The following is a 106,691-nucleotide window of genomic DNA, read 5'->3' on the forward strand; positions in this document are numbered from 1 at the left end:
GTTGCTATTGGTGGCTTCGATGACCGGGGTCGGTGCTTTCGGGGTCGGCGCCCGTTGCTGCTTGACTGGCTGCGGCTTGATCATCGGCAGCGGCTTGGCGACCGGTGGCTTTTCCGCTTCCGGCGGTTGCAGCAGATCGACGACCAGCGGCATTTCCATGATCTGCGGGACAACCGTCTTGGCGGCCAGGACGAGCAGAAAAACGCCGACATGCAGGCCGATGACAACGCTGAGCAGACCGCTGCGCTGGAAGGGGGAAGGACGAGAGAGGGCGTAACTCATGCCGCGGCCCGTTCCGCCAATCGGTGGCCCAGCAGGATGCGTGCCCTTGGGTAGCCGTGGCTGCCCTCGACCGGGTAGCCGAGCTCGAGGCAGATGCGTCGGGCGGCCGGATGGCCGGTGGCCAGATGGACTTCCCGGATGCCCTCGGCCTCGGCAACGCGCAGGGCATTGGCAAACAGTGCCCTGGCCAGTCCGCGCCGACGCTGCGGCGCCAGGACGCTGGCCGCCAGCTCGGCGACATGGCCATGAAGCGCCAGATGGATGAAGGCGATGAGCCGGCCGTCGGCGGCGAACAAGCCCAGGCATCGGTCGCGCTGAAAATCGATCCGTTCCACGTAATGGCCGATGCCGGCATCCGACAGTACCGCCGAAAAGCGGCCATGGCGATCATCGGCATCGAGCGCCAGCAGATGGGCGGCAATCCGCGGACGGGCGAGTTCCGACAGCGCCTGCGGCGATGGCGCCAAGGAGTGGCATCCTAATCCCATGCCAGCGCTCCCCCGGTCTGATACTCGGTGACGCGGGTTTCGAAGAAGTTCTTTTCCTTGCGCAGGTTGGCCTGTTCGTCGAGCCAGGGCAGGACGTTCCCGGCCCCCGGGAACGGCTCGGCGACGCCAACCTGGCGGGCTCGGCGGTTGGCGATGAAGCGGAACTGGGCGACGTGCAGTTCGGCGTTGTAGCCGAGGATGGGCTCCTTCAGGATGTAGCCGGCGTAGGCGCTTTCGGCCGCTTCGGCTTCGTCCCACAGTTCGCGCAGCGCGGCCGGGTCGAGCGTCAGGTTTTCCTCGATCAGCAGTTCGCGGATGACGCGGATGCCGAAGGCGCAGTGCAGCACCTCGTCGCGCATGATGTACTGCAGCTGCTCGGCGGCGCCCTTCATCAGGCCGCGCCGTTGCAGTGCGAAGACCGGGGTGAAGCCGTTGTAGAACCAGCAGCCTTCGAAGATCACCGCGAAGAAGAAGTAGGAGAGCGCGAATTCGTGCAGGTTGGCGCGGTCGGTGAGATCGAAGTCCGAGCGCAGTACCTTTTCCAGCCGGCGGTTGGCGAGCGCGATCTTGCCGTGGATCTCGGGCACGACGCGGTAGCGGTTGTAGATCTCCTGCTGGTCGAGGCCGAGGCTTTCGATGCAGTGCTGGTAGGTCCAGGTGTGCAGCGCTTCTTCATAGACCTGGCGGGCCTGGTAGATCTGGATTTCCGGCGCGCTCATCTTCTCCATGACGGCCAGGCCGATGTTGCGCATGGCCAGGATGTCGGAGGTCGTCAGGTAGGCCAGCACGTTTTCGAAGACGTGGTGCTCGGCCGGGCTGAGCTTGTGCTGGTAGTCGAGCACGTCCTGCGCCATGGAAATTTCCAGTGGCGTCCAGTGATTGCGGTTGGCCTTCAGGAAGAACTCCCAGGCCCACGGGTACTTGAACGGGGCCAGCTGGTTGATGTCGGCCTTGCCGTTGACGATGCGCTTGTCGGCGGCGTTGATCGGGGCGAGGGGGACAGTCGGCTCCCTCCCCTTCAAGGGGAGGGCTGGGGTGGGGATGGTGTTTTGATTGGAAGAAAAATGTAACCCATCCCCCTCCCGGCCTCCCCCTTGAAGGGGGAGGAGAACGGCGGGGGCATCCCAATCGTCAAAACGCAGCGCGCTCATTGGCAGGCCTCGCATTCGGGATTGTCGATGGAACAGAACTTCGCTTCTTCCGCCACCCCAGCGTCGTCCCGGCCCCCGGCCTTTTCCGCCTGGCTGGCGCCCAGCGTGCGCAGGTAGTAGGTCGTCTTCAGGCCGCGCGTCCAGGCCAGCTTGTAGATTTCATCGAGCTTCTTGCCGGAAGGCTGCGCCAGGTAGAGGTTGAGCGACTGGGCCTGGTCGATCCATTTCTGGCGGCGCGCCGCGGCTTCGATCAGCCACACCGGGTCGATCTCGAAGGCGGTGGCGTAGCGGGCCTTCAGTTCGTCCGGCACGCGCTCGATGCGGGCCAGCGAGCCGTCGAAGTACTTGAGGTCGGCGACCATCACTTCGTCCCACAGGTCGAGCGCCTTGAGATCGCGGACCAGCGCGTCGTTGACCACAGTGAACTCGCCGGACAGGTTGGATTTGACGTAGAGGTTCTGGTAGGCCGGCTCGATGCTGGCCGAAACGCCGACGATGTTGGAGATGGTCGCCGTCGGCGCGATGGCGACGCAATTGGAATTGCGCATGCCGTGGCGGGCGATGCGTTCCTTCAGCGCCGGCCAGTCGAGGCTTGAGGCGCGGTCGACTTCGACAGGCCGGCCCCGCCCGGCTTCGAGCAAGTCGATCGAATCGAGGGGCAGGATGCCCTGGTCCCACAGGCTGCCGGTGTAGCTCGAATACCTGCCGCGCTCGCGGGCCAGTTCGCTCGACGCCGAATAGGCGTGATAGCAGACGGCTTCCATGGTCCGGTCGGCGAATTCGACGGCTGCGGTCGACGCGTAGGGCAGACCGATTTCGTACAGGCAATCGGCGAAGCCCATGATGCCGAGGCCGACCGGGCGATGGCGGAGGTTGGCGTTGCGCGCCTTGGGCGTCGCGTAGAAGTTGATGTCGACGACGTTGTCGAGCATGCGCATGGCGGTCTGCACGGTGCGCGCCAGCTTGGCCTGGTCGAGCTGACCGTCTTTCAGGTGGGCCGGCAGATTGACCGAGCCGAGGTTGCAGACAGCGGTTTCCGAATCGGACGTGTTCAGCGTGATCTCGGTACAGAGGTTCGAGCTATGCACGACGCCGACGTGCTGCTGCGGCGAGCGCTGGTTGCAGGCATCCTTGAAGGTGATCCACGGATGGCCGGTTTCGAACAACATGGTCAGCATCTTGCGCCAGAGCTGCACGGCGGGAATCTTCTTGTGCAGCTTCAATTGGCCGGCGGCGGCCTGCGCCTCGTAGCCGACATAGGCCGCTTCGAACTCGGCGCCGAACTTGTCGTGCAGGTCGGGCACGTCGACCGGCGAGAACAGCGTCCATTCGGCCTGATCGATGACCCGCTGCATGAACAGGTCGGGAATCCAGTTGGCGGTGTTCATGTCGTGCGTGCGGCGGCGCTCGTCGCCGGTGTTCTTGCGCAGGTCGAGGAATTCCTCGATGTCGAGGTGCCACGTCTCCAAATAGGCGCACACCGCGCCCTTGCGCTTGCCGCCCTGGTTGACGGCGACCGCCGTGTCGTTGACCACCTTCAAAAAGGGAATGACGCCCTGGCTCTGGCCGTTGGTGCCCTTGATCCGGCTGCCTAGCGAGCGCACCGGCGTCCAGTCGTTGCCCAGGCCGCCGGCGTATTTCTGCAGCAAGGCGTTTTCCTTGATAGCCTGGTAAATGCCTTCGAGATCGTCGGCGACGGTGGTCAGGTAGCACGACGACAGCTGCGAATGCAGGGTGCCGCTATTGAACAGCGTCGGCGTCGAGCACATGAAATCGAAACTCGAAATCAGGTCGTAGAACTCGATGGCGCGGGCTTCGCGGTCGATTTCATTGAGCGCCAGGCCCATCGCGACGCGCATGAAGAAAATCTGCGGCAGCTCGATGCGCCGGCCGTCGATGTGCAGGAAGTAGCGGTCGTACAGGGTCTGCAGGCCGAGGTAGCCGAACTGCAGGTCGCGTTCCGGCTTCAAGGCAGCGGCCAGGCGCGGCAGATCGTAGGTGGCGAGACGCGGGTCGAGCAGTTCGGCGGCGATGCCCTGCTTGATGAAATTTGGCAAATATTCCGGGGTGACCGTGGCAAGTTCTTCCTGCGTCACCGGCCGGCCGAGCACTTCGCGGCCCAGGCTGGCCAGCAGCAGGCGGGCCGTGACCTGGTTGTAGGCCGGCTCGCGCTCGATCAAGGTGCGGGCGGCGAGGATCTGCGCCTGGAAGACGTCGGCCAGCGGCACGCCGTCATAGAGGTTTTTCACGGCGCTATCAAAGATGGCCTTGGCCGAAACCGCGTCACCGAGACCGCCACAGGCCGCTTCGCAATTCTTCAGCAGCAGCGCCCGGTCGAGCGGCTGGCGCATGCCGTTGTCGAGCACATGCAATTCGGCGACCTTGATTTCCTCAACCTGGCTGGCCGCCCGCTCGGCGGCGCGGCGTTCGCGGTAGAGCACGTAGGCGCGGGCAACGTCGTGCTCGCCGGCGCGCATCAAGGCCAGTTCGACCTGATCCTGAATATCCTCGATATGGACCGTGCCGCCCTCCGGCGAACGCCGGGTCAGGGAGCGGACCACCACCTGCGTCAGGTGGGCCACGACATCGCGGATGCGCGAAGAGACGGCACCCTGCTTGCCATCGACGGCAAGAAACGCCTTGGTCAATGCGACGGCGATCTTGTCGGCATGAAAGTCGACGAGCGCGCCGTTGCGACGGATGACTTGAATGGCGCTCAGCTCGTTTGGATATTGCTTGTCCTGCATGGTCAAACTCCAGAGTCTGACCGTCCACACGAAGAGGACGACAAGCGGTGCCCAAGGGGCAAACTGCCTTTGCCGCCCTCTGCTCCCCGCAGACGGTCTGTTGCAAATGCCGTTGGCCGTGGGGCCGCGGGCGTTGTTCAACAGGCCGGTCTCCGGGCTGGCAAGTCGGACTCTGCGGACAGAGGCCGGGCGCATCGCCTTCCCGGACCGTTCGCGCGCGTCTTGCGACGCCACGTGGCGATCCAGTGGCTGGCCGTTCGGTGAGAACGACCGTGATGTACCTGCACTTGCTTACCGTTGCGGGGGCAGCCAGGGCTTTGCGGCAATACCGCGCACCCTGTTCCCGTTTAACCCGATACGCTGACGCGGATCGGGCACCTGTTGCTGTATTCCGGTGAAGAATGCTTCGTCACCGAACGGCGGATTATAGCGGCTGGCCCTCCAATCCGTTCAATCGGGCCGCCTGATGAAAGACCAGATCCTCGACGACACGGCCGTGCTGCAGGTGCTCCGCGATAATGCGGTCCATGTTGGCGTCGGTGACGTTGTAGTACCAGGTGCCGTCGGGCTGCACGCAGATGACCGGGCCGCCCTTGCAGGCGGCGAAGCAGCCGACGCGCGAACGCTTGACGCGCAGCTCGCCGGCCTCCAGCCCGGCCGCCTTGAACTTGGCGCCGAGGCTGTCGAACAGCGCCTGCGCTTCGCCGTTGGCGGTGCAGCGCGGGCCGGTGCAGATCAGCAGGTGGCGCTTGTAGTCGCCGATCTTCGGCTTGACGACCTCGCTCATGCCTCGATCTCGTTGGCTTCGCCTTCGGCCGGCACTTCGGTGGCCAGTACGGCGGCGATGTAGTCTTCCGGCAGGCGGTGCTCGGCGGCCAGCTCGGCGGCGCTGCGGCCGCTCGCCTGAATGCTCGCCATCCAGCCGTTGAGGCCGGTGGACAGCGAACGGCCGGCTTGTTCGCCATCGTGCGTGTTGCGCTCGCCAGCTTCGACGGCGTACTTGTTGGCGTAGCCGCGCGGCGTGACCATCAGGCCGTGCTTGATGAAGGTGTTGGAATTGCCGATCAGCACCGTCGACAGCATGCCGATGTCGGCCTCGGCCATCTTGTCCAGCGTCGTGAATTCGATGCGCTGCTTCGGCCGGTAGCCGGACTTGACGATGGCGACCGGCGTCTGCGGATCGCGGTGGCGCAGGAAGAGGCGCTGCGCCTCGACGATCTGCTGGGTGCGGCGGCCGCTTTTCGGGTTGTAGAGAGCGACGACGAAATCGGCATAGGCGACGGCGTCGAGACGGCGGGCGATGGTCGGCCACGGCGTCAGCAGGTCGGACAGTGAAATGGCGCAGAAATCGTGGGTCAGCGGGGCGCCGACCAGCGCGGCACAGGTGTTGAGCGCCGATGCGCCGGGCACGATCTCGACTTCGATGTCGGAATCCGGCGTCCAGCCGGCCTGGAACAGCACCTCGAACGTCGGCCCGGCCATGCCGTAGATGCCGGCGTCGCCCGAGGAAATCAGCGCTACCTTCTTGCCCTGGCGGGCACGGTCGAGCGCCTCGATGGCGCGGTCGAGTTCCTCGGTCATCGACTTCTTGATGACTTCCTTGCCTTCGACCAGGTCGGCGACCAGGCGGATGTAGGTGACGTAGCCTATGATCGTATCGGCCTCAGCGATCGCCGCCCGGGCGCGCGCCGTCAGGTGGTCGTTGCTGCCCGGGCCGAGGCCGACGAGCATGATTTTTCCGTGTTTTTGCAGGGTTTCAGGGGCGTTCATTGGGGAATCCTCGCGATGGAGACAGTGGCGTTGCGTCCGTCCGGGCCGCGCAACTTGTGTTTTTCGATAAGCAGATGGCTGGCCTCGGCATTGGCCGCGAGCAGCGCGGCGGCTTCCGAGACCGACGGTGTGCCGGTGTATTTGCGGACGGTTTCCGACGGATTCGGCACGTCGACCGCAGCCAGTGCCGCCGCCGGGTAAAACCGGCAGGGCCAGCCGTTTTCCTGGATGACGGCGAGCAGACCGCTCTCGTCAGCCTTGAGGTCGATGCTCGCCACCGCCTGCACGTCGTCGACGCCGTGGCCGCAACTGGCCAGCGCCTCGGCGATGCATTGGGCGATGGTGGTGGCGGGGGTGCCGCGGTCGCAGCCGAGGCCGAGGGTGACTTTCATTGCTCAGATGCCCGGGGGCTTTGGCTACGGAGGCCGCCGCTCCCCCCCTTCGCGAGCGCCGAGCAGCGCAGGCTGGCCGGGGGCAGTCGGTTCGCAATGTTTGAGCCGCAGGCGAGTTTTGCGAGCCGCCCGGCCAGGCGAGCAGCGCAGGGAACCGGGCCAGCGGCCTGGCGCGAACGTTGGGGTCGCCTTTCTTTGCTTACTTTCATTGGCGAAGCAAAGAAAGTGAGACGCCGCTCAACGGCGGAAAACAGCGTTGGCCAAGGGTTCATGCCAGAACCGGCCCTGGCCGATAAACCACCCGCTTGCCGGCGAGGCGGGCCGCCAGTTCGGTCGGCAGGGTCCGTTCGCTGATCCACAGCACTGCCGCGAAGCGCTCGATATCGACTTCCTCGAGCCGAGCGAAGCGCTGGATGTTGGCGGCCAGCGGGCCGCTGCGACCATTGGCGTGGCGGCTCCACCAGTCTTCGCTGCCGGCTTCCTGGACCAGCGCCACCGCTTCGTCGTTCACCACCGCGGCGCTGCAGCGGACGATTTCGTCGTGCGTCGCTTCGAAAGTCCAGCCCAGTTCGCGGCCGAGCAGATCGACGGCCAGGGTCTGGCGGGCGTCGGAGGCGGTGGTCAGCACCGGCGTTGCGCCAAGGGCGGTGGCGAGGTGGCCGGCCAGCGCGTTGGCGCCGCCGAGGTGGCCGGAGAGCATCGGGATGACGAACTTGCCGGCTTCGTCGATGACGACGACGGCCGGGTCGCTTTCCTTGTTCTTCAGGTGCGGCGCGATCAGGCGGACGACGGCGCCGAGCGAGACGATGGCGACGATGCCATCGAAGGCGGCGAACAGCGCCGGCACCTGGTCGCCGACCTTGCCTTCATAGCAATGGGCGGCGCCGGGGGCGGCGGTTTCGGCTTCGCTGCGGAATTTTTCGGGGCTGAAGAGCTGGGCGCCGGGCAGCGCGGCAACGACTTGGCTGGCCAGCGCGATGCCGTGTTTGGTGATGGAAACAACTGCGATTCTCATGGGGATGGGGTCCGTTTTCGGTGTTGTTGTGTTGTCATTCCGGGCTTGACCCGGAATCCAGCGTCTTTTCTGGATTCCCGCCTACGCGGGAATGACGGCTTCGCTGATCGCCGATTCTTCGGTCTTGGCGGCCTGGCGCTTGCGGCAGCCGCGGCGCAGTTCGCCCCGCACCCGTTTCGGGTTCTGGACCAGCATCAGCGACAGGTAATTGACCTTCTCTCCCTTCAGGCTGGCGACGTCGCGCACGATGCGCTGGTCCGGCGCCCCGGCCTTTTCGATGAAGACCGAGCTGGCGAGCAGGTCGCGCTGCTCGAGCAGGTCGATCACTTCGTCGACCAGCGGCTTGACCTTGAGCAGGGCCAGCGTGTCGAATTCGTCGAGCAGATGGTCGATGACTTCGACGCCGTAGGCGGCGGGAATGATGGCGAAGGTTTCGTCCTCTTCGGCCAGCGTCGTGCCGGTGATCGCGGCGGCGGCGGCGAAGGAGGAAACGCCGGGAATGGTCTCGACGGCGATTTCCGGCACCAGCTCCCGGACGACGCGGGCGAGGTGGCCGAAGGTGGCGAAGGTCGAGGCATCGCCTTCGACCAGGAAGACCAGGTCGCGCCCTTCGCCGAGCAGTTCGACGGTGCGCACGGCGGCGCGGGTCCAGGCCTTGGCCAGGATCTCGGCGTCGCGCGTCATCGGGAAGACCAGTTCCTCGGCGTCGGCCGGCACGGCGAGGCCGCCGCGTTCGACGATGGACAGCGCGTAGGACGATTCCTCGGCCTTCTTGACCGGGTACAGCCAGCGGGCGCCGGACTGCAGCACCGACCAGGCGCGGCGGGTGATCAGTTCGGGGTCGCCCGGGCCGAGCGAGGCGCCGATCAGCTTGCCGTAGGTGGTTGTGGTTTGTGTCATGGGTTTTCCTTGCTTGCGGTAACGATCCACACCGGGTTCTGGGCGGCCAGCCGGTGCATGTCGAGAATGGGCTGGCTGCGGCTGGCCTGCAGTTGGACGACGTCCCAGGCGGCGCCGGCTTCCTTCAGTGCAGCCGTCGCCACCGCCAGGTTTTCAATCGTGACGAAATTCATCACCAGTCGGCCGCCGGCTTTCAGGCGGCCGAGGATGAGCTTGATCAGCTCGCCCAGTTCGCCGCCCGAGCCGCCGATGAACACGGCGTCCGGGTCGGGCCAGGTGTCGAGCAGCGTCGGCGCCTTGCCTTCGCACAGCGTGTAGTTGCCGACCCGGAAACGTTCGGCGTTGGCGCGGGCGTTGGCGGCATCGCCTTCGTTTTTCTCGATCGCCCAGACATGGCCATGCGGGGCGAGCCGGGCGCATTCGAGGCCGACCGAGCCGGAACCGGCGCCGATGTCCCAGACGATGGCGTCGGGGGCGAGGCGCAGCTTGGCCAGCGACAGGGCGCGCGCTTCCTGCTTGGTGATCAGGCCCTTTTCGGGGGAGCGCTGGATGTATTCGAGATCCTCCAGCCCGAAGGCCGGGCGGCCGGCCGCCGGCTGACGCTCGACGAGCACGACGTTCGGTTCGGGAAAGGCCATTTTTGCGACGTCGACCGCCGGCAGATCGCGATGGATCGCTTCATCGGGCAGCCGCAGCCGGCAGGCCACCGACATCTTCACGTCGTCGCCATAGCCGGCGGTCAGCAGCGCCCGGGCCAGCCGGGCCGGCGTGTTGTCGGGGCCGGTGAACAGCGCGACGCGCCGGTTCAGGGCAATCGCCCGCATCAGCTTGTAGAGGCCGTGCGCCGGCGTCGCGCCGACGAACCATTCGCCGGCATCGGCCGAGTGGCAGGTCGAAATCTTGATGTCCTGCCAGGGCGTCTTGAAGCGGGCGAAAGCCAGTTGCAGTGTGGACACGGCGGGAATGATCGTGAAGCCGTCGGCTCCCAGCTTGCCGGTCAGCCAGGAGGCGATGCCGTGACAGAGCGGGTCGCCGGTGGCCAGGGCGACGACCGACTGGCCGGCGGCGCGGGCGGCGCTGATCCAGCCCGGGACCTGGCCGAGCCGGCCGTCCATGTCCTTCAGTTCGGCGTTGGCCGGCAGGTAAGGGCGGACCAGGTCGAGCGTGCGCCCGGCGCCGATCACGACATCGGCCGCGGCCAGCCGCTGGCGGGCGCTGTCGGCCAGGCCGGCCCAGCCGTCGTCGAGGATGCCGAGCAGGCAGCAGTTTTCAGGTGGCTTCATCTTCTTCCAGACGGCAAATGAACTGTCCCTCGAAATCGCAGACGAGGATGGTCAGGTGGTAAGGGCCGGGGTAACAGGCTTTCAGGCTGCAGATCGCCTTGCCGGCCAGGGCGCGGTGGAAGGCGACGGTGAGACCGAGGCCGGCCAGCCGTTCGGCGGCGAAACGGGCGGTTTCGGCGGCGCGGATTTCCTCGACCAGATCGGCCGGGGCGCCGACTTCCTGCGCCGACTCGGCGAGCAGGTCGCGGTCGATCTCGGCCTTCCAGGCGTGGGTGACGGCGAGTCCCTGGCACATCTTGGTCAGCTTGCCGACCATGGCGCCAACGTAGACCTTCGGGAAGTCGCGTTTGACCGCCGACTGGAAGGCCGCCTTGACGAAGTCGCCCATCTGCACGAAGCAGGACTCGTCGAGTTCCGGCAATTGGCGCATGGCGAATTTCTCGGTGCGGCCGCCGGTGGTGAACACGACGCTGGTCTGCCCCTGCTTGGCGGCGACATCGACGGCCTGGACGACGCTGGCCCGGAAGGCGGCGGTCGAGTAGGGGCGGACGATGCCGGTGGTGCCGAGAATGGAAATGCCGCCGAGAATGCCGAGCCGGGCATTCAGCGTCTTCTTCGCCATCTCGTCGCCGCCGGGCACGGAAATGGTCACTTCCAGGCCGTCGACCGCCAGCATCTCGTCGGCAACGGCGCGTACGTTGTCGCGGATATTGCGTTGCGGCACCGGGTTGATGGCCGGGCCGCCGACTTCGAGGCCGAGGCCATCCTTGGTGACGAGGCCGACCCCGAAGCCGCCCTTGAGGACGATTTCGCCGACGCGGTGCGGCAGCAGCCGGACGGCGGCCGTCATGTGGGCGCCGTGCGTCGCATCCGGGTCGTCGCCGGCATCCTTGACGATGACGGCGTGGGCGATGCGCGCCTCGCCCTCACCTTCGATCCGGCCGTCGTGCACGGCAAAAGTGGCTTCGCTGCCGTTGGCCAGCCGACAGACGACGCTGGCCGGTACTTCGCCGAGCAGCAGGCCGAGCGCCGCCGCCCGCGCCGCCGCCGCCGAGCAGGTGCCGGTAGTGAAGCCGGTGCGGTTGCCGCGCTCGCGCCGGCCGTCGCCCTTGCGGACTTTGGCCGCTGCGCTGGCGTCGCTGTTGTCGCTCATGCTGCCCGTTTTTGCTCGGCTTCGGCCAGGCCAAGCAGGGCGTGGATGGCGGCGACGACCAGGGTTGAACCACCCTTGCGGCCGGCAATGGCGACCCAGGGAATGTCGTGCATGGTCATCAGCAGATCCTTCGATTCGGCGGCCGAGACGAAGCCGACCGGCATGCCGACGATCAGCGCCGGTTTGGCGCCTTCCTCGCGGACCAGGCGGACGATTTCGATCAGTGCGGTCGGCGCATTGCCGATGCCGACGATGGCGCCGTCGAGCTTGCCCAGTCGGTGCGCCTTGCGCATGGCCTGGACGGCGCGGGTGGTTTCCTCGGCCTTGGCCTGCTCGATGACGTCCGGGTCGGAAATGTAGTGGTGGGTGGTCATCCCGAAATGCTTCAGGCGCGGCGCCGAGAGGCCGACGCAGATCATCTCGACATCGGCGACGATCGGCGTGCCGCCCTTGAGCACGGCGGCCAGCCCGGCCTGCATCACGGCCGGGTGGAAGCGGGTCAGGCCGTTGAATTCGAAGTCGGCATTGGCGTGGATCATCCGGCGAACCAGCGGCCATTGCTCGGCGCTGTAGTCGTGCGGGCCGACTTCGGCGTCGATGATGGCGAAGGAGTCGTGCTCGATGGCGCGGCCGGCGGCGGTCAGTTGTTCGGTAACGATATTGGCGGTCATGGCGGTTCAGGCGTGGGCGTGTTGGCAGTGGGTGGCGGGGGCGTGATCGTGGTGGTGCTCATGTCCATGGTCGTGGCCATGGGCGTGGCCACAGCCACCGGTGGCGGTATGGCTGTGGTCGTGCAGGTGTTCGGCCTCGGCCGCTTCGCGGTACTTGCAGCCGTCGCATTCGAGCAGGCTGCCTTCGGGCAGTTCGTCGCCGCCGACCTTGCGGTCAAGCAGGTCGAAAATGCCCTTGTCGAAGCCGAAGTGGGTGCCGAGCGCGAAGGCGACCTGCGGGTACTGGCTTTGCAGGCGTTCGAGCTGGCCCTTGATGCGCTCGATCAGGACGCCGGTGAACAGGTAAACCGGGACGACGCAGATCTGCGTCATGCCGAGCTTGACCTGGCGCTGGACGACCGTTTCCAGGCGCGGCCAGGTGATGCTGGTGAAGGCCAGGTCGACCAGTTCGTGCTCGTTGGCCTCGAACAGCCAGCGCACCATCTTGGCCAGTTCGCCGTTGGCACCGGCGTCGGACGAGCCGCGGCCGAGCAGGATGACGCCGGTGGTCTGCGGGTCCGGCATGTTCAGGCCTTGCAGCAGGCGGTCGAGCTGGCCCTGCAGCACGGCAAGAATCTCGCGGCCCATGCCGAGGTGGCGGGTGACCGCGAACTGAACCTCGGGGTGGCGGGCGCGGGCCTCCTCCAGCGCGGCCGGCAGCTCCATCTTGACGTGGCCGGCGGCATTCAGGATGAAGGGGATGACGACAACCTGGCGGCTGTTTTTCGCCGCACGGTCGAGGCCCTCGTTGAGCAGCACTTCGGCGTGTTCGATGAAACAGACTTCGATCCGCCAGTCCGGGTGGCGCTCGCGCCACTGGGCAGCGAAATGCAGGATTTCCTTGTTGCCGTCGCGGTTGCGCGAACCGTGGCCGACCAGGAGCAGGGTGGTGTCGTTAAGCATGGGGAGTCTCCGTGGCTTTGCGGAAGCGGTGCGTGAAGCTGGGGTCGTAGAGTTTCGAGCGGGCGAGGTCGGTCCAGTCGGCGGCGCCCAGCGTCGGGCTGGCGACGATCATCGCCTGGCTGCCGACTTTCTCGGCCTGGCACTTGTGCTTGATGTCGGCCAGCGTGCCGCGAATGATCTTTTCCTCGCCCGGCCAGCTCGCCTTCTGGACGACCAGGATCGGCGCCTCCTCGGCCCAGCCGGCGGCGCGCAGCGCGTCCTGCACCTTGTGCAGCAGCGTGATCGACAGGTAGATGCAGAGCGTCGCCTTGTGCGCCGCGAGCGATTCGAGGTCCTCGCCCGGCGGCATAGGCGTCCGCCCGGCGACGCGGGTCAGGATCACCGTCTGCGTCACTTCGGGCAGCGTCAGCGTCTCGCCGGCGGCGGCCATCGAAGCCATCGCCGAGGAGACGCCGGGGACCACCGCCCACTCGATGCCGGCCGCGGTCAGCGGTCGCGTCATCTCGATCAGCGCGCCGTAGAGGCCGGGGTCGCCGGTCTGCAGGCGGAGCACGGTGGCGTGCCGGCTGGCCTGGTCGAGCAGCCAGGCCGTCATTTCTTCCAGCGTCATGTCCTTCGAGTCACGGATGACGCAGCCGGCCGGCGCGTACAGCGTCGCCGCCTGGTCGACCAGCGAACCGGCGAACAGCACGGCGCCGGCCTGCTCCAACAGGCGGCGCGCCTTGACGGTCATCAGGTCGGGGTCGCCGGGGCCGGCGCCGACGAACCAGATCTTGCCGGCCATCAGGCGGGCCTCCTGCGTGCAGTCCGGCGGTCGACGGTCAAATCAGGGCAAATTGGCATGGGCTTTCCTTTGTTTGGTTCAGTGCAGCGAGCAGGTCGGCGGCGCAGCGCGGTCGGGCGCCGGCCGACAGCAGGCCGTGGCCGGCCAGGGCGCGCTGCAGGGTGATGATTTCCGGTAGCGGCAGGCCGACGGCGGCCAGTTCCGCGCCATGGCTGCCCAGTTCGCCGGCCGCCAGCGTGGCGGTGCAACGGCCGGCCGCCATCAGGTGGATGCGCTCGGCCCAGCGATAGGCGAAGTCGATGTCGTGCGTCGCCAGCAGCAGCGTGATGCCGCGGCCGTGCAACTTGTCGAGCACGGCCAGTAGTTCCTGTTGCATGGTATGGTCGAGGCCGGCCATCGGCTCGTCGAGGATCAGCAGTTCCGGCTGCATGGCCAGGACGCCGGCGATGCAGACGCGCTTTTTCTGGCCGAAGCTCAGGTTATGCACCGGCCGCCCGCCAAATTCGCCCATGCCGACTGCCTGCAGCGCATCGGCAACGCGCCGGCGAACGCTGGCGGTATCGAGCCCGAGATTGAGCGGGCCGAAGGAAACATCCTCCGCGACGCTGGCCGAGAACAGCTGGCGGTCCGGGTTCTGGAAGACGAGGCCGACCCGGCTGCGCAACTGGCGCAAACCGGCCCGGCCGTAATCGACGGCGCCGCCGGCATAGCGCACGATGCCGGTCTGCGGCCGGAGCAGGCCGTTGGCGTGCTGGAACAGCGTGGTCTTGCCGGCCCCGTTGGCGCCGATCAGCACATTGCGGCTGCCGCGCCGGATGGCCAGCGAACAGTCGTTCAGGCCGAGGCTGCCGTCCGGATAACGGTAGCTGACCTGTTGCAGTTCAAGCAGGCAGTCGTTCATCGCAGGCTCACCGCGAGGCCGATCAGGGCGAGGCCGGCCAGTCCGGCCAGTACGCAGTGGTGCCGGCTGTCGGCAAAATCCGGGGCGAGAAAGCGCAGCGGGCCGTCGTTGTTGCGGGCCTGGGCGGCGACGTGCAGGGCGGCGGCGCGCTGCCAGACCTGCAGCGTCAGGTTGGCCGCCAGTTGGCCGAGCGAGCGCAGGGCGAGGCGGGGCGTCGCGTAGCCGAGACGGGCCGACTGGGCAGTTAAGGTGTCGTGTACGGCGGCTGAAAAGACGAACAGCGTGCGGTAGCAGAGCACCATGATGTCGAGCAGCAGTTCGGGCGTTTTCAGGTGGCGCAGCAGCCCGATCAGGTCGCTGAGCGGCGTCGTCAGCACCAGGAAGAGCAGCGCCGCCAGCGCGCCGAGCGAGCGGCTGCCGGTTTCGGCCAGCTGGGCCAGGCCGCCCGGGGCGAGGTGCCAGTGCGGGGCGCCGGCGCTGACGTCGAGCGAAAAAACCAGCGACAGACTGCCCAGGGCGAGAAAGAACAGCGCCGGGGCGGCGACGCGCAGGTAACGGGCGGCCGGGATGCCGGCGCCGAAGACGGTGAGCAGGGCCAGGCCGCCGGCGACGAGGGCGGCGGTCAACGGTCTCCCAGCGGCAAAAACCGCGACGAAGCCGGCGGCCGCAAAGAGCCCCTTGGCGGCCGGCGAAATGGTGCGCCAGTGGTTGGCGTAGGCGGCCTGTTCAATCAGCACCGGTGGTTTTCTCCGGGTTTTGCGCGGCGGCCCGGCGCATCTTTTCGCGGGTCACCGAGACGCCGAGGTAGTAGCCGATGAAGCCGGCGCCAAGCGCCGCCTGCACGGCAAAGAGCAACGAGGCGATTTCGCCGCTGGCCGGTTCGAGCAGCGGTGCGAACCACGGCTGGTAGGTCGGGGCGATCTGGCCGATCAGTTCCATTGCCTTGTTGTCGGCGCCGGCAAAAATGCCGGCACCGTTCGCCGGCTGCTCGACCAGCCACAGCGGCAGGACGGCGAGCAGCACGACGGCGAGCAGCAGCAGGGCGTTCTGGTGGCGCTTCATGCCTGCGCCTCGCCGGCCGGCAGCAGCTTCATGTCCTGCAGTTCCTGCGGGTTGAAGCGGGCCAGTGCGTTGAAGATGACGACGGTGAGCAGGCCTTCGCTGATCGCCAGGGGAATCTGGGTGAGCGCGAAAATGCCGGCGAATTTGGCGAAGGAGGCGATGAAGCCGCCGGCCGGGTCGGGGAAGGCCCAGGCCAGTTGGGCCGAGGTCGTGACGTAGGTGAGCAGGTCGGCCAGGCTGGCGGCGAGAAAAATGCTGAGCGCGAAGGAGGCTTTCAGGCTGCGGGCCAGCTTGAAGACGCCGGCCGCGGCAAAGGGGCCGACGACGGCCATCGAGAAGATGTTGGCGCCGAGCGTGGTCAGGCCGCCGTGGGCGAGCAGCAGCGCCTGGAAGAGGAGGACGACGGCGCCGATCGGCGCCATCGCGGCCGGCCCGAAAAGCAGCGCGCCGAGGCCGGTGCCGGTTGGGTGCGAACAACTGCCGGTGACCGACGGCAGTTTCAGCGCCGAGAGGACGAAGGCGAAGGCGGCGGCGACGCCGAGCAGCATCCGCTGTTCCGGCCTGGCGCGGATGCGTTGGCGGATCGTCAGCAGGCCGCCGGCGACGAAAGGCGTCGCGGCGAGCGTCCAGCCGACGGCATGCGAGAAGGGCAAAAAGCCTTCCATGATGTGCATCTTTCTCTCCCACAGCGAGAAATGGCAAACAGCACCAGACCGGGGGAAATATGCAGATCGGAAGACGGGCCGGAGACGGAAAGCCGCCGGCGCAAATCAACAGAACCACTCCCGTCACCCCGGGGATTGGTACTACGTTTGATTTGGGCCGGTCTTCTGGCTCGCCTTCAATCTTCTCCACCAACCTTCCCATGCGATGCACAGTGGCGTGAGGTGGAGTCGTCAGGCTTACAGCAGCGGGGGCTGCGCCGGAATGTCTGCGTCTGCAGAGTCACCGGCTTCCCGTTTCACCCGCCCCACGATCGTGAGGCAAGGCACCCAAAACGGGGGCGAGTATATACGACGAATCCGGAATGAAAAATATCTTTTCGGCATCCCGGAGGGCGGAAGAGAGTCTGCGGGCAGTAAGTTCGCTCAGTCAAATGTCATTCCCGCCCAGGCGGGAATCCAGCAAGTGGGCATTGACTGGGTTCCCGCCTGCGCGGGAACGACAGATTCAAGAGTTGTTGCTTTAACGGAATTTTCGCTACCTAATCGGCGAAATTCGCTGCCCGTTTTTCCCGCTGCGCAGCCAGGCATTCGCCGAGGTCGGCCGAGAGCAGCATTGCCGCATTCCAGGTCGCGACGTAGTTGAGGCCGTCGGCGACGCTGTGGTCGCGGCTGTAATTCATCACTTCCTTGAGGCCGCGGGTGGCGAGCGGCGACTTGCCGGCGATGGCGAGGGCGATTTCGCGCACACCGGCGGTCAACGCTTCCGGCGAGCCGAAAATGCGGTTGGCGAGGCCGAGCCGGACCGCCTCTTCGGCGTCGACATGGCGGCCGGTGTAGGCCAGTTCGCGCGCCATGCCGTCGCCGATCAGGCGGGGCAGGCGTTGCAGTGTGCCGACGTCGGCGACCATGCCGATGTCGATTTCCTTGATCGAGAAAATGGCGTCGGGGGCGACGTAGCGCATGTCGCAGCAGGTGACGAGATCGAGAGCGCCGCCGACACAGGCGCCCTGGATGGCGGCGAGCACCGGCTTGCGGCAGCGCTCCAGGCTGCTCAGGCAGTCCTGCAGATCGAGGATCAGCCGGCGCAGGGCTTCGCGGCTGCGCGCCCCGTCCGGGTCGGCGATCCGTTGCTGGACGCCGGCCAGCATGGCGAGGTCGATGCCAGCGCAGAAGTTGCGGCCTTCGCCGGCCAGGACGGCGACGCGGGCGGCTGGCGTGGCGTCGATCCAGTCGAAGGCCTGGCGGATTTCCTGCCACATCGCTTCGTTCAGCGCATTCGAACGGTCCGGCCGGTTGAGGCGGACTTCGGTGACGTGGTCGGCGAGGCTGAGAGTGAGGGTGGTGAAAACGGGTGGGTTCATCGGGCTGTCTCCTTGGTTTTATTGGATTTGCCCGCGATCTTACGCGATTGGCGTAGCGCCGGATCAGGCCATGCTGGCCAGCGCGTTGGCGAGTTCGTCATTACTGCCGGCGTGATCGTCGCCAGCTGTGCGCTGCGTCTCGACCCGGACGTGGTAGCCGGCCGAGCGCAACTCTTCCGCCCACTGCTCGGCAGTGTGCCGGTCGGGGTGCCACGGCCCTTTCTCGACCACGGGGTGGGTCGAGCCGTTGCGATAGGTGGTGATGACGCGATACACGATTCAGCAGCTTGTCGGCGCTTGCTGCCGGCTGGGGCCGGCAGCCGGCTCAGGCAGCGTTCTTGCCTTTCTGCCAGAGGACGTCGCCGCGGCCGCCGGCCCGGTTCAGCGTGCGGCCGAGGATGAAGAGCAGGTCGGAGAGGCGATTGACGTAGCGGCGGGCGGCTTCGGACAGCGGTTCGGCGTTGTTTAGGCGAACCATCGAACGCTCGGCGCGCCGGCAGACAGTGCGGCAGATGTGGGCGATAGCGGCCGGCCGGGTGCCGCCGGGCAGGATAAATTCCTTGAGCATCGGCAGGTCCTCGTTGAATTGGTCGGCCAGTTCTTCGAGGCGGGCGACCTGGGCGTCCTTCATGATGTCCATGCCGGGCAGGCAGAGTTCGCCGCCGAGGTCGAACAGGTCGTGCTGGATATCGAGCAGCGCAGCGCGGACGGGTTCCGGGAGCTCTTCGCAGAGCAGCAGGCCGAGATTGGAGTTCAGTTCATCGACTTCGCCGATGGCATCGATGCGCAGGCTGTCCTTGGTCGTCCGGCTGCCGTCGCCAAGGCCGGTAGTGCCGGCGTCGCCGGTGCGGGTGACGATCTTCGACAGGCGGTTGCCCTTGCGTTCGGATTCGGTATTGCTCACTGCGCTCTCCTCGTTGTTATGCATCCAATTATACTGGCGGGCCGGATACAGACTGTTGCCGCCATGCCAAAGTTCGCCGCCAACCTGAGTTTTTTGTTCACCGAACAGCCTTTCCCCGAGCGTTTCAAATTGGCGGCGGCGGCTGGCTTTCGCGGCGTCGAATACCTCTTTCCCTACGATTATCCGGCGGCCGATGTCGCCGGCTGGCTGCGCGAGGCCGGTCTCGAGCAGGTGCTGTTCAACCTGCCGGCCGGCGACTGGGCGGCCGGCGAGCGCGGCCTGGCCTGCCTGCCGGGGCGGCAGGGGGAGTTTGCCGAGAGCGTCGAACGGGCCTGCGAGTACGCCATGCTGCTTGATTGCTCCCGCTTGCATTGCCTGGCTGGCTTGCGTCCGCCAGGCCATGACGAGGCGGAGTTGGAGGCGACCTACCTCGCCAACATCCGGTTCGCCGCCGACCGTTGCGCCAGCATCGGCGCGACGCTGCTGATCGAGCCGATCAACAGCCGTATCGACATGCCCGGTTACTGGCTGGACGACGTCAAAAAGGGTTTTTGCCTGCTCGACCAGGTCGACCGCAGCAATGTGAAGTTGCAGCTCGATCTCTACCACGCCCAGATCATCCAGGGCGACCTGGCGCGGACCATCGAAGCCAACCTCGGGCGTATCGGGCACATCCAGATCGCCGACAATCCCGGCCGGCACGAGCCGGGCACCGGCGAGATCAATTACCCCTTCCTCTTCAACTTGCTCGACCGCCTCGGTTACGCCGGCTGGGTCGGCTGCGAATACAAGCCGCTGACGACGACCGAAGCTGGTCTGGGCTGGAGAGCGCAATGAGCCCGCGCGACATCCTGCGCCGCCTGTTCGATGCGGCCATCGCGGCGGCCGATCCGATGCATTGCGTGCCGCCGCATCTACCGCCCGATGATGGCGGCCGGCTGATCGTGATCGGCGCCGGCAAGGCCTCGGCGGCGATGGCGCGGGCGGTGGAAGAACATTGGTCGGGGCCGCTCGACGGCCTGGTCGTCACCCGCTATGGCCACGGCGTGCCTTGCCAACGGATCGAGATCGTCGAAGCGGCGCACCCGGTGCCGGATGCAGCCGGCGAAGCGGCGGCGGCGCGCATGCTCGCCAAGGTGCGCGGCCTGCACGAAAACGACCGTGTGCTGGCGCTTATTTCCGGCGGTGGCTCGGCCTTGCTCGCGGCACCGGCCGCCGGCGTCACGCTGGCCGAAAAGCGGGCGATCACGGCGGCGCTGCTCAAATGCGGGGCGAGCATCGGCGAGATCAACAGCGTCCGCAAGCACCTCTCGGCGATCAAGGGCGGCCGGCTGGCGGCGGCGGCCTGGCCGGCTTCGGTGCTGACGCTGGCAATTTCCGATGTGCCGGGCGACGACCCGGCGGTGATCGCCTCCGGCCCGACGGTCGGCGACCCGACGACGGCAGCCGAGGCGCTGCAGGTGCTCGACTTCTACGCCATCGAGATTCCGCCGGCGCTGCGCGCCCGCCTGCAAGCCGGCGAGCTGGAAACGCCGAAGCCAGGGGCGCCGCAACTGGCGCGCAGCAGCTTCAAGCTGGTCGCCAGCCCGCTGCAGATGTTGCAGGCGGCGGCCGCCGAAGCGCAGCGCCTGGGCATCGCGCCGCTCATTCTCGGCGACGCCATCGAGGGCGAGGCGCGCGAAGTTGGCAAGGCGCTGGCCGGCATCGCGCTGTCCTGCGGTCGACATGGTCTGCCGGGCAAAAAGCCCTGCGTCCTGCTCGCCGGCGGCGAAACGACGGTGACGCTGAAAGGCGCCGGCCGGGGCGGCCGCAATACCGAATTTCTGCTCGGCCTGGCGCTGGCCCTCGATGGCGTGCCGGAAATCTCGGCGCTGGCCGCCGACACCGACGGCATCGATGGCAGCGAGAACAACGCCGGCGCCTTCGTCGGGCCGGACACGCTGCAGCGGGGGCGCGACCTTGGCTTGGACATTCGCCAGGCGATGGCCGGCAACGATGCCTGGGGCTATTTCTCGGCGCTGGGCGATTTGCTGGTCACCGGCCCGACGCGGACCAATGTCAATGACTTCCGCGCTATGCTCATCGGCATAGAATGAGGCCCAAGATGACGACACCCGAACCCGACTTTCAGACTGACCGTGCGGCGCTGGCCGGGCGCCTGAAAATGATCCTGCCGGCACATTGCCTGCTGGTCGATGACGAGGATCTGCGCCCTTACGAGTGCGACGGCCTCACTGCTTTTCGCCAACTGCCGCTGGCCGTCTGCCTGCCGGAAAGCGAGGCGCAGGTCATCGATGTGCTGCGCACCTGCCACCAGCTTGGCGTGCCGGTCGTTGCCCGCGGCGCCGGCACCGGTTTGTCGGGCGGCGCGATGCCGCACGCTCAGGGCGTCGTGCTGTCGCTGGCCCGTTTCAACAAGATTCTGCGCGTCGACCGCAAGGCCCGCCTCGCCGTCGTCCAGCCCGGCGTGCGCAACCTGGCGGTGTCGGAAGCGGCGGCGCCGTTCGGCCTCTATTACGCGCCCGACCCCTCGTCGCAGATCGCCTGCACGCTGGGCGGCAATGTCGCCGAGAATTCGGGCGGCGTGCATTGCCTGAAGTACGGGCTGACCGTGCATAACGTGCTGCGCATCCGTGTTGTCAGCATCGAGGGCGAGGTCTTCGAGATCGGTTCGGAAGCGCCGGATGCGCCGGGCTACGACCTGCTGGCGCTGCTGATCGGCTCGGAAGGCATGCTCGGCGTGGTTACCGAAGTCACCGTCAAGCTGGTCCCCAAGCCGGAACTGGCGCAGGTCGTCATGGCCTCGTTCGACGACGTCGCACGGGCTGGCGACGCGGTGGCCGACATCATCGCCGCCGGCATCATCCCGGCCGGCCTGGAGATGATGGACAAGGCGGCGACCGCCGCCGTCGAACCTTTCGTCAAGGCCGGCTACGACCTCAGGGCGGCGGCCATCCTGCTCTGCGAGGCGGACGGCACGCCGGAGGAAGTGGCCGAGGAAATCGGCCGCGTCACCGAAGTGCTGCGGGCGGCTGGTGCCCGCGAACTGCGCGTCTCGCAGTCGGAAGCCGAGCGCCTGCGCTTCTGGGCCGGGCGCAAGGCGGCCTTCCCGGCGGTCGGCCGCATCACGCCGGACTATTACTGCATGGACGGCACCATTCCACGCAAGCGGCTGGCCGAAATGCTGTCGGCCATCGCTGACATGGAGCACAAGTACGGCCTGCGCTGCGCCAACGTTTTCCATGCCGGCGACGGCAACCTGCACCCGCTGATCATGTACGACGCCGCCAAGCCCGGCGAGTGGCGCTGGGCCGAAGCCTTCGGCGCCGAGATCCTGGAGATGTCGGTCGCCCTCGGCGGCTCGATCACCGGCGAGCATGGTGTCGGCATCGAGAAGATCAACCAGATGTGCGTCCAGTACAAGACGCCGGAGCTGGAAGCCTTCCACCGCATCAAGTACGCCTTTGACGACAAGGGCCTGCTCAACCCCGGCAAGGCGGTGCCCAGCCTGCATCGCTGCGCCGAGTACGGCCGCATGCACGTGCATCAGGGCGATCTCAAATTCCTGGAACTGGAGCGCTTCTGATGAACCTCGACGATCTGGCCGGCCGCATCCGGGCGGCGCACGACAGTCACACGCCGCTGCGCATTCGCGGCGCCGGCAGCAAGGATTTCTACGGCGGCATGCTGGCCGGCGAAGTGCTCGATGTTGCCGAGTACCGCGGCATCGTCGCCTACGAGCCGACCGAGCTTTACATTACCGCCCGCTGCGGCACGCCGCTGGCCGACATCGAGGCGGAACTGGCCGAAGAGGGGCAGATGCTCGCCTTCGAGCCGCCGCAGTTCGATGGGGTGGGTGTCGATTCCGCCGGTGCGACGCTTGGTGGCTGCGTCGCCGCCGGTCTGGCCGGGCCGCGCCGGCAGCAGGCCGGGGCGGTACGCGACTTCATGCTCGGCGCCAAGCTGATCGACGGCAGCGGGCAGGTCCTCGATTTCGGTGGCCAGGTGATGAAGAACGTCGCCGGCTACGATGTCTCGCGCCTGCTCGCCGGCAGCCTCGGCACGCTCGGCGTGCTGGCCGAGATCACGCTGAAGGTGTTGCCGAAGCCGGTCGCCGAGCAGACGCTGCTCTTCGCGATGGACGAGGCCGAGGCCGTCGCCCGCCTCAACGAATGGGGCGGCCAGCCGCTGCCGATTTCGGCTTCCTTCTGGCACGATGGCCAGTTGTGGTTGCGCCTGTCCGGGGCGCGGGCCGCAGTCGACAAGGCGGTCGCCCAACTCGGCGGCAGTCCGGCGGTCAACGCCGCAAAACACTGGATTTCCGTCCGCGAGCAAACGCACCCGGCCTTTGCCGCCAGCGTGCTGTGGCGCCTGGCGCTGCCTTCGGCAGCGCCGTCGCCCGGGCTGGACGGCTTGCGCGCCATCGAATGGGGCGGCGGTCAGCGCTGGTATGCCGGCGAAGCCGGCGATGCCGTGCGCGGTGCGGCAGCCCGCCTCGGCGGCCATGCCGTGCTCTATCGGGCGCCGGAGTCGCTGCGCTGCCTGGAAGGCCCCTTTGCCCCGCTGTCGCCAGCACTGCTGGCGCTGCACCGCCGCCTGAAAAAGTCTTTCGACCCGCGCGGCATTCTCAATCCCGGCCGGCTCTACGCGGAGTTCTGATGGATACCCGACTCGCCGATTTCATTCGAGACACCCCGGCCGGCCAGGAGGCCGAGGCCATCCTTCGCACCTGTGTCCATTGCGGTTTCTGCACCGCGACCTGTCCGACCTACCAGTTGCTCGGCGACGAATTGGACGGGCCGCGCGGCCGCATCTACCTGATCAAGCAGGTTCTCGAAGGTCAGCCGGTCACCGAAAAGACGCGCAGCCACCTCGACCGTTGCCTGACCTGCCGCTCCTGCGAAACGACGTGTCCGTCGGGGGTCAAATACGGCCACCTGCTCGATATCGGCCGTCAGGTCGTCGAGGAAAAGCTGCCACGCCCGTTGAGCGAAGCGCTGCCGCGCCTGCTGTTGCGCGAAGTGTTGCCGCGCCCGGCCATTTTCGGTCCGGCCATCCAGCTTGGTCGCATGCTGCGCCCGCTGCTGCCCAACGTGCTGGCCGACAAGTTGCCGCCGACGCAGCCGGCCGCCGGGCCGTGGCCGGCCAAGGGCCGGCAGCAACGACGCATGCTGGTGCTGGCCGGTTGCGTGCAGCCGACGCTGGCGCCGAACATCAATGCGGCCACCGCCCGGGTGCTGGATCGCCTCGGCATCGAACTGTTCGAGGAGGCCAAGGCCGGCTGCTGCGGCGCCGTCCGCTTCCATTTGAACGACCAGGAACGGGCCAGGGACGACATGCGGCGCAATATCGACGCCTGGTGGCCGCATGTCGAAGCCGGCATCGAGGCGATTGTCACCACCGCTTCCGGTTGCGGCGTGCAACTGCGCGACTACGGCCATGCCCTGGCCGATGATCCGGTGTACGCCGAAAAAGCCGCTAAAATCAGCGCCCTGACGCGCGACCCGTCGGAGGTGGTGGCCGCCGAGCGCGAAAGCTTGTTGCCGCTGTTCCGGAAAAACACGGCAGACCTGGGAAAACTGGCTTTTCATTCGCCGTGCACGTTGCAGCACGGCCTGAAAATCCGCGGTGTGATCGAGGAATTGCTGCAGGCGGCCGGTTTTGAACTGACCCCGGTCGCCGATGGCCATTTGTGCTGCGGCTCGGCTGGCACCTACTCGGTTTTGCAGGCCAAGTTGTCCCTGCAGTTGAAGAGCAACAAGCTGGGCGCGCTGACCGCCGGCGGGCCGGCACAGATTGCCACCGCCAACATTGGCTGCCTGACGCATTTGCAGGCCGGGAGCACGATACCGGTCCGCCACTGGATAGAATTAATGGATGAGGTAATCGCGTAATGGGTATGTCGGTGGCCGAGGCCGTCCGGACGCTGGACGACGAAGCGGCAAAAAAAATGAAGCGCCTGATCGAGCGCGGCGTGAAGATTCCACCTCAGCCACGGGTGCTTGAGGAGTTGCGCAAGCATTTGCAGCGCAAGGAGTTCGATATCCGCCTGCTGTCCCGGGTAATCAACCAGGATGCGGGGATTACGGCGATGTTGTTCAAGGTGGTGACGAGTGCCGCCTACAAGCAGCATCAACCGTTCGAAACGGTCGAACAGATTCTGCACGCGGTCGGCGTGCGCCAGACTTTCAACCTGGTGCAGGCGATTTCCTTGGCCGCCCAAGGTGACCTCAAGAAGAATCCGCAGGTCTATGAAGCCTTCTGGGCGCGCTCGCAGGCAGTTGCCCAACTGGCCATGCTGATTGCCGACGAGCGTATCGCGGTCTGCAACATCTTTCCCGACCAAGCCTACCTGGCGGGAGTCTTCCACGATTGCGGCGTGCTGCTGCTGATGCAGCGCTTTTCGTCCTACTGTGCCGAAATGCACCTTGGCGAACCGGGGCGTTGGGTCGAACTGGCCGAGGAAGACAGCAAGTTCAGTGCCGACCACTGCGTTGTCGGTTACATTGTGGCGCGTCATTGGCATTTGCCGGATTTCATCTGCGATGCCATCCGGTATCACCACGACATTCGCGAACTCGGCATGCATGCCTCCCGTACGATGGTGGCCATCCTGCAGCTGGCAGTCGATATCTACTACCGCGACCAGCGCGTCGCCAATCCGGAGTGGGAGCAGGTCAAGGACGAGGTCCTGCCCGAGCTCGGCATGAGTGACGACGGTTTGCTTGAATTTGTCGATGTCATCATCGAGCGTTTCCATGCAGGCCAGCACTGAAGCGGCTTTGCGGGCTGTTTCTGTGACAGTGTTAAGCGTCGACGACGGCTTTCATGATAATCTTTCTCCCCAAAAGGAGAGGGAATGCCGATAGCAATTGATGCCTGCGCCGCACAACATCAGGGGGATCGCAAGGAACAGCAGGACCGCGTGGCGATCCTGCCGCACACCAGGAAAAAAGGCATCGCGCTGGCCGTCGTCGCCGACGGCATGGGCGGCCATACCGGGGGCGCGCTGGCGGCCGAGCAGGTAATCCATACCGCACGCAACAATCTCGATCATTTCGCGCCGGCCGACGAGAGCCCGCAGGTCATGCTGGAAAACAGCATGCGCGAGGCGCATACGATGATCAAGGCCTCCCGCTTCATCAATGAAAAAGACCCGCACAGTACGGCGGTGATGCTGCTGCTGCAGCCTGGCAAGGTGACCTGGGCGCATTGCGGTGACAGCCGACTGTATCGCTTCAAGGGCAACAAGCTGGTCAGCCGGACGGTCGACCATTCCTATGTCGAACATTTGCTGGCCACCGGCCGTATTACGGCAGAACAGGCGCTGACCCACCCGAACCGCAACGTGCTGCTGACGTCGCTCGGCGGCCAGGACGAGCCGAAATTCGATTTCGCCGAGGCCGAAAGCTTTGCCGGCGGCGATGCCTTCGTGCTGTGTTCGGATGGCCTCTGGGCCTATTTCGACGATGAGGAAATGGCTGGTGTCATCGCCGAAAATTCGGCGCGCAATGCCTGCGAAATCCTCATCGAGCGCGCCCGCAACCGCGGCCGCGGGGCTGGCGACAACATCTCGCTGGCGATCATCAAGCTGGTTGAGGTTGAGGCGCCCAAAGTCGTGCCGCCGGTCGGTTTCGTGCCGCGCCCGAAGAACTGAATCACCTTTCTCCTGACGTAAAAACGGCGCCCTGCAGGCGCCGTTTTTGTTTCAGCCGGGACAGGCCTACTTGCGGCCGAGGCCACCGAGCAGGGCGGCAACGACCCGTTTCGGCTTGTGCGGATCGGCCTTGGCCGGGGCGTTCGGCGAATCCGGCACGTCGCCGCGCGGCTTGCTGTCTTCGTAGGGCTTGCTGAAGTCGAAGCCGTCGGCCGCGATCATCGGATTGCGCCGCGGACGACGCTCGTAACGGTCGGCGCTGCGTTCCGGGCGTTCGGAACGCTCGTGGCGCTCCGGGCGCTCGGCGCGCTGGGCGACCGGTGCCTTGACCGGGGCCGGGGCGCGTTTTTTCTTGTTGCCCGGGGGGTATTCATATTCCGGCTCCGGCTCGAAGCCGGCCACCTCGACCTGTTCGATCGGGCGCTTGATCAGTTTCTCGATATCGACCAGATAGCCGACTTCGTGCGCGCTGACCAGCGAGATGGCATTGCCCATCTTGCCGGCGCGGCCGGTCCGGCCGATACGGTGTACGTAGTCTTCCGGCGTGTGCGGCAGTTCGTAGTTGATGACATAGGGCAGGTCGTCGACGTCGAGGCCGCGCGCCGCGACGTCGGTCGCGATCAGGGCATCCGTCTCGCCGCCCTTGAAGGCTTCGAGCGCCTTGATGCGGTCGAGCTGGCTCTTGTCGCCGTGGATGGCGTCGGCCTTGATGCCGGCCCGTTGCAGCTCGCGGGTCAGCCGCGAACAACCCTGCTTGGTGCGCATGAAGACGATGCACTGGCGAATTTCGCCGGACTTCAGCAGCTTGGTCAGCAGGCCGCGCTTGCCGTATTCGGAAACCGGGTGCACGCGGTGGGTGATGGTGTCGGAGACCTGGTTGCGGCGGGCGACTTCAATCAGCACCGGCGACTTCAGCATGGTGTCGGCCAGCTTCTTGATTTCTTCCGAGAAAGTGGCGGAGAAAAGCAGGCTCTGCCGTTGCTGCGGCAGCATGTTCAGGATGCGCGTGACGTCGGGGATGAAGCCCATGTCGAGCATGCGGTCGGCTTCGTCGAGGACCAGGGCCTGCACCGAGTTGAAGCTGACGCTCTTGTTCTCGACGTGGTCGAGCAGGCGGCCCGGGGTGGCGACGAGAATCTCGACGCCCTTCTTCAGCTCGGCGATCTGCGGCTTGATATCGACGCCGCCGTAGGCGCACATGGCGCGGATCGGGGTGTGCTTGCTGTAGGACTTGACCGATTCGAAGACCTGCATCGCCAGTTCGCGGGTCGGGGCCAGGATCAGGGCGCGGACCGGGTGCTTGGCCGGCGACGGGCTGCTGCTGGCGAAGGGCAGGATGCGCTGCAGGATGGGCAGCGTGAAGGCGGCCGTTTTGCCGGTGCCGGTCTGGGCGCCGCCCATGATGTCCTTGCCGCTGATGACGAGCGGGATGGCCTGGGCCTGGATCGGGGTCGGCTTGGTATAGCCTTCGTCGAGTACGGCACGCAACAGTTCTGATGCCAGGCCGAGGTCGGCAAAGGTGATTTCAGGAGCGGTTTCCGTCGGTAACACCGCCGCCGGGGTGCTGGCAGCGTCGCCAGCTAACGTATTGATTTCAGACATGGGTCAGTATTATACGCTTACCGCGACTTGATCACCCGGATATGACCGGCCAGCGCTTTTTTGTTGCAATAAGCCGGCCGGCAACGGATTCCGGCCTCGCTCAGGCGCCGTTCGCCAGTTCTGCCAGGTGCTGGCGGTTGATCGGCTTGACCAGAATGTCGTCGAAGCCGACCGCCAGGAAACGTTCGCGCTCTTCCTGGAAGGCGTGGGCGGTGTAGGCGATGATGCGCATCTGCGCGCCACCCGGCAACTGGCGCAGCCGAGTGCAGGTCTCTTCGCCGGACAGTCCGGGCATGCTGATGTCGAGCAGCACCAGTCTAGGGGCGAGGGCTTCGGCCAGCTTGAGCGCCAGTTCGCCGGAGTCGGCTTCCTGTACTGTCCAGCCAAGTTTTTTGAGCAAGGCGATGGCCAGCAGGCGGTTGGTCGGGTGGTCATCGACGACCAGCGCGTGACGTTCAGTCATGCTTGTTCTCAAGGGGAAGGTAGATGGTGAAGGTCGAGCCGATGCCGAGTGCGGAGTCGAGCCTGACCTGACCGCCCATGTGTTCGGCCAGTTGGCGGACGATGGCCAGGCCGAGCCCGGTACCGCCGTGTTCGCGGGTCAGGAAGTGCTCGAGCTGCTTGAATTTTTCGAAGACGGCCTGCTGATGTTCCGGGGCAATGCCGGGGCCGGTGTCGCGGACGGCGAAGGCGATGTGCTGCTCAAGCCGTTCGACGCTCAGCGTGACGCTGCCCCGCACCGTGAATTTGATCGCGTTGCTCAGCAGGTTGTCGAGGAGCTGGCGCAGCCGGGTGGCGTCGACATGGAACGTGGCGGGCAGGTCGGCAGCCAGCTCTTCGTTCAACGCGATGCCTTTTGCTTGCGCGGCACTGCGCTGGCTGGCAGCGGTTTCCCGGATGAATTCGGCAAGCGGCAGGTCGACCGGAGTCAGCGTCATTTCACCGGCTTCGATCTTGGCCAGGTCGAGGATTTCGGAAACCAGCTTGAGCAGGTGTTCGCCACTGCCCTGAATGATGCTGGCGTATTCCTTGTGCACCGGGTCGCTCAGTTCAGTGTTGAGCAGTTCGGCAAAGCCGAGGATGCCGTTGAGCGGGGTGCGCAGTTCATGCGAGACGGTGGCCAGGAAGGCGGATTTCAGGCGGCTGGCTTCTTCGGCCTTTTCCTTGGCTTCTTCGAGGCGGGTGAAGGACTCCTCGACCGAGTCGGCCATCTGGTTGAAGGAGCGGGCCAGTTCGCCCATCTCGTCGGCTGACTGAGCTTCGAGGCGGTGCTGCAGGTCGCCCTGCTGGAAGGCGCGGATGCCGCTGATCATGCGGGTGATGCGCCGGGTCAGCAGGTTGGCCATCCAGACCGCGATGCCGATGACGAGCAGGACCATCAGCGCCGTCGATCCCCAGAGGCCGATCGCGGTCGAGGTCAGGCTGCGCTGGATATCGTCGAGCATGGCGCCGCGCTGGCTCTTGAAGCTGTTGTCCTTTTCGGCGAGCAGGGTGTTGATCTTGCCGGCAGTTTCGGTCGCCGCCTTGTGGAATTCGTCGACATTGGCGCCGATCGTGACAAAGCCGAAGCCCTGCGGCGTCTTGCCGTACTGCCCGGTGTAATAGGGAATGGCGGCGGCGGTGGTTAGCTTCCACAAGCCGGAGAAGAAGATGACGAAGGAGCCGGAGCCGCCGTGTTCGGTGACGGCATTCCAGCCGTCGCATTGCGGCGAGAAGTTCAGGTAGCGGCAGTCGAGCCCGACCGTGCCGGCCTTGGCCAGCGCCTTGGCCGGCTTCTTTTTCAGGTTTTGCTCCTTGAAACTCGTTGTGGCGGCGAGGAATTCGTGGCTCGGCTTGCCGCTCTGCTGCCATTCGGCGTAGAGCTCCTCGTCCAGCCACGGGGTGGCCGGCAGGCCGCTGTGCGGGTCGTAACCGACGATGAAGTAATCGCGCGGGTGGGATATCGAGCGGCTCTTGTAGTCCCAGAGGAAGGCGTAGTTGCCCTTGATGGCATCGGCAATCGGCGTGTAGCGCTCTTCGGTCGGCATCAGGCGGTCGGAAAACTGGCGAATGTGGTCGTGATCCAGCGCCAGCGTCACATAGCCGCTGATCCGGCCGCTTTTGATGACCGGCATCGCCCAGCGCACGATGCCGCGAAAGCGCTTGCCGAGCGGGTTTTCGGTGCCGGCGTAGGCGGATTCTGTCGGCTGGAACGGCTTGCCGGCTTTTTCCAGGGAGGCCGGCAGGTAAGGGCCGATGAACTGGGTCGGGACGTAGGCGCCGATGACGTCGGAGACATAGATTTCGCCGGGTTTCAGTTTTTTCAGTTCGGCGAAATAGGTTTCAGCCTTGACGAAGGTATTGCTGCGGTCGACGACGTTTTTGAGGCCTTTTTCAGTCAGGTTGCCGCTGGTGACCTTGATTTTTTCCTGGCCGGCGAGGTCGATGTAGGTCATCTCGACAAAGAGTGGCCGTTGCTCTGCTTCGCCGAAATATTCCGGCGGCCGGCTGTGGAAGTCGCGGGCATTGTCCGGCAGCACCGGGCGGGTGACCTTGGCGGTCCGTTCGATGGTCTTTTCCGGTAGCCAGGATTTGCCGTCATCGGCCAGCTTCCAGGCGCCATGCTGATGGATCGGTCGGCTGCGTTCGCTGAGAAAGCGGCGGAAGGAGGCTTCGGAAGGCTCGATGCCGGCGGCCAGCCGGATATCGCGATCACGGTCGTAGAGGAAGCTGGCGATTTCCTTGGCGGCATCGGTGGTCAGCGCCTCGATTGCCTCGCGCGAGCGGAGGTCGAGGGCGCGGATGGAGTCGTCGGTAACGGTCTTGCCGACCGCCTTGATGCTGTCGAGCATCGCATCGGCCATGCCGCCGGCCTTGACCGAGACGTCTTCGCCGAGCTGTTGCGCGGCGTGCCAGGCAAACCAGGCGAGCAAGACGAGGGGAACCACCTTGATCAGGATAAAGATCGCAATCAGCTTGCCGCGTATGCCTCTGAGAAAGCTGGGCAATTTCATGTCTCTTCCTCTGGGGTGGCGGCGTGGTGGCCGAAAACCGTTGCCGGCTTAGTGTTTGGCGGCGCTTTTCTCGGCGTCCTTGGGGCTGCTCTTTTCACCTTCGGCTTCGGCGCTGGCGGCAGCCGCCTCGGCTTTCTTGCGTTTCTTGGCGGCGGCTGGCGATTCCGGCGGCGGCAGTTGCGGGGCGACCGTTTCCAGCTGGTTGTCTCGCATGTAGGCGTCCATTTCCCGCCAGCCCTCGTAGATGGCGGCCTTGGGCAGCCAGCTGTAGATCGAGTAGCAGTCTTCGATGGCCCGGCCGGACTGGCGGCAGGCGCTGCCGACCGCCTTGCCTTCAGCCTGCAGGTTGGCTTCCTTCTTGGCCGGGTCTTCCAGGCCCAGTTTCTGGTTGACCTGGTCGCAGCCGCCGAGGGCGAGCAGGACAATGAGAATGAGGGAAGGGCGCGTCATCATGGCTTGCGATTTTCGCACAGGTTCGCGGCAAAATTACAGCCAACGCCGGGGTTTCCCCCGTCGTTGGCCGCTGCCTCGCTTATTTGGCGGGAGTCTGGGCGCTAAGGCCCTGAAGCCAGCTATCGAGAATCGGCATGGCATAGGTTTCGAGCGGGAACATCTGCGGATTCCGGGTCCAGTTGAACAGCATGCCGTCGAGCAGGCTGATCAGTCCGATGGTGGCCTGGTGCGGCGTCAGGCCGAGGCGGATCTGGCCGCGCTCCTGAGCCAGCGTGAAGGCGCGTTGCAGGATGTCGATATGGTTCTCGCCTTCTTCGAGATGGCTGTCGCGGATGTTGGCCATCTCGCCGACGTACTCGCACTTGTGCCAGAGAATCTCGAACACCTTGCGGAAGTTCGCATCGCTCAGCATCTTGCCGAGAAACTCGCGCGACGCATCCTCGATGAACTGCAGCGGGTCAGCCGCAATGCGGGCTTCGCGGTCCTCGGCATTGATCAGCAAGGGGCAGATCAGGCGCTCGATCATCGCATCGAACATCGCCACCTTGTTCTCGAAGTGCCAGTAGATGGCGCCGCGGGTGACGCCGGCTTCCTTGGCGATGTCGTTGAGCGAGGTATGGGCGACGCCCTTGTGGTTGAACACCTCGACCGCCGTGTCAAGAATGCGGTTGCGGGTGACCTGGGCGTCTTCCTTGGTTCTGCGGACCATTTTCTCTCTCCCTTCCTGCCGCTCAGCTAGCGGTCGACTGCCAGCCGCCGCCGAGCGCCTTGAACAGGTCGACGGCCGCGCCGAGACGGTTCTTCCGGCTGTTCAGGTATTCCAGTTGCGCCAGGTTGGCCGTCCGCTGCGAGTCGAGCACTTCCATGAAGCCGGCGTAGCCTGCCTCGTAACGGGCTTGCGACAGTTCGAGGGCGCGCCGTGCAGCGTTGAGCTGGGCGGTGTTGGCGCTTTCAATGTCGGCATACTCCTTCAGGTTGACCAGGGCATCGTTGACCTCCTTGAAGGCGCTCTGCATGGTCTTGCGGTAGTTGGCCAGGCTTTCCTTCTGGGCGGCCGTCGCCTGGTCGACGCGGGCGCTGGTGCGGCCGGCATCGAAAATCGGCATGCTGAGGCCGAGCGCCGCCGACCAGATGGTGGCATTGTTGGTGAACAGGTTGGAGAGGGCCATGCTTTCGCCGCCATAGAGACCGGTCAGGCTGATCGTCGGAAAGTAGGCGGCCTTGGCGACGCCGATCCGGGCATTGGCGGCGATCAGCTTTTCCTCGGCCTGGCGGACGTCGGGCCGGGCTTCGAGCAGCGTCGAGGGCAAGCCGGCCGGCGGGGTCGGCGGCAGCGGCAGTTGTTCGAGCTGGCCGCTGGCGATCTTCAGGCCGGGTTGGCCGGTGAGCAGGCCGAGCTGGCTTTCCGAAATAGCGCGCAGGCGCTTGATCTGGCTCAATTGCGACTGGGCTGCGGTGTAGGAGCTGAGGGCCTGGGCCACTTCGAGCGCCGAAGCGCTGCCGGCGTCGAGGCGGGCCTCGACGATCTTCAGCGATTTCTCGCGCGAGACCAGCGTCTCCTGGGTCACCACCAGTTGCGCATCGTTGCTGCGCAGCGCCAGGTATTCGTTGGCGACCTGGCCGAGCAGCGTCAGGCGGATGCTGTCACGGCCGAAACGACTGGCCAGCGCTTCGGCGCGGGCCGCTTCGTTGCTACGCCGGACACGGCCCCAGAGGTCGACTTCGTAGCTGAGCGACAGCGCGGCCCGGCGGTTGTTGTAGGTGGCCTGGCCGGTTTTCAGGCCGTTGTAGGTCTCGCCGCTGATCTGGCTGCGACCGCTGCTGGCGCCAAGGCTAACGCTTGGGTAGTAATCGGCACCGGCTTCGCGGGCGGCGCCTTCGGCTGCTTCGAGGCGGGCGATGGCGGCCTGCAGATCCTGGTTGGCCTCGAGGGCCTGCTGGATCAGATTGTTCAGCGTGGCGTCGCCGAACAGCGTCCACCATTCCGGATTGACTGGCGCTTCGCTGCGGGCTTCGGCAACGGCGACCGGGGGGGCGTCCTTGAAGTAATCGGGCAGCCAGGCGCTCGGCCGCAGGTAGTCGGGGCCGACGGCGCAGCCGTTGAGCAGCAGTGCTGCGGTCAACGCTGTGGCGAGGCGGATTTTCGAAGCGGATTTATTCAGGGCGAGCATCTCAGTTTTCCTCCTGCTGGGCGGCATGCGTGTCGCCAGCCGGGCGCATTTGCTTGCCGCGCTCCAGCCACTTGAAGAACAGCGGAATGAATATGGTGGCGATGAAGGTGGCGGCGATCATCCCGGCGAAAACGCCGGTCCCCATCGACTGGCGGGCAGCGGCGCCAGCGCCGGTGGCCTTGACCAGCGGGAAGACGCCGAGCACGAAGGCGAGCGAGGTCATGACGATCGGCCGGAAGCGAAGGCGGGCGGCTTCCAGTGCGGCATCGACGACATTCATCCCTTCGGCGTACTTCTGGGCGGCGAACTCGACGATCAGGATGGCGTTTTTCGAGGCCAACCCGATCAGCACGACGAGACCGATCTGGAAGTAGATGTCGTTCGGCATGCCGCGCAGCCAGATCGCAGTCAGGGCGCCCATCAGCGCGAAGGGGACGGCCATGATGACGGCGACCGGCAGCGACCATTTTTCGTACTGGGCGGCGAGGATCAGGAAGACCATGATGATGGCGAAGCCGAAAGCCTGCATCGACGAGCCGGAGCTGCGTTTTTCCTGGAAGGCCTGGCCGGTCCAGGAAATTTCGTAGCCGGTGGGCAGCGTGGCAGCGGCAACTTCCTCGACGATCTTGATGGCGTCGCCGGAGCTGATGCCGGTCTTGCTGTCGCCCATGATCTTGGCGGCGACGAAACCGTTGAAGCGTTCGACCTGTTCCGGGCCGACGACGCGCTTGACGGTGCTGATCGCCGACAGCGGAATCATCGCGTTGCTGGTCGAACTGCGGACGTAGACCTTGCCGAGATCTTCCGGCTTCATCCGGTAATTGGCCTCGGCCTGCAACTGGACACGATAGACGCGACCGGACTTGTTGAAGTCATTGACATAGAGCGCGCCCATCGTGCTTTGCAGCGTGTCATAGACGTGCGACAGCGAAATGCCAAGCGCCAGCGCCTTCGGCTCGTCGACTTCGACGAACAGTTGCGGCACGGTCGGGCGGAAGAAGGTGCTGATCCGGGTGAATTCGGGGCGCTTCTGCAACTCGGCCATGAACTGCTGGGTAACCTCGTTCAGTTTCTTGGTGTCGCCGTCCACGCGGTTCTGCAGATAGACCTCGAAACCGCCGGCGCTGCCCAGGCCCATGATCGGGGGCGGGTTGAAGACCAGTGCCATGCCGTCCGACTGCATCATGCCCATCCCCATGAACTTGCCGGCCAGGTCCTGCGCCTTGCCCTCGCGTTCGCTCCAGTCCTTGAGCGGAATGAAGATGGTGCCGGCATTCGGCTTGCTGCCGCCGCCAATCAGGTCGAAACCGGAAACGATGAAGGTGTGCTTGACGGCTTCATCCTTGGAAATCATCTGGCGCATGTTTTCGCCGGTCTTCTGGGTCCGCTTCAGCGTCGCGCCATCCGGCAGCATCAGCGCCGAGATCAGGTAACCCTGGTCTTCAGCCGGCACAAAACTGCCGGGGATGATGCGGAAGAAGGCTACGGTCGACCCGATGACCAGGGCAAAAATGATACCGCCGATGATGCCGTGCTTCAGCGTCAGGCCAACGGTGTTGGTGTACGAGCGGGTAAAGCGCTCGAACAGGCGGTTGAAGGGCTTGAACAGCTTGTGCTCGGTGTGCTGGGCCTTGAGCAGCAGCGCGCAGAGCGCCGGGGTCAGGGTCAGCGCGACGACGCCGGAGAGGACGACGGCGACGGCGACGGTGACGGCGAACTGCTTGTAGAGCTGGCCGGCGATACCGCCGAGGAAGGCAACCGGGATGAACACCGCACAAAGCACCATGACGATGGCGACCAGGGCACCCTGGACCTCCTGCATGGCCTTGATTGCGGCGTCCCGCGGCGACAGCTTTTCCTCGGCCATCAGGCGCTCGACGTTTTCAAGGACAACGATCGCATCATCGACGACGATACCGATCGCCAGCACCATTGCGAACAGCGTCAGCGTATTGATCGAGAAGCCGAACAACCAGAGGCCGGCGAAGGTGCCGATCAGCGAAATCGGCACGGCAACCATCGGAATCAGCGTGGCGCGCCAGCTCTGCAGGAAGATATAGACGACGGCGAGGACCAGTACCATGGCTTCGATCAGCGTATGGACGACCTCGTTGATCGAGGCGGAGACGAAGCGCGTGGTGTCGAACGGAATGACGTAACCCATGCCTTCCGGGAACTTGACCTTCAGCTCGTCCATCTTGGTCCGCACCTTGGCGGCCACGTCCAGCGCGTTGGCGCCGGTCTGCAGGAAGACACCCATGGCGATGGTCGGCTGGCCGTCCAGCGTCACGCTCTGCTCGTAGCTGTAGGCGCCGAGTTCGATGCGGGCGACGTCCTTCAGGCGCAGCGCGCCGCCGGGGCCGCTGGCGCGGATCACGATGTTGCCGAACTCTTCCTGGGTCAGCAGGCGGCCCTTGGCGGTCACCGTGTAGACCAGCATCTGGTCGGACGGGGCCGGTTCGGCGCCGATCTTGCCGGCTGCGTTCTGGGCGTTCTGGGCCTTGATCGCGGTCGAGATGTCGCTGGTCGTCAGGCCCAGTTGGGCCATGCGGTCCGGCTTCAGCCAGACGCGCATCGAGTAGTCCTGGGCGCCGAAAATGGTGACGTCGCCGACGCCCTTGACCCGCTTCAGCTCGTCAACGATGTTCAGGCTGGCGTAGTTGGAGAGGAACAGCGTGTTGTACTTGCCCTTGTCCGACTCCAGCGCGACGACCTGCAGGATGTCGTTCGAGCGCTTCTGGACGATCACGCCATTGCGCCGCACTTCTTCCGGCAGGCGCGGCTCGGCCGCTTTGACCCGGTTATTGACGTTGACCGAAGCGATATCGACATTGGTCCCGACATCGAAGGTCGCGGTGATCGTCACCGTGCCGTTGGCGGCGGCCGACGAGGTGAAGTAGGAGAGGTTTTCGACCCCGTTCAGCTGCTCCTCGATCGGCGCAGCGACCGTCTTGGCCAGCGTTTCGGCCGAAGCACCCGGGTAGGTGGCGGTGATCAGCACGGTCGGCGGGGCGATCTGTGGGTATTGCGCAATCGGCAGCACCTGCGAGGCGACCAGCCCGGCGAGGACGATGATGATCGAGATGACCGACGCGAAAATCGGCCGGTTGATGAAGAACTTTGACATGCTGGCTCCTTAACCCTGCTTGGCCGGGGCCGCTGCCGCGTCCTTGGCGGGGGCGGCGCCTTCCTTGGCTGGCGCGGCACCAGGAGCACCCGGCTGTTCGCCCGGGGCATGCGGGGCGACCGGCGCACCCGGGCGCAGCTTCATCAGGTTGTCGACGATGACCTTGTCGCCGGCCTTCAGGCCGCCGAGCACGACCCAGTCCTTGCCGAACCAGTCGCCGGTCTTGATCGGCCGCGGCGCCACCTTGTTTTCACCATCGGCCGTCATCACCAGGTTGCCCTGCTCACTCTGGATTACCGCGCTCTGCGGCACCAGGAAGACATCGGCCTTTTCGCCGGCGAGCAGGCGAATACGGACGAACTGGCCGGGCAGCAGGGCACCGTCCTTGTTCGGGAACTCAGCCCGCAACTGCTGCGTGCCGAGTGTCGGGTCAATCGTACTGGCCAGGAAATTCAGTTTGCCGGTCACCGGATAGACGCTGCCGTCCGGCAGCACCATCTCGACCCCGGTCACCGTCTTCGGCGTCAGGCGGCCGCCCGGCAGCTTGGCTGCTTCGCTTTCGGAAATGCTGAAGCGCACCCACATCGGATCATTCTGGTAAACCGAAGTCAGCAGGCTGTCGGAACCGACCGAAATCAGGTTGCCGACCGACTTGGCGGCGCGGCCGCTGACACCGTCAACCGGGGCGCTGACAGTGGTCCAGGAAAGATTCAACTGGGCCTGGCGCAAGGCGGCCTGGGCCAGTTCGTTGGCGCTCGTCGCATCATCGACTTCCTTGCGGCTGACGCCCTGGACTTCGATCAGCTTCTTCATCCGGGCCATTTCGCGCTCGGTCTGGTCGGCCTTGGCCTTGGCTTCGGCAAAGGCGATTTCATAGCTCGAGCGGTCGATCTGGAACAGCGGTTGCCCCGCCTTGACCGGCTGGCCTTCCTGGTAAAGCTGCTTGACCAGGATGCCGCCGACCCGGGCCCGCACTTCAGCCTCCTTGGCACCTTCGGTCTGGGCCATGATTTCGACGGCGTTCGGCACGCTTTGCGTCTGCATCTCGATCACGGTTACCGGCATCGGTCCCATCGGCGGCTTCTGCGGCGCATCGGAGCCGGAACAGGCAGTCAGCGCCAGGGCGCTGGCGATGAGGAGCGAAAGTAGCAAGGGCTGGGCGATACGCTGCGGCAAGGCGGTGTCGAGAGGCATGTCAGGGCTCCGAGAGGGGAATTGTTTTTGATGCCTGCGATTATAGATACATTCACGAATGTATGTAAATACTCAGTTGCGAACAATTTGCATTGCCGGTGCAGGTTGGAGCGGCTTCTGTTGTGGACTGGCCGGGGGCTGGTTTTGCGGCCAGGGAAGGGGGCTGGCGCGGTTGCGGGCGACGCAAAAAAAAGCCCGGTGGCGCTGCCACGGGGCTTTCATTGGTTGGCTGCGGGCGCGGCGACTGCCGCCCGGCTAAGCGGGTGGTGCTCGCCGACTCAGCCGTTGCGGCCGAATTTTTCCAGCAATTGGCCGAGCTTTTCGGTGCGCTGCCGTTCGGCGGCCTCGGCGGCACGTTCGGCCTTGCGCTTTTCGGCTTCCTTCTTCAGACGCTCACGGATGGTTTCGCTGGCATGCTTGCGATGCTCGTCGGTGACTTCGTCGGTCGAGTTGCCGTCGAGGTCGAAACGGACCGTCGCCTTTTCCATGACCTTGAGGTAACGCATCGAATTGGTGTGGATGCCCAGCGCGACGCGCAGGACCTTGCGCTGGATTTCCGGCATCCGGGCCAGCAGTTGCTTGTCGATGCCGATGGCCAGCGGCTGGCTGTCGCGGAAGACCGCAAAGTCGGCCTGCAGTTTTTTCAGCAGGCTGCGCGGGGTCTGGGCGGGCGGAGTTTCTGGCGTGGCGTTGACGGTATTCATCGTACGGAAGCGTATATGTGCATTTGATCGGCCGGAGCGTACCACAGCCCCCGGTTGATTCCCGATGATTCGGCTCAATGATTGTTGGCGGGCGTTATAATTTCGCGTTTACCGAAACACTTGGAGTGCCCATGTACTTGATCCGCCCCCTGGTTGCTGCCGTCGCCCTGGCTCTGGCGTTTTCCGCCAATGCCGCCAAGCCCAAGCCGGCGCCGGCTGCGAAACCTGCTGCTGCCCCGGTTGCTCCGGCCGAACTGGAACTGGTTCACAATCTCGGTCTGCTGGGTGAAGAGCGCCTGCAGGCTTTTGTTGATCACTTCAACAAGGATCACAACGGTTCGATCAAGTTGGTCCGGACGACCAAGGATGGCAAGCCGGCCGGTCTGAACCTGGTTCGCCACTATGACATGGACGACGTGCTGAGCAAGCCGGGCAACTTCATTCCGCTCCATCAGATGATGGGCAAGGCCGGCCAGTCGGTCAATGCCGCTGACCTGTCGGCCGATCTGAAGGCTGGCGTGGTCGATGCCAAGGGCCGTCTGGTGGCGCTGCCGCTGGTCTATTCGACGCCGGTACTGTTCTATAACAAGAACGCATTCCGCCGGGCCAAGCTCGATCCGGAGCAGCCGCCGAAGACCTGGCTCGAAATGCAGGGCGTCCTCGACAAGCTGCAGGATGCCGGCTACTCCTGCCCCTACACCTCGTCCTGGCCGGTCTGGGTGCATATCGACAACGTCAGTGCCGTTTCCGGTGTGCCGGCGATGACCGACAAGGGCCAACTGACTTTCAACGGCCTGCCGCAGGTCAAGCATATCGCGATGATGGCGACCTGGCAGAAGGCCGGCTATTTCAAGAGCTTCGGTCGCCGTGATGAAGCCAGCGCCAGGTTTAACGAAGGCGAGTGCGCGATGATCACCACCGACTCCCGCGAGCACACCGATTTCCGCGAAGCCAAGGGCGTCGAACTCGGCGTCGCGCCGCTGCCTTACCACGACGATGTCTATGGCGGCCGCCAGAGTACGCTGGCCGATGGTGCCTCGCTGTGGGTCGGCGCCGGTCGCTCGGCCGCCGAGTACAAGGAGGCTGCCAAGTTTGTTTCCTACCTGCTGACGCCGGAAATGCAGATCGAAATGGTCCGCAGCTATGGCCAGTTGCCGCTGACGGCGCCGGCCCGCGCCGCCGTCGGCAGCAAGCTGCTGCAGGATGGCGACAAGACCCTGCAGGTGGCCAATGCCTCCCTGAATGGCAACGGCGCTAAGCCGGCGGTCCGCGCCGCCAACATCGACGCCGTGCGCATCATCATCGACGAAGAGCTGGAAGCCGTCTGGGGCAACAAGAAGCCGGCCAAGGCGGCGCTGGATGCGGCGGTGACGCGCGGTAACGCGGTGCTGACTGCCAAGCCGGCGCTGAAGAAGGCGCAGCCCTTCTGATGCAACAAACGCTGCCGCGCTGGTTTGCCCATCGCGGTGGCGGCAGCTTGGCGCCCGAAAATACCCTGGCCGGCATCCGTTTGGCGGCACGGCTGGGTTTTCGGGCCGTCGAATTCGACGTCATGCTGAGTGTGGACGGTACCCCTGTCCTCATTCACGATGAAACACTGGACCGGACGACCAATGGGGGCGGCCATGTCTGCGAGACGCCGGATGATATTCTGTTTCGGCTGGATGCCGGCGGCGGCGAGCACATTCCCCGTTTTGCCGAGGCCGCCGCGCTGTGCCGGAAATATGGCCTGCTGGCCAATGTCGAGATCAAGCCGGCGGCCGGCCAAGAGGTGCAGACGGCGACCGTCGTCGCGCAACTGACCGCTGCGCTCTGGCAGGGGGCTGCTGTGCCGCCCTTGCTCTCCTCGTTCTCACTCGAGGCGCTCGAAATCGCTCGCGATCTGGCGCCGGACATTCGGCGTGGTGTGCTGTTCGACAGCGTGCCAGCGGACTGGCTGGCCGAAATGCATCGCCTGCGGGCGTTTTCCCTGCACTGCGATGCCAAGCTTCTGAGCGACGAAGTTCTGGCTGAGGCCCAAGCCGCCAGCGTTCCCGTGCTTTGTTATACGGTCAACGCGCCGGAACAGGCAAAAATGCTGCTCCAACGTGGGGTCAGCGCGCTTTTTACCGACCGGCTCGATCTCTTTGTGTCGGAAGCTGGTGTCGGCCAAGGCTTGCCGTAGCCAGGCCGGCATGAGCACTCACTGAAGGTCGGCGCTTTCATTTAAAATTACGCTTTTCGAATTCAACGCCTTTGAGGCCGCCAGCTTATGAAAAGCTCAGAAATCCGCCAGCAGTTCCTCGACTTCTTCGCCTCCAAGGGCCACCAGATTGTTTCATCCAGCTCGCTGGTGCCGCATGAAGACCCGACCCTGCTGTTCACCAATGCCGGGATGAACCAGTTCAAGGACGTCTTCCTCGGCTTCGACAAGCGCCCCTACAGCCGGGCGACGACCTCGCAGAAATGCGTGCGGGCCGGCGGCAAGCACAACGACCTCGAAAACGTCGGCTACACGGCGCGTCACCACACCTTCTTCGAAATGCTCGGCAACTTCAGCTTCGGCGACTATTTCAAGCGCGACGCGATCAAGTACGCCTGGGAGCTGCTGACTGAAGTCTACAAACTGCCCAAGGATAAGCTGACCGTCACCGTCTATGCCGAGGACGACGAAGCCTACGATATCTGGACCAAGGAAATCGGCGTGCCGGCCGAGCGCGTCATTCGCATCGGCGATAACAAGGGCGCCCGCTACGCCTCCGACAATTTCTGGATGATGGGCGACACCGGCCCCTGCGGCCCATGCACCGAAATTTTCTACGACCACGGCGAAAAGCACTGGGGCGGTCCCCCGGGATCGCCGGAAGAAGACGGCGACCGTTTCATCGAAATCTGGAACAACGTCTTCATGCAGTTCAACCGCGACGAAGCCGGGGTCATGCATCCGCTGCCCAAGCCTTCGGTCGATACCGGCATGGGCTTGGAGCGCATCTCCGCCGTGCTGCAGGGCGTGCACGCCAACTACGAGATCGATCTGTTCCAGGCACTGCTCAAGGCGGCCGCCCGCGAAACCTCCGATGCCGACATGGACAGCCCGTCGCTCAAGGTGTTGGCCGACCATATCCGCGCCTGCTCCTTCCTGCTTGCCGACGGCGTCATTCCCGGTAACGAGGGGCGCGGCTACGTGCTGCGCCGGATCATCCGCCGCGCCATTCGCCATGGCTACAAGCTCGGCGCCCGCGCCGCCTTCTTCCACAACATGGTGCCAGATCTGGTCGCCGAAATGGGCATGGCCTATCCGGAGCTGACCCAGAACCAGACGCGGATCATGGCGACGCTGAAGCAGGAAGAAGACCGCTTCTTCGAAACCATCGAGCACGGCATGGCCATCGTCGAAAGCGAACTGGCGACGCTGAAGGCGGCTGGCAATCAGGTCTTCAACGGCGATACCGCCTTCAAGCTGCACGACACCTACGGCTTCCCGCTCGACCTGACGCAGGATATCTGCCGCGAGCACGAGATCACTGTCGATGCCGCCGCTTTCGACGCGGCGATGGCGCGCCAGAAGGAACAGGCGCGTGCCGCCGGCAAGTTCAAGATGGCCACCAACCTCGAATACGACGGCCCGGCTACCACTTTCCACGGTTACGAAGCGCTGGAGTTGAAGGCCAATGTCCTCGCGCTGTACAAGGACGGTGCTGCGGTCAACCAGCTGAATGAAGGCGAAATGGGCGTCGTCGTCCTCGACAACACGCCGTTCTATGCCGAATCGGGCGGTCAGGTCGGCGATTGCGGCCTGCTGCAGTCGGTGCATGGCATCTTTGCCGTGGAAGACACGCAAAAGATCCAGGCCACCGTCTTCGGCCACCACGGTGTCGTCAAGACCGGGGTCATCACGGTCGGCAACGGCGTCAGCGCCAAGGTCGATGTATTGGCCCGGGCCCGCACCGCCCGCAACCACTCGGCGACTCACCTGCTGCACAAGGCGCTGCGCGAGGTGCTCGGCGAACACGTTCAGCAGAAGGGTTCGCAGGTTGATCCGGACAAGACCCGTTTCGACTTCGTGCATAACCAGCCGATGACCGACGAGGAAATCCGCCGCGTCGAGAACATCGTCAATGCCGAAATCCTGGCCAATACGGCCAACGAAACCCGCGTCCTGCCAATCGCCGAAGCCCAGAAGCTGGGGGCGATGATGCTGTTCGGCGAAAAATACGGCGACAGCGTACGCGTCCTCGACATCGGCTCGTCGCGCGAACTGTGTGGCGGTACCCACGTTTCCCGCACCGGCGACATCGGGCTGTTCAGCATCACCGCCGAAGGCGGCGTCGCGGCCGGCGTGCGCCGGGTCGAGGCGGTGACCGGCGACAACGCGCTGAGCTACATGCAGGACATGGAAACCGCCCTCGGCGGTGTGGCGGGTACGCTCAAGGTCTTGCCGAAGGACGTCCATGCCCGTGTTGTTTCCGTCCTCGATCAGGTCAAGAAGCTGGAACGCGAACTGGCCGCGCTGAAGGGCAAGCTGGCTTCGGCCCAGGGCGACGACATGCTCGGCCAGGCAGTCGACGTCAAGGGCGCCAAGGTGCTGGCGGCGAAACTGGAAGGGGCTGACCTCAACGCGCTGCGCGAAACCATGGACAAGCTGAAGGACAAGCTGAAGTCGGCCGCCATCGTGCTGGCTTCGGTGGTTGATGGCAAGGTGACGCTGATTGCCGGCGTCACCGCGGACCTGACCGGCAAGGTCAAGGCTGGTGAACTGGTCAATCAGGTGGCCCAGCAGGTCGGCGGCAAGGGCGGTGGTCGTCCGGACATGGCGCAGGCCGGCGGTACGCAGCCGGAAAACCTGCCGGCTGCGCTCGCTTCGGTTGCCGCCTGGGTCGAAGGCAAGCTGTGAGAACAGCATTTGCGCTGATCTACATTTTGGCGGCCGGGCCGGGCCTGGCCGCCGAACTGGACCGGACGCCGCTGGAGGCGGCTACGGTCGACGGTCAAAAAGTGCGGCTTTTCCCGAATGGCCGCTGGGAGTTCGTCGATGTGGCCAAGGCCGCCGAGGCGAACAAGCTGGCCGCCGAGTATCCGGAGAACAAAACCCGCCCGATCGAAGCCCAGGGGGGTCTGTTTGGCGGCGTCGGGCGGACGATCATGCCCGGCGACAAGGATTACAACCGCGGTTCGCTGAACCCGAAAGTACGCTGAACGCAGGCGAAAAAAAAGGCCCCGTTTGCCTGGCAAGCGGGGCCGTTTTCTTTGCTGGATCAGCGCAACAGGCGACCGGCCGGGGCTGGGGCTTCGTAATCCCGAATCACTTCGCCTTCGATGACATAGCCGTCGTCGGCCGTGGCCGCCGCTGCTTGGCGCAGTTGCTGGCGCAGGCGCCGTGTTTTCCACCACAGCCAGCCGCCCAGCGCCAAGCCGCCGACCGCGACCACGGCGAGGGCGACCAGCGAAAACATGAAGCCCAGCACCAGCAAGCTCGCGCTCAGCACGAAGGCGAGCATTTTGCCGAGCAAGCCGGCAGGCTGTGGCGTCAGGCGGGCCTGTTGGCGAAATTGAGCGTGTTCCTCAGTGGTCATCGAGACTCCGGTGCGAGGTTGGGAAAGGCGGTTTGATCGGCCGCGCTGACTGATCTTGGGGCAGCGCGGCCGGCTTGTCTGTGGCGATTCGGTGCGTCTTCTGTAACAGGCTCAGGACGCTGCCTGCTCGGCCGTGTTTTGGCCGATGCTGTTGGCCCATTGCAGTGCCCTGGTCTGGGCGCGGTTGAGCGCTTTCAGCGTCAGCGTCGGCAGGCTTTGCAGGCTGCCGGCCAGTAGGCCGAGATCGCCGGTTTCACTGCTTTCGGCCAGATGCAACAGGGTGCCGAGCGCACCCTGGCCGGTGCACAGGGCGTCGCGCACCTCGTTGGCCAGGCCGAGCGGGGCGACGATTTCCTCGATTGGCAAGCCGATCAGGGCCGGCATCAGCGACATGATGCCGACCATGAAGGCCTGGTCGGCGAGCGCATTGTTGCCCGGTTGCAGTTCTTCGGCCAGCAACTCCATCAGCCGGCCGCGCGTCGCGGCAAGCAGCAGCAAGGGATTGGCCGTGCTGTTCTGGTTGCCGGAGGCGAAGAGCAGCAATTGCAGCCAGCGCTGCAACTGGCGCCGACCGAGCACGGTGATGGCGTGGCGCAGCGAGGTAATGGTTTCACTTGAGCCGGCGCCGACCGAATTGGTCATGCGCAGCAGGTTGACCGTCAGACCCGGCTCCGGCTTCAGGGCTTCTTCCAGTTCGCCGGTATCGGCGTCGCCGAGCAGTAGGCCCATCAGCTTCATCAGCGAGAGCTGGGAGTGATCGAGTTTCTTGCCGGCAATGATCGTCGGCTTGGCAAAGTAGTACCCCTGGAAGAGCGAGAAGCCGAGCTTGAGGCATTGCTCCATCTGCTGGCGCGAATCGACCTTCTCGGCCAGCAATTGCTTGCCGAGCGGCTTCAGTTTCATAACCAGTTGCATCAACTGGACACGCGACAGCGGCTGGATGTCGACCTTGACCACTTCGACCAGCGCCAGCAGCTCGGCAAACTGCGGTTCGAGCTGGATGACGTCATCCAGCGCCAGCGTGAAGCCGGCCGCTTTCAGGGCCTTGCAGCGGTCGACGACGGCCGGCGTCGGCGGTACCGTTTCGAGGATTTCAAGGACGACCGATTGCCGTGGCAGCAGTTCGAGCAAGTCGCTGAACAGGAACTCTTCGTCGACATTGATGAAGCCGCGGCATTGGCCGAGCGCATCGGCGACGCCGAGTTCGGTGAAGGCATTGGCGATGACGGTGGCCGTGGCGCGTACGCCGTCGGTGAATTCGGCGGCGTTGCGCGAGCCGCTGCGAAAGAGCAGTTCGTAAGCAAAGAGCTGTTGCTCGCGATCCAGGATGGGCTGGCGCCCGAGAAACAACTGGTCAGCGGCAACTTCACTCACGACAACTCCTTAAAACGGTAATTGGATGCCCGGCCAGGCGGCGGTGATGGCCTGGCGGAACGCGGCCTGGATGCGCCCCAGCGCCGCATCGTTGTCGGCTTCGAAACGCAGTACGACGACCGGCGTGGTGTTGGACGGGCGGGCCAGGCCGAAACCATCGGCGTATTCTACGCGGAGGCCGTCGATAGTGATCATTTCCTCGGCGCCTTCGAACTTGCCCTCGGCCTTCAGCTTGTCGATCAGCGCAAAGGGTTCGCCTTCGGCCATCTTGATGTTGAGTTCCGGGGTGGACGGGGAATTGGGCAGGTTTTTCAGCAGCGGATTGGCATCGGCGGCGCGGGCCAGGATTTCGAGCAGGCGGGCGCCGGTATACAGGCCGTCGTCGAAGCCGTACCAGCGTTCCTTGAAAAAGGTGTGGCCGGACATCTCGCCGGCCAGCGGGGCGCCGGTTTCCTTCAGTTTCGCCTTGACCAGCGCGTGGCCGGTATTCCACATCAGCGGCACGCCGCCATGTTGCTTGATCAACGGCGCGAGCAGGCGGGTGCATTTGACGTCGTAAATGATCTGGCCGCCGGGCACGCGCGACAGAACATCGGCCGCGAACAGCATCAACTGGCGGTCCGGGTAGATGATCTCGCCATCCTTGGTGACGACGCCGAGGCGGTCGCCGTCACCGTCGAAGGCGATGCCGATTTCGGCGTCGGTTTCACGCAGGGCGCGGATGACGTCTTCAAGGTTTTCCGGCTTCGATGGATCGGGGTGGTGGTTCGGGAAATTGCCATCGACTTCGCAGAACAGCGGCACGATCTCGCAACCGAGGCGCTTGAACAGTTCCGGGGCGATCGCGCCGGCGACACCGTTGCCGCAATCCATGACGATTTTCATCGGCCGCGCCAGCTTGACGTCGCCGACGATCTTGTCGATGTAGGCGGTGCCGACGTCGGCGCTGCGGCGTTTGCCCTGGCCGTGCTTGAGGTCGCCGGATTCGGCGCGCCGCTTCAGGTTCTGGATGGCGTCGAGGGCCAGCGTGGTGCCGGCGATGACCATTTTCAGGCCGTTGTAGTCGGGCGGGTTGTGGCTGCCGGTGACCGAAACGCAGGAGTTGCAGCCGAGTTCGTAGGCGGCGAAATAGGTGACCGGGGTCGGCACGCAACCGACGTCGATGGCGTCGATGCCGGCGGCGCAGATGCCGTCCATCAGCGCGCCGGCCAGTTCGGGTCCGGACAGTCGGCCGTCGCGGCCGACGGCGATCGCGCTCTGGCCCTGTTCGGCGGCCAGCGAGCCGAGGGCGTGGCCGATCCGGCGGACGACGTCGGCGGTCAGCGATTTGTCGACGATGCCGCGAATGTCGTAGGCCTTGAAGATTTCAGCGGGGAGTTGGCTCATGATTTTTGGCTATGACGTTTGGAAAATGAAGAAGTGTAAGAGCCTTTGCGGCAACCAGTCCAGATTTCCCGGGAAGGTGCCGCTGACGAAGCCGACATGGCCGCCGCCGGCCGGCTGTTCGAGGCGGACGCAAGGGCTGACCTCGGCCGTGCTCGGCAGATGATGGGCCGGCAAAAACGGGTCATTTTTGGGGTTGACCGCAAGACTCGGCACGGCAATCGATTGCAGCCAGGGTGTGGCCGAGGCGCGGCGCCAGTAGTCGTCGGCGCCGGCAAAGCCGTGCACCGGGGCGGTCACCGCATCGTCGAATTGGTACAGGTTGAGGGCCTGCTGCATGCGGGCTTCGTCGAACAGTCCGGGAAACTGGCGCAGGCGGGCGGCCGAGACGGCTTTCAGGGTTTTCAGGAAGTGCTGGGTATAGACGCGATTGAAGCCGCTCGCCAGATGATGGCCGCAGGCGGCGAGATCAAGTGGGGCGCACAGCGCGGCAATGCCGGTGACCACCTCGGCCGCCGCCTGGCCTTGTTCGCCGGCCCATTTGAGCAGCGCATTGCCACCCAACGAGACGCCCGCCGCATGCAGCTTCCGGCCGTGATTGGCGGCTTGCAGGCGGCGCAGAATCCAGTCGATTTCCGCCGAGTCGCCGGAATGGTAGGCCCGCGGTCGCTGGTTCAGTTCGCCGGAACAGCCGCGAAAGTGCGGCAGGGCAAAGCGCCAGCCGATCTTCTTGCAGGCGTGCGCGGTCGAGATGGCGTAATGGCTGCGGGCGCTGCCTTCGAGGCCGTGAAATAACACCAGCAAGGGTGCCTCGGGCGGGCCGTCGAGATGGTCGACGTCGATGAAGTCGCCGTCCGGCGTCGTCCAGCGCTCACGGCGCAGCGGCAGCGGCCGGGGCTTGATCAGCAGCGGCCAGATGGTCTGGGCATGGCCGCCGGGCAGCCAGGACGGGGCGCGATACGGTTTGCTGGCGGTGGTCAATGCAGCGTGTGCGGTACGGCTTCGGCCATCGCCTGGTGGTTGTCGTCGGCGGCCGAGGCGTGGCGACTGACCAGGCGCCAGCCGTGGGCGCCGCGGACGTAAATGTGCGTGACATGCAGCGGGCCGTGCGGGCTGGGGTCGTCGCCGACGTAGAGCACCTCGGTCAGGTGATGCACGGCCATCACGGCGCCTTGCCAGTGGGTGACGACTTCCGGCTGGACACGAATCTTGGCGTTGGCAAATATGCTGCGCCAGCTTTCGCGGATTGGCACCAGGCCGAGCAGGCGAATGCCGGTCGGATGAACGCAGAGCGTTTCCTCATCCTCGGCCCAGAGCAGCATCAACAGGTCGGCATCGCCTTTGGCGATGGCTTCGTAGAAGGCGCGTTCGGCGTCCTCCGGCGCAGCGTAATTGGCGGACTGGCTCATTGGGCTATCCGTTTCATGCAGGCGGTAAAAACCAGTTGCGGTGACAGTTTGTTCAGGCAGTCGAGGTGGCCGAGCGGACATTCGCGCTTGAAGCACGGGCTGCACGCCAGTTGCAGGCTGAGAATGTCGGCCTGGGCGGAGAGCGGCGGCGTGAAGCCGGGCGACGACGAGCCGTACAGCGTGACCAGTGGCCGGTCGAGAGCGGCCGCAACGTGCATCAGCCCGGAGTCGTTGCAGACCACCAGGTCGGCCAGGGCCAACAGGTCGACGGCCTGGCCGAGCGTGGTCGCGCCGCACAGGTTGCGGCAGCGGCCGGGGGCCAGTTGCGCGATTTCTTCGGCGATGGCGTGGTCCTTCGGCGAACCGAACAGCCAGATGGCGCAGCCCTGTTCGGCCAGTTTCTCGGCGAGGGCAGCGAAGTGGGCGGCCGGCCAGCGTTTGGCCGGGCCGTATTCGGCGCCGGGGCAGAAGGCGACGATTTTGGCCGGGCGCTGCAGGCCGAGTTCGTTCAGCGTCTGTTGCTGCTCGCCGGCGGTCGACCGGATTTTCGGGTAGGAAATCGGGCGCGGCAGCGGTGCGTCGGGCGCTTCGGCCAATTGTGCGAAGCGTTCGACCATCAGCGGCAGGGCCGCCTTGTCCAGCCTGTGGCGGAGATTGATCAGGCCGTAGCGGGACTCTCCGGTGAAGCCGATGCGCAGTGGAATGCCGGCCAGGAACGGGACCAGCGCCGATTTCAGCGAGTTGGGTAACACGTACACCGCGTCGTAGTCACAGGCGGCCAGGTTGCGGGCGAGACGCCAGCGTGGCTTCAGCGAGAGCTGGCCGTGGCCGAACGGGCTATCGACGACGTCGCTGATTTCGTCCATCCGGTGCAAGACCGGCGCGACCCAGCGCGGCGCCAGGGCGTCCAACTGCAAACCGGGATATTTGGCATGCAGGCGGGCGAACAGCGGCTGCGCCATGATGGTGTCGCCAATCCAGGAAGGGGCGACGATCAGAGCCTTCTTCATGCGAAAGCGGCGGGCTTTCGGCCCGCCGCCCTGTTCTTAGTGATGGCCCTTGGGCGCTTCGCCCGTGAACACGTACTTGGTGCTGCAGTACGGGCAGGTCACTTCGCCGCTCTTCAGCACGTCGAGGAAGACGCGCGGGTGCTGGCTCCACAGCGGCGCCTGCGGCGTCGGGCAGTGTAGCGGCAGGTCGTGGGCGGTGACTTCAACGGTCAGTTTGTCGGACATCGTTTTTCTCCCTGGATCAGACGGTGGCCAGCCAGTCGGTGTGGGCGGCGGAACGGCCATAGACCACGTCGAAGTATTTTTCCTGCAGCGCCTTGGTGATCGGGCCGCGGCTGCCGGCGCCGATCTGGCGGTTGTCGAGTTCGCGGATCGGCGTCACTTCGGCGGCGGTGCCGGTGAAGAAGGCTTCGTCGGCGCAATAGACTTCGTCGCGGGTGATGCGCTTTTCGACGACCTTGATGCCCAGTTCGCCCGCCAGCTGGATCACCGTGGCGCGGGTGATGCCTTCGAGGCAGGCGGTCAGGTCCGGCGTGTACAGCGTGCCGTTGCGCACGATGAAGATGTTCTCGCCGGCGCCTTCGCAGACATAGCCTTCCGGATCGAGCAGCAGGGCTTCATCGTAGCCGTCACCAGTCGCCTCGTTGTTGGCCAGGATGGAATTCATGTAGTTGCCGGACGCCTTGGCGCGGACCATCGTGATGTTCACGTGGTGGCGGGTGTAGGACGACGTCTTGATGCGGATGCCGCGCTGCATGCCTTCTTCGCCCAGGTAGGCGCCCCATGGCCAGGCGGCGATGATGACGTGCACCTTGGCGCCCTTCGGCGAGACACCCATCTTTTCCGAGCCGTAGAAGGCGAGCGGACGCAGGTAGCCGGATTCAAGATTGTTGGCACGGATGACTTCCTTCTGCGCCTCGTTGAGTTCCTCGGCGGTGAACGGCATCTGCATCTGGAAGATGTGGGCCGAACGGAACAGGCGCTCGGTATGTTCCTTCAGGCGGAAAATCGCCGTGCCACGCTCGGTCTTATAGGCACGGACGCCCTCGAATACGCCCATGCCATAGTGCAGGGAGTGGGTGAGAACGTGGGTGGTGGCTTCGCGCCAGGGCACCAGCTTGCCGTCTTGCCAAATAAAGCCGTCGCGATCCGACATGGACATGTTCGATTCTCCGTGTTGCGCGTGTAAAAGCCCATAATTCTAGCCGAAATCAGCAGGTAAAATATCGCTTTTGCCGATTGAGACCGAGCATGATCTGGAAACCCAATGTCACCGTTGCCGCGGTCGTTCAGCGCGACGGCAAATTCCTGCTGGTCGAGGAAGAAACCGACGCCGGCCTCGCCTTCAATCAACCGGCCGGCCATCTCGAAGAGGGTGAGTCGCTGGTCGATGCCGTCGTCCGCGAGGCGCTCGAGGAAACCGCCTACAGCTTCAAGCCAACCCATCTGGTCGGGATTTATAACTGGAAACATCCGAGCAAGGATGTCACCTACCTGCGCTTCGCCTTTGGCGGCGAGTTGCGCGGCTTCGACGCCGAGCGCCAACTCGACGACGGCATCGTTGCCGCCCGCTGGCTGACGCTGGATGAAGTCAAGGCGACGCAGGCCCGGCATCGCAGTCCGCTGATCCTGCGCTGTATTGAGGACCAGATCGCCGGCAAGTCCTATCCGCTCGACCTGCTGGTGCATTACGCCTGATGCATCGCTGGCTGTTCGTCATGCTTGCCCTGTTGTCTGGGCTTGGCCTAGCCGACGAGCGGGTGAAGGTTTGCTACGGTTACGGCTGCCTGGTGCAGGCCGATGTCCGCTATAGCGACGGGCAGCTTGGCGATGTGCGTCGCCTGCTGTTTGCTGCGGTCGACGCCGCCGAGGAGCGAAAAATGCTCGCCCTGGCCATCGGGCGCCTTTACGCCTGGGCCGGCGAGCAGTCCGACATCCACAATGACCGGGGCGGCAATTACGCCGATGGGGGGATTCCCGGCAAAATGGATTGCATCGATCACTCGACCTCGACGACGCGCCTGCTCGGCCTGCTCGCCGAGCGCGGTTATTTGCGCTGGCACCGGGTGCGGGAGATCGAGGCGCGGAATTTTGCCTGGCTGATTCCGAGCCACTGGTCGGCGGTGATCGAAGAAAAAACGGATGGCGAAGCGGCGCGCTTCGTCGTCGATAGCTGGTTTGTTGATAATGGACAGCCGGCGGTGATCCTGCCGCTGGATGAATGGAAGAAGGGGGCTGGGCCCGATGTCTGAAAAAACTGTAGTGGTCGGCTTGTCCGGCGGTGTCGATTCCTCTGTCGCGGCCTTGCTGCTGAAAGAGCAGGGCTGGAAGGTGATCGGCCTGTTCATGAAGAACTGGGAAGACGACGATACCGAGGAATACTGTTCGTCGCGGCAGGACCTGATCGACGTGATGAGCGTTGCCGACAAGATTGGCATCGATGTCGAGGTGGTCAATTTCGCCGCCGAGTACCGCGAGCGCGTCTTTGCCGAATTCCTGCGCGAATACCAGGCCGGGCGAACGCCGAATCCGGACATCCTGTGCAACTCCGAAATCAAGTTCAAGGCTTTCCTCGATCACGCCCTGCAACTTGGCGCTGACAAGATCGCCACCGGGCACTACGCCGGGGTGCGCGAGTTCAACGGCGAATACCAGTTGCTGAAAGCCGAGGACGGTACCAAGGATCAGAGTTATTTCCTCTATCGCCTGAATCAGGCGCAGTTGTCGAAGACGCTGTTCCCACTGGCCGATCTCTACAAGCGGGACGTCCGCAAGATGGCCGAAGCGGCCGGCCTGCATGTCGCGGCCAAGAAGGATTCGACCGGCATTTGCTTCATCGGCGAGCGGCCGTTCAAGGATTTCCTGGCACGCTACCTGCCGCCGAAGAAGGGCGAAATCCGCCGCCTCGACGATGGCAAGGTGCTCGGCGAGCATGATGGCCTGATGTTCCACACCATGGGCCAGCGCAAAGGCCTGCACATCGGCGGCCTGAAGGAAAAAGGCCAGGCGGGTGGCGGCGATCACGATGCCTGGTTCGTCGCCGGCAAGGACATGGAAAAGAACGTGCTCTACGTCGTCCAGGGGCACGACCATCCGGCCTTGCTCAAAGCGGATCTGCTGGCCGAGCAGTTGTCCTGGGTGGCCGGTCGGGCGCCGCATGAACACTGGGTGTACACCGCCAAGCCGCGTTACCGGACGGCCGACCAGCCTTGCGAGATCGAGCGGGTCGATGGCGACACCTGCGCCATCAACTTTGCCGAAGCGCAGTGGGCGCTGACGCCGGGCCAGTCGGTAGTGCTCTATGAAAGCCGCGTTTGCCTGGGCGGCGGGGTGATTCGCTGAAGTAAAAATGGCGGGTGCGGGGCTTGCCCCGGCCCACCATGGCCGACGCTTCAGGTGCGGAAGCGTTCGACGCCCTGACGCAGTTGCTGGGCCAGGGTTTGCAGCTCCTCCGCGGCGCCGGCCGTGGTTTTTGCCTCGCTGCTGTTTTTCTCGATTTTCCCGGCGATCTGCTCGATGCCGCTGGCGACGCTGTGACTGGCCGTGCTCTGTTCGCGGATGGCGTCGGTGATGCCGGCAATGGCCCGGCTGACCTCGGCGGCGCCGAGGTAGATGCGGCGGATCGACGCATTGGCGGTGCCGGCCAGTTCGACGCCGCTGCCGACTTCGGCAACGCCGCGATCCATCTTGTCCACCGCGTCGCGGGTTGCGTTCTGGATGGCGCTGATCAGTTGACCAATCTGCTGGGTCGATTGCGCCGTCCGCTCGGCCAGTTTGCGCACCTCGTCGGCGACGACCGCGAAGCCGCGCCCGGCCTCGCCGGCCCGGGCCGCTTCAATGGCGGCGTTGAGGGCGAGCAGGTTGGTCTGGTCGGCGATGTCCTTGATCGTGCCGGCAATGCTGGAAATCGACTCCGAGTGTTCGCCGAGGGTTTCGACCGTGCTTGCGGTCTGGCGGACGGTATCGGCAATCTGTGTCATGGCGCCGACCGCGTTGTCGATGATGGCCGAACTTTCCTCGGCCTGGCGGACCGAGTCGCGGGCGATTTCTTCGGCGTGCCCGGCGTTTTCGGCGATCAGCGTGATGCTGCTGCTCATTTCTTCGACCGAAGCCGCCATGCAGGTGATGGCGTCGCTTTGTTCCTGCGAACTGTCGGCGACACCGGTCGATGCCGCCTGCAACTGACAGGTGTTGGCGGCCACCTGGTCGGCGGCGCCGCGGACGTCGCCGAGCAGGCGGGAAAGCTGCTCCTGCATGCGGGCGAAGGCACGCATCAGATGGCCGATTTCATCCGACTGGCGGGTGTCGATGCGCGCTGTGAAGTCGCCGTCGGCCACCCGGTCGGCAATCGCGATGGCCTGCTGCAAGGGGCGGGCGATCCAGCGTCGGCAGGTCCACCAGATGCTGACCACGATCAGGCTGATCAGCAGTACGGTGGCGGCGGCCAGCAGCAGGCTGGCCTGACGGCTTTCGGCATTGAACTCGTCGAGATAGCTGCCGGAGGCCAGTACCCAGTTCCACTCCGGGTAATGGTTGAAGACGACAATTTTCTCGCGCGCTTCATTCTCGCCAGGGTTTTGCCACCAATAGCGGATCACGCCGTTTTTGTTATCGAGCATTGTCTGCGCGAAGGCTTCGCCGCGGGCGCCACGCACATCGAGCAGCGAGCTGCCTTCGATTTTCGGGTGTAGCGTCAATAGGCCCTTGTCGCGGCCGGCGTCGAAAGCGTAGGGGTAGCCGGTTTCACCAATTTTTACCGCCAGGACCTTCTTGCGCAGTTCTTTCAGGCCGGCCGAGAAGTCGATGCCGGTGAAAAAGGCGCCAATCACCGTGCCGTCGCGATCGCGGATCGGTTGGTAATGGGTCATCACGTCGCGGCCGAACATGCGAGCCTTGCCGGTGTAGGTTTCGCCGCGCAGCAGCGGGGCGACGGCGGGATGCTCGCGGCCGAGCGGAATGCCGCTGGCGCGCTTGCCCTGTTCATCCTGGATCGAGGTCGCCGTGCGCTCGAAATCATCCCCTTTGCGGGTCAGAACCGTAGCGTAGGCGCCGGTTAGGGTGCTGAAGCGGTCGGCCAGGGCATGGCTGTCCTGGGAAATGACGCTGCTGCCGTGATGCAGCACTTCCTGGGCGTCACGACTGAAGCTCTCCGGGTAGCTGCTGGCAAATACCCGGTTCAGGCGCCGGATTTCTTCCTTCAAGGCTCGGTTGTAGGCGTCGATCATGTCGACGATTTGGCGGTTGGTGCCTTGGAGCGTTTCCAGGGCGCGCGCTTCGAGCTTATGGCCGAGAAAGCTCGACAAGCCGAAGGTGGCAATGGCAAGCAGCAATGAAATTCCCGTCGCCAGCATCAAAATCAGCTTGAATGCGACCGAGGTTTGGCGTTCCGACATGAATCCCCTCCCTTGATATTCCCGCAACTGGCGTGCGGATTAACCGGGGATTCTCGATTGGATTACGCAATGTGCACTTGATTTAACTCAAGTGAATATCTGTTTGTCAGATTCCGGGCCGGAAATGGATCAACGTTGCTCGCCGAGTCACTGTGGCTGGCCGGCTTTTCAATCCTGCGCGGCGCGCATATCCGACTTTTCGATCACGGCACAGAAGGCGTGCAGCAGGTCGGGGTCATGTTTGCCACCGGCTTCCTGGCTCAGGATGTCCATCACCGCCTGATGCTGGCGGGCCTTGTGGTAAGGGCGGGTGACTGCCATTGCGTCATAACTGTCGGTTAGCGAGATGATCCGCGCAAAGAGCGGAATGTCGGTGCCACGGAGGCCGTCCGGGTAACCCGAACCGTCGAAGTTTTCATGGTGGTGGCGGACGATGCGCGCCACTTCGGGGGATTTTTCGTCGCCGATGGCCAGGATGATGCGCTCGCCGATCACGGTGTGCTGCTTCATGCATTCCCATTCGTTTTCCTCGAACGAACTCGGTTTGCGCAATACCTGGTCCGGAATGCCGATTTTGCCAAGGTCGTGAAACTGGGCGCCCAGGGTCAGCAGTTCGAGTTCGCGCGCCGAAAGCTTGAGATGGCAGCCGAGTTCGGCGGACAGTTGCACGACGCGCTCGGAGTGGATTTGCGTGTGATGGTCGCGTTCGCCAAGGGCAACGCTCAGGGATCGGGCGATATTTTGCATCGGTACGGCGTCTGGGGTCGGGTTCAGCATCGCAGGCCTCGCTTACCGGTTTTTGGGTATTCGATATTGACCGGCCATCTTGGGCGAGGTTCATTCGGTATTGACGAGCCGGTGAAATTTCCCGGGTGAAAAAACAAGGGGTGCCCGCGGGCACCCCTGATGATCTGCAGCGGCCCGGACTCAGTCTTTGGGCATGGTGTCGGCAAATGAAGCGCGCTGCTTCAGCTTGGCGTACAGTTTTTCCAGATTGGGGTGGCTTTCCTGCCAGTTGATGTCGGTAAAGCGGAAGCACAGGTAACCGAGCGCGGTGCCGACGGCGATGTCGGCCATCGAAATGTGGGTACCCATGCAGAAAGCCTTTTCGCCCAGTTGCTCGGCCATGAACTCCAGGCTGCGCTGGATCTTGTCGTGCTGACGGGCGATCCAGTCGGCGCTCTGCTGCTCGGCCGGGCGCTTGGCTTCCAGGAAGGCGGTGGCGGCGGCGTCGCAGATGCCGTCGGCGAGTGCTTCCCAGCGCTTGACTTCGGTGCGCTCGCGGTTGGGGGCGGGGAACAGCTTGTTGTTCGGCGTCACGTTGTCGATATATTCGACGATGACGCGCGAATCGAAGAGCGGCGTTTCGTCATCAAGGACGAGAACGGGAATCTTGCCCAGCGGATTGAGGTTCGGCACCTTGCTGTCGGCCAGCCAGGGCGAGTCGATCACAAAGTCGTATTCAATTTTTTTTTCGGCCAGCACGATGCGCACTTTGCGCGCAAACGGGCTGGTATGGGAGCCGATCAGCTTCATCGCATGCTCTCTGATTTGGGGAGTTCGATTATAGCGTATGGCGCAGGGGTTGGTCGGGCGGGTAAAATCACGGGCTTACCGAAAAGGATGTTCTTATGACTTTCAATCCCTTGACTGCCCTTTCCCCGCTCGATGGCCGTTACGCCGGCAAGGTCGATGCCCTGCGCGAGCATTTTTCCGAGTTTGGCCTGATCAAAAACCGCCTCAAGGTGGAGATCGAATGGCTGAAGGCGCTGGCCGCCGAGCCGCACTTTTCGGAAATCCCGGCTTTTTCGCCGTCGACCGTCGCCGAACTGGATGCCCTAGTCGCCAACTTCGGGCCGGAACAGGCCGCCGAGGTCAAGGCCATCGAAGCCACCACCAACCACGACGTCAAGGCGCTGGAATACTGGATCAAGGACAAGACCAAAGCCAATGCCGAGGTGACCAAGGTCGGCGAATTCATCCACTTCGCCTGTACCTCTGAAGACATCAACAACCTGTCGCATGCGCTGATGTGCAAGGGGGCCCGCGAGCAGGGCATGCTGCCGATGCTCGACAAGCTGATCGAGCGCCTTCGCGAACTGGCCCACGTCAATGCCGAAGTGCCGATGATGAGCCGCACGCACGGTCAGCCGGCAACGCCGACCACGCTCGGCAAGGAAATGGCCAACGTCGCCTACCGCCTGCAGCGCGCCCGCGTCCGCATCGTCGCCGTCGAACTGCTCGGCAAGATCAATGGCGCGGTCGGTAACTACAACGCCCATCTGACGGCTTACCCGGGCTACGACTGGGAAGGCTTCGCCAAGCGTTTCGTCGAATCGCTCGGCCTGACCTTCAACCCCTACACCATCCAGATCGAGCCGCACGATGCGCTGGCCGAACTGTTCGATGCCTTCGCCCGCGCCAACAGCGTGCTGATCGACCTCGATCGCGACATCTGGGGCTACATCTCGCTCGGTTTCTTCAAGCAGAAGGTCAAGGCCGGCGAAATCGGTTCGTCGACGATGCCGCACAAGGTCAATCCGATCGACTTCGAGAATTCCGAAGGCAATCTCGGTCTGGCCAATGCTGTCCTCAAACACCTCGCCGAAAAGCTGCCGATCTCCCGCTGGCAGCGCGACCTGACCGATTCCACCGTGCTCCGCAACATGGGCGTCGGTCTCGGCTACACGCTGCTCGGCTACGACTCGCTGTTGAAGGGTCTGAGCAAGCTGGAGGTCAATGCCGACCTGATGAAGGCCGATCTCGACGCCAACTGGGAACTGCTGGCCGAGCCGATCCAGACCGTGATGCGCCGCTACGCCGTGCCGAATGCCTACGAAAAGCTCAAGGAACTGACCCGCGGTACCCGCGTTTCGCGCGACGGCATGCAGGCTTTCGTGTCGACGCTGGAAATCCCGGAGGCCGCCAAGGCTGAACTGCTCCAACTGACGCCGTGGGATTACACCGGCAAGGCCGCCGAACTGGCGAAGCGCATCTAAATGCAGTGCGCCAAATGCGGGCTGGAAGTGCCGGCCGACGCCATCTATTGCCCGCATTGCACTGGCGAGCGCAAGACCACGGATCGCGATGTGATCCGTGGCGGCATCAAGGGCGGGCTGATCGGCCTACTGATCGGCCTCTTGCCGGCACTGGTGCTGCTCTATATCTACGGAGCCGAGCGCGGAATCAAGGCGATCGCCTTCATCACGCCTTTCATTACCTTTACCACCGGGCTGATCATCGGTCTGGTCAAAGCCAAACGAGATTGGAAATAATGTCTTTTGCCGAGAATCTGAAAAAACTGCCGGGCATTTCTCACCTGGCCGCCATCAACCTGCTGGATGCCGAAGGCAATGTCGTTGCCGTCATCGAAAACAAGGCCGGCAGCCAGGGTTCGCTGGCGGTGTACAACCATCTGGCGCAAACCTACGGTTCGATCAACGTCGAGGCGGCGAAGAAGGGTCTGGAAATCTTCGCCGAACATACCGAGGATGCCCGCCTGCATGCCGGCAAGCACCCGAACATCGACCGTTTGCTCGCCGTCGAAGCCGGCCAGCCGGCGCTGCGCGTCAAGCACGTCTTCGCGGTTTGAGCCGGTCCGCTACCAATAAACGTCATATAAGCTGGTTATAATTTTTAAGGAATAAATTCGACGTGTTTGTCGTTAACCACGTTGTAATGCCTTTCCTCTCAACAACAACGGAGAAAAACAGAATGAAATCAAAGCTCTTGCTCGCCCTGCTGACCGTGACCTTGGCCGGCACTGCCATCGCCCAGGTCAAGACAGAAGATGCCATCAAGTACCGCCAGTCCGGTTACGGCTTCATGGCCTGGAACATGGCGCGTATCAAGGCCAATGTCGAAGGCCAGTACAACAAGGAAGAGGTCATCAAGGCCGCCAACGCCATTCAGGCGATTGCCAACTCCGGCATGGGCGCCCTCTATCCGCAGGGTTCCGACAAGGGAACGGGCTGGGAAGCGACTCGCGTCAAGCCGGAGTTCTTCACCAACAAGGAAGGCGTCACCAAGGTCGCCATGGCTTTCAACAAGGAAGCCAATGAAATGGCCAAGGTTGCCGCAACCGGCGATGCCGCCGCGGTCGGCGCCCAGTTGGGCAAGCTGGGCGGCACCTGCAAGGGCTGTCACGACGACTTCAAAGCCAAGAAGTAAGCCGGGCGTGCAACAGGCTGCGACAGGCACCTGCGGGTGCCTGTTTTTTTAGCTATAAGAATAGGTCTGGATATGAACAGCAAGAAATTTCACCTGTGGGATCTGCCGACCCGCCTCTTTCACTGGCTGCTGGTCCTCTGCGTGCTGGCGGCGGTGGTTAGCGGGCAATTGGGCGGCAACCTGATCGACTGGCATGGCCGGATCGGGCTGCTCATTGTCGGCCTGCTGGCTTTCCGGCTGGTCTGGGGCGTCGTCGGTTCGAGCTATGCCCGCTTTCGCCAATTCCTGCCGACGCCGACTCGGGTTCGGGCTTACCTGCGCGGCGAGTGGCAGGGCGAGGGCCACAACCCGCTCGGCGCACTGGCCGTTTTTGGTCTGCTCGGCCTGTTGACCGCCCAGGTCGTCAGCGGCTTGTTCAGCAACGACGACATTGCCTTTGTCGGGCCGCTGTTCGAGCTGGTCAGCAAGAACCTGAGCAATCGCCTGACCGGCATTCACCACCTGCTCTCCAACCTGCTGATCGGGCTGGTGGTGCTGCATATCGTAGCCATTGCCTTCTATGGTCACGTCAAGAAGCAGAAACTGGTCAAGCCGATGATTACCGGCTGGCAAGAGGGCGAGGGCGAGTCGGCGACCGGTGGTGGTGTCCTGCCCCTGATCGTGGCGCTGGCCGTGGCGGCCGGTGCGGTCTATGGCGCCAGCGGTGCCTGGTTGCCGGAACCACCACCACCGCCGCCGGCGGCGGAAACGCCGAGCTGGTGAGCAGCAAAGAAAAAGCCACCGGAAATCGGTGGCTTTTTCGTGTCGACCGCAGCGGTCGTCGCCCTGCGGCTTAAACGACGGCGCCGTCCTCGTTGGCCCCTTCGATGACCTTCTTCGGCTTGATGAACTGTTCGCGCGAAACGCCCAGCCACATCACCAGCGGGCTGGCGACCAGCACCGAGGAGTAGATGCCGAAGCAGATGCCGATGGTCAGCGCCATGGCGAAGTAGTGCAGGGTTTCGCCACCGAAGACCAGCATCGACAGCACCATCATCTGCGTACAGCCGTGCGTGATGATCGTCCGGCTGATCGTGCTGGTGATGGCGTGGTCGAGGACTTCCGGCGTGCTCAGGCCGCGCTTGCTCTTGAAGGTTTCGCGGACGCGGTCAAAGACGACGACCGACTCGTTCACCGAGTAGCCGAGCACGGCCAGGATGGCGGCCAGGACCGACAGCGAAAATTCCCACTGGAAGAAGGCGAAGAAGCCGAGGATGATCACCACGTCGTGCAGGTTGGCGATGATGGCCGAGACCGAGAAGCGCCACTCGAAGCGGAAAGCCAGGTAGATGACGATGCCGATGATGACCAGCAGCAGCGCCATCGCCCCGTTTTCAGCCAGTTCCTTGCCGACCTGAGGTCCGACGAACTCGACACGCCGCAGTTCGGAGCCCGGCGCGTCGGCTTCGAGCGCCTTCATCACCGCTTCGCCGATCTGGTTGCTGTTCTGCTCGCTCTTCAGCGGCAGGCGAATCATGACGTCCTGCGACGAACCGAAGTTCTGCACCGCGTAGTCGCTGAAACCGGCCTTGCCCAGCGCGTTGCGCACCTTTTCAAGGTCGGCGGTCTGCGCGTAATGGGTTTCGATCAGCGTGCCGCCGGTGAACTCCACCGACAGGTGCAGGCCCTTGGTGAACAGGAAGACGACGGCGAGGACGAAGGTGACCAGCGAGATGACGTTGAACGTCAGCGCGTGGCGCATGAAGGGAATGTCTTTGTGGATGCGGAAAAATTCCATTTTCGTTTTTCCTTATTTCTGGCCGTTGACCGTAGCGGTGCCCGGTTTCCAGAGCTGGCCGATGGCGACCTTGGCCAGTTTCTTCTGGCGACCGTAGATCAGGTTGATCAGGGCACGGGAAACGACGACCGACGAGAAGATCGAGGTCAGGATGCCGAGGCAATGGACCACCGCAAAGCCGCGCACCGGGCCGGAGCCGAAGATGAGCAGCATCAGGCCGACGATCAGCGTGGTGACGTTGGAGTCGAGAATGGTCCCGAAGGCGCGTTCGTAGCCTTCCGAGATGGCGGCCTGCGGCGGCATGCCGTTACGCAGTTCTTCGCGGACCCGCTCGTTGATCAGTACGTTGGAGTCGATGGCCATGCCCAGTGCGAGCGCGATGGCGGCGATACCGGGCAGGGTTAGCGTCGCCTGCAGCAGGGAGAGCAGGGCGATCAGGAAGAGCAGGTTGGCACCCAGGGCGAGCACCGAGACGACGCCGAAGACCTGGTAGTAGACGATCATGAACAGTGCGATCGCGGCAAAACCCCAGAGCGTCGAATGGAAGCCCTTCTGGATGTTGTCGGCACCGAGCGACGGGCCGATGGTGCGTTCCTCGACGATGTCCATCGGTGCGGCCAGCGAACCGGCACGCAGCAGCAGCGCGGTGTCGTTCGCTTCGCTGGTCGTCATGCGGCCGGAAATCTGGACGCGGCCGCCACCGATTTCGGTGCGGATGACTGGTGCGGTGACGACTTCGCCCTTGCCCTTTTCGATGAGCAGGATGGCCATGCGCTTGTTGACGTTCTCGCGGGTCACATCCTTGAAGATGCGGGCGCCGGCCGAGTCGAGGGTCAGGTGCACGGCGGCTTCCTGGGTCTGGCTATCGAAGCCGGGCTGGGCATCGGTCAGGCGGTCGCCGGTCAGCACGACCTGCTTCTTGACCAGCAGTGGCTGGCCACCGCGCTCGTTGTAGACCTCGGTGCCGAACGGCGCATTGCCGGCCAGCGCCGCTTCCAGCGCGCCCGGCGAATCGTCGACCATGCGGATTTCCAGGGTCGCGGTGCGGCCGAGGATGTCCTTGGCCTTGGCCGTGTCCTGCACGCCCGGCAGCTGGACGACGATGCGGTCGGTGCCCTGCTGCTGGATTACCGGCTCGGCGACGCCGAGTTCGTTGATCCGGTTATGCAAGGTGGTGATGTTCTGCTTGATGGCGAATTCGCCGATGCGCTTTTGCGCTTCCGGCTTCAGCGTGGCGACCAGCTTGAATTCACTGCCGTCGGCCTGCTCGGTCAGGATCAGGTCGGGCTGGCTGTCGGCGATGGCATTGCGGGCCTTGTCGCGGGTTTCCTGGTCGCGGAACTTGACGACCAGGCGGTCGCCTTCGCGGTTCACCCCGGCGTGGCGCAGATTCTTGTCGCGCAAGACGGTGCGCAGGTCGGCCGAGGTTGAGTCGAGGCGCTTGGTCAGCGCGCCCTTCATGTCGACCTGGAGCAGGAAGTGCACGCCGCCGCGCAGGTCGAGGCCGAGGTACATCGGCAGCGCATGCAGCGAGGTCAGCCACTGCGGCGAAGCGGCCAGCAGGTTGAGGGCGACGACATACTGCGGGTCGCTGGCATCCGGATTGAAGGCTTTTTCCAGGACATCCTTGGCCTTCAACTGGGTGTCGGTATCCTTGAAGCGGGTCTTGACGCCGTTGAAGTCGAGTTGCATGCCGTCGTGCGTGATGCCGGCGGTTTTCAGGGCGTCCTCGACGCGGCTCCGGGCCTTGTCATCGACCTTGATCGTGGCCTTGGCGCTGGAAACCTGCACGGCCGGCGATTCGCCGAAGAAATTGGGCAGGGTGTAGACGAAGCCCAGGACCAGCGCGATGGCGACGGTAATGTACTTCCAGAGAGGGTAGCGGTTCATAGCGGCTTTAAAGCTAAAAAGGCGGCCAGCGGCCGCCTTTTGGGGGTGATTACAGCGACTTCAGCGTGCCCTTGGGCAGTACCAGGCCGATGGCCGGTTTTTGCACGACAACTTCGGTGCCTTCGGCAATTTCCAGGGTCACGTAGTTTTCGCCGACCTTGGCAATCTTGCCGACCAGGCCGCCGCCGGTGACGACTTCATCGCCCTTGGCCAGTGCCGCAACCAGGGCCTTGTGTTCCTTGGCCTTCTTCATTTGCGGACGAATCATCAGGAACCAGAGCACGACGAACATCAGGATCATCGGCAGGAGCTGCATCAAGCCGCCAGTCGGGTCGGCGGCGCCAGCGGTTTGAGCGTGGGCAAGGCTAATCATTGGTGTAACTCCGGATAACTAAAAATCAGAACGCGAGATTCTATCACTGGCCTGAGGAACGATCGCGGGCAAAGGCGCTTGCCCACTCGTTCAGCGTGCCGGCCTCGATCGCGGCGCGCATTTCGGCCATGATGGTTTGATAGAAATGCAGGTTGTGGATGGTGTTCAGCATGCCGCCGAGAATTTCGCCGGCGCGGAAGAGATGGTGCAGGTAGGCGCGGCTGAAATTGCTGCAGGTGTAGCAGCTGCAACTCGGGTCGAGCGTGCCGGTATCGGTCTTGTGCCGGGCATTCTTGATCTTGACGTCGCCGAAGCGGGTGAATAGGTGACCGTTGCGGGCATTGCGGGTCGGCATTACGCAATCGAACATGTCGATGCCGGCCTTGACCGAATAGACCAGATCTTCCGGTGTGCCGACGCCCATCAGGTAGCGCGGCTTGTGGGTCGGCAGCTTCGGGGCGGTATGGGCGAGGATGCGCGCCATGTCTTCCTTCGGTTCGCCGACCGAGAGGCCACCGATCGCCATGCCGTCGAAACCGATGTCGCACAGCCCGGCCACCGATTCGTCGCGCAGCTCTTCGTACATGCCGCCCTGAACGATGCCGAACAGCGCATTGCCGTTTTCCAGCCGGTTGTGTTCGTCACGCGAGCGTTGCGCCCAGCGCATGCTCATCCGCATCGATTTGGCCGCTTCGTCGCGCGTCGCCGGGTAGGGCGTGCATTCGTCGAAGATCATCACGATGTCGGAATTCAGTACCTTCTGAATCTGCATCGAGATTTCCGGGGTCAGGAAGAGCTTGGCGCCGTCGTGCGGTGACGAGAACTTGACGCCTTCCTCGGTGATCTTGCGCATGGCGCCGAGCGAGAAGACCTGGAAGCCGCCGGAGTCGGTCAGGATCGGCTTCTGCCACTGCATGAAATCGTGCAGCCCGTGGTGTGCCTGGACGACATCCAGCCCGGGTCGCAGCCAGAGGTGGAAAGTGTTGCCGAGACAGATCTGGGCGCCGATCTCGTTCAACGAAGCGGGTGTCATCGCCTTGACCGTGCCGTAGGTGCCGACCGGCATGAAAACCGGGGTCTGGACGACACCGTGGGTCAGCGTCAGCGTGCCGCGGCGGGCGTCGCCATCGGTCTTGAGGAGTTCAAACTGCATCGGATTTTTCCAGAAGCATGGCGTCGCCATAGCTGAAGAAGCGGTAGCGATCGGCCACGGCGTGGGCGTAGGCGGCACGGATGTTGTCGTAGCCGGCAAAGGCCGAAACCAGCATGAGCAGTGTCGATTTCGGCAGATGGAAGTTGGTGAACAGGCGGTCGACCACCTTGAAGCGATAGCCCGGCGTAATGAAGATATCGGTTTCACCTTCGCCAACCCGCACCGTGCCATCGTCGCGCGCCGCCGATTCGAGTGTGCGCAGGCTGGTCGTGCCAATGGCAATGACCCGGCCGCCGGCAGCGCGGGTCGCCGCAATGGCGTCGGCCGTCGCTTGCGGAACGGCATAGCGCTCGCTATGCATGCGGTGATCGGTGATTTTTTCGACGCGGACCGGTCGGTAGGTGCCGGCCCCTACGTGCAGCGTGACGAAAGCGGTATTGATACCCTGGGCCTGCAGCGTAGCCAGCATCGCTTCGTCGAAATGCAGGCCGGCGGTGGGCGCTGCGACCGCGCCTGGGGCGCGGGCATAGACCGTCTGGTAGCGTGTTTCGTCGGCATCCTCGGCCGGATGTTCGATGTAGGGCGGCAAGGGCAGTTTGCCGTAGCGCTCGGACAAATCCCAGAAATCGCCCTCATCGACCAGTTCCAGCGCGAAAAAATCGTCGTCGGCACCGGTCCGTCCGGTCATCCTGACTGTAAAGGCGTCAGCCAGGCGCAGGTTGCAGCCCGGCTTCGGCGCCTTGCTGGCACGAATCTGGCAGACCGCATGACGGGCGTCGACAATGCGTTCGAGCATGATCTCGACCCGCCCGCCGCTGTCCTTGACCCCGAAAAAGCGCGCCTTGATGACCCGGGTGTCGTTGAAGACCAGCAGGTCGCCGGTGCGCAACAGGCTCGGCAGATCGTCAAATTTGCGATCAAAACGCTGTTGACCGCAGACATGCAGCAAGCGGCTGCCCCGCCGCTCGGGCGCGGGGTGTTGGGCAATCAACTCGGGGGGGAGGGGAAAGTCGAAGTCGTCGACAGTCAACGACATAGGCAGAAATCCGCTTGGAAACAAAAACGGCCTTCCGTCAGGAAAGCCGATTTGTCGTTACTGGTGCCCCGAGCCAGACTCGAACTGGCACACCTTTCGGCGGCGGATTTTGAATCCGCTGCGTCTACCGATTCCGCCATCGGGGCAAATGGAGGCCGGATTATCCACGAATCACTTCTTTGGTTCAAGTGTATTGGTGCAGGGAAATGATTTGGCCAAGGCGCTGGCGACCAACATGGCCGTGCTACCGCTCGGATTTGGCGGCAGGTGCTCGAAGTGGGCGAGGACGGCACGGACCAGGCGAGCCGACAGATCGCTCTCGTCGGGCAAGCAGAAGGCATTGAGTTTGACCCCGACCTTGTCGGCCAGGTAGTCGCTGACGGCATAGCCGTCGGCAAAGCCGGCGACGTAGGAAATGCAGCGGCCGCTCTTCAGCGACTCGTAGGGGTTGCTGGTCTTCTTGTGAGCGAACAGTTCATCGGCCGCCTGACAGTCTTCACGCAACTCTTTCACCGAGTAGGCCTGGGCCGGTGCGGTAAAGGTGGCGAGCAGGCCGACGATCAGGACGCCGAGGATAGGCTTCATGCTTTCTCGAACCAGCTGAGCTGCTCGTGCAGGCCGACAACACTGCCGACCACGATCAGCGCCGGCGGCTTGATGCCGGATTCCTCGATGCGATGCGGCAGGGTGCCGAGCGTGGCGAGCAGGGTTTGCTGGTCGGGCAGCGTGCCGTTGCGGATGACGGCGGCCGGCGTCAGTGAGGGCAGGCCGTGATTGATCATCTGGCGGCAGATTTCACCGGCGGCGCCGATGCCCATGTAGAAAACTACGGTTTGCCGGGGGCGGGCCAGGGCCGGCCAGTCGAGATTGACGGTGCCGTCCTTGAGGTGGCCGGTAACGAAGGTGACCGACTGGGCGTGGTCGCGGTGAGTCAGCGGAAAACCGGAGTAGGCGGCACAACCGGCGGCGGCGGTGACACCCGGCACGACTTCAAAGGGGATGCCGGAGGCAACCAGCGTTTCCAGTTCCTCACCGCCACGGCCGAAGATGAAGGGGTCGCCACCTTTCAGGCGAACGACCGAGAGCCCTTCCTTGGCCAGGTCAACCAGCAGCTGGTTGATCGAGTCCTGCGGCAGCGTGTGTTTGGAAGCTTCCTTGCCGGCATAGATGCGGCGGGCATCGGCCCGGGCCAGGTCCATGATGCCTTCGCCAACCAGGTGGTCGAAGACCAGGGCGTCGGCCTGGCTGATCAGGCGGGCCGCCTTGACTGTCAAAAGATCCGGGTCGCCAGGGCCGGCGCCGATGAGCCAGACTTTGCCGGCAGCGAGAGTGTCGTGTTTGTCCATGTTGTCTTTGTGCCTTTGGGCGGCCATCCTAATCCGTCATTTGGCGCCTGCCAATAGGAGGCAGCAATTGTCTGTTGCGGTATCTGTCAAAAGCACTATATGACTAGTTCTAAGTAACTATAAGCGACTGAATATTATGGATTCCTGATGGGTAAAATCTTGATGGGAATCAAGGATGGGAAACGGGCTCAGGTTCAACCTAGCGCCCATCGCGTTGGGGGATACGGCGCGCCATTTTTGTTCTAGGAGAGGAAAGATGAAAAAATCTGTTGTGGGGATGCTCGCATTGACGGCCATGGTTTCCGCCATGGGTTCTGCTTTTGCTCAGGATGCTGCCAAGGCACCTGAACTGACTGCTGCCGAGAAGGAGCAGGCGAAGAAGATTTACTTCGAGCGCTGCGCCGGTTGTCACGGTGTATTGCGCAAGGGTGCCACCGGCAAGAACCTCGAGCCGCACTGGTCGAAGAAGGACAAGGACGGCAACGTGACCGAAGGCGGTACGCTGAAGCTCGGTCAGAACCGTCTGGAAAAGATCATCGGTTACGGTACCGATGGTGGCATGGTTAACTTCGACGACATCCTGACCAAGGAAGAAATTTCCCTGATGTCGAAGTACATCCAGAACACGCCGGATGTGCCGCCGGAATACAGCTTCAAGGAAACTCTGGATTCCTGGAAGGTAATTGTTCCGGTCGACAAGCGTCCGACCAAGCAAATGAACAACATCAACCTGAAGAACGTCTTCTCGGTCACCCTGCGTGATACCGGTGAAGTTGCTCTGATCGACGGTGATACCAAGGAAATCCGTAGCATCGTCAAGACCGGCTACGCGGTCCATATCTCCCGCCTGTCCGCTTCCGGCCGTTACGTCTATGTTATTGGTCGCGATGGCCGTCTGAGCCTGATCGACCTCTGGATGGAAAAGCCGGCCGTCGTGGCTGAAGTCAAGATCGGTTTCGATGCCCGCTCGGTCGATACCTCCAAGTTCAAGGGCTTTGAAGACAAGTACGCGATCGCCGGTTCCTACTGGCCGCCCCAGTACGTGATCATGGACGGCGACACGCTGAAGCCGCGCAAGGTCGTTTCCACCCGCGGCATGACCGTTGATGGCGAATACCATCCGGAACCGCGCGTTGCTTCCATCGTGGCTTCCTTCATCAAGCCGGAATGGGTCGTCAATATCAAGGAAACCGGCCAGATCCTGCTGGTCGACTATTCCGATATCGAAAACCTGAAGACGACGACCATCGCTTCCGCCAAGTTCCTGCATGACGGCGGCTGGGATGCTTCGAAGCGCTACTTCCTGGTCGCGGCCAATGCCTCCAACAAGATTGCCGCGGTCGACACCAAGACCGGCAAGCTGGCAGCGCTGGTCGATGTCGCCAAGATCCCGCACCCGGGGCGCGGCGCCAACTTCGTGCATCCGAAGTTCGGTCCGGTCTGGGCGACGGGTCACCTCGGTGCCGATGTCGTGACGCTGATCTCGACGCCGTCCGACGACAAGAAGAATGCCAAGTTCAAGGAATACAACTGGAAGGTTGTCCAGGAAATCAAGCACGTACCGGGTAACCTGTTCGTCAAGACGCATCCGAAGTCGAAGCATCTGTGGGCCGACTCGGCACAGAACTCCGACAAGGATCGTGCCGAATCCGTTTCCGTTTGGGACATGGCTGATCTTTCCAAGCCGAAGGCTATCCTGAACGTTGCCAAGGATTCCGGCATGCCGGAAGCCAAGGCGACCAAGCGTGCCGTGCATCCGGAATACAGCGCGGACGGCAAGGAAGTCTGGATCTCCCTGTGGGGCGGCAAGACCGACCAGTCGGCCATCGTGGTCTATGACGATGCCACGCTGAAGGTCAAGAAGGTGATCACCGATCCGAAGATGATCACCCCGACCGGCAAGTTCAACGTCTACAACACCCAGCACGACATCTATTAATCGGCTGCCGATTATTTGATCTGTCGCAAGGCTACGGGGGCGCAAGCCCCCGTAGCATTAGTGGCATCGGCATTACGATAACGACATGCCTGTAATCGAAGGTTTTTTGAGTGGAGACACCACGATGAAAAAGAATTTTGTATCTCTGGCTGTGATGGGCGCTTTCCTCGCTATGGGTTCGCAAGCGGCGCTGGCCGCTCCCGACTGGAGCAAGGTGCCGAAGAAGGATCTCTATGTCTTCCACCCGGGTGCGGCGCCGATCGAATGGGCGACCGGCAAGGGCGACCATAGCGGTGCCAGCGGCTTGAAGAAGGGCGAGGCCTGTGCCGGCTGCCATATCGAGGACGGCAAGCTGAGCCTGGACCTGAAGCGTCTGGCCAGCAAGGAAATGGAGCCGAAGGGCGCACCGAAGACGATGAGCTACCCGGTTGGCGTACAGGCGGCTTATGACGCAACCAATCTTTATGTTCGTCTGACCTTCAAGGCACCGGGCGGCGGCTTCGATCATTCCGACAAGGACAACGAGGTCAAGGCCAGCGTCATGTTCCCGAACGACAAGGTGCCGATGGGCGACCAGGTCGGCTGCTGGGCGAGCTGTCACAAGGATGCCCGCACCATGCCGGGGGCCGACGAGAAGAAGACCAAGTACGTCACGGCCGGTTCGATGGACCTGATGCAGTGGCGTAGCGGCGGCGGTGGCAAGGCTCTTGATGGCACGGTCAGCGACAAGCGCAACATGGAAGGCGGTAAGGCTGGGGTGACGGCGGAAGGCGCCAAGGCCGGCGATACCTACACCGTGACCTTCACCCGCAAGCTGGCGGGCGGCGTCAATCTGGCAGCCGGCAAGGCCGTACCCTTCGGTATCGCCATTCACGCCGACAATGCCGGTGGTCGTTTCCATCACATTTCCTTCGGCCACACGCTGGGTCTGGGCGCCGATGGTGATGTGAAGGCTGCCAAGCAGTAATTGCCTTGCCCTCCGGCGCATCATTGTTTACCGGATGGCTTGTCTTGAAACGAGCGCCCGCCCTGCTGGCGCTCGTTGCCTTTTCTGCCTTCGGGCAGACGACGCACGACGTGGTGATCGAGGGCTACCAGTTTGTCCCCGCCGAGTTGACGATCCGCAGCGGCGATACCGTCAAATGGAGCAACCACGAGAAGCGGACCAGCCATTCCGTACTTTTCCCGGCAGAAGGTGGCCAGGAGTCCGAGCGGCTGTTTCCGGACGAAAGCTGGCAGCGTCAATTTAATCAGCCCGGGCGCTACCTCTATCATTGCGGGCCGCATCCGGAGATGAAAGGTGTCATCGTTGTCGAATAAACTGGTTTTTGCCCTTTTCCTGCTGTCGACCGCAGCAATGGCCAGCGAGCCGACGCCGGCCCGGCAAAAGGAGCTGGTCCATCTGGTCCGCCAGGATTGCGGCTCCTGCCATGGCATGACGCTGCAGGGCGGCCTTGGTCCCGCCTTGTTGCCGGCCAACCTGCGCGACAAGCCGGCCGAAGGCCTGGCCGCAACGATTTATTACGGCCGGCCGGGAACGCCGATGCCGCCGTGGCAGCAATTCATGTCCGAAGCCGAAGCGGCGTGGATTGTCGATAAACTGATGAGCGAATTCCCCAAATGAAAACGATGCGCCTGTTCCTCTGTCTGCTCCTCGCCCTGCTGCTGAATGCCTGCGCCGGCTCGCAACTGCGCGGCACCGGCGATCTCGGTCTGGTCATCGAACGCGCCAGCGGCCATGTCACGCTGGTCAATACCAGCGCCCGCCAACCCTATGCCCGCATCGAAGGACTGGGTGACCTTTCGCACGCCTCCGCCGTCTATTCGCGGGACGGCCGCTACGCCTTCATCTTTGGCCGCGATGGCGGGCTGACCAAGATCGACCTGCTGGAAGCAAAGATCGTCAAGCGTGTCATCCAGTCGGGCAACGCCATCGGCGGCTCGATTTCGCAGGATGGCCGCATCGTCGTCGCCCAGAACTATGCGCCGGGCGGTATCAAGGCCTTCGATGCCGAGACGCTCGAACTGCTGTCCGAAGTGCCGGCCGAATACGCCCCGGGCAAGTTTTCCAAGGTGGTCGGCCTGGCCGACGTGCCGGGCAACAAGTTCGCCTATGCGCTGTTCGAGGGCGGCGAGATCTGGGTGACCGATTTCAGCAATCCGCGCCAGCCGACGACGCAGCGCTATCCGGCCGGCAAGCAGCCTTACGATGGCCTGGTGACGCCGGATGGCCGTTACTTCCTGGCCGGCCTGTTCGGCGAGGACGGCATCGCCATGCTCGACCTCTGGCAGCCGGAAAAGGGGGCGCGCAAGATTCTCGAAAACTATGGTCGTGGCGAGGAAAAGCTGCCTGTCTTCAAGATGCCGCATCTGCGCGGCTGGTCGGTGGCGCAGGGCAAGGCCTACCTGCCGGCGATCGGTCGTCACGAAGTGCTGGTCGTCGATGTTGCGACCTGGAAGGAAGTCGGCCGCATTCCGGTACGCGGCCAGCCGGTCTTCGTCATGGCGCGCCCGGACGGCCGCCAGGTGTGGGTCAATTTCGCCTTTCCCGACAACGGCAAGATGGACGTCATCGACACCCTGGCCGGCAAGGTGGTGCATGCTTTCGAGCCGGGCAAGGGCATCCTGCACATGGAATTCGCGCCGCGTGGCGAAAATGTCTGGCTCTCGGCGCGCGACGACAACAAGGTGCTGATCTACAACACGATGAATTTCAGCCAGCAGGGCGAGATTGCCGCCGATAGTCCTTCCGGCATCTTCTTCACGACCCGCGCCGCGCGCATTGGTTTCTGATGAACGACACTTTCGAATTCCGCCTGCTCAACGAATTTCAGCGCGACTTTCCGCTCTGTCCGGCCCCTTTCGCCGAACTGGCGGCCCGCCTCGGGGTGGCCGAAAAGGCCGTGCTGGGCAGCCTGGAAAAGCTCCGCCGCGAAGGCAAGATCTCGCGGGTCGGCGCCGTCTTCGCCCCCAAACGGATCGGTGCTTCGACGCTGGCGGCGATGGCGGTACCGCCGCAGAAGCTCGCCATGGTGGCGGCTGCGGTCAACCGCTTTCCGGAGGTCAACCATAACTACGAGCGGGAACATCGCTACAACCTGTGGTTCGTCGTCACCGCCGGCAGCGAAGGACGCTTGCAGGCGACGCTGGGCGCCATCGAAAAGGCCGCCGGCTACCCGCTGCTCGCCTTGCCGCTGGAAGAGGAGTTTCACATCGACCTCGGTTTCTGCCTGCAGGGCGAGAAGCAAAAGAATGTCGTGACCGCCCGCCCGGTGCAACCGGCCGCGCCGATCGGCGAATCCGAGCGGCGTCTGGTTTCCGTACTGCAGGAGGGGCTGCCGCTGTTCATGCGGCCCTTTGCGCTGATTGCCGAGCGGATTGGCGCTTCCGAATCCGATGTCCTGAACCGCATCCGGCGCTGGCTGGACGAGGGCGACATCAAGCGCTTCGGTGTCGTCGTCCGCCACCATGAACTCGGCTACACCGCCAATGCGATGCTGGTCCATGACCTTCCCGACGAACAGGTCAGCGAGATCGGCCGCGCCCTGGCCGGCGAGCCGGCGGTCACACTCTGCTACCGCCGGCCGCGCCGCCTGCCGGACTGGCCGTACAACCTGTTCTGCATGATTCATGGCCGGGAACGCAACGAGGTCGAGGCGACGATTGCCGAACTGCGCCAGCGGCATGGCCTGGAGGCCTTTGGCCACGATGTGCTGTTTTCACTGACCCGTTTCAAGCAGGGCGGTGCCCGTTATGCGTGAACTTGACGCGGTCGACCGCGAAATCATTGCCAAAATGCAGGGCGATTTCCCGATCTGCGCCCGCCCTTACGCGGCGCTGGCAACAAAGATCGGCATCACCGAAGACGAGTTGTTGGTTCGTCTCGGCGCTTTGCTCAACGACAAGGTATTGACCCGTTTCGGCCCGATGTATCAGATCGAACGGATGGGCGGTGCCTTCGTGCTCGCCGCGCTGGCCGCTCCGGAGGAGCGCTATGACGAGGTGACGGCGTTGGTCAATGCTTTGCCGCAAGTCGCCCACAATTACCGGCGTGAACACGCGCTGAACATGTGGTTCGTGCTGGCAACCGAAACGCCGGCCGGCATTGCCGAGGCGGTGGCCCGCATCGAAGCGGACACTGGCCTGCCGGTCTACGCTTTCCCGAAGGAACAGGAATATTTCGTCGAAATGAAGCTGGAGGCTCGAGTCTGATGGATGAAATCGATCGTGCGCTGATCGTCGCCACCCAGGGGGGCCTGCCGCTGGTCTGCGAGCCTTACCATGCCATCGGCGAGCAGCTTGGCCTGCCGGACCAGGAGGTCATGCGCCGGCTGCAGGCGCTGGTCGACAGCGGCGTCATCCGCCGGATCGGTGCCGTGCCCAATCATTATGCGATCGGCTGGACGGCAAACGGCATGACCGTGTGGGATGTCGCCGATGAACTGGTCGATGCGCTGGGGGCGAAGATCGGGGCGCTGCCGTTTGTCACTCATTGCTACCGTCGACCGCGGGCCTTGCCGGCCTGGCCCTACAACCTGTTTGCCATGGTGCACGGCAGTTCGCGCGAGGAGTGCTCGGCCAAGGCCGGTGAAATCCGCAGTTTGCTCGGCGATGCCTGCCGGGCAAACGACATCCTCTATTCGACCAAAATCCTCAAGAAAACCGGCCTGCGCATCGGCGCCTGAGGCACTGGCCGTTCAGCGTGGCGACCTCAGCCATTTCAGTACACAAAGGAACAGTGCTTCGGGCTCGACCGGCTTGGCGATGAAATCGTTCATGCCCGCCTCGAAACAGCGGACCTTGTCTTCAATGAAGGCATTGGCCGTCATTGCGACAATCGGGGTGGTGCTGTGGCGGGGCATGGCGCGTATCTGTCGCGTCGCGTCCAGACCATCCAGGCGCGGCATCTGCATGTCCATCAGGATCAATTTGTAGTCGGTCTGACTGGCCCGTTCACAAGCCGCGATCCCGTCTTCGGCAAAGTCCACGAGCAGGCCGAGTTCGCCGAGCAGGGTCAGGGTAATCTCGCGATTGATCGGTTCGTCTTCGGCGAGCAGGATCCGGCTGCCGGCATGGTCATGCTTGAGAACAGCCTCCGCTTCGCTCAACAGAATAGCTGGCCGCAATGGGCTGAAGGGGGCGCCTTTTTTCAGTCTTACGGTAAACCAGAACGAACTGCCGATTCCCGGCCGGCTCTCCGCCCCGGCATCGCCGCCCATCAACTGGGCCAGTTTGCGGGTGATGGCCAGGCCGAGACCGGTGCCGCCGTATTTGCGGGTCATCGTGTTGTCGGCCTGCTCGAAGGCGGCGAACAGGCGTTGCATGACATCCGCCGGAATGCCGATGCCGCTATCGGCGACCTCAAAGTGCAAGACGGCGCTGTCGGCGGTTTCGCTGAGCAGTTTTGCCCGCAGGCTGACGTAGCCGCTGTCGGTGAACTTGATGGCATTGGTGGCGTAGTTGAGCAGCGCCTGCTGTAGCCGTGTCGGGTCGCCGAGCAGGCAGTTCGGCAGGGCGGCCGCTTCGATGCTCAGCGTCAATTGCTTGGCCTGCGCCCGGTCATGCAGGATCGAGGCGACGTTTTCGAGCAGGGCCTCGACATTAAGCGGGACTTCCTCCAGCGAGAATTTGCCGGCTTCGATCTTCGACAGTTCAAGGATGGCATTGATGATGGCGAGCAAATGTTCGCTCGCCGCCTCCAACTTGCCCATGCGCTCCTGCTGTTCGGGGGAAAGACCGTTGCGTCGGATCAGGTGGGCCATGCCGGCAATGGCGTTCAGCGGGGTGCGGATTTCATGCGACATATTGGCCAGGAAGGCGCTCTTCGCGATATTGGCTGTCTCGGCCGCCTCCTTGGCCTTGACCAGTTCGGCCGTGCGCTCGGCGACGACATCCTCGAGATGATGGCGGTGCCGGTCCAGTTCGATTTCCCCGCGCTTGCGTTCGCTGATGTCGATGTCGATGCAATACATTTCCGGTTCGCCACGGCTGCCGTGCAACATGACATGGCTGGAAAAGACCTCGACCGGGCTGCCGTCGGCACGGCGCAGGGTCAATTCGCCGGCCGGAATCGGTGGACCGCCGGCCACCCAGGCCGAGGTTTGGCGAATGACGCCGTCCCGCATGGCGTCGGGAATGATCAGGTCTTCCAGCAGGGCGCCCAGTGCTTCCTCCCGGCTGTAGCCGTAGAGTGTTTCGCTGGCCTTGTTCCAGAAAATGACACGCCGGTTGCGGTCGTAGCCCTGCACCGAGATCGACGGGACCTGTTCGAAAATGGCCCGGAATCGTTCCTCGCTCTCGCGCAGTATGCGTTCCTGCTGCAGTTCCTCGGTGATGTCGAGGCTCAGGCTGACCAGCGCGACGGGGTGCCCTTGCTCGTTGCATTTCACCGCCTTGATGACACGCAGATCGTGAATCTGGCCGTCGCTGAAAGGCAGTCGCTGCTGCGTGACGCTGATTTCCCGATCGGCCAGTGCCTTGCGGTCGGCGGCCAGGCACTGCTCACGAAAGGCCGGCGGGATCAGCTCGGTGTAATGCGCTGCGGCGAGAAAGCGGCTTTCGGCTATCCCCATCGCCTGGCAGAAGGCCTTGTTGACGAAAGACAGCTTGCCGTTCGCATCCTGCAGCCAGATGCCGATCGGGGCCGCGTCGAGAATCAGTTGGAGCGTTTGCCGCTCGCGGCGCAAGGCCTGTTCGACCTGTATCTTGTCGGTAATGTCGCGCGCAATGCCGAACAGGCCGATGATTTCGCCGCTGGCATCCTTGATCGGGTATTTTCGGTTGTCGACCCAGCCCTTGCGGCCATCGTTGCCCAGGGTTTCCTGAATTTCATGTGCGACCGCGGCGCCAGCGAAAACCTGCTTTTCCAGCCGGTAGTAGTGATCGGCAAACTCTTCCGGGAAAATATCGTAATCGGTCTGGCCGAGCAGGTCGGTCCAGTGTTCGCTGGGCGCGGTGATCGCCACCAGGGTTTGGCTGGCACCGGTCATCACATGGTTGCGGTCTTTGAAGTAGATGTAATCGTCGGTGATTTCCATCATGGCGCGGAAGTTGGCCATCATGTCCTGCGCACCAAGTGGCCGGGCCAGGCTTTTTGCGTCCTGCAGCAACAGATCAAGGGTGGGGGCGGGGTGTTTGCTGGCGCCGTCCTTTTGATAGTGCGCCTTGAGGCAGCGGATGCGGCCATCGGCATGGCGGAGCCGGATGTTGACGGTGCCGGCGGTGTCGTGGACTTCCCGGGAAAACAGGTGCTCGGCGATATCGAGATCGTCCGGGTGGATCAGTGTCGGCAGGGTGATGCCGGATGCGAGAAAATCATCAGCACGATAGCCGAGCAAAGCCTCCATACCGTCGCTGACCGACAGTACCGGCAAGTCGTCCCGCAGCACCATCCTGATCCGTGCTTCCAGGACAGGGCGGCCATCCGTCTTGATCATCGTTATTCCCCGGCAAGCTGACACATTTCAATGTCATCAGACTCAAGCGATTGCCAACGGTTCAAGCATAACGCCGGGGCGTGTGTTTGTGGGTGACCGTGGGGCGGAATCTGCCCAGAAAAAAGCCCGGCATCGGCCGGGCTTTTACGGGGCACGAAGTCTCGCGTTTAGCCAGCTTCGGCGATGCGTCCGGCAATATGGGCCAGCGCCTCTTCCACCTGGTCGATCAGGATCAGGCAGAGGTCGCCCGGTTGCAGACGGGCCAGCGCAGCGTCGATGGCGATGAATTCACCGGTGATCGCATCGATCTGCTTGGTGCGGCTGGCGTTGGCCAGGCCTTCGCGGAGCAGGGCGATGACTTCGCCGTCTTCCCGGCCACGCTGGCAGGCATCCTGGTAGAGGATGACGTCGTCGAAAGCCTCGCCGAGGATCTCGGTCTGCTGGCGAATATCGTCATCGCGCCGGTCGCCGGCACCGCTGATGACAACCGAGCGGCGCACGGCCGGCATATTGTTGATGCCTCCGACCAGCGCCTGGATGGCGTCCGGGTTGTGGCCGTAATCGGCGATCAGCGTCGCCCCCTTGTAGTCAAAGACATTGAAGCGGCCGGGGGCGGTCGCTGCGTCGCTGACGAAATTGGCCAGGGCGCGTTCGATGATTTCCCAGTCGTAGCCGAGAGCCCAGCCGGTGGCGGTGGCTGCCATCGCATTCTCGACCTGGAAGCCGATCGTGCCGTTGCGGGTCAGCGGCACATTGGCCAGCGGAATACGGTGCTTCTTGCGGCCTTCGCTGCAGATGATGGCATCGCGCTCGACATAGACGACGCGCTTGCCCTGGGCGCGGTGGGTGGCCAGCACCGGGTTGGCCCGGTCGCGGGCGAAGAAGATGATCTCGCCCTGGCAGTGATGGGCCATCGCCGCGACTACCGGGTCGGCTGCATTGAGCACGGCGGTGCCGTTCGGCGCGACGTTTTCGACGATGACGCGCTTGACCACGGCCAGTTCGTCGACCGTCGTGATGTAGTTGAGGCCGAGGTGGTCGCCGATGCCGATGTTGGTAATCACCGCGACGTCGCACATGTCGAAACCGAGACCTTCGCGCAGGACGCCGCCGCGCGCCGTTTCGAAAACCGCGGCATCGACGTCCGGGTGCATCAGCACGTTGCGGGCGCTACGCGGGCCGGAACAGTCGCCGTCGTCGGTGCGCCGGCCTTCGATATAGACGCCGTCGGTGCTGGTCATGCCGACGCGCAGGCCATTGCTTTCAAAGATGCGGCCGATCAGGCGGCTGGTCGTCGTTTTGCCATTGGTGCCGGCGATGGCGACGACCGGGATGCGGGCATTGTCGCCGTCCGGGAACATCATGCCGACGATGGCTTCGCCGACCGGCCGGCCCTTGCCGAAGGAGGGATCGAGATGCATACGCAGGCCGGGCGCGGCGTTGCATTCGACGATGCCGCCGCCTTGCTCTTCGAGCGGCTTGAGCATCGTGTCGCAGACGACGTCGATGCCGCAGATGTCGAGACCGACGGTCTGCGCAGCGGCGACGGCGGCCGCCGCCAGTTCCGGGTGGACGTCGTCGGTGACGTCGGTGGCGGTGCCGCCGGTGGACAGGTTGGCATTGTTGCGCAGCACGACGCGGACGCCGCGTTGCGGTACGGTGTCGGCGCTGTAACCCTGTTCGGCGAGGCGGGCGAGGGCGATTTCGTCGAAGCGGATCTTGGTCAGCGACGTGGCGTGGCCGTCGGAGCGACGCGGGTCGCTATTGACGATGTCCACCAGTTCGCGAATGGTGTGCGTGCCGTCGCCGATGACCAGCGGCGGGTCACGCCGGGCGGCGGCGATCAGCTTGTCGCCAATGACCAACAGGCGCCAGTCGTGGCCGGGCAGGAATTTCTCGACCATGATGTCGTCGCGGAACTCGATGGCGACGCGGTAGGCGCGGCGGACCTGTTCCTCGCTCGTCAGATTGACCGAAATGCCCTTGCCCTGATTGCCGTCCTGCGGCTTGACGACGACCGGCAGGCCGACCTCCTGGGCGGCCACCCAGGCATCGTCCTCGTCCTCGACCGGGCGGCCGTAGGGCACGGCGACACCGGCGGCGTGCAGCAGCTTCTTGGTCAGTTCCTTGTCCTGGGCGATCGATTCGCCGATGGCGCTGGTCAGGCTGGTTTCGGCGGCCTGGATGCGCTTCTGCTTGCTGCCCCAGCCGAACTGGACCAGGCTGCCCTGGGTCAGGCGGCGATACGGAATGCCGCGGGCGACGGCGGCCGAAACGATAGCGCCGGTCGACGGGCCAAGGCGGATGTCTTCGTCGAGGTCGCGCAGTTCCTTCAGCGTCCCTTCGAGATCGAAGGGGGTATCGTTCAGTGCGGCCTGACACAGTTGCTCGGCACGTTCGAAGGCGAGACGACCGACATCTTCTTCGGTGTACTCGACGATGACCTGATAAACGCCCTGGTCGACGGTCTGTGCCGTCCGGCTGAAGGTCACCGGGCAGCCGGCCTGGGCCTGCAGGCCGAGAGCGGCGAATTCAAGGGCGTGGGCCATCGAGACGGTGTCGAGGTGGTCGGAGGGAATCAGGTCGCCCAGTTCCGGGAAGCGCTCGCGCAGGCGGGCTTCGAAGTTAGGCAGGTCTGAAATGGCGACCTCGCCACCTTCACAGGTGACGATGGCCTGAATGGCGGTATGCCGGCTCCACAGGTTGGGGCCGCGCAGGGCGCGAATGCGGGAAACGTCCATGACGCTTGTTCCTCGTTATTTCCGGGCGGTAGCCGGCTTCTTTGCGGGTTGTGACTTCTTGGCGAGCTGCGGCAGCAGGGCAGCGGGGTCGGCCAGTTCGAGGCCGAAGGTCTTCATCCCCGTTGTCAGCACTTCCTTGCTCAGGCCCATGGCCCAGCCTGCAGCAATGCTGGCCAGTACGTTGGCAATATTTTTCGCTTGCTTGGCCTTGCCGATGTAGGGCGCATCGACCAGTCGGCTGAGGCGGATTTCATCGTTGCCGGCACGCAGCACAACCCGCTTGTCGACCACCGTGACGCCGCGCTTGCCGGCGGCCAGGTGAGTGGCCAGAGTCGGATTGGCCGGATCGACGGCGAAGAAAATGACTTCGCCGTCGCACAGTTCGGCAAAGTCGGCGACCAGTTCGTCTTCGGCATTGAGCACGGCGTGGCCAGTGGGCAGCACGACATCGACTTGCGTCCGGTAGATGGAACGCGGTGTCGTGTAGTACTCGCCGCCGGTCGGCTGGACGTCCCAGCGTGACAGGCCTTCGTCGTCCGGCGCGATGTTGGTGACGATGCCGACCGAGCAGCGGTCGTAGGCCAGGCCTTCGCCGAGGATGACGGGGGCGCCGTTCTCGATCACCGCGGCCTGGACCGAGCGATTGAGCAGCAGGCGACGGCCGCCTTCCCAGTTGGCGGCGGAGGTTTTCTGGACGTGCCGGCGGCCGAGATAGATGCCGTCCTTGCAGGCCAGACCGGCATGCTGCCCGGAGAGATAGATCAGGTGGGCGACCATCTTGGCAACTGCATTCCGGCCGTGCGTACCGCTGACGCCAACCAGCGGCACGCGGCCACTCGGGCCGTCGCCGAACAGGTTGTTGACGATGGCCTGGCCGACCGGGCGCGGCTTGCCGATCCCCGGCTTGATGTGCATCAGCAGGCTGGGGCCGGCATTGACCTCGACGATGGCACCGCCCTGCGGTCCCAGCGGCTTGGAGATATCCTGGCAGACCAGGTCGATGCCGGCGATGTCGAGGCCGACGACGCGGGCGGCCAGTGCGGCAACCTGGGCGGTGTCGGGATGGACTTCGTCGGTGCAGTCGAAGGCGTGGTTGGCGTTGCGCTGGATCAGCACTTCGCGCTCCTTGGCCGGCACGCTGTCGGCATTCAGGCCCAGGCGTTCGAGCTCGATCTTGGCGGCGGTGTCGATGCGGATGATCGACAGCGGGTGCAATTCGGTGGTGCCGCGCCGGGGGTCGATATTGACCTGGCTGTCGATCAGTTGCTGCACCGTCGACTTGCCGTCGCCGATGACGGTGATCAGGTCGCTGCGATTGGCGGCAACCAGCTTGCCGCCAACCACCAGCAGGCGGTGTTCGATGCCCTGGATGGAACGTTCGACGAGCACGCCGGAGCCTTCCTCGACGGCGATGGCGTAGGCCTTGGCGACTTCTTCCTTGGTCGTCAGGTCGATGAAGACGCCACGGCCGTGGTTGCCGTCGGTCGGCTTGACGACGACCGGCACGCCGATGTCCTCAGCCGCATCCCAGGCGTCGTCGGCATTGTCGACTTCGCGCCCTTCCGGCACCGGGACGCCGACCGAGGAAATCAGCTCCTTGGTCAGGTCCTTGTCGCGCGAAATGGTTTCGGCGATGGCGCTGGTCTGGTCGGTTTCGGCTGTCCAGATGCGGCGCATGGCGGCGCCGTAGCCGAGCTGGACGAGGTTGCCGTCGTCGAGCAGGCGGATGTGCGGAATGCCGCGCGCTTCGGCGGCATTGACGATGGCGGCGGTGGACGGGCCGAGGTACTTGCGATCCACCCGGCGGCGCAGGGTGTCGATGGTGTCGGCCATGTCGAAAGGCTTGTCTTCGACGGCGGCGAGGATCAGTTCGATACCCTTGTCGAGCGCCAGACGGGTGATGTCGTCCTGCCAGTTGCTGATCGCCAGCTTGTAGACGCCGCGTGTCGTTGTTTCGCGGGTGCGGCCGAAACCGTCGGGCAGGCCGCCCAGGGTCATCAGTTCGAGGGCGACGTGTTCGAGGACGTGGCCGAGCCAGGTACCTTCGTCGAGGCGGCGCAGGAAGCCGCCGTGTTCGCCGTAGTTGCAGCGGTGTTCGACCAGCGACGGCAGCCAGGCTTTCAGGCGGTCGACGAAGCCGGGCAGCTTGTTGCTGGGGTAGTCCTCGAATTCGCCGATGTCGATCCAGGCTTCGATGGCTGGCGGGTAGGTCCAGATGCTCGGGCCACGCAGGGAAATGATGTCCCGAATGATGATGTCTTTTTTCTTCATGCTCGTTTCGCCCAGCTCCGTTCCGCTGTCAGAAATTGTTATGGGGCAGCTGGTAATTATTAACGCTTTCGTCGCGTCGTGGATTACCGATGACGAAAAATTGTCACCATTTGCTACAGGGTGTTACAGGCCGGGCTTCACAGGAAGCGGTCGAGCAGTTTGCGGCTCTGGCGGTCGAGTTGCGTCAGGTCGCGGACCAGAAACTGGATGCCGTGGCTGTCGGCGATCAGCAGGCGGGTCTGCGACAGGCGGCGGATATCCTCTTCGCCTTTCAGCACCAGCTCGGTCTGGCCGCGATTGGTGACCAGTTGCCAGGTGCTCGGGCAGGCGAAGCTGGAAACTTCAGTGATCTGTTCGATTTCCGGGACGAACTCGCGGCTGGCCAGTTCCTCCTCGATCAGGCGGCCGATGGCCGGGGGCAGGTCGGCAATGCGATCGACCCAGCCGACTTCGTGGCCTTCGTAATTGACCAGCGATAGCCCTTCGTCGGGGGCGGCGATGGGAAAGGCGCGGACCGGGGTGACGCCTTCATGGCGCTCGCCGTTTTCGGTGGTCAGGACCAGTCGACCGTAGCTGTCGCTGTGCAGTTGGAAATTGACGTTCGACATGGTTTATTCCGCGTGAGTTTTGAGCTGTTCCGGGGCGCGCGGCAGCAAAGGCTCGGTATCGACGTTGCGGGCCTGGGCCATGTAGAGCTTGAAGTAATGCCCTTCGGTCGCCATCAATTCGTCGTGGTTGCCAATTTCGACGATCCGGCCGCGGTCCATGACAACCAGCCGGTCGGCCTTGCGCAGCGTGCTCAGGCGGTGCGCGATGGCGATGGTGGTACGGCCCTTGACCAGGTTGTCCAGAGCCTTTTGGATTTCCTTCTCGGTTTCAGTGTCGACCGCCGAGGTTGCCTCGTCGAGGATCAGGATGCGCGGGTCGATCAACAGGGCGCGGGCGATGGAAATCCGCTGGCGTTCACCACCGGACAGGCCCTGGCCGCGTTCACCGACCAGCGAGTCGTAGCCGTGCGGCAGGCGCAGGATGAACTCATGGGCGTGCGCGGCGCGGGCAGCGGCGATGATTTCCTGACGCGTCGCATTGGGCTTGCCGTAGGCGATGTTGTCGGCGATGGTGCCGAAAAACAGGAAAGGCTCCTGCAACACCAGGCCGATGTGCTGGCGGAATTCGGCGACCGGTACCGAGCGGACATCGACGCCGTCGATCAGCACCTGGCCTTCGGTGACGTCGTAGAAGCGGCAGATCAGGTTGACCAGCGTCGACTTGCCGGAACCGCTGTGGCCGACCAGGCCGATCATTTCGCCGGGTTCGATGACCAGATCGACGTCGCGCGTCACGGCGCGGGTGCCGTAGCGGAAGCTGGCCTTTTTCAGTTCGAGACGACCGGTCACCTTGCTCAGATGCACCGGCTTGCTCGGCTCGGGCACGCTGGAGACGTGGTCGAGGATGTCGAAGATACGCTTGGTGGAGGACGCGGCGCGCTGGGTGGCGGAGACGATCCGGCTCATCGAATCGAGTCGGGTGTAGAAGCGGCCGATGTAGGCGAGGAAGGCGGTCAGCACGCCGACCGTCGAGTCACCCTTGGAAATCTGCCAGATGCCGAAGACCCAGACGACGAGCAGGCCGACCTCGGTGAGCAGGGTCACGGTCGGGGTGAACAGCGACCAGGTCTTGTTCAGCTTGTCGTTCATCTGCAGGTTGTGCTCGTTGGCGGCGCGGAACCGCTCGCCTTCGCGCTTTTCCTGGGCAAAGGCCTTGACGACCCGGATGCCGGGGATGGTGTCGGCCAGCACGTTGGTCACTTCGGCCCAGACGCGGTCGATCTTCTCGAAGCCGGTGCGCAGCTTTTCGCGGACGAAGTGGATCAGCCAGCCGATGATCGGCAAGGGCAGCAGCGTGACCAGCGCCAGCCACGGATTGATCGAGAACAGGATGACGGCGGTCATCGTGATCATCAGCACGTCGGTGGCGAAATTGAGCAGGTCGAGCGACAGGAAGATGTTGATGCGGTCGGTCTCGTTGCCGATCCGGGCCATCAGGTCGCCGGTCCGCTTGCCGCCGAAATATTCGAGCGACAGGCCGAGCAGGTGCTCGTAGGTGGTGGTGCGCAGGTCGCGGCCCATCCGTTCGGAAACCAGCGACAGGATGTAGGTGCGGATCCAGCCCAGCCCCCAGGCCAGCGCAGCGGCGCCGAACAGGCCACCTAGGTACATGCCGACCAGCGGCCAGTCGATTGGCTTGCCGTTCTGGAAAGGAATCAGCACCTCGTCCATCAGCGGCATGGTCAGGTAGGGCGGGACCAGTTGGGCGGCGGTCGACGCCAGGGTCAGCAGAAAACCGGTCAGCAGTTGCCAGCGGTAGGGGCGGGCGAAGCGCCACAGGCGGAACAGCGTCCAGGTGGATGGGGATACCGTCGCCTCGCGGCTGCAGATCGGGCATTCCTCGACCCCCGGTTCGAGCGGTGCCTTGCATTTCGGGCAAACGTCGTCGTCGGGCCGTTGCACGGCCTGGCCGCTGACGATGGCGGCCTGATGCAGTTCGAATTCGCTGATCACCCGCAACGCCGCCAGGTTGTGGCTCAGCGTGTAGCGCCAGGCAGCCAGTCGGCCGGCTTCATCGAGCAGTTCCAGCGTGCCGACGCCGGCATTGTCGTGGTGGTTCAGTGCCAGACCGGCACGCAGCGGCCAGGCCGACCAGGTCGGTTCACTGGGTGCCCGGGCCAGCAGGCGCTGGTCGGTGACCGCGATCAGGCCGGAGGCGAACTGCAGCCGCGTATCGAGGTCAATTTCCAGCCAGCATTGAATTTTTTCGCCAGCGAGCAGTTGCGATTCGATCGCGGCGGCCCAATGGCCGGGGAGCACCGGCTCATTGCCAGCGGTGTTTTGTGCATTGGGGGTCATTTGGGGAGTATACCGCAAGGCTTGTGCTACCCAGTTAACGCCCCTATTTTCCGGCGGTTGACTCACGTCAAGGAGTTGCTAGCCGGGCTGCCGTTGAATACGCCCACATCGCCAGCAAGGACATCCATGTTTCGCATCTCTCAGTACATGCAGGAAATCGCCGAACCCACACCGCTCGGCCCCAAGCGCAATCCACCCGGCCCGGTGGTGATCTGGAATCTGATCCGGCGCTGTAACCTGACCTGCAAGCATTGCTACTCGATTTCGGCCGATACCAATTTCCCCGGCGAGTTGAGCACCGAGCAGGTCTATACGGTGATGGACGACCTCCGGGGCTTCAAGGTGCCGGTGCTCATCCTGTCCGGCGGTGAACCGCTTTTGAGGCCCGATATCTACGACATCGCCAAGCGTGCCAAGGCCAAGGGCTTCTATGTCGGCCTGTCGTCGAACGGCACGCTGATCGACGAGAGCAACATCGCCCAGATCGCCGAATGCGATTTCAACTACGTCGGCGTCTCGCTCGACGGCATCCGCGAAACGCACGACAAGTTCCGCCGGATGGAGGGCGCTTTCGAAGCGTCGCTCAAGGGCATCCGGCTGTGCCGCGATCTCGGTCTGAAGATCGGCGTCCGGTTCACGATGACGCAGGACAACGCCCACGATCTGCCCGGCCTGCTCAAGCTGGTCGAGGATGAAGGCATCGATCGCTTTTACTTCTCGCACCTGAACTACGCCGGGCGCGGCAACAAGAACCGCAAGGACGACGCCCAGCACCAGCTGACGCGCTGGGCGATGGATCTGCTCTTCGATACCTGCTGGGAGTACAACCAGCGTGGCCTGAACAAGGAATTCACCACCGGCAACAACGACGCCGACGGCGTCTATTTCCTGCACTGGGTGCGCCGGCGCTTTCCGGACAAGGCGGCGCATGTCGAGGCCAAACTGCGCCAATGGGGCGGTAATTCGTCGGGGGTCAATGTCGCCAATATCGACAACCTGGGCAATGTTCATCCGGACACCATGTGGTGGCACCACAACCTGGGCAACGTCAAGGATCGGCCGTTTTCCGAAATCTGGCCGGACACCTCGGATGCACTGATGGCCGGTCTCAAGCAGCACCCGCGGGCGGTCAAAGGGCGCTGCGGCAGTTGCGCCTACCTGCAGATCTGTAACGGCAACACCCGGGTCCGGGCCCAACAAATGACCGGTGACGCCTGGGCGGAAGACCCCGGCTGCTACTTGGCCGACGAGGAAATTGCATCGTGAACTGGAAAATCCTGATCCCGGCAGGCTTTGCCGTCTATTTCCTGATGGCGATGGCGCAACTGGCCGAAGCGTCCGATACCCACGCCAATTTCCAGCAGCATTGCGCCGCCTGTCACGGGGCCGACCGCCTGGGCGGCATCGGCCCGGCGCTGCTGCCGGACAACCTGGCCCGGCTTCGCAAGCCGGAGGCGGAAAAAGTCATCCGCGAAGGTCGACCGGCGACGCAGATGCCAGCCTTTGGCGGCAAGTTGTCGGCCGAGGAGGTCAAGGCCCTGGTCGATTACGCCTATACCCCGATCAAGCCGATGCCGGTCTGGGGCGAAAAGGAAATCAGCGCCTCGCGGATCGTCAGCTACGCACCGGGCAGCTTGCCGGACAAGCCGCAGTTCAGCGCCGACCCGATGAACCTGTTCGTCGTCGTCGAAAGCGGCGATCACCATGTCTCGATCCTCGACGGCGACAAGCTGGCGCCGATCCATCGCTTCCAGTCGCGTTTCGCGCTGCACGGCGGGCCGAAATTCACGCCGGACGGACGTTACGTCTTCTTCGCATCGCGCGATGGCTGGATCACCAAGTTCGACATGTGGAACCTCAAGGTCATCGCCGAAGTGCGAGCCGGCATCAATACCCGCAACGCAGCGGTCTCCGGCGATGGCAAATGGGTGGCGGTGGCCAACTACCTGCCGCACAGCCTGGTCATTCTCGATGCCGATCTGAACCTCGCCAAAATCCTGCCGGTCAGCGACAAGGATGGCAAGACGAGCTCGCGCGTTTCCGCCGTCTATGACGCTTCGCCGCGGCAGAGCTTCGTCGCCGCGCTGAAGGACGTCAAGGAGGTGTGGGAGGTCTCATACAACCCGAAGGCCGATGAAATCCCGACCGGCATGATCCACGACTTCAAGTATCGCGAAGGGGCTTTCATTCCCGGCTTCCTCAATCCGCGACGCAGCCAGCTCGACGATTATCTCGACGATTTCTACTTTACCCAGGGCTACGACGAAGTGATGGGCGCCTCGCGCAACGACGCGAAGAGCGCGGTCAGCGGCCAGGTGGTCAACCTCGACGCGCGCAAGAAAATCGCCAACCTCGAACTGCCCGGCATGCCGCATCTCGGTTCCGGCATCAGCTGGAAATGGAAGGACAAGGCTGGGCAGGAGCGGACGGTGATGGCGACGCCGAACCTCAACGAAGGCCTGATCAGCATCATCGACATGAAGACCTGGCAGACCATCAAGCAGATCAAGACGCGCGGCCCCGGCTTCTTCATGCGCAGCCACGAAAACAGCCGCTACGCATGGACCGATTCAATGATGAGCAAGGAGTTCAAGGACACCATGCAGATCATCGACAAGGAAACGCTGGAAATCGTCGCCGAATTGAAGCCGGAGCCGGGCAAGACCTTCGCCCACGTCGAATTCACCAAGGATGGCAAGTACGTACTGGCCAGCCTGTGGGAGGACAACGGCGCGCTGATCATCTATGACGCGGCAACCCTCCAGGAAGTGAAGCGCCTGCCGATGCGCAAACCGGTCGGCAAGTACAACGTCTGGAACAAGATCACCAAGTCGGAAGGCACCAGCCACTGAGGGAGGGGGCAGTTTCCATTTTTGCCGGAAACTGCCGGTCGACCGCAGCGCTCAGCGGATGATCAGGTGCCCGTCATCGTGGTGGACGGGCATCGCAAAGCCGAAGAGATCGGGCTGGGCGCAGAGTTCGAGGTCGCCTGGGCGCAGATTCGGCCAGCTGCCGGCCGTGAAGCGCCGGCCGAAATCGGAGTCCCGCACCCGTTGGGCAAATTGGGCCGGGGCCGGCTGTTCGCCGCGCAGCAAGGATTCGATGTAGTCGGCGCAGGCGATGTCTTCGTCGCCATCGCGATCGACCCATTCGCCGGTGATGACGAAGCAGACTTCCCTGGCGCCTGCCGCGCGGATCGCCTCGGCCGTCGCCCGGGCGCACACCAGGCTGGCAGCGTAGAGTTGGCGGGCGTGGCGGAAACGCTGCAGGCCGCGTACTCCGGCCGCCGTACTCAGTACCACCGTCTTGCCGGTCAGGTCGGCCTGCATCAACTGGGCGGGCGAGTTGCCGAAATCGAAGCCGGGCATCGGGTCGCCGCCGACTACGGCGCCGACCGAGACCGCCTGTGGCATTCTGTCGAGCAGGGCCGCCGCGGTGCTGATCTCGGCTACCGGGTAAATGGCCCGTGCCCCGTGGGCCAGCGCCACCGCTGCCGTCGTGAATGAGCGCAGAACGTCGATGACGACCACCGTGTCAGCGGCGTCTGACTGGTTTTGCAGACGATTCAGGAAAGTACGGGAAAACTTCATGGCGCTTGCCTAAAGCGGAGGCCGGGCTGGCCTCGCGCCAGGTTCTTGCCGGGCTTACTGGCCCAGGTGCTGCAAAACGGTATGCAGGCGTTCCGCCGCATAGGCCGCTTCCGGATCGTTTTCGGTCAGTTTCAGAATGTCGGCCCAGTTGATGTAGCGATCGAGGCGAACAAGGGCCTTGGTGCTGGTCGAGTCTAAATCGATGGCCAAAACCACTTTGTCACCGTTGGCATCGATCTTGTACTCAAGTGATCCTTGCATGTTTCATTCTCCAGGTTGTCAGGCGATTGGTCGCCGCAGTGTATAGGGCCAGCCGCGCAAATGAAATGCCAGCCGGCGCCTGCCAAGGATAGCAAGGCGCCGGGGGGCTGGATTTGCGCTAGAGCAAATGTTGCTGCGGCTTGCACCCGGCCGAGGCTCGGCAAGGGATGCCTGGGATAAGGCTTTTCCGGCATTCCTGCGGTCGACCGCCAAAATCGGTCAAAATCGCCATTCACCTTTCCCTGGCCGCCGCTGTGCGGCCCTTGCCTGATGACGCCGCTTTTGCCTGCTTGCCGCCAGTTGTTGCTCTGCCTTGCCGCCGATTGGGATGCCCCGCACGGCCGCCTGCAGCGTTTTGAACGTTTGCCGGCCGGCGGCTGGGCGCCGCTTGGCCCGGTACTGCCGATCAGTCTGGGGCGGGCCGGCCTGGCCTGGGGGCGAGGGCTGCATCCGGCACAGCCGGGGCGGAGCAAGCAGGAGGGCGATGGGCGGGCGCCGGCCGGAGTCTTCGCGATCAGCGCGCTGTTCGGCTACGGCGCGGCGGACAGTCCGCTGGCCCGTGCCGCCAAGCTGCCTTACCTGTCGGCGAGGCGCGACCTGAAGTGCGTCGACGATCCGGCCTCGGCGCATTACAACTGCGTCGTCGATCAGTCGGCGGTGGCGGTGGATTGGGTGTCGTGCGAGGAAATGTTGCGCGACGATGCGCGCTACGCAGTGGGGGCGGTGGTGGCGCATAACGCCACACCGCCGCTGGCCGGCTGCGGTTCGTGCATCTTTTTGCACGTCTGGGCGGCGCCCGGGGTGCCGACGGCGGGCTGTACGGCGATGGCGCTGGCCGACATGACGGCGATTGCCGGTTGGCTGGATGGCGCGGCGGCGCCGGTGCTGGTCCAGTTGCCGCAGGCGGTATACGACGATTTGCGTGAAACCTGGGGCCTGCCGGAGTTGGGCGACTGAGCGAGGGGGCGGGCGCTTTCGACAATTGCCGGGGGCTCCACTAGACTGGCGGGCCTTCAACCTTTCGGCCATTCCGCTTGTGCTCAATAAAATCTGGGTCGCCTTCATCCTCGTCGGCTTTGTCGCGGCGGTGGCGCAGTTGCTGCAGGGCGACCTTGAGATCTTTACGCGCGTGCTGAACGGGTTGTTCGAGACGGCGAAGACCGGCTTCGACATTTCGCTGGGTCTGGTCGGCGTCATGAGCCTGTGGCTGGGGGTGATGAAAATCGGTGAACGGGGCGGCCTGATCGAACTGTTCAGCCGCGTCGTGGCGCCCTTTTTCCGCCGTGTCTTTCCCGACATCCCGGCTGGCCATCCGGCCAGCGGCAGCATCGTGATGAATGTCAGCGCCAACATGCTCGGCCTCGACAACGCGGCGACGCCGCTCGGCCTGAAGGCGATGCAGGAACTGCAGGAAATCAACCCGCACAAGGACACCGCCAGCAACCCGATGATCATGTTCCTGGTCCTCAACACGGCTGGCATCACGCTGATTCCGACTTCGGTGATCGCCATCCGCCAGAGCATCGCGCTGAAGCAGGGGCTGGTCGGCTTCAACGCCGCCGACATCTTTTTGCCGACCCTGCTCGGCACCTTTGTTTCTTTCTGCGCCGGCCTGGTCGCGGTCGCCCTCTGGCAGCGCATCAACCTATTCTGCAAGCCGGTGCTGGCCTTCTTCGCCGGTTTCGCGGCGCTGATGGGCGGCCTGTATTTCTGGCTGGCCGGGATGCCGGCCGAGCAGATGGCGCAGATGATCGGCCTGCTCGGCAGCGGCCTGATCGTTTCGCTGATCGTGCTCTTCGTCGCCGTTGCCGCCTGGCGTGGTATCGATGTCTACGAGAGTTTCGTCGAGGGTGCCAAGGAAGGCTTCGGTGTCGCGGTGCAGATCATTCCCTACCTGATCGCCATGCTGGTGGCGATTTCGGTATTTCGCACCACCGGTGGCATGGACTGGCTGATCGGCGGCATTCGCAGTGTCGTCCTGGCCCTTGGCCTGAACGACGATTTTGTCCCGGCGCTGCCGGTCGGCCTGATGAAGACCCTGAGCGGCAGCGGCGCCCGTGGCCTGATGGTCGATGTGATGACGACCTACGGCGTCGATTCCTTCCCGGGCAAGCTGGCGGCGATCATCCAGGGCTCGACTGAAACGACTTTCTACGTGCTGGCCGTCTATTTCGGCAGCGTCGGCATCACCAAGACCCGCTACGCGCTGGCCGGCGGCCTGATCGCCGACGCGGTCGGATTGGTTGGGGCGATCCTGATCGGCTATGCCTTCTACCATTGAACGCCTGCGACCATAGAAGCAAGAACTGGCCCTAGGGGCGACCCTAAAAATCGGCGAAAATTGCGCCTTTACCGCAGCCCGGAAAACCTGACCCGTGTCCTCCATCGTTTTCTTCAACAAGCCTTACGGCGTCCTCAGCCAGTTCACGCCGGAAGGCAAGTGGCGGGCGCTCGACGAGTTCATTCCGGTCAAGGATGTCTATGTCGCCGGCCGCCTCGATGCCGACAGCGAAGGCCTGTTGCTGCTGACCGATGACGGCAAGTTGCAGGCGAAGATCGCCGATCCCAGGCACAAGCTGGTCAAGACCTACTGGGCGCAGGTCGAAGGCGTGCCGGACGAGGCGGAGTTGGATCGGCTGCGCGCCGGCATCAAGCTCTCCGATTTCACTGCACAGCCGGCCAAGGTGCGGCTGATCGACGCGCCGGCCGATCTCTGGGAGCGCGATCCGCCGATCCGCTTCCGCGCCGCGATCCCGACTGCGTGGCTGGAAATCCGCATTGCCGAAGGCAAGAACCGCCAGGTTCGGCGGATGACGGCGGCCATCGGGTATCCTACGCTGCGTTTGATTCGGGCCGCCATCGGGGCGGCGACGCTGGAGGGTCTGGCGCTTGGGCAATGGCGACAGATCAGCGGCAGTTACCAGGATTTGCAAGGAAAGATCAATGAATAGAACCGTCATCGGCCTGCTCGCCGGTTTGCTCGGCAGCGCTGCCGCCTGGGCCCAGAATTCCATGCCGGTCATGGAGTTGACCGCCGGCTTCCACCGCATCGAGGCGGAAGTCGCCGCCACAGACCAGAACCGCCAGATCGGCCTGATGCAGCGCAAGGCGATGCCGGCGCAGCGCGGCATGCTGTTCGTCTTCCCGCAGAACAACACCCACTGCATGTGGATGCGCAATACCTTCATTCCGCTGTCGGTCGCCTTCATCGACAGCGATGGCTACATCATCAACATCGAAGACATGCAGCCGCAGACCGAGGACAACCATTGCGCCCGCAAGCCGGCCCGCTATGCGCTGGAGATGAATATCGGCTGGTTCGCCCAGCGCGGCCTCAAGCCGGGCGTCAAGCTGAACGGCATCGACAAGGCGCCGCGGCCGCAGTAATGAAACGCAGCAAATGGCAGACCTGCCTGCCGGCCAGTCTGCACGATCCGCTCTTGCGCTCCTGGCTGCGCGAGCCTGATTCGCTGACGGCGCGTTGCCAGCGGGCGAGCCGCCATTTTCGCGTGCGTCTGCTCAACTATGGCAAGGGGCGGGCGCTGGCCGACGAGGCGGCGGGCTGCGACAACGGACGGCAACCGGCCTGGGTGCGCGAAGTGGCCCTCGAATGCGACGGTCGCCCGATTATTTTTGCCCATACCACGCTGTCGACCGCCGGCAACGGCCGTCTGTCGCGCTGGATGGCTGGCTTGGGCCAGCGCTCGCTGGGCTCCCTGCTCTTTGCCTATCCCGGCTTCACGCGCGGCGGTATCGAGTTTCTCCGGCTCGATGCGCGCCACCCGCTTTACCGGCGGGCGGCTGCCTTGGCCGAAGTGGGTGATCATCTCTGGGCGCGCCGCTCGGCGCACCACCTGGGGCGACAAAGCGTCCTGGTGACCGAAGTTTTCCTGCCGGATATCAGTCGCCTGAAATGAAAAAACCTCGCCGCGGCGAGGTTTTTGACTTCAGCTGATGAAAATCAGGCGAAGTTGGCTTCGACGAAGGACCAGTTGACCAGCGAGGCCAGGAAGGTTTCAACGAACTTCGGACGCATGTTGCGGTAGTCGATGTAGTAGGCGTGTTCCCAGACGTCGACGCAGAGCAGGGCCTTGTCGCCGGTGGTCAGCGGGGTGCCGGCAGCGCCCATGTTGACGATGTCGAGCGAACCGTCAGCCTTCTTGACCAGCCAGGTCCAGCCGGAACCGAAGTTGCCGACGGCGGAGGTCTGGAAAGCCGTCTTGAAGGCATCCAGCGAACCCCACTTGGCATCGATGGCAGCGGCCAGGGCACCGCTCGGGGCGCCGCCGCCGTTCGGCTTCATGCAGTTCCAGAAGAAGGTGTGGTTCCATACTTGGGCTGCGTTGTTGTACACGCCGCCGGCCGGGGCCTTCTTGACGATGGCTTCGAGGTCGAGGTTTTCGTACTCGGTACCCTTGATCAGGTTGTTCAGGTTGGTGACGTAAGCCTGGTGGTGCTTGGAATAGTGATAGTCAAAGGTCTCGGCCGACATGTGCGGGGCGAGGGCATCCTTGGCGTAGGGCAGCTGGGGCAGTTGATGTTCCATTTATATTCTCCGTTGTATTGAGGGGTGAAACAAAAATTCTAGACAGCTTCGTCGGCGACGACAACCTGATTCACCGTCGCCTGCGCCGAACCGCGGGCAAAGCTGAGTTTGAGGAGGTCGCCGGCGGCCAGCTGAGTCGCATCGCGCACGGCTCGTCCGTCCGGGGCAATGACCAGAGTATAGCCACGGGCGAGGACGGCATGTGGATCAAGCTGGCTGAGACCGCTGGCCAGCGCTTTTAGTTTCCCGGCCTGTTGAGAAATTTGCCAGCGCAGTTGGCTGTGTAGCCGGTAGTGCAAGTGGCCGAGGTGTTCGCCGAGCTTGGCCGGCTGCGGCCGGGCCTTGGCATGGCGCTGGCTGACCGCCTGCAGGCGTAGTTGCTGGTTCTCGATTTGGCGGCCGAGGGACTGGCCCAGACGGCAAGCCAGCAGCTCGAGCTCTTGCCGGCGCTGGCCGATGCGTTCGGCCGGGTGCAGCAGGCGGGTGCCGAGCCAGTCGAGGCGCTGCTGCTGCTCGGCGATGCTGCGCTCCATGCGGCGGGCCAGCTGGCGTTGCAGTTCGGCCAGGCGGCCGAGCAGGGTGTCGCGATCCGGGCTGGCCAGTTCGGCGGCGGCGGTCGGGGTGGGGGCGCGCAAGTCGGCAGCGAAATCGGCGATGGTGAAATCCGTTTCGTGACCGACCCCGGCCACCACCGGCACGGCCGAGGCGCGAATGGCGCGGGCGACGCATTCCTCGTTGAAGGCCCAGAGGTCTTCGATGCTGCCGCCGCCGCGACAGAGAATGATCGTATCGCAACCGCTGCGGCTGGCCTGGCCGAGGGCGGCGGCAATTTTTTCGCCGGCCCCTTCGCCCTGCACCGGGCAGGGAAACAATGAAAGACGCAGATGCGGGGCTCGTCGGTGCAGCGTCGTCAGTACGTCGCGCAAGGCGGCGGCCTGCAGGCTGGTGACGATGCCGAGATGGCGCGGAAAGACGGGCAGCGGCCGTTTGCTCTCGCTGGCGAAGAGGCCTTCGCTTTCCAGTTGCGCCTTCAGGCGCAGGAAGCGTTCGAAGAGATCGCCCTGGCCGGCGCGGCGGATGGCTTCGATATTGAGCTGGAACTCGCCGCGTGGTTCGTAGAAGGAAACCAGGGCGCGCGCTTCGACCTTTTGCCCGTTCTCCAGGCGCCAGCCGAGCAGTTGCGCCCGGCTGCGCCACATCACGCAGCGCACCTGGGCGCTGGCATCCTTCAGCGAGAAGTAAACGTGGCCGGAAGCGGCGTAGGTCAGGTTGGAAATCTCACCGCCGACCCAGGTCAGCGGGAAAGTTGCTTCGAGACATTCGCGGACCAGCCGGTTCAGGCTGGAAACGCTGAGCGTTGAGTTACTGACAGGCGTGACGGGATTGGGCATGGTCGGATTGTAACCCGATGGACTTTGTTATTGCCGATGCTTGACACATTGAAATTTTTTCAAGCTATTGATTATTAATGGTTTAAATAATATGCCTTGTTTTTTGGCAGAGTAGGAAAAGTCCTTTGCCCAATGGGGTTTAGCGCACTTGATGACAAGTCATGCACAGACTTATCCACAGCTTTTGGGGATAAGCGGCGGCAGGCCGGATTTTTTGGGGCTTGCTCAGGCGTCGGGCGAGAGGCAAAATCGCAGGCTAACTTCCCAACGAGGATTCCCCACGTGTTTGCGATTGTTCAGGCTGCAGGCTGGCCGATCTGGCCGTTGTTGCTGGCCTCCATCATTTCGGTTGCGCTGATTATCGAGCGCCTGGTTGCCTTGCGCCGTTCCAAGGTCGTGCCGCACGGTCTGTTGCAACGGGCAGTCGGCGAATTCAAGCGCGGCGCCAACAACGACAAGCTGCTTGAGGAACTGGATCGTCATTCGCCGCTCGGCCGCGTGCTGTCGGCCGGCCTGCGCAACGTCAATTCCTCGCGCGAAATCATGAAGGAGTCGATCGAAGAGTCCGGTGGCGCGGTGGCGCACGACCTGAACCGCTACCTGACGACGCTCGGCACCATCGCCTCGATCAGCCCCTTGATGGGCCTGTTCGGCACCGTCGTCGGCATGATCGAGATTTTCGGTTCGCAGTCGCCAACCGGTTCGAATCCGCAGCAACTGGCGCACGGCATTTCCATCGCCCTCTACAACACCGGTTTCGGTCTGGTCATCGCCATCCCGAGCATGATCTTCTGGCGCCATTTCCGCGCCCTGGTCGACGGCTTGGTGGTCGAGATGGAGCAGCAGGCCATCCGCCTCGTCGAATACATGCACGGCGACCGGAAGTAAGCGATGAATTTTCAGCGCGGCCGGAGCCGGGAAGAGCCGGAAATCAACCTGATTCCCATGATCGACGTCCTGCTGGTCATCATCATCTTCTTGATGCTGACCACGACCTACGCCAAGTTCTCCGGGCTGGAGATCAACCTGCCGACGGCGGATGCCGCCAAGCAGGCCGAGCCGCCGAACGAGATCGATGTCGCAGTGACCGCCAGCGGCCAGATTTTGATCAATAAATCACCGTTGACCGCCGCCGACATCAAGAGCATCGCCGATGGCCTGCGCCGGGCGGCCGGTGCGAAACAGGACCCGGTCATCGTCATCAATGCCGATGCCAAGGCCACCCACCAAAGTGTCGTCGATGTGATGCAGGCGGCGCAGACGGCGGGTTATCCGCACATTTCCTTCGCCACCCAGACGCCACGTTGATGTTTGCCCGCTGGTTGCAGCGACAGTGGTTCGAGCAACGCCGGCTTTCGCCGGCGTTGTGGCTTCTGCTGCCGCTGTCCTGGTTGTTTGCCGGGCTGGCTGCGCTGAATCGTCGGCATGCCAAGCCGGTACGGCTGCCGGTGCCGGTCATCGTGGTTGGCAATATCACCGTTGGCGGTGCCGGCAAGACGCCGCTGACCATCTGGCTGGCCCGGCAATTGAAGGAACAAGGCTGGCGGCCCGGCATCGTCAGCCGCGGCTACGGCGGTGAGAATGCGGCGCCGCGCGCCGTTTCACCTTTCGCCGTGCCGGCCGAGGTCGGCGATGAGCCGATCCTGCTCGCCCGGCGCAGCGGGGTGCCGGTCTGGGTCGGCCGTGACCGGGCGGCGGCTGCTCAGGCGCTGCTGGCGGCGCAGCCGGAGGTCAATATCATTCTCTGCGATGACGGTTTGCAGCACTACCGACTGGGCCGCGATGTCGAACTGGCCGTTTTCGATGGTCGCGGCGCCGGCAACGGCTGGCGCTTGCCGGTTGGTCCCCTGCGCGAACCGCTGAGCCGTATTGCTGCGGTCGACGCCGTCATTTGCAACGGTTTGCCCGATGCGCGGCTGCCGGCCGCAGTGCCGAGCTTCGCCATGCGCTTGCTGCCGGGGAATTTTTACCGTCTAGACGAGCCGCAGCATTGGTGCGAAGCAGCAGCTTTGGCTGGCAAAAAGCTCTACGCAATGGCCGGGATTGGCGATCCCGGGCGATTTTTCCGGATGCTGGAAGGGCTGGGCCTCGCCTGCGAAACCCATCCCTTTCCCGATCACCATGCCTATACCGCCGGCGACCTGGCTTTTGCCAAAGACGGCATCCTGCTGATGACAGAGAAGGATGCAGTAAAATGCGCCGGTCTTACGGCCGGTGAAACTTGGGTTTTGCCCGTCGAGGCCGAGCTTTCGCCGGCCCTTATTGAACACATTCAGGAGAAACTCCGTGGACGCCAGGCTGCTTGATATCCTCGTCTGCCCGATTTGCAAGGGCAATCTCGAACACCGCAAAGCCGAAAAGGAACTGGTCTGCAAACCTTGCAAGCTGGCTTTCCCGATTCGCGACGACATTCCGATCATGCTCGAAGACGAGGCGCGGCAACTGGGCGCGGACGAGTAAGCATGTCCGGCCTCGCTTTCAAGGTCGTCATTCCGGCTCGTTATGCCTCTACCCGCTTGCCGGCCAAGCCGCTGCTCGATCTTGGCGGCAAGCCGATGGTGGTGCGCGTCGCCGAGCGCGCCCGTTTGTCCGGCGCCGAGGAAATCTGGGTGGCAACCGATCATCCGGAAGTGCGGGCCGCCGCCGAGGCGCATGAAGTCGCGGCCCTGATGACGCGGGCCGACCATCCGACCGGCACCGACCGGCTGGCCGAAGTCGTTGAGCAGCGAGGCTGGAGCAGCGACACCATCATCGTCAATGTGCAAGGCGACGAGCCGCTGATCGAGCCGGAAGTGATCATCCAGACGGCGCGCCAACTGGCGGCCAGCGGTGCGGATATCGCCACGGTGGCGCACCCGATCCGCGAAGCGGCCGATTTCTTCAATCCGAATGTCGTCAAGGTCGTTTGCCGCGCCGATGGGGATGCCGCCTATTTTTCCCGGGCGCCGATTCCCTATGCGCGCGATCACTTCGCCCGCGAAAACGGCGGCGAAACGCTGCCACCCGACTTTCCGGCCTATCGCCATGTCGGGCTTTACGCCTACCGGGCGAGCTTTTTGAAGGCTTACGCCGGGTTGACCGCCGCGCCCACCGAGCAGTTCGAATCGCTCGAGCAATTGCGTGCCCTTTGGCATGGCTACCGGATCAGCGTGACCCTGATCGATGCCGCGCCGGCGCCGGGTGTCGACACGCCCGAAGATGCCGAGCGGATGCGCAAACTGTTTGACCGGGCCTGAAATAGCGAGTAATTTTTCGCTCCTAGAGAACGGCTCCAGATAACGCCGATAACAAGAATTTTTGACTCATATACCGAGGGACTTTCCATGAAATTGATTTTGTTGGGCGCGCCCGGCGCCGGCAAGGGTACGCAAGCCACATTCATCTCCAAAGAATTTGGCATTCCGCAGATTTCCACCGGCGACATGCTGCGCGCCCAGGTCAAGGCGGGCACCGCCCTCGGTCTGGAAGCCAAGAAGCACATGGATGCGGGCGGCTTGGTGCCGGACGCGGTCATCATCGGCATGGTCAAGGATCGCCTGACCCAGGACGATTGTAAGAACGGTTACCTGTTCGACGGTTTTCCGCGCACCATTCCGCAAGCTGACGCCATGAAGGACGCCGGCGTGGCGATTGATTTCGTCCTCGAAATCGACGTCCCGGACAGCGACATCGTCGAACGTATGGCCGGCCGCCGTGCCCACCTCGCTTCCGGTCGTACCTACCACGTCAAGTTCAACCCGCCGAAAGTCGCAGGCAAGGATGACGTGACCGGCGAAGACCTGGTCCAGCGCGACGACGACAAGGAAGAAACCGTCAAGAAGCGTCTCGATATCTATCACTCGCAGACCAAGCCGCTGGTCGATTTCTACACCAAGTGGGCCGCCCAGGGCGATGCCAAGGCACCGAAGGTGCGCAAGGTGGCCGGTGTCGGTTCCGTCGATGCAATTACCAAGAGCGTTTTTGACGCCTTGAAGTAAAGGAGCGCACGATGCCGGCGAGGAATGCCTTCTATGCACAGTCAGGGGGCGTCACCGCCGTCATCAACGCCACGGCGTGCGGCCTGATTCAGGAGGCACGCCGCCATCCCGACAATATCGGGAAAGTCCTGGCCGGTCGCGACGGCATCATCGGTGCCTTGACCGAAGACCTGATCGACACCAGCCTCGAAACCGATGAGGCCATTGCCCGCCTGCGCAGTACGCCGGGTGGCGCCTTCGGTTCCTGCCGTTACAAGCTGAAGAGCCTGGAAGACCACCGCGCCCAGTACGAGCGCTTGATCGAGGTCTTCAAGGCGCACGATATCGGCTATTTCTTCTATAACGGCGGCAACGATTCGATGGACACCGCCTGGAAGGTGTCGCAGATCGCCGAGAAGCTGGGTTACCCGGTGGTTTGCGTCGGTGTTCCGAAAACGGTCGATAACGACCTGCCGCTGACCGACTGCTGCCCGGGCTTCGGTTCGGTCGCCAAGTATGTCGCGACCTCGATCCGCGAAGCGGGCTACGACGTCGCCTCGATGGCGCGCACCTCGACCAAGATCTTCGTGCTGGAAGTGATGGGGCGCCATGCCGGCTGGATCACCGCGGCCTGCGGCCTGGCTTCGGAAAATGCCGGCGAGCCGCCGCATATCCTGCTGTTTCCGGAGGTGCCGTTCGACCCGGCGCGTTTCCTGGCGCGCGTCCAGGCGTGCGTTGACCAGTATGGCTATTGCACGGTGGCCGTTTCGGAGGGCTTGTCCGATGCCGATGGCAAGCTGATTGCCGATTCCGGGACGAAAGACGCCTTCGGCCACTCGCAACTGGGCGGCGTCGGCCAGATCGTCGCGCAGTTGATCAAGGACAAGCTCGGCTACAAGTATCACTGGGCGCTGGCCGACTACCTGCAGCGGGCAGCCCGCCATCTGGCCTCGAAGACCGATGTCGAACAGGCGCACGCCTTGGGCGTTGCTGCGGTCGACCTCGCCCTGCAGGGCAAAAATGCGGTGATGGCGACCATCGAGCGCCTGGCCGATACGCCGTATCGCTGGCGAATCGGCGAGGCGCCGCTGAAGGATGTTGCCAATGTCGAACGCAAGATGCCGGCCGAGTTTATCGCGGCCGACGGTTTCCATATCACCGATGCCTGCCGCACCTATCTGCAGCCGTTGATCGCCGGCGAAGAGCCGCCGCCGTATCGCGACGGGCTGCCCGACTATGTGCGTTTGAATAACAAGAGCGTCGAGAAAAAATTGCCGGAGTTCAAAATCTGATTTTTCGTTAGCCACTGAGAGGGGGAAGTGATGTCTACAGCGTTGTTACTGGCGCTTGCTTGCGCCGTGTTGGCAGTCCTGTACGGCTGGATTTCCAGTCGCCAGATCCTCGCGTTGCCGGCCGGCAACGAGCGCATGCAGGAGATCGCCAAGGCCATCCAGCAGGGGGCGGAGGCCTATCTGAGCCGACAGTACAAGACGATCGCAATGGTCGGCATCGTCCTCTTTCTGGTGATCGGTCTGATTCCCAAGCTTGGCTGGCTGACGGCTTTCGGTTTTCTGATTGGTGCGCTGCTTTCCGGCGCCGCCGGTTTCATCGGCATGAACGTCTCGGTACGGGCCAATGTCCGGACCGCCGAGGCCGCCCGTGGCGGCATCGCCAAGGCGCTCGATGTTGCCTTCAAGGGTGGGGCGATTACCGGCATGCTGGTGGTGGGTCTCGGCCTGCTCGGGGTGGCCGGCTATTTCGCCTTCCTGAAATCGGTTAACGGGCCGGGTGCCGATCTGCATCATGTCATCGAACCCCTGATCGGCCTGGCTTTCGGTTCTTCGCTGATTTCGATCTTCGCCCGTCTCGGCGGCGGCATCTTCACCAAGGGGGCTGACGTCGGCGCCGATCTGGTTGGCAAGGTTGAAGCCGGCATTCCCGAGGATGACCCGCGCAATCCGGCGGTGATCGCCGACAACGTCGGCGATAACGTCGGCGACTGCGCCGGCATGGCGGCCGACCTCTTCGAAACCTATGCCGTGACGGTGGTGGCGACGATGGTGCTGGCCGCGCTGATCATCAAGACGGCGAGCGGCCTCGGTGAAAACCTGGTGCTCTACCCGCTGGCGCTGGGCGGGGTGTCGATCATCGCCTCGATCGTCGGCTGCTATTTCGTCAAGGCCACCGAAGGCGGCAAGATCATGGCGGCGCTCTATCGCGGCCTGATTGTCGCCGGCGTGCTGGCGCTCGCCGCCTACTATCCGGTGACCGCCTGGCTGATCGGGGCCGGGGCCACCTTGCCGGATGGCTCGGTCATCAACACCATGACGATGTTTGGTTGCGCGGTGGTCGGTTTGCTGCTGACGGCCGCACTGGTCTGGATTACCGAGTACTACACCGGGACCGATTACGCGCCGGTCAAGCATGTCGCTTCCTCCTGCCAGACCGGCCATGCCACCAACATCATCGCCGGTATCGGTGTTTCGATGAAGTCGACCGCTTGGCCGGTGCTGTCGGTCTGTGCGGCGATTTACGCGGCTTTTGCGATGGGCGGGTTGTTCGGAATCGCCATTGCGGCGACCTCCATGCTGTCGATGGCCGGTATCGTCGTCGCGCTCGATGCTTATGGTCCGATCACCGACAACGCTGGTGGTATTGCCGAAATGGCCGAACTGCCGAAAGAGGTGCGCAATGTCACCGATCCGCTCGATGCGGTCGGCAACACGACCAAGGCCGTGACCAAGGGCTACGCCATCGGCTCGGCCGGTCTGGCGGCGCTGGTCCTCTTTGCCGACTACACGCATGGCCTGGAAGCGGCCGGCTTGAAAGGGATCACCTTCGATCTTTCGAATCATATGGTGATCATCGGCCTGTTCATCGGCGGCCTGATTCCCTATCTGTTCGGTGCCATGGCGATGGAGGCGGTCGGTCGCTCGGCAGGCGCGGTGGTCATGGAGGTTCGCCGTCAGTTCAAGGAAATCCCTGGCATCATGGAAGGCACGGCCAAGCCGGATTATTCGCGGGCCGTCGATATGCTGACCGTGGCGGCGATCAAGGAAATGATGATTCCGTCCATCCTGCCGGTCGCCGTGCCGATCGTCGTCGGCCTGGTCCTCGGTCCGCAGGCGCTGGGCGGCCTGCTGGTCGGCACAATCGTCACCGGCTTGTTCGTCGCCATCTCGATGACGACGGGCGGCGGCGCTTGGGATAATGCCAAGAAATATATCGAAGACGGCCATTTTGGTGGAAAAGGCTCCGATGCACACAAGGCGGCGGTGACTGGGGACACCGTGGGTGATCCCTACAAGGATACGGCGGGGCCGGCGGTCAATCCGCTGATCAAGATCATCAATCTGGTGGCGCTGCTAATCGTCCCGTTGATGGCCTGACTTGCTGGCTTTTGGGTAAAAAAGGCGGCCGAGGCCGCTTTTTTTACATTTCTTTAAACCACTCCCGTTGGAGGGAGATAGAATCCTGCTCGATTGCGGGACAACAAGGCCATGAGTGAAGCAATGAGCGGGACAATTGAAGTCGGTAAATCCGGGGTGCGGGAAGATCTTTTGCATCACGACCCATTGCTCGATTGCCTGGTGGAGTTGACCCGGATTCATGGGCGGCCGAGTACGCGCGCCGCGCTGACCGCCGGCTTGCCGCTGGAGAATGGTTCGCTGACGCCGTCGCTGTTCGCGCGGGCCGCCAGCAGGGCCGGCCTTTCTGCCAAATTGGTTCGTCGACCGCTGGAACGGGTCGATCCCGCTTTGCTCCCTGCCGTACTGCTGCTTGACGGCGAAGAGGCCTGTGTCCTGCTCGGTTGGGATGAGGCGGGCGAGAACGCCCGCCTGCTTTTCCCGGAAACCGGTCAGGGCTCGGTGCTGCTGTCGCGCACGAGTCTGGCCGGGCGTTATGCCGGGATCGCCATTTTTGCCCGGCCGCATTTCCGCTTCGACAAGCGGACGCCGCAGGTCGGCGACATCAAGCTGCGCCACTGGTTCTGGGGGGCGCTGGCCGAGCAGTGGCCGGTTTATCGCGATGTGCTCGGGGCGGCGCTGCTGATCAATGTCATGGCATTGGCCATGCCGCTCTTCTCGATGAACGTGTACGACCGGGTCATTCCCAACCGGGCGATGGAAACCCTGTGGGTGCTGGCGCTTGGGGTGGTTTTGCTGATCGGCGTCGATATGACCTTGCGGCTGTTGCGCGGGCATTTCATCGATCTGGCCAGTGCCCGTATCGACATGCAGTTGTCGGCCAAGATCATGGAGCGCGTTCTTGGTGTGCGGATGGAGTCGCGGCCGGCAGCGGTCGGTGCCTTCTCATCGAATCTGCGCTCGTTTGAAACGGTGCGCGATTTCATCACCTCAGCCTCGGTGACCGCCTTCATCGACCTGCCGTTCGCCCTGATCTTTGTGTTCGTCATTGCCATCATTTCCTGGCAACTGATCATTCCGGTCGTCCTGGCCCTGGTTTTCGTCGTCATCTACGCCTACATCCTGCAGCACAAGATGCATGCCTTGTCCGAGACGACCTACCGGGCCGGCGCCTTGCGTAATGCGACGTTGATCGAAAGCCTGTCGGCCCTGGAAACCATCAAGACCCAGGGCGCCGAGAGCGTCATGCAGTCGAAATGGGAAAAGTCGGTCGCCTTCGTCTCGCGCGTCAACAACCAGATGCGCTTCCTGTCCGCGGCCGCGACCAACGGCGCGATGGAAGTGCAGCAACTGGTCAATATCGTGGTCATCATTGTCGGCGTCTATCTGGTCGGCGATGGCAAGCTCAGCATGGGCGGCCTGATTGCCTGCACCATGCTGACTTCGCGGGCCGTGGCGCCGCTTGGCCAGATGGTCGGCCTGCTGATGCAGTATCACAACGCCAAGGTGTCACTGGCTTCACTGGAAACGATCATGACCAATCCGGTCGAGCGTCCGGCCGATGCCTCGTTTGTCCATCGCCCCGAACTGAAGGGCAATATCGAGTTTCGCGATGTCCAGTTCAGTTACCCCGGTAGCGCCATTGCCGCTTTGAAAGGGCTGAACTGCCGGATCGCCGAAGGCGAGAAGGTCGTGGTCATCGGCCGCATCGGTTCGGGCAAGACGACGCTGCAAAAGCTGTTGCTCGGGCTGTACCAACCGACCGGCGGGGCGGTCACCGTCGATGGCGTCGATGTGCGCCAGCTTGACCCGGCTGATTTGCGCCGCAACATCGGTTACGTCTCCCAAGACACCACACTGTTCTACGGTACCTTGCGCGACAACATCGCGATCGGGGCGCCCTATGCCGACGACGCGGCGGTGATGGCGGCCGCCGAAGCAGCCGGCTTGACCGATTTCGTCAATCGTCACCCGGACGGTTTCGACATGATGATCGGCGAACGTGGCGACTCCCTGTCCGGCGGTCAACGTCAGGGAGTGGCAATTGCTCGCGCTTTCCTGATGGATCCGCCCATCCTGTTGCTCGACGAACCGACCAGTTCGATGGACTTTTCCTCCGAGCAGCAGTTCAAGGAGCGCCTCAAGATTGCCGGCGCCCACAAGACCGTCCTGATCGTGACGCATCGCAACAGCCTGCTCGATCTGGCCACCCGGGTCATCGTTGTCGATGACGGCCGGGTCGTCGCCGACGGGCCGCGCGATCAGGTCATCCAGGCGCTGCAGAGCGGTCGTATCGGGAGAGCTTCATGAGTCGCCTGAAAACCATGATCGGCCGAGTGCAGGCCTGGCTGGAGGGGATTGCCGAAAAGAGCGCGCCGCATGTCGAGAAGGTGCTCGGTCGGCTGCCAAACAAGGAAGAAATCGAGGTCGTCGATTTTGCTACCGACGCCGATCTCGCCATGTTGCGCCAGGAGCCGTTGCGGGCCCGCGTGCTGCTGCGTTCGATCGGTATCGTCTTTGCCGTTTTCGTCTTGTGGGCGGCGGTGGCGCAGTTGGACGAGGTGACGCGGGGCGAGGGCAAGGTTATCCCGTCCAAGCAGGTTCAGGTTTTGCAAAGTATCGATGGCGGCCTGGTTTCCGAAATTCTGGTCCGCGAAGGGGAGGTCGTTCAGGCCAACCAGTTGCTGGTCAAGATCGATGAAACCCGCTTCGTCTCATCGGTCAAGGAGAACCGGGCGCAATACCTCGGGCTGGTGGCGAGGGCCGCCCGCCTGAAGGCGATGTCCGATGCCAAGGCTTTCGTGCCGCCACCCGATGTCCTCAAGGAGGCCCCCGAGATCGTCGAGCAGGAGCGCCTGCTCTATGAGGCCAAGCGCGACGAGATGACGGCGGCGGTGTCGATTGCCCGCCAGCAACTGGCGCAGCGTCAGCAGGAACTGAATGAAGCGCAGGCCCGTCGGGCGCAGGCCTCACAGGGCTACGATCTGACCTCTAAGGAACTGAGCGTCACCCGGCCGCTGATCAATTCCGGGGCGGTCTCCGAAGTCGAACTGCTCCGTCTGGAGCGCGACGTGTCGCGCTACCGGGGCGAGCGGGACATGGCCTCGGCCCAGATCACCCGCATTCAGGCGGCGATCAACGAGGCGCATCGCAAGGTCGAGGAAGTCGAGCTGACTTTCCGCAACGATGCCGGCAAGGAATTGTCGGAAACCAGTGCCAAGCTGAGCAGCCTGGCCGAAGGCAGCGTGGCGCTTTCGGACCGGGTCAAGCAGTCGTCGATCCGTTCGCCGGTCAAGGGGACGGTCAAGCGTCTGCTGGTCAATACGGTGGGCGGTGTCGTCCAGCCCGGCAAGGATATGATCGAAATCGTGCCGCTGGAGGATGCGCTGTTGCTTGAAGCGCGCATCCAGCCGCGCGATATCGCCTTCCTGCGTCCCGGTCAGCCGGCCATCGTCAAATTTACCGCCTATGATTTCTCGATCTACGGCGGTCTGGACGGTACGCTTGAGCATATCGGGGCCGACACGGTGATGGACGACAAGGGCAATGCCTTCTATACGGTGCGGGTGCGTACCAACAAGCCGGGGTTTGGCGATGCCAATCTGCCGATCATTCCCGGCATGGTGGCCGAGGTTGATATTCTGACCGGCAAGAAAAGCGTCCTCGCCTATTTGCTGAAACCTGTACTGCGCGCCAAGAGCGTTGCCATGACGGAGCGCTGATGCAGCACTGGATTTTTGATCGGGAAGCGGAAATGCTGGCCTCGTGGCAGGAAGCCATGCCGGCAGCCCGGGTTCTGGCGCGTCGCGAAGTTTCGAATATCCTGGACGGCGAGCCTGGCATTCTCTGGTGTCGCCTGCGTTCGGGCGATGCTCTGAATGAGGTGCTCAGCGCAATTCACGGAGCACCGCGCTATCCGCTGGTCGTGCTCTGTGATGAGCCTGATGATGAGATCGTCATGCGGGCCCTGGAGGCCGGCGCAGCGGGCTGCTGCAATACCCATGCCGCGCCCGAAGTGCTGCGCCAGGTGGCGCTAGTGGTCGGTAACGGCGGCTTGTGGGTGGGGCAGTCCCTGTTGCAGCAACTGGTTGGCAGCACGGCGCGCACACTCGGCCAGCGCTCGCGGGAGGAAAAGCGGGACGATTGGGCGCAATTGCTTTCCGAGCGTGAAGTGCAGGTCGCCCGTCTGGTTGCCGGCGGGGCCAGCAACAAGGAAGTCGCCAGCCAGCTTTCGATTACCGAAAGAACGGTCAAGGCACACCTCGGCGCGATCTTCGAGAAACTGAGCTTGCGCGACCGCCTGCAATTGTCGGTCCGGGTCAACGGCCTGACCGTCTGATTGTCGGTGTGAATTAATTCACGCTTCACCTCGCAGACTGTACTTTGGTTCAATAGCCGAGCCCCGGCCAGACCCCTACACTGCTGCCATTGCTAATAGTCTCTGGAGTATTGCCGTGGCCCAAGCCCAAGTCATCGCCCAAGTATCCGCCCTCAGTGGTGAAGCCTTCGCCCGCGACAGCGCTGGAAATCTGCGTCGCCTGAAGGTCGGGGATGCCATTCGCGAAGGCGAGAGCGTGGTTGCCGGCGAGGGGGCGCACGTCATGCTGCGCCTGGCCGACGGGCGGGACATGATGGTCCGCCCGGGCGAAGTGGCCAAACTGGACGCCGAAGTGGCGGCACCGGTCAAACCGGACGCCACCGATAGTGCGGTCGTCAATAACCAGAAGGGTTTCGAGAAGATCGCCAAGGCCCTGACTGCGGGCGGTGACCTCGACGCGCTGCTGGAAGACCCGGCAGCCGGTATCGCCGGCCCCGGCGGCAACGAAGGTCATACCTTCGTCGAGTTCCTGCGCGTCGTGGAAACGGTCGATCCGCTGGCCTTCCAGTTCTCGACTGAACGTGGCCGGCCGCTGGAGACCATTGATGGCGGCGCAGCCCAGATCACACAAAGCAGCACGACGGCCATCGCCGTCGCCGCCAGTCTTGATGCGGCCTCGGATAGCGCCCTGAAGGGCGATGCCATTACCAATGACAACACGCCGACTCTGGTCGGTAGCGGCACGCCGGGTGCGACCATTACCGTGCTTAGCCCGACCGGCGAAGTCATGACGACCACGGTGGCCGAGAGCGGTGTCTGGACAGTGACGCCGACCAAGCCGCTGGCGGACGGCCCGGTCAGCTTTGATGTAACCGCTACCGATGCCGCCGGTAACTCAGCCAAGACCACGGTTGAGGCGACGATAGATACGCAGGCTGCCGGAACCATCAGCGTCGATCCGATCACGCCCGATAGCATTCTTACCACGGCGGAGGCAGGTGGCACGATTACCGTCAGCGGCAAGGTCGGTGGTGACGCCGAAGCGGGCGACCTGATCACGCTGACGATCAACGGCAAGCAGTTTACCGGTACCGTCAACGCCGATCGCTCCTATGCAATCGATGTCCCGGGCAGCGATCTGGCCGCAGACGGCGACAAGGTGGTCGAGGCCACCGTAACAGGCGAAGATGTCGCCGGTAACGTATTCGTCGCCACCAGCACGCAGGCCTATGTGCCACATATTTCGGTTGGCGATGTTTCGGTGGCCGAAGGCTCGCCGGCAATTTTCACGGTTACCCTCGACTCCGCCTATTCAGTGCCTGCACTGATGCAACTGGCGCTGGGCAATACCGCCGCCAGTTCTGACGTTGACGCCACTGCCGGAGTCGATTTCGTCAGCCAGTTGTATGTCTCCTTTGACGCGGGCCAGACGTGGTCGCAGGTGGGGGCGGGCGGGCAGATTTCAGTTCCGGCTGGCATCACCACTTATCATGTTGGTATTCCGACCAATGCAGATGAGCCGGGTAAAGTTTATGAAGGTTCGGAAACTTTTACCCTGAGTGCCAGTTTTGTCGGTGGAAGCCAAGTGTCCACGGGCTTGGGCACCATCTTTGACGATGGCACGAGCGGTACCCCAACGCCTCTGCCTGGCCCGACCCCATTCACAACCCCACTCGACGACCGGCCGACCTTCAACCTGGGCTCGGACGTCATCGTTGACGAAGCCGCCG

Annotated in this window: 102 protein-coding genes, 2 tRNA genes, 1 pseudogene and 2 riboswitches (1 of these 107 only partly in view); of the genes and pseudogenes, 46 read left to right on the top strand and 59 right to left on the bottom strand. The window is 63.7% G+C overall.

The genetic code is table 11. From position 1 onward, the window contains the following. A tRNA-Asn gene (locus AT959_RS13440) sits at positions 1-45 on the bottom strand (it extends 63 nt beyond the left edge of the window). Beyond that, positions 1-282 (bottom strand): annotated as a pseudogene (locus AT959_RS21625) (hypothetical protein); the annotation flags it as partial. The pseudogene AT959_RS21625 and the gene AT959_RS13440, both read right to left, overlap by 45 nt. Continuing rightward, the gene (locus AT959_RS13445) at positions 279-749 is read right to left on the bottom strand and encodes a GNAT family N-acetyltransferase (RefSeq protein ID WP_066883889.1); all 471 of its coding nucleotides are present in this window, start codon (positions 747-749) and stop codon (positions 279-281) included. The pseudogene AT959_RS21625 and the gene AT959_RS13445, both read right to left, overlap by 4 nt. 11 nt (positions 750-760) lie before the next feature. Beyond that, positions 761-1,792, bottom strand: a complete 1,032-nt coding sequence (locus AT959_RS13450; RefSeq protein WP_240481834.1) for a ribonucleotide-diphosphate reductase subunit beta — start codon at positions 1,790-1,792, stop codon at positions 761-763. Between the two features lie 125 nt (positions 1,793-1,917). Continuing rightward, complete coding sequence (locus tag AT959_RS13455) at positions 1,918-4,668, bottom strand: ribonucleoside-diphosphate reductase subunit alpha (protein ID WP_066883891.1); 2,751 nt, start codon at positions 4,666-4,668, stop codon at positions 1,918-1,920. Between the two features lie 126 nt (positions 4,669-4,794). Then, a riboswitch (cobalamin riboswitch) is annotated at positions 4,795-5,065 on the bottom strand. A 27-nt stretch (positions 5,066-5,092) separates the two neighbouring features. Next, the gene (locus AT959_RS13460) at positions 5,093-5,455 is read right to left on the bottom strand and encodes a (2Fe-2S) ferredoxin domain-containing protein (protein ID WP_066883893.1); all 363 of its coding nucleotides are present in this window, start codon (positions 5,453-5,455) and stop codon (positions 5,093-5,095) included. Beyond that, entirely contained in the window at positions 5,452-6,438 is a 987-nt protein-coding gene (gene cobJ, locus AT959_RS13465; protein ID WP_083518405.1) for a precorrin-3B C(17)-methyltransferase, read from the bottom strand. Before cobJ ends, AT959_RS13460 begins: the two co-directional genes overlap by 4 nt. Beyond that, the gene (locus AT959_RS13470) at positions 6,435-6,830 is read right to left on the bottom strand and encodes a cobalamin biosynthesis protein (protein WP_066883895.1); all 396 of its coding nucleotides are present in this window, start codon (positions 6,828-6,830) and stop codon (positions 6,435-6,437) included. The genes cobJ and AT959_RS13470 overlap by 4 nt, the downstream gene beginning before the upstream one ends. Positions 6,831-7,098: 268 nt before the next feature. Continuing rightward, complete coding sequence (locus AT959_RS13475; protein WP_066883897.1) at positions 7,099-7,845, bottom strand: cobalamin biosynthesis central domain-containing protein; 747 nt, start codon at positions 7,843-7,845, stop codon at positions 7,099-7,101. Positions 7,846-7,926: 81 nt separating this feature from the next. Continuing rightward, positions 7,927-8,745, bottom strand: coding sequence for a precorrin-2 C(20)-methyltransferase (cobI, locus tag AT959_RS13480; protein ID WP_066883899.1), 819 nt, complete (start codon positions 8,743-8,745; stop codon positions 7,927-7,929). Beyond that, the gene (locus tag AT959_RS13485) at positions 8,742-10,028 is read right to left on the bottom strand and encodes a bifunctional cobalt-precorrin-7 (C(5))-methyltransferase/cobalt-precorrin-6B (C(15))-methyltransferase (RefSeq protein WP_066883901.1); all 1,287 of its coding nucleotides are present in this window, start codon (positions 10,026-10,028) and stop codon (positions 8,742-8,744) included. The genes cobI and AT959_RS13485 overlap by 4 nt, the downstream gene beginning before the upstream one ends. Next, complete coding sequence (locus AT959_RS13490; protein ID WP_066883903.1) at positions 10,015-11,181, bottom strand: cobalt-precorrin-5B (C(1))-methyltransferase; 1,167 nt, start codon at positions 11,179-11,181, stop codon at positions 10,015-10,017. The genes AT959_RS13485 and AT959_RS13490 overlap by 14 nt, the downstream gene beginning before the upstream one ends. Next, positions 11,178-11,852, bottom strand: coding sequence for a precorrin-8X methylmutase (locus tag AT959_RS13495; RefSeq protein WP_066883905.1), 675 nt, complete (start codon positions 11,850-11,852; stop codon positions 11,178-11,180). Before AT959_RS13495 ends, AT959_RS13490 begins: the two co-directional genes overlap by 4 nt. A gap of 6 nt (positions 11,853-11,858) precedes the next feature. Continuing rightward, the gene (locus AT959_RS13500) at positions 11,859-12,794 is read right to left on the bottom strand and encodes a sirohydrochlorin chelatase (RefSeq protein ID WP_066883907.1); all 936 of its coding nucleotides are present in this window, start codon (positions 12,792-12,794) and stop codon (positions 11,859-11,861) included. Then, complete coding sequence (gene cobM, locus AT959_RS13505; protein ID WP_066883908.1) at positions 12,787-13,578, bottom strand: precorrin-4 C(11)-methyltransferase; 792 nt, start codon at positions 13,576-13,578, stop codon at positions 12,787-12,789. The genes AT959_RS13500 and cobM overlap by 8 nt, the downstream gene beginning before the upstream one ends. A 37-nt stretch (positions 13,579-13,615) precedes the next feature. Beyond that, positions 13,616-14,479 carry an energy-coupling factor ABC transporter ATP-binding protein gene (locus AT959_RS13510; protein WP_066883910.1) on the bottom strand — a complete coding sequence of 288 codons (864 nt, stop codon included), beginning with the start codon at positions 14,477-14,479 and terminating at the stop codon, positions 13,616-13,618. Continuing rightward, positions 14,476-15,216, bottom strand: coding sequence for a cobalt ECF transporter T component CbiQ (cbiQ, locus tag AT959_RS13515; RefSeq protein WP_066883912.1), 741 nt, complete (start codon positions 15,214-15,216; stop codon positions 14,476-14,478). Before cbiQ ends, AT959_RS13510 begins: the two co-directional genes overlap by 4 nt. Continuing rightward, positions 15,206-15,541: an energy-coupling factor ABC transporter substrate-binding protein gene (locus tag AT959_RS13520; protein WP_066883914.1), complete on the bottom strand. Its 336-nt coding sequence runs from the start codon at positions 15,539-15,541 to the stop codon at positions 15,206-15,208. The genes cbiQ and AT959_RS13520 overlap by 11 nt, the downstream gene beginning before the upstream one ends. Continuing rightward, a complete protein-coding gene (locus AT959_RS13525; protein ID WP_066883916.1) occupies positions 15,538-16,215 on the bottom strand; it encodes an energy-coupling factor ABC transporter permease in 678 nt (225 codons plus the stop codon). Before AT959_RS13525 ends, AT959_RS13520 begins: the two co-directional genes overlap by 4 nt. Before the next feature lie 129 nt (positions 16,216-16,344). Further along, positions 16,345-16,552: riboswitch (cobalamin riboswitch) on the bottom strand. A 193-nt stretch (positions 16,553-16,745) separates the two neighbouring features. After that, positions 16,746-17,567 carry a crotonase/enoyl-CoA hydratase family protein gene (locus tag AT959_RS13530; RefSeq protein ID WP_066883918.1) on the bottom strand — a complete coding sequence of 274 codons (822 nt, stop codon included), beginning with the start codon at positions 17,565-17,567 and terminating at the stop codon, positions 16,746-16,748. Between the two features lie 63 nt (positions 17,568-17,630). Further along, entirely contained in the window at positions 17,631-17,843 is a 213-nt protein-coding gene (locus AT959_RS13535; RefSeq protein WP_066883920.1) for a PTS sugar transporter subunit IIB, read from the bottom strand. A 49-nt stretch (positions 17,844-17,892) separates the two neighbouring features. Then, complete coding sequence (locus tag AT959_RS13540; protein WP_240481835.1) at positions 17,893-18,471, bottom strand: cob(I)yrinic acid a,c-diamide adenosyltransferase; 579 nt, start codon at positions 18,469-18,471, stop codon at positions 17,893-17,895. Between the two features lie 63 nt (positions 18,472-18,534). Between AT959_RS13540 and hyi the strand changes: the two genes are divergently transcribed. The 7 genes from hyi (at position 18,535) to AT959_RS13575 (ending at position 26,128) form a co-directional block, all read left to right on the top strand. Further along, positions 18,535-19,308, top strand: coding sequence for a hydroxypyruvate isomerase (gene hyi, locus AT959_RS13545; RefSeq protein WP_066883924.1), 774 nt, complete (start codon positions 18,535-18,537; stop codon positions 19,306-19,308). Beyond that, positions 19,305-20,567, top strand: coding sequence for a glycerate kinase type-2 family protein (locus AT959_RS13550; RefSeq protein WP_066883926.1), 1,263 nt, complete (start codon positions 19,305-19,307; stop codon positions 20,565-20,567). The genes hyi and AT959_RS13550 overlap by 4 nt, the downstream gene beginning before the upstream one ends. A gap of 8 nt (positions 20,568-20,575) precedes the next feature. Further along, positions 20,576-22,057, top strand: a complete 1,482-nt coding sequence (locus AT959_RS13555) for an FAD-linked oxidase C-terminal domain-containing protein (RefSeq protein ID WP_066883928.1) — start codon at positions 20,576-20,578, stop codon at positions 22,055-22,057. After that, positions 22,057-23,130, top strand: a complete 1,074-nt coding sequence (gene glcE / locus AT959_RS13560; protein WP_066883929.1) for a glycolate oxidase subunit GlcE — start codon at positions 22,057-22,059, stop codon at positions 23,128-23,130. Before AT959_RS13555 ends, glcE begins: the two co-directional genes overlap by 1 nt. Further along, positions 23,130-24,365, top strand: coding sequence for a glycolate oxidase subunit GlcF (gene glcF, locus AT959_RS13565; RefSeq protein WP_066883932.1), 1,236 nt, complete (start codon positions 23,130-23,132; stop codon positions 24,363-24,365). The genes glcE and glcF overlap by 1 nt, the downstream gene beginning before the upstream one ends. Continuing rightward, entirely contained in the window at positions 24,365-25,246 is an 882-nt protein-coding gene (locus AT959_RS13570) for an HDOD domain-containing protein (protein ID WP_066883934.1), read from the top strand. The genes glcF and AT959_RS13570 overlap by 1 nt, the downstream gene beginning before the upstream one ends. A gap of 84 nt (positions 25,247-25,330) precedes the next feature. After that, positions 25,331-26,128 (top strand): PP2C family protein-serine/threonine phosphatase, encoded by a 798-nt coding sequence (locus tag AT959_RS13575; protein WP_066883935.1) that lies wholly within the window; start codon positions 25,331-25,333, stop codon positions 26,126-26,128. Positions 26,129-26,194: 66 nt separating this feature from the next. Here AT959_RS13575 and AT959_RS13580 read toward each other — a convergent pair whose 3' ends face one another. From AT959_RS13580 to AT959_RS13620, 9 genes are all read right to left on the bottom strand, one after another. Continuing rightward, positions 26,195-27,652 carry a DEAD/DEAH box helicase gene (locus tag AT959_RS13580; protein ID WP_066884440.1) on the bottom strand — a complete coding sequence of 486 codons (1,458 nt, stop codon included), beginning with the start codon at positions 27,650-27,652 and terminating at the stop codon, positions 26,195-26,197. A 178-nt stretch (positions 27,653-27,830) separates the two neighbouring features. Then, a complete protein-coding gene (locus AT959_RS13585) occupies positions 27,831-28,193 on the bottom strand; it encodes a response regulator (RefSeq protein ID WP_066883937.1) in 363 nt (120 codons plus the stop codon). Beyond that, positions 28,186-30,723 (bottom strand): sensor histidine kinase, encoded by a 2,538-nt coding sequence (locus AT959_RS13590; RefSeq protein ID WP_066883939.1) that lies wholly within the window; start codon positions 30,721-30,723, stop codon positions 28,186-28,188. Before AT959_RS13590 ends, AT959_RS13585 begins: the two co-directional genes overlap by 8 nt. A gap of 48 nt (positions 30,724-30,771) precedes the next feature. Then, positions 30,772-31,173, bottom strand: a complete 402-nt coding sequence (locus tag AT959_RS13595; protein ID WP_066884442.1) for a hypothetical protein — start codon at positions 31,171-31,173, stop codon at positions 30,772-30,774. 82 nt (positions 31,174-31,255) lie between these two features. Beyond that, a complete protein-coding gene (locus AT959_RS13600) occupies positions 31,256-31,885 on the bottom strand; it encodes a TetR family transcriptional regulator (RefSeq protein ID WP_066883941.1) in 630 nt (209 codons plus the stop codon). Positions 31,886-31,907: 22 nt separating this feature from the next. Continuing rightward, a complete protein-coding gene (locus AT959_RS13605) occupies positions 31,908-33,347 on the bottom strand; it encodes an efflux transporter outer membrane subunit (protein WP_066883943.1) in 1,440 nt (479 codons plus the stop codon). A gap of 1 nt (position 33,348) precedes the next feature. Further along, the gene (locus tag AT959_RS13610; protein WP_066883945.1) at positions 33,349-36,474 is read right to left on the bottom strand and encodes an efflux RND transporter permease subunit; all 3,126 of its coding nucleotides are present in this window, start codon (positions 36,472-36,474) and stop codon (positions 33,349-33,351) included. 9 nt (positions 36,475-36,483) lie between these two features. Then, a complete protein-coding gene (locus tag AT959_RS13615) occupies positions 36,484-37,668 on the bottom strand; it encodes an efflux RND transporter periplasmic adaptor subunit (RefSeq protein WP_066883947.1) in 1,185 nt (394 codons plus the stop codon). Positions 37,669-37,946: 278 nt separating this feature from the next. Next, positions 37,947-38,372: a ProQ/FINO family protein gene (locus tag AT959_RS13620; RefSeq protein ID WP_066883949.1), complete on the bottom strand. Its 426-nt coding sequence runs from the start codon at positions 38,370-38,372 to the stop codon at positions 37,947-37,949. Positions 38,373-38,503: 131 nt separating this feature from the next. Here AT959_RS13620 and AT959_RS13625 point away from each other — a divergent pair, with 131 nt between their 5' ends. The 4 genes from AT959_RS13625 to AT959_RS13640 all read left to right on the top strand — a co-directional run bounded on the left by AT959_RS13625 (position 38,504) and on the right by AT959_RS13640 (position 43,547). Continuing rightward, the gene (locus AT959_RS13625; protein WP_066883951.1) at positions 38,504-39,802 is read left to right on the top strand and encodes an extracellular solute-binding protein; all 1,299 of its coding nucleotides are present in this window, start codon (positions 38,504-38,506) and stop codon (positions 39,800-39,802) included. Continuing rightward, a complete protein-coding gene (ugpQ, locus tag AT959_RS13630; protein WP_066883953.1) occupies positions 39,802-40,536 on the top strand; it encodes a glycerophosphodiester phosphodiesterase in 735 nt (244 codons plus the stop codon). The genes AT959_RS13625 and ugpQ overlap by 1 nt, the downstream gene beginning before the upstream one ends. 87 nt (positions 40,537-40,623) lie before the next feature. Beyond that, complete coding sequence (gene alaS / locus AT959_RS13635; protein ID WP_066883955.1) at positions 40,624-43,245, top strand: alanine--tRNA ligase; 2,622 nt, start codon at positions 40,624-40,626, stop codon at positions 43,243-43,245. Further along, the gene (locus AT959_RS13640) at positions 43,242-43,547 is read left to right on the top strand and encodes a hypothetical protein (protein WP_066883957.1); all 306 of its coding nucleotides are present in this window, start codon (positions 43,242-43,244) and stop codon (positions 43,545-43,547) included. Before alaS ends, AT959_RS13640 begins: the two co-directional genes overlap by 4 nt. A gap of 59 nt (positions 43,548-43,606) precedes the next feature. On the opposite strand, the gene AT959_RS13645 is transcribed toward AT959_RS13640, so the two are convergent. The 8 genes from AT959_RS13645 to AT959_RS13680 form a co-directional block, all read right to left on the bottom strand. Further along, positions 43,607-43,924 (bottom strand): hypothetical protein, encoded by a 318-nt coding sequence (locus AT959_RS13645; protein WP_066883959.1) that lies wholly within the window; start codon positions 43,922-43,924, stop codon positions 43,607-43,609. Between the two features lie 111 nt (positions 43,925-44,035). Next, entirely contained in the window at positions 44,036-45,298 is a 1,263-nt protein-coding gene (locus AT959_RS13650) for an EAL and HDOD domain-containing protein (RefSeq protein WP_066883961.1), read from the bottom strand. A 9-nt stretch (positions 45,299-45,307) separates the two neighbouring features. Further along, the gene (locus AT959_RS13655) at positions 45,308-46,684 is read right to left on the bottom strand and encodes a phosphomannomutase/phosphoglucomutase (RefSeq protein WP_066883963.1); all 1,377 of its coding nucleotides are present in this window, start codon (positions 46,682-46,684) and stop codon (positions 45,308-45,310) included. 9 nt (positions 46,685-46,693) lie between these two features. Further along, a complete protein-coding gene (locus tag AT959_RS13660) occupies positions 46,694-47,662 on the bottom strand; it encodes a YheT family hydrolase (protein ID WP_066883965.1) in 969 nt (322 codons plus the stop codon). Then, positions 47,659-48,090, bottom strand: a complete 432-nt coding sequence (locus tag AT959_RS13665) for a YybH family protein (protein ID WP_066883967.1) — start codon at positions 48,088-48,090, stop codon at positions 47,659-47,661. The genes AT959_RS13660 and AT959_RS13665 overlap by 4 nt, the downstream gene beginning before the upstream one ends. Then, entirely contained in the window at positions 48,087-49,100 is a 1,014-nt protein-coding gene (waaF, locus tag AT959_RS13670; RefSeq protein ID WP_066883969.1) for a lipopolysaccharide heptosyltransferase II, read from the bottom strand. Before waaF ends, AT959_RS13665 begins: the two co-directional genes overlap by 4 nt. A gap of 36 nt (positions 49,101-49,136) precedes the next feature. Continuing rightward, on the bottom strand, positions 49,137-49,325 hold the full coding sequence (locus tag AT959_RS13675) for a zinc-finger domain-containing protein (protein ID WP_066883970.1): 189 nt from the start codon (positions 49,323-49,325) through the stop codon (positions 49,137-49,139). 16 nt (positions 49,326-49,341) lie between these two features. After that, entirely contained in the window at positions 49,342-50,262 is a 921-nt protein-coding gene (locus AT959_RS13680) for a branched-chain amino acid transaminase (protein WP_066883972.1), read from the bottom strand. An 89-nt stretch (positions 50,263-50,351) separates the two neighbouring features. Between AT959_RS13680 and AT959_RS13685 the strand changes: the two genes are divergently transcribed. The 3 genes from AT959_RS13685 to mnmA are packed head-to-tail and all read left to right on the top strand — an operon-like array spanning position 50,352 to position 52,442. Further along, on the top strand, positions 50,352-50,798 hold the full coding sequence (locus AT959_RS13685; RefSeq protein ID WP_066883974.1) for an NUDIX hydrolase: 447 nt from the start codon (positions 50,352-50,354) through the stop codon (positions 50,796-50,798). After that, entirely contained in the window at positions 50,798-51,352 is a 555-nt protein-coding gene (locus tag AT959_RS13690; RefSeq protein ID WP_066883976.1) for a hypothetical protein, read from the top strand. The genes AT959_RS13685 and AT959_RS13690 overlap by 1 nt, the downstream gene beginning before the upstream one ends. Beyond that, positions 51,345-52,442 carry a tRNA 2-thiouridine(34) synthase MnmA gene (gene mnmA / locus AT959_RS13695; RefSeq protein WP_088178979.1) on the top strand — a complete coding sequence of 366 codons (1,098 nt, stop codon included), beginning with the start codon at positions 51,345-51,347 and terminating at the stop codon, positions 52,440-52,442. Before AT959_RS13690 ends, mnmA begins: the two co-directional genes overlap by 8 nt. A gap of 50 nt (positions 52,443-52,492) precedes the next feature. On the opposite strand, the gene AT959_RS13700 is transcribed toward mnmA, so the two are convergent. The 3 genes from AT959_RS13700 to AT959_RS13710 form a co-directional block, all read right to left on the bottom strand. Next, a complete protein-coding gene (locus AT959_RS13700; RefSeq protein ID WP_066883980.1) occupies positions 52,493-54,493 on the bottom strand; it encodes a methyl-accepting chemotaxis protein in 2,001 nt (666 codons plus the stop codon). A gap of 168 nt (positions 54,494-54,661) precedes the next feature. Beyond that, positions 54,662-55,270, bottom strand: a complete 609-nt coding sequence (locus tag AT959_RS13705; protein ID WP_066883982.1) for an HD-GYP domain-containing protein — start codon at positions 55,268-55,270, stop codon at positions 54,662-54,664. Positions 55,271-55,420: 150 nt separating this feature from the next. Next, positions 55,421-56,029 (bottom strand): glutathione S-transferase, encoded by a 609-nt coding sequence (locus AT959_RS13710; RefSeq protein WP_066883983.1) that lies wholly within the window; start codon positions 56,027-56,029, stop codon positions 55,421-55,423. A 95-nt stretch (positions 56,030-56,124) separates the two neighbouring features. Here AT959_RS13710 and purB point away from each other — a divergent pair, with 95 nt between their 5' ends. The 5 genes from purB (at position 56,125) to AT959_RS13735 (ending at position 59,425) form a co-directional block, all read left to right on the top strand. Continuing rightward, positions 56,125-57,492 carry an adenylosuccinate lyase gene (gene purB, locus AT959_RS13715; RefSeq protein WP_066883985.1) on the top strand — a complete coding sequence of 456 codons (1,368 nt, stop codon included), beginning with the start codon at positions 56,125-56,127 and terminating at the stop codon, positions 57,490-57,492. Beyond that, on the top strand, positions 57,493-57,768 hold the full coding sequence (locus AT959_RS13720) for a zinc ribbon domain-containing protein (RefSeq protein WP_066883987.1): 276 nt from the start codon (positions 57,493-57,495) through the stop codon (positions 57,766-57,768). Continuing rightward, positions 57,768-58,085, top strand: a complete 318-nt coding sequence (locus AT959_RS13725) for a DUF2322 family protein (RefSeq protein WP_066883989.1) — start codon at positions 57,768-57,770, stop codon at positions 58,083-58,085. Before AT959_RS13720 ends, AT959_RS13725 begins: the two co-directional genes overlap by 1 nt. Positions 58,086-58,207: 122 nt before the next feature. Beyond that, positions 58,208-58,663, top strand: coding sequence for a c-type cytochrome (locus tag AT959_RS13730; protein WP_066883991.1), 456 nt, complete (start codon positions 58,208-58,210; stop codon positions 58,661-58,663). A gap of 72 nt (positions 58,664-58,735) precedes the next feature. Further along, positions 58,736-59,425 carry a cytochrome b/b6 domain-containing protein gene (locus tag AT959_RS13735; RefSeq protein ID WP_066883993.1) on the top strand — a complete coding sequence of 230 codons (690 nt, stop codon included), beginning with the start codon at positions 58,736-58,738 and terminating at the stop codon, positions 59,423-59,425. 70 nt (positions 59,426-59,495) lie between these two features. On the opposite strand, the gene secF is transcribed toward AT959_RS13735, so the two are convergent. The 8 genes from secF to cobA form a co-directional block, all read right to left on the bottom strand. Then, positions 59,496-60,440 carry a protein translocase subunit SecF gene (gene secF, locus AT959_RS13740; protein ID WP_066883995.1) on the bottom strand — a complete coding sequence of 315 codons (945 nt, stop codon included), beginning with the start codon at positions 60,438-60,440 and terminating at the stop codon, positions 59,496-59,498. 12 nt (positions 60,441-60,452) lie between these two features. Further along, positions 60,453-62,330, bottom strand: coding sequence for a protein translocase subunit SecD (secD, locus tag AT959_RS13745; RefSeq protein WP_066883997.1), 1,878 nt, complete (start codon positions 62,328-62,330; stop codon positions 60,453-60,455). 49 nt (positions 62,331-62,379) lie between these two features. Then, positions 62,380-62,703 carry a preprotein translocase subunit YajC gene (gene yajC, locus AT959_RS13750; protein WP_066883999.1) on the bottom strand — a complete coding sequence of 108 codons (324 nt, stop codon included), beginning with the start codon at positions 62,701-62,703 and terminating at the stop codon, positions 62,380-62,382. A 43-nt stretch (positions 62,704-62,746) separates the two neighbouring features. Then, positions 62,747-63,856, bottom strand: a complete 1,110-nt coding sequence (gene tgt, locus AT959_RS13755; RefSeq protein WP_066884001.1) for a tRNA guanosine(34) transglycosylase Tgt — start codon at positions 63,854-63,856, stop codon at positions 62,747-62,749. Next, positions 63,846-64,892: a tRNA preQ1(34) S-adenosylmethionine ribosyltransferase-isomerase QueA gene (gene queA / locus AT959_RS13760; protein ID WP_066884002.1), complete on the bottom strand. Its 1,047-nt coding sequence runs from the start codon at positions 64,890-64,892 to the stop codon at positions 63,846-63,848. Before queA ends, tgt begins: the two co-directional genes overlap by 11 nt. 61 nt (positions 64,893-64,953) lie before the next feature. Further along, positions 64,954-65,038 (bottom strand) — tRNA-Leu (locus AT959_RS13765). A gap of 25 nt (positions 65,039-65,063) precedes the next feature. Beyond that, complete coding sequence (locus AT959_RS13770; RefSeq protein WP_066884003.1) at positions 65,064-65,477, bottom strand: Rap1a/Tai family immunity protein; 414 nt, start codon at positions 65,475-65,477, stop codon at positions 65,064-65,066. After that, positions 65,474-66,238, bottom strand: coding sequence for a uroporphyrinogen-III C-methyltransferase (gene cobA / locus AT959_RS13775; protein ID WP_066884444.1), 765 nt, complete (start codon positions 66,236-66,238; stop codon positions 65,474-65,476). Before cobA ends, AT959_RS13770 begins: the two co-directional genes overlap by 4 nt. Before the next feature lie 295 nt (positions 66,239-66,533). Here cobA and AT959_RS13780 point away from each other — a divergent pair, with 295 nt between their 5' ends. The 8 genes from AT959_RS13780 to ahbB (AT959_RS13815) all read left to right on the top strand — a co-directional run bounded on the left by AT959_RS13780 (position 66,534) and on the right by ahbB (AT959_RS13815) (position 72,862). After that, positions 66,534-68,177, top strand: coding sequence for a cytochrome D1 domain-containing protein (locus tag AT959_RS13780; RefSeq protein WP_476695861.1), 1,644 nt, complete (start codon positions 66,534-66,536; stop codon positions 68,175-68,177). A 124-nt stretch (positions 68,178-68,301) separates the two neighbouring features. Further along, positions 68,302-69,144 (top strand): ethylbenzene dehydrogenase-related protein, encoded by an 843-nt coding sequence (locus AT959_RS13785; RefSeq protein ID WP_066884005.1) that lies wholly within the window; start codon positions 68,302-68,304, stop codon positions 69,142-69,144. A 44-nt stretch (positions 69,145-69,188) separates the two neighbouring features. After that, positions 69,189-69,497: a plastocyanin/azurin family copper-binding protein gene (locus AT959_RS13790; RefSeq protein ID WP_240481836.1), complete on the top strand. Its 309-nt coding sequence runs from the start codon at positions 69,189-69,191 to the stop codon at positions 69,495-69,497. 37 nt (positions 69,498-69,534) lie between these two features. Then, positions 69,535-69,801: a c-type cytochrome gene (locus AT959_RS13795; RefSeq protein ID WP_083518439.1), complete on the top strand. Its 267-nt coding sequence runs from the start codon at positions 69,535-69,537 to the stop codon at positions 69,799-69,801. A 5-nt stretch (positions 69,802-69,806) separates the two neighbouring features. Continuing rightward, on the top strand, positions 69,807-70,970 hold the full coding sequence (locus tag AT959_RS13800; RefSeq protein ID WP_083518407.1) for a cytochrome D1 domain-containing protein: 1,164 nt from the start codon (positions 69,807-69,809) through the stop codon (positions 70,968-70,970). Continuing rightward, a complete protein-coding gene (ahbB, locus tag AT959_RS13805; RefSeq protein ID WP_066884013.1) occupies positions 70,970-71,938 on the top strand; it encodes a siroheme decarboxylase subunit beta in 969 nt (322 codons plus the stop codon). Before AT959_RS13800 ends, ahbB (AT959_RS13805) begins: the two co-directional genes overlap by 1 nt. Next, positions 71,931-72,389, top strand: a complete 459-nt coding sequence (locus tag AT959_RS13810; RefSeq protein ID WP_066884015.1) for an Lrp/AsnC family transcriptional regulator — start codon at positions 71,931-71,933, stop codon at positions 72,387-72,389. The genes ahbB (AT959_RS13805) and AT959_RS13810 overlap by 8 nt, the downstream gene beginning before the upstream one ends. Beyond that, positions 72,389-72,862 carry a siroheme decarboxylase subunit beta gene (gene ahbB, locus AT959_RS13815; protein WP_066884017.1) on the top strand — a complete coding sequence of 158 codons (474 nt, stop codon included), beginning with the start codon at positions 72,389-72,391 and terminating at the stop codon, positions 72,860-72,862. Before AT959_RS13810 ends, ahbB (AT959_RS13815) begins: the two co-directional genes overlap by 1 nt. A 12-nt stretch (positions 72,863-72,874) precedes the next feature. Here the strand turns inward: ahbB (AT959_RS13815) and AT959_RS13820 are convergent, their stop codons facing one another. From AT959_RS13820 to AT959_RS13840, 5 genes are all read right to left on the bottom strand, one after another. Continuing rightward, positions 72,875-75,613, bottom strand: a complete 2,739-nt coding sequence (locus AT959_RS13820; RefSeq protein ID WP_066884019.1) for a PAS domain S-box protein — start codon at positions 75,611-75,613, stop codon at positions 72,875-72,877. Positions 75,614-75,780: 167 nt separating this feature from the next. Further along, positions 75,781-78,354 (bottom strand): cyanophycin synthetase, encoded by a 2,574-nt coding sequence (gene cphA / locus AT959_RS13825; protein ID WP_066884021.1) that lies wholly within the window; start codon positions 78,352-78,354, stop codon positions 75,781-75,783. Between the two features lie 15 nt (positions 78,355-78,369). Then, complete coding sequence (locus AT959_RS13830; RefSeq protein WP_066884023.1) at positions 78,370-80,625, bottom strand: cyanophycin synthetase; 2,256 nt, start codon at positions 80,623-80,625, stop codon at positions 78,370-78,372. A 137-nt stretch (positions 80,626-80,762) separates the two neighbouring features. Further along, the gene (locus AT959_RS13835; protein WP_066884025.1) at positions 80,763-81,233 is read right to left on the bottom strand and encodes a cyanophycin metabolism-associated DUF1854 family protein; all 471 of its coding nucleotides are present in this window, start codon (positions 81,231-81,233) and stop codon (positions 80,763-80,765) included. 3 nt (positions 81,234-81,236) lie between these two features. Beyond that, the gene (locus AT959_RS13840; protein WP_066884027.1) at positions 81,237-83,531 is read right to left on the bottom strand and encodes a cyanophycin metabolism-associated ABC transporter; all 2,295 of its coding nucleotides are present in this window, start codon (positions 83,529-83,531) and stop codon (positions 81,237-81,239) included. A 126-nt stretch (positions 83,532-83,657) separates the two neighbouring features. On the opposite strand from AT959_RS13840, the gene nirJ reads away from it, so the two are divergent. Further along, on the top strand, positions 83,658-84,797 hold the full coding sequence (nirJ, locus tag AT959_RS13845; RefSeq protein ID WP_066884029.1) for a heme d1 biosynthesis radical SAM protein NirJ: 1,140 nt from the start codon (positions 83,658-83,660) through the stop codon (positions 84,795-84,797). Positions 84,798-84,841: 44 nt separating this feature from the next. Beyond that, entirely contained in the window at positions 84,842-86,383 is a 1,542-nt protein-coding gene (locus AT959_RS13850; RefSeq protein ID WP_066884447.1) for a nitrite reductase, read from the top strand. 51 nt (positions 86,384-86,434) lie between these two features. Here AT959_RS13850 and AT959_RS13855 read toward each other — a convergent pair whose 3' ends face one another. Both AT959_RS13855 and AT959_RS13860 read right to left on the bottom strand, forming a co-directional pair. After that, on the bottom strand, positions 86,435-87,121 hold the full coding sequence (locus AT959_RS13855) for a 2-phosphosulfolactate phosphatase (RefSeq protein ID WP_066884031.1): 687 nt from the start codon (positions 87,119-87,121) through the stop codon (positions 86,435-86,437). 54 nt (positions 87,122-87,175) lie between these two features. After that, complete coding sequence (locus AT959_RS13860; RefSeq protein ID WP_066884033.1) at positions 87,176-87,382, bottom strand: hypothetical protein; 207 nt, start codon at positions 87,380-87,382, stop codon at positions 87,176-87,178. A 270-nt stretch (positions 87,383-87,652) separates the two neighbouring features. On the opposite strand from AT959_RS13860, the gene AT959_RS13865 reads away from it, so the two are divergent. The 5 genes from AT959_RS13865 to AT959_RS13885 all read left to right on the top strand — a co-directional run bounded on the left by AT959_RS13865 (position 87,653) and on the right by AT959_RS13885 (position 91,299). Further along, a complete protein-coding gene (locus AT959_RS13865) occupies positions 87,653-88,339 on the top strand; it encodes a L,D-transpeptidase family protein (protein WP_066884035.1) in 687 nt (228 codons plus the stop codon). 79 nt (positions 88,340-88,418) lie between these two features. Then, positions 88,419-89,663, top strand: a complete 1,245-nt coding sequence (locus AT959_RS13870) for a nucleoside recognition domain-containing protein (RefSeq protein WP_205629915.1) — start codon at positions 88,419-88,421, stop codon at positions 89,661-89,663. Positions 89,664-89,757: 94 nt separating this feature from the next. Then, positions 89,758-90,333: a pseudouridine synthase gene (locus AT959_RS13875; RefSeq protein WP_066884037.1), complete on the top strand. Its 576-nt coding sequence runs from the start codon at positions 89,758-89,760 to the stop codon at positions 90,331-90,333. Then, on the top strand, positions 90,326-90,769 hold the full coding sequence (locus AT959_RS13880; protein ID WP_066884039.1) for a DUF192 domain-containing protein: 444 nt from the start codon (positions 90,326-90,328) through the stop codon (positions 90,767-90,769). The genes AT959_RS13875 and AT959_RS13880 overlap by 8 nt, the downstream gene beginning before the upstream one ends. After that, positions 90,769-91,299, top strand: a complete 531-nt coding sequence (locus AT959_RS13885) for a chorismate--pyruvate lyase family protein (protein ID WP_066884041.1) — start codon at positions 90,769-90,771, stop codon at positions 91,297-91,299. The genes AT959_RS13880 and AT959_RS13885 overlap by 1 nt, the downstream gene beginning before the upstream one ends. A 44-nt stretch (positions 91,300-91,343) precedes the next feature. Here the strand turns inward: AT959_RS13885 and AT959_RS13890 are convergent, their stop codons facing one another. Beyond that, positions 91,344-91,928 (bottom strand): superoxide dismutase, encoded by a 585-nt coding sequence (locus AT959_RS13890; protein ID WP_066884043.1) that lies wholly within the window; start codon positions 91,926-91,928, stop codon positions 91,344-91,346. A gap of 38 nt (positions 91,929-91,966) precedes the next feature. Then, complete coding sequence (xseA, locus tag AT959_RS13895) at positions 91,967-93,319, bottom strand: exodeoxyribonuclease VII large subunit (protein ID WP_066884044.1); 1,353 nt, start codon at positions 93,317-93,319, stop codon at positions 91,967-91,969. A 282-nt stretch (positions 93,320-93,601) separates the two neighbouring features. Here xseA and AT959_RS13900 point away from each other — a divergent pair, with 282 nt between their 5' ends. From AT959_RS13900 to AT959_RS13955, 12 genes are all read left to right on the top strand, one after another. Continuing rightward, entirely contained in the window at positions 93,602-94,207 is a 606-nt protein-coding gene (locus AT959_RS13900; RefSeq protein WP_066884045.1) for a MotA/TolQ/ExbB proton channel family protein, read from the top strand. Positions 94,208-94,210: 3 nt separating this feature from the next. After that, positions 94,211-94,627: an ExbD/TolR family protein gene (locus tag AT959_RS13905; RefSeq protein ID WP_066884046.1), complete on the top strand. Its 417-nt coding sequence runs from the start codon at positions 94,211-94,213 to the stop codon at positions 94,625-94,627. Then, positions 94,627-95,625 carry a tetraacyldisaccharide 4'-kinase gene (gene lpxK / locus AT959_RS13910; RefSeq protein WP_066884047.1) on the top strand — a complete coding sequence of 333 codons (999 nt, stop codon included), beginning with the start codon at positions 94,627-94,629 and terminating at the stop codon, positions 95,623-95,625. Before AT959_RS13905 ends, lpxK begins: the two co-directional genes overlap by 1 nt. Then, positions 95,606-95,779 (top strand): Trm112 family protein, encoded by a 174-nt coding sequence (locus AT959_RS13915; RefSeq protein WP_066884049.1) that lies wholly within the window; start codon positions 95,606-95,608, stop codon positions 95,777-95,779. The genes lpxK and AT959_RS13915 overlap by 20 nt, the downstream gene beginning before the upstream one ends. Before the next feature lie 2 nt (positions 95,780-95,781). Continuing rightward, on the top strand, positions 95,782-96,555 hold the full coding sequence (gene kdsB / locus AT959_RS13920) for a 3-deoxy-manno-octulosonate cytidylyltransferase (protein ID WP_066884051.1): 774 nt from the start codon (positions 95,782-95,784) through the stop codon (positions 96,553-96,555). A gap of 87 nt (positions 96,556-96,642) precedes the next feature. After that, positions 96,643-97,296 carry an adenylate kinase gene (gene adk / locus AT959_RS13925; protein WP_066884052.1) on the top strand — a complete coding sequence of 218 codons (654 nt, stop codon included), beginning with the start codon at positions 96,643-96,645 and terminating at the stop codon, positions 97,294-97,296. Positions 97,297-97,307: 11 nt separating this feature from the next. Then, the gene (locus AT959_RS13930) at positions 97,308-98,567 is read left to right on the top strand and encodes a 6-phosphofructokinase (RefSeq protein WP_066884053.1); all 1,260 of its coding nucleotides are present in this window, start codon (positions 97,308-97,310) and stop codon (positions 98,565-98,567) included. Positions 98,568-98,597: 30 nt separating this feature from the next. After that, the gene (locus tag AT959_RS13935; protein ID WP_066884054.1) at positions 98,598-100,664 is read left to right on the top strand and encodes a sodium-translocating pyrophosphatase; all 2,067 of its coding nucleotides are present in this window, start codon (positions 98,598-98,600) and stop codon (positions 100,662-100,664) included. Positions 100,665-100,787: 123 nt separating this feature from the next. Then, a complete protein-coding gene (locus AT959_RS13940; RefSeq protein WP_240481837.1) occupies positions 100,788-102,953 on the top strand; it encodes a type I secretion system permease/ATPase in 2,166 nt (721 codons plus the stop codon). After that, positions 102,950-104,365 (top strand): HlyD family type I secretion periplasmic adaptor subunit, encoded by a 1,416-nt coding sequence (locus tag AT959_RS13945; RefSeq protein ID WP_066884056.1) that lies wholly within the window; start codon positions 102,950-102,952, stop codon positions 104,363-104,365. The genes AT959_RS13940 and AT959_RS13945 overlap by 4 nt, the downstream gene beginning before the upstream one ends. Continuing rightward, on the top strand, positions 104,365-104,982 hold the full coding sequence (locus AT959_RS13950) for a LuxR family transcriptional regulator (RefSeq protein WP_066884058.1): 618 nt from the start codon (positions 104,365-104,367) through the stop codon (positions 104,980-104,982). Before AT959_RS13945 ends, AT959_RS13950 begins: the two co-directional genes overlap by 1 nt. 115 nt (positions 104,983-105,097) lie before the next feature. Then, positions 105,098-106,691 (top strand): retention module-containing protein (locus AT959_RS13955; protein ID WP_205629916.1); only part of this gene is annotated, 1,594 nt, incomplete at its 3' end.

The organism is Dechloromonas denitrificans, assembly GCF_001551835.1.
Lineage (GTDB): Bacteria > Pseudomonadota > Gammaproteobacteria > Burkholderiales > Rhodocyclaceae > Azonexus > Azonexus denitrificans.

Coding starts and splice junctions, on each gene's coding strand:
- AT959_RS13570 (WP_066883934.1), top strand. CDS start 24,365: ATGGGTATGTCGGTGGCCGAGGCCGTCCGGACGCTGGACGACGAAGCG.
- AT959_RS13935 (WP_066884054.1), top strand. CDS start 98,598: ATGTCTACAGCGTTGTTACTGGCGCTTGCTTGCGCCGTGTTGGCAGTC.
- AT959_RS13855 (WP_066884031.1), bottom strand. CDS start 87,121: ATGAAGTTTTCCCGTACTTTCCTGAATCGTCTGCAAAACCAGTCAGAC.
- AT959_RS13690 (WP_066883976.1), top strand. CDS start 50,798: ATGCATCGCTGGCTGTTCGTCATGCTTGCCCTGTTGTCTGGGCTTGGC.
- AT959_RS13930 (WP_066884053.1), top strand. CDS start 97,308: ATGCCGGCGAGGAATGCCTTCTATGCACAGTCAGGGGGCGTCACCGCC.
- AT959_RS13820 (WP_066884019.1), bottom strand. CDS start 75,613: ATGATCAAGACGGATGGCCGCCCTGTCCTGGAAGCACGGATCAGGATG.
- mnmA (WP_088178979.1), top strand. CDS start 51,345: ATGTCTGAAAAAACTGTAGTGGTCGGCTTGTCCGGCGGTGTCGATTCC.
- AT959_RS13850 (WP_066884447.1), top strand. CDS start 84,842: ATGGCGATGGCGCAACTGGCCGAAGCGTCCGATACCCACGCCAATTTC.
- AT959_RS13620 (WP_066883949.1), bottom strand. CDS start 38,372: ATGAATACCGTCAACGCCACGCCAGAAACTCCGCCCGCCCAGACCCCG.
- AT959_RS13610 (WP_066883945.1), bottom strand. CDS start 36,474: ATGTCAAAGTTCTTCATCAACCGGCCGATTTTCGCGTCGGTCATCTCG.
- AT959_RS13460 (WP_066883893.1), bottom strand. CDS start 5,455: ATGAGCGAGGTCGTCAAGCCGAAGATCGGCGACTACAAGCGCCACCTG.
- AT959_RS13490 (WP_066883903.1), bottom strand. CDS start 11,181: ATGAGCGACAACAGCGACGCCAGCGCAGCGGCCAAAGTCCGCAAGGGC.
- cobM (WP_066883908.1), bottom strand. CDS start 13,578: ATGGCCGGCAAGATCTGGTTCGTCGGCGCCGGCCCCGGCGACCCCGAC.
- cobA (WP_066884444.1), bottom strand. CDS start 66,238: ATGGACAAACACGACACTCTCGCTGCCGGCAAAGTCTGGCTCATCGGC.
- AT959_RS13835 (WP_066884025.1), bottom strand. CDS start 81,233: ATGTCGAACGTCAATTTCCAACTGCACAGCGACAGCTACGGTCGACTG.
- queA (WP_066884002.1), bottom strand. CDS start 64,892: ATGTCGTTGACTGTCGACGACTTCGACTTTCCCCTCCCCCCCGAGTTG.
- AT959_RS13485 (WP_066883901.1), bottom strand. CDS start 10,028: ATGAAGCCACCTGAAAACTGCTGCCTGCTCGGCATCCTCGACGACGGC.
- AT959_RS13725 (WP_066883989.1), top strand. CDS start 57,768: ATGTCTTTTGCCGAGAATCTGAAAAAACTGCCGGGCATTTCTCACCTG.
- cobI (WP_066883899.1), bottom strand. CDS start 8,745: ATGACACAAACCACAACCACCTACGGCAAGCTGATCGGCGCCTCGCTC.
- AT959_RS13500 (WP_066883907.1), bottom strand. CDS start 12,794: ATGCTTAACGACACCACCCTGCTCCTGGTCGGCCACGGTTCGCGCAAC.
- tgt (WP_066884001.1), bottom strand. CDS start 63,856: ATGCAGTTTGAACTCCTCAAGACCGATGGCGACGCCCGCCGCGGCACG.
- AT959_RS13770 (WP_066884003.1), bottom strand. CDS start 65,477: ATGAAGCCTATCCTCGGCGTCCTGATCGTCGGCCTGCTCGCCACCTTT.
- glcE (WP_066883929.1), top strand. CDS start 22,057: ATGAACCTCGACGATCTGGCCGGCCGCATCCGGGCGGCGCACGACAGT.
- yajC (WP_066883999.1), bottom strand. CDS start 62,703: ATGATTAGCCTTGCCCACGCTCAAACCGCTGGCGCCGCCGACCCGACT.
- AT959_RS13675 (WP_066883970.1), bottom strand. CDS start 49,325: ATGTCCGACAAACTGACCGTTGAAGTCACCGCCCACGACCTGCCGCTA.
- hyi (WP_066883924.1), top strand. CDS start 18,535: ATGCCAAAGTTCGCCGCCAACCTGAGTTTTTTGTTCACCGAACAGCCT.
- purB (WP_066883985.1), top strand. CDS start 56,125: ATGACTTTCAATCCCTTGACTGCCCTTTCCCCGCTCGATGGCCGTTAC.
- AT959_RS13950 (WP_066884058.1), top strand. CDS start 104,365: ATGCAGCACTGGATTTTTGATCGGGAAGCGGAAATGCTGGCCTCGTGG.
- AT959_RS13590 (WP_066883939.1), bottom strand. CDS start 30,723: ATGAAATTGCCCAGCTTTCTCAGAGGCATACGCGGCAAGCTGATTGCG.
- secD (WP_066883997.1), bottom strand. CDS start 62,330: ATGAACCGCTACCCTCTCTGGAAGTACATTACCGTCGCCATCGCGCTG.
- AT959_RS13720 (WP_066883987.1), top strand. CDS start 57,493: ATGCAGTGCGCCAAATGCGGGCTGGAAGTGCCGGCCGACGCCATCTAT.
- waaF (WP_066883969.1), bottom strand. CDS start 49,100: ATGAAGAAGGCTCTGATCGTCGCCCCTTCCTGGATTGGCGACACCATC.
- AT959_RS13890 (WP_066884043.1), bottom strand. CDS start 91,928: ATGGAACATCAACTGCCCCAGCTGCCCTACGCCAAGGATGCCCTCGCC.
- lpxK (WP_066884047.1), top strand. CDS start 94,627: ATGTTTGCCCGCTGGTTGCAGCGACAGTGGTTCGAGCAACGCCGGCTT.
- AT959_RS13625 (WP_066883951.1), top strand. CDS start 38,504: ATGTACTTGATCCGCCCCCTGGTTGCTGCCGTCGCCCTGGCTCTGGCG.
- AT959_RS13795 (WP_083518439.1), top strand. CDS start 69,535: ATGGCCAGCGAGCCGACGCCGGCCCGGCAAAAGGAGCTGGTCCATCTG.
- AT959_RS13495 (WP_066883905.1), bottom strand. CDS start 11,852: ATGACCGCCAATATCGTTACCGAACAACTGACCGCCGCCGGCCGCGCC.
- AT959_RS13600 (WP_066883941.1), bottom strand. CDS start 31,885: ATGGTCCGCAGAACCAAGGAAGACGCCCAGGTCACCCGCAACCGCATT.
- AT959_RS13520 (WP_066883914.1), bottom strand. CDS start 15,541: ATGAAGCGCCACCAGAACGCCCTGCTGCTGCTCGCCGTCGTGCTGCTC.
- AT959_RS13575 (WP_066883935.1), top strand. CDS start 25,331: ATGCCGATAGCAATTGATGCCTGCGCCGCACAACATCAGGGGGATCGC.
- AT959_RS13780 (WP_476695861.1), top strand. CDS start 66,534: ATGGTTTCCGCCATGGGTTCTGCTTTTGCTCAGGATGCTGCCAAGGCA.
- xseA (WP_066884044.1), bottom strand. CDS start 93,319: ATGCCCAATCCCGTCACGCCTGTCAGTAACTCAACGCTCAGCGTTTCC.
- AT959_RS13840 (WP_066884027.1), bottom strand. CDS start 83,531: ATGACCCCCAATGCACAAAACACCGCTGGCAATGAGCCGGTGCTCCCC.
- AT959_RS13700 (WP_066883980.1), bottom strand. CDS start 54,493: ATGTCGGAACGCCAAACCTCGGTCGCATTCAAGCTGATTTTGATGCTG.
- AT959_RS13735 (WP_066883993.1), top strand. CDS start 58,736: ATGAACAGCAAGAAATTTCACCTGTGGGATCTGCCGACCCGCCTCTTT.
- secF (WP_066883995.1), bottom strand. CDS start 60,440: ATGGAATTTTTCCGCATCCACAAAGACATTCCCTTCATGCGCCACGCG.
- AT959_RS13785 (WP_066884005.1), top strand. CDS start 68,302: ATGAAAAAGAATTTTGTATCTCTGGCTGTGATGGGCGCTTTCCTCGCT.
- ahbB (WP_066884013.1), top strand. CDS start 70,970: ATGAACGACACTTTCGAATTCCGCCTGCTCAACGAATTTCAGCGCGAC.
- AT959_RS13940 (WP_240481837.1), top strand. CDS start 100,788: ATGAGCGGGACAATTGAAGTCGGTAAATCCGGGGTGCGGGAAGATCTT.
- AT959_RS13475 (WP_066883897.1), bottom strand. CDS start 7,845: ATGAGAATCGCAGTTGTTTCCATCACCAAACACGGCATCGCGCTGGCC.
- AT959_RS13705 (WP_066883982.1), bottom strand. CDS start 55,270: ATGCTGAACCCGACCCCAGACGCCGTACCGATGCAAAATATCGCCCGA.
- cobJ (WP_083518405.1), bottom strand. CDS start 6,438: ATGAACGCCCCTGAAACCCTGCAAAAACACGGAAAAATCATGCTCGTC.
- AT959_RS13585 (WP_066883937.1), bottom strand. CDS start 28,193: ATGACTGAACGTCACGCGCTGGTCGTCGATGACCACCCGACCAACCGC.
- kdsB (WP_066884051.1), top strand. CDS start 95,782: ATGTCCGGCCTCGCTTTCAAGGTCGTCATTCCGGCTCGTTATGCCTCT.
- AT959_RS13550 (WP_066883926.1), top strand. CDS start 19,305: ATGAGCCCGCGCGACATCCTGCGCCGCCTGTTCGATGCGGCCATCGCG.
- AT959_RS13510 (WP_066883910.1), bottom strand. CDS start 14,479: ATGAACGACTGCCTGCTTGAACTGCAACAGGTCAGCTACCGTTATCCG.
- AT959_RS13730 (WP_066883991.1), top strand. CDS start 58,208: ATGAAATCAAAGCTCTTGCTCGCCCTGCTGACCGTGACCTTGGCCGGC.
- nirJ (WP_066884029.1), top strand. CDS start 83,658: ATGTTTCGCATCTCTCAGTACATGCAGGAAATCGCCGAACCCACACCG.
- AT959_RS13555 (WP_066883928.1), top strand. CDS start 20,576: ATGACGACACCCGAACCCGACTTTCAGACTGACCGTGCGGCGCTGGCC.
- AT959_RS13615 (WP_066883947.1), bottom strand. CDS start 37,668: ATGCCTCTCGACACCGCCTTGCCGCAGCGTATCGCCCAGCCCTTGCTA.
- AT959_RS13595 (WP_066884442.1), bottom strand. CDS start 31,173: ATGACGCGCCCTTCCCTCATTCTCATTGTCCTGCTCGCCCTCGGCGGC.
- AT959_RS13530 (WP_066883918.1), bottom strand. CDS start 17,567: ATGAACCCACCCGTTTTCACCACCCTCACTCTCAGCCTCGCCGACCAC.
- AT959_RS13830 (WP_066884023.1), bottom strand. CDS start 80,625: ATGAAGAAAAAAGACATCATCATTCGGGACATCATTTCCCTGCGTGGC.
- AT959_RS13810 (WP_066884015.1), top strand. CDS start 71,931: ATGCGTGAACTTGACGCGGTCGACCGCGAAATCATTGCCAAAATGCAG.
- glcF (WP_066883932.1), top strand. CDS start 23,130: ATGGATACCCGACTCGCCGATTTCATTCGAGACACCCCGGCCGGCCAG.
- AT959_RS13945 (WP_066884056.1), top strand. CDS start 102,950: ATGAGTCGCCTGAAAACCATGATCGGCCGAGTGCAGGCCTGGCTGGAG.
- AT959_RS13880 (WP_066884039.1), top strand. CDS start 90,326: ATGAATAGAACCGTCATCGGCCTGCTCGCCGGTTTGCTCGGCAGCGCT.
- cphA (WP_066884021.1), bottom strand. CDS start 78,354: ATGGACGTTTCCCGCATTCGCGCCCTGCGCGGCCCCAACCTGTGGAGC.
- AT959_RS13860 (WP_066884033.1), bottom strand. CDS start 87,382: ATGCAAGGATCACTTGAGTACAAGATCGATGCCAACGGTGACAAAGTG.
- AT959_RS13685 (WP_066883974.1), top strand. CDS start 50,352: ATGATCTGGAAACCCAATGTCACCGTTGCCGCGGTCGTTCAGCGCGAC.
- AT959_RS13665 (WP_066883967.1), bottom strand. CDS start 48,090: ATGAGCCAGTCCGCCAATTACGCTGCGCCGGAGGACGCCGAACGCGCC.
- AT959_RS13905 (WP_066884046.1), top strand. CDS start 94,211: ATGAATTTTCAGCGCGGCCGGAGCCGGGAAGAGCCGGAAATCAACCTG.
- ahbB (WP_066884017.1), top strand. CDS start 72,389: ATGGATGAAATCGATCGTGCGCTGATCGTCGCCACCCAGGGGGGCCTG.
- AT959_RS13680 (WP_066883972.1), bottom strand. CDS start 50,262: ATGTCCATGTCGGATCGCGACGGCTTTATTTGGCAAGACGGCAAGCTG.
- AT959_RS13655 (WP_066883963.1), bottom strand. CDS start 46,684: ATGAGCCAACTCCCCGCTGAAATCTTCAAGGCCTACGACATTCGCGGC.
- AT959_RS13885 (WP_066884041.1), top strand. CDS start 90,769: ATGAAACGCAGCAAATGGCAGACCTGCCTGCCGGCCAGTCTGCACGAT.
- ugpQ (WP_066883953.1), top strand. CDS start 39,802: ATGCAACAAACGCTGCCGCGCTGGTTTGCCCATCGCGGTGGCGGCAGC.
- AT959_RS13800 (WP_083518407.1), top strand. CDS start 69,807: ATGCGCCTGTTCCTCTGTCTGCTCCTCGCCCTGCTGCTGAATGCCTGC.
- AT959_RS13865 (WP_066884035.1), top strand. CDS start 87,653: ATGACGCCGCTTTTGCCTGCTTGCCGCCAGTTGTTGCTCTGCCTTGCC.
- AT959_RS13645 (WP_066883959.1), bottom strand. CDS start 43,924: ATGACCACTGAGGAACACGCTCAATTTCGCCAACAGGCCCGCCTGACG.
- AT959_RS13710 (WP_066883983.1), bottom strand. CDS start 56,029: ATGAAGCTGATCGGCTCCCATACCAGCCCGTTTGCGCGCAAAGTGCGC.
- AT959_RS13470 (WP_066883895.1), bottom strand. CDS start 6,830: ATGAAAGTCACCCTCGGCCTCGGCTGCGACCGCGGCACCCCCGCCACC.
- AT959_RS13525 (WP_066883916.1), bottom strand. CDS start 16,215: ATGCACATCATGGAAGGCTTTTTGCCCTTCTCGCATGCCGTCGGCTGG.
- AT959_RS13455 (WP_066883891.1), bottom strand. CDS start 4,668: ATGCAGGACAAGCAATATCCAAACGAGCTGAGCGCCATTCAAGTCATC.
- AT959_RS13605 (WP_066883943.1), bottom strand. CDS start 33,347: ATGCTCGCCCTGAATAAATCCGCTTCGAAAATCCGCCTCGCCACAGCG.
- alaS (WP_066883955.1), top strand. CDS start 40,624: ATGAAAAGCTCAGAAATCCGCCAGCAGTTCCTCGACTTCTTCGCCTCC.
- adk (WP_066884052.1), top strand. CDS start 96,643: ATGAAATTGATTTTGTTGGGCGCGCCCGGCGCCGGCAAGGGTACGCAA.